The sequence below is a fragment of the Ruegeria sp. AB8 genome (assembly GCF_056542605.1).
This window is the reverse complement of record NZ_JBQGAB010000009.1, coordinates 1-112872: the sequence shown is the minus strand read 5'-3', so window position 1 is coordinate 112872 and position 112872 is coordinate 1. Positions and strand designations below refer to the sequence as shown.

General features: G+C 60.3%; 112 protein-coding genes and 1 pseudogene (1 of these 113 only partly in view). 68 read left to right on the top strand and 45 right to left on the bottom strand.

The genetic code is table 11. The features are described from left to right. Nucleotides 1-23: the 3' end of a LysR family transcriptional regulator gene (locus ACR0CG_RS11265; protein WP_480524872.1), read on the top strand. The gene continues 898 nt to the left of window position 1, outside the view; 23 of the gene's 921 nt are visible here — the last part of the coding sequence; its start codon lies off the left edge, out of view; its stop codon occupies nt 21-23. 212 nt (nt 24-235) lie between these two features. On the opposite strand, the gene uraH is transcribed toward ACR0CG_RS11265, so the two are convergent. Continuing rightward, nucleotides 236-592 carry a hydroxyisourate hydrolase gene (gene uraH / locus ACR0CG_RS11260; RefSeq protein ID WP_170678585.1) on the bottom strand — a complete coding sequence of 119 codons (357 nt, stop codon included), beginning with the start codon at nt 590-592 and terminating at the stop codon, nt 236-238. Nucleotides 593-761: 169 nt separating this feature from the next. Here uraH and puuE point away from each other — a divergent pair, with 169 nt between their 5' ends. From puuE to ACR0CG_RS11245, 3 genes are all read left to right on the top strand, one after another. Further along, nucleotides 762-2180 (top strand): allantoinase PuuE, encoded by a 1419-nt coding sequence (gene puuE, locus ACR0CG_RS11255; RefSeq protein WP_480524870.1) that lies wholly within the window; start codon nt 762-764, stop codon nt 2178-2180. Continuing rightward, a complete protein-coding gene (locus ACR0CG_RS11250; protein WP_480524868.1) occupies nt 2177-2662 on the top strand; it encodes an ureidoglycolate lyase in 486 nt (161 codons plus the stop codon). The genes puuE and ACR0CG_RS11250 overlap by 4 nt, the downstream gene beginning before the upstream one ends. Nucleotides 2663-2725: 63 nt before the next feature. Next, complete coding sequence (locus tag ACR0CG_RS11245; protein ID WP_321251414.1) at nt 2726-4153, top strand: nucleobase:cation symporter-2 family protein; 1428 nt, start codon at nt 2726-2728, stop codon at nt 4151-4153. 38 nt (nt 4154-4191) lie between these two features. On the opposite strand, the gene ACR0CG_RS11240 is transcribed toward ACR0CG_RS11245, so the two are convergent. The 3 genes from ACR0CG_RS11240 to ACR0CG_RS11230 form a co-directional block, all read right to left on the bottom strand. Next, nucleotides 4192-5178 carry a type I glyceraldehyde-3-phosphate dehydrogenase gene (locus tag ACR0CG_RS11240; protein WP_480524866.1) on the bottom strand — a complete coding sequence of 329 codons (987 nt, stop codon included), beginning with the start codon at nt 5176-5178 and terminating at the stop codon, nt 4192-4194. A 54-nt stretch (nt 5179-5232) separates the two neighbouring features. Continuing rightward, a complete protein-coding gene (locus ACR0CG_RS11235; protein ID WP_480524864.1) occupies nt 5233-5556 on the bottom strand; it encodes a hypothetical protein in 324 nt (107 codons plus the stop codon). A 91-nt stretch (nt 5557-5647) separates the two neighbouring features. Beyond that, entirely contained in the window at nt 5648-6481 is an 834-nt protein-coding gene (locus tag ACR0CG_RS11230) for a bifunctional allantoicase/(S)-ureidoglycine aminohydrolase (protein WP_480524862.1), read from the bottom strand. 178 nt (nt 6482-6659) lie between these two features. Here ACR0CG_RS11230 and ACR0CG_RS11225 point away from each other — a divergent pair, with 178 nt between their 5' ends. Continuing rightward, nucleotides 6660-7013 carry a hypothetical protein gene (locus ACR0CG_RS11225; protein ID WP_170807724.1) on the top strand — a complete coding sequence of 118 codons (354 nt, stop codon included), beginning with the start codon at nt 6660-6662 and terminating at the stop codon, nt 7011-7013. 15 nt (nt 7014-7028) lie between these two features. Here ACR0CG_RS11225 and ACR0CG_RS11220 read toward each other — a convergent pair whose 3' ends face one another. After that, the gene (locus tag ACR0CG_RS11220) at nt 7029-7964 is read right to left on the bottom strand and encodes a 2-hydroxyacid dehydrogenase (RefSeq protein WP_480524860.1); all 936 of its coding nucleotides are present in this window, start codon (nt 7962-7964) and stop codon (nt 7029-7031) included. 158 nt (nt 7965-8122) lie between these two features. Between ACR0CG_RS11220 and ACR0CG_RS11215 the strand changes: the two genes are divergently transcribed. The 3 genes from ACR0CG_RS11215 (at nt 8123) to ACR0CG_RS11205 (ending at nt 10558) form a co-directional block, all read left to right on the top strand. Further along, nucleotides 8123-8923, top strand: a complete 801-nt coding sequence (locus tag ACR0CG_RS11215) for a thioesterase family protein (protein ID WP_480524858.1) — start codon at nt 8123-8125, stop codon at nt 8921-8923. A gap of 73 nt (nt 8924-8996) precedes the next feature. Continuing rightward, nucleotides 8997-9644 carry a DUF1007 family protein gene (locus ACR0CG_RS11210; RefSeq protein WP_480524856.1) on the top strand — a complete coding sequence of 216 codons (648 nt, stop codon included), beginning with the start codon at nt 8997-8999 and terminating at the stop codon, nt 9642-9644. Beyond that, nucleotides 9629-10558 (top strand): nickel/cobalt transporter, encoded by a 930-nt coding sequence (locus ACR0CG_RS11205; protein WP_480524854.1) that lies wholly within the window; start codon nt 9629-9631, stop codon nt 10556-10558. The genes ACR0CG_RS11210 and ACR0CG_RS11205 overlap by 16 nt, the downstream gene beginning before the upstream one ends. A gap of 1 nt (nt 10559) precedes the next feature. Here ACR0CG_RS11205 and truA read toward each other — a convergent pair whose 3' ends face one another. Continuing rightward, a complete protein-coding gene (gene truA / locus ACR0CG_RS11200) occupies nt 10560-11327 on the bottom strand; it encodes a tRNA pseudouridine(38-40) synthase TruA (RefSeq protein WP_480524852.1) in 768 nt (255 codons plus the stop codon). Between the two features lie 113 nt (nt 11328-11440). On the opposite strand from truA, the gene ACR0CG_RS11195 reads away from it, so the two are divergent. From ACR0CG_RS11195 to ACR0CG_RS11165, 7 genes are all read left to right on the top strand, one after another. Next, nucleotides 11441-12856 carry a YcjX family GTP-binding protein gene (locus ACR0CG_RS11195; RefSeq protein WP_480525026.1) on the top strand — a complete coding sequence of 472 codons (1416 nt, stop codon included), beginning with the start codon at nt 11441-11443 and terminating at the stop codon, nt 12854-12856. Further along, entirely contained in the window at nt 12853-13308 is a 456-nt protein-coding gene (locus ACR0CG_RS11190; RefSeq protein ID WP_170807730.1) for a GNAT family N-acetyltransferase, read from the top strand. Before ACR0CG_RS11195 ends, ACR0CG_RS11190 begins: the two co-directional genes overlap by 4 nt. Further along, nucleotides 13301-14290 (top strand): YcjF family protein, encoded by a 990-nt coding sequence (locus ACR0CG_RS11185; protein ID WP_480524850.1) that lies wholly within the window; start codon nt 13301-13303, stop codon nt 14288-14290. Before ACR0CG_RS11190 ends, ACR0CG_RS11185 begins: the two co-directional genes overlap by 8 nt. A 59-nt stretch (nt 14291-14349) precedes the next feature. Continuing rightward, nucleotides 14350-15060: a VIT1/CCC1 transporter family protein gene (locus ACR0CG_RS11180; RefSeq protein ID WP_480524848.1), complete on the top strand. Its 711-nt coding sequence runs from the start codon at nt 14350-14352 to the stop codon at nt 15058-15060. Nucleotides 15061-15309: 249 nt separating this feature from the next. Continuing rightward, nucleotides 15310-18222: an isoleucine--tRNA ligase gene (ileS, locus tag ACR0CG_RS11175; protein WP_480524846.1), complete on the top strand. Its 2913-nt coding sequence runs from the start codon at nt 15310-15312 to the stop codon at nt 18220-18222. A 134-nt stretch (nt 18223-18356) separates the two neighbouring features. Then, a complete protein-coding gene (locus tag ACR0CG_RS11170) occupies nt 18357-18815 on the top strand; it encodes a methylated-DNA--[protein]-cysteine S-methyltransferase (RefSeq protein ID WP_480524844.1) in 459 nt (152 codons plus the stop codon). Between the two features lie 76 nt (nt 18816-18891). Beyond that, entirely contained in the window at nt 18892-19359 is a 468-nt protein-coding gene (locus ACR0CG_RS11165) for a hypothetical protein (RefSeq protein WP_170613349.1), read from the top strand. A 2-nt stretch (nt 19360-19361) separates the two neighbouring features. On the opposite strand, the gene ACR0CG_RS11160 is transcribed toward ACR0CG_RS11165, so the two are convergent. The 4 genes from ACR0CG_RS11160 to fsa form a co-directional block, all read right to left on the bottom strand. Further along, entirely contained in the window at nt 19362-20057 is a 696-nt protein-coding gene (locus ACR0CG_RS11160) for a CDP-alcohol phosphatidyltransferase family protein (protein WP_480524842.1), read from the bottom strand. Nucleotides 20058-20144: 87 nt separating this feature from the next. Then, on the bottom strand, nt 20145-21065 hold the full coding sequence (locus tag ACR0CG_RS11155) for a tyrosine recombinase XerC (RefSeq protein WP_480524840.1): 921 nt from the start codon (nt 21063-21065) through the stop codon (nt 20145-20147). After that, the gene (locus ACR0CG_RS11150; RefSeq protein WP_480524838.1) at nt 21062-21769 is read right to left on the bottom strand and encodes a DUF484 family protein; all 708 of its coding nucleotides are present in this window, start codon (nt 21767-21769) and stop codon (nt 21062-21064) included. Before ACR0CG_RS11150 ends, ACR0CG_RS11155 begins: the two co-directional genes overlap by 4 nt. Nucleotides 21770-21963: 194 nt before the next feature. After that, nucleotides 21964-22617, bottom strand: coding sequence for a fructose-6-phosphate aldolase (gene fsa / locus ACR0CG_RS11145; RefSeq protein WP_170613342.1), 654 nt, complete (start codon nt 22615-22617; stop codon nt 21964-21966). Nucleotides 22618-22705: 88 nt separating this feature from the next. On the opposite strand from fsa, the gene ACR0CG_RS11140 reads away from it, so the two are divergent. From ACR0CG_RS11140 to ACR0CG_RS11125, 4 genes are all read left to right on the top strand, one after another. Then, the gene (locus ACR0CG_RS11140; RefSeq protein ID WP_480524836.1) at nt 22706-24901 is read left to right on the top strand and encodes a primosomal protein N'; all 2196 of its coding nucleotides are present in this window, start codon (nt 22706-22708) and stop codon (nt 24899-24901) included. Between the two features lie 80 nt (nt 24902-24981). Continuing rightward, nucleotides 24982-26214, top strand: a complete 1233-nt coding sequence (locus ACR0CG_RS11135; RefSeq protein ID WP_480524834.1) for an MFS transporter — start codon at nt 24982-24984, stop codon at nt 26212-26214. Between the two features lie 66 nt (nt 26215-26280). Then, a complete protein-coding gene (locus tag ACR0CG_RS11130) occupies nt 26281-27153 on the top strand; it encodes a 50S ribosomal protein L11 methyltransferase (protein ID WP_480524832.1) in 873 nt (290 codons plus the stop codon). Nucleotides 27154-27256: 103 nt separating this feature from the next. Beyond that, entirely contained in the window at nt 27257-27601 is a 345-nt protein-coding gene (locus ACR0CG_RS11125) for a hypothetical protein (protein WP_170678184.1), read from the top strand. A gap of 89 nt (nt 27602-27690) precedes the next feature. On the opposite strand, the gene ACR0CG_RS11120 is transcribed toward ACR0CG_RS11125, so the two are convergent. Beyond that, nucleotides 27691-27903 (bottom strand): DUF1127 domain-containing protein, encoded by a 213-nt coding sequence (locus ACR0CG_RS11120; RefSeq protein WP_170613332.1) that lies wholly within the window; start codon nt 27901-27903, stop codon nt 27691-27693. Between the two features lie 333 nt (nt 27904-28236). Between ACR0CG_RS11120 and ruvC the strand changes: the two genes are divergently transcribed. The 18 genes from ruvC (at nt 28237) to ACR0CG_RS11030 (ending at nt 44658) form a co-directional block, all read left to right on the top strand. After that, nucleotides 28237-28734, top strand: coding sequence for a crossover junction endodeoxyribonuclease RuvC (gene ruvC, locus ACR0CG_RS11115; RefSeq protein WP_170613330.1), 498 nt, complete (start codon nt 28237-28239; stop codon nt 28732-28734). Then, entirely contained in the window at nt 28731-29408 is a 678-nt protein-coding gene (gene ruvA / locus ACR0CG_RS11110; RefSeq protein ID WP_480524830.1) for a Holliday junction branch migration protein RuvA, read from the top strand. The genes ruvC and ruvA overlap by 4 nt, the downstream gene beginning before the upstream one ends. A 4-nt stretch (nt 29409-29412) precedes the next feature. After that, a complete protein-coding gene (gene ruvB / locus ACR0CG_RS11105; RefSeq protein ID WP_170807742.1) occupies nt 29413-30432 on the top strand; it encodes a Holliday junction branch migration DNA helicase RuvB in 1020 nt (339 codons plus the stop codon). 63 nt (nt 30433-30495) lie between these two features. Further along, on the top strand, nt 30496-31119 hold the full coding sequence (locus ACR0CG_RS11100; protein WP_480524827.1) for a hypothetical protein: 624 nt from the start codon (nt 30496-30498) through the stop codon (nt 31117-31119). After that, a complete protein-coding gene (gene ybgC / locus ACR0CG_RS11095; protein WP_480524825.1) occupies nt 31116-31499 on the top strand; it encodes a tol-pal system-associated acyl-CoA thioesterase in 384 nt (127 codons plus the stop codon). Before ACR0CG_RS11100 ends, ybgC begins: the two co-directional genes overlap by 4 nt. A gap of 105 nt (nt 31500-31604) precedes the next feature. Continuing rightward, complete coding sequence (gene tolQ, locus ACR0CG_RS11090) at nt 31605-32300, top strand: protein TolQ (protein ID WP_170807745.1); 696 nt, start codon at nt 31605-31607, stop codon at nt 32298-32300. Nucleotide 32301: 1 nt separating this feature from the next. After that, the gene (tolR, locus tag ACR0CG_RS11085) at nt 32302-32778 is read left to right on the top strand and encodes a protein TolR (RefSeq protein WP_170807746.1); all 477 of its coding nucleotides are present in this window, start codon (nt 32302-32304) and stop codon (nt 32776-32778) included. Between the two features lie 9 nt (nt 32779-32787). Next, a complete protein-coding gene (locus ACR0CG_RS11080) occupies nt 32788-33882 on the top strand; it encodes an energy transducer TonB family protein (RefSeq protein ID WP_480524823.1) in 1095 nt (364 codons plus the stop codon). Beyond that, on the top strand, nt 33879-35198 hold the full coding sequence (gene tolB / locus ACR0CG_RS11075) for a Tol-Pal system beta propeller repeat protein TolB (RefSeq protein ID WP_170613314.1): 1320 nt from the start codon (nt 33879-33881) through the stop codon (nt 35196-35198). The genes ACR0CG_RS11080 and tolB overlap by 4 nt, the downstream gene beginning before the upstream one ends. An 88-nt stretch (nt 35199-35286) precedes the next feature. After that, the gene (pal, locus tag ACR0CG_RS11070) at nt 35287-35790 is read left to right on the top strand and encodes a peptidoglycan-associated lipoprotein Pal (RefSeq protein WP_480524820.1); all 504 of its coding nucleotides are present in this window, start codon (nt 35287-35289) and stop codon (nt 35788-35790) included. 4 nt (nt 35791-35794) lie between these two features. Then, a complete protein-coding gene (gene ybgF / locus ACR0CG_RS11065) occupies nt 35795-36619 on the top strand; it encodes a tol-pal system protein YbgF (protein WP_480525024.1) in 825 nt (274 codons plus the stop codon). Next, the gene (tilS, locus tag ACR0CG_RS11060; protein WP_480524819.1) at nt 36616-37869 is read left to right on the top strand and encodes a tRNA lysidine(34) synthetase TilS; all 1254 of its coding nucleotides are present in this window, start codon (nt 36616-36618) and stop codon (nt 37867-37869) included. Before ybgF ends, tilS begins: the two co-directional genes overlap by 4 nt. A 75-nt stretch (nt 37870-37944) precedes the next feature. Next, the gene (gene ftsH / locus ACR0CG_RS11055; protein WP_170613308.1) at nt 37945-39861 is read left to right on the top strand and encodes an ATP-dependent zinc metalloprotease FtsH; all 1917 of its coding nucleotides are present in this window, start codon (nt 37945-37947) and stop codon (nt 39859-39861) included. A 98-nt stretch (nt 39862-39959) separates the two neighbouring features. After that, nucleotides 39960-40556 (top strand): MOSC domain-containing protein, encoded by a 597-nt coding sequence (locus ACR0CG_RS11050; RefSeq protein WP_480524816.1) that lies wholly within the window; start codon nt 39960-39962, stop codon nt 40554-40556. Between the two features lie 144 nt (nt 40557-40700). Continuing rightward, nucleotides 40701-42377, top strand: a complete 1677-nt coding sequence (locus tag ACR0CG_RS11045) for a formate--tetrahydrofolate ligase (RefSeq protein ID WP_480524815.1) — start codon at nt 40701-40703, stop codon at nt 42375-42377. A 57-nt stretch (nt 42378-42434) separates the two neighbouring features. Next, nucleotides 42435-42740, top strand: coding sequence for a chorismate mutase (locus tag ACR0CG_RS11040; protein WP_170678160.1), 306 nt, complete (start codon nt 42435-42437; stop codon nt 42738-42740). 52 nt (nt 42741-42792) lie between these two features. Continuing rightward, nucleotides 42793-43683 (top strand): bifunctional methylenetetrahydrofolate dehydrogenase/methenyltetrahydrofolate cyclohydrolase FolD, encoded by an 891-nt coding sequence (folD, locus tag ACR0CG_RS11035; RefSeq protein ID WP_170613300.1) that lies wholly within the window; start codon nt 42793-42795, stop codon nt 43681-43683. 228 nt (nt 43684-43911) lie between these two features. Then, the gene (locus ACR0CG_RS11030; RefSeq protein ID WP_170613298.1) at nt 43912-44658 is read left to right on the top strand and encodes a LytTR family DNA-binding domain-containing protein; all 747 of its coding nucleotides are present in this window, start codon (nt 43912-43914) and stop codon (nt 44656-44658) included. Nucleotide 44659: 1 nt separating this feature from the next. On the opposite strand, the gene pdeM is transcribed toward ACR0CG_RS11030, so the two are convergent. The 14 genes from pdeM to ACR0CG_RS10960 form a co-directional block, all read right to left on the bottom strand. Beyond that, on the bottom strand, nt 44660-45322 hold the full coding sequence (gene pdeM, locus ACR0CG_RS11025) for a ligase-associated DNA damage response endonuclease PdeM (RefSeq protein ID WP_480524812.1): 663 nt from the start codon (nt 45320-45322) through the stop codon (nt 44660-44662). Between the two features lie 40 nt (nt 45323-45362). Further along, nucleotides 45363-47774, bottom strand: coding sequence for a ligase-associated DNA damage response DEXH box helicase (locus ACR0CG_RS11020; RefSeq protein WP_480524810.1), 2412 nt, complete (start codon nt 47772-47774; stop codon nt 45363-45365). Between the two features lie 40 nt (nt 47775-47814). After that, nucleotides 47815-49122 (bottom strand): ATPase, encoded by a 1308-nt coding sequence (locus ACR0CG_RS11015; RefSeq protein WP_480524808.1) that lies wholly within the window; start codon nt 49120-49122, stop codon nt 47815-47817. Between the two features lie 117 nt (nt 49123-49239). Next, nucleotides 49240-49785 (bottom strand): prepilin peptidase, encoded by a 546-nt coding sequence (locus tag ACR0CG_RS11010; RefSeq protein ID WP_170613776.1) that lies wholly within the window; start codon nt 49783-49785, stop codon nt 49240-49242. A 3-nt stretch (nt 49786-49788) separates the two neighbouring features. Then, nucleotides 49789-50640 carry a tetratricopeptide repeat protein gene (locus tag ACR0CG_RS11005; RefSeq protein ID WP_170613290.1) on the bottom strand — a complete coding sequence of 284 codons (852 nt, stop codon included), beginning with the start codon at nt 50638-50640 and terminating at the stop codon, nt 49789-49791. 30 nt (nt 50641-50670) lie between these two features. Continuing rightward, complete coding sequence (locus ACR0CG_RS11000) at nt 50671-51252, bottom strand: tetratricopeptide repeat protein (RefSeq protein ID WP_170613288.1); 582 nt, start codon at nt 51250-51252, stop codon at nt 50671-50673. A 7-nt stretch (nt 51253-51259) separates the two neighbouring features. Beyond that, nucleotides 51260-52234, bottom strand: a complete 975-nt coding sequence (locus ACR0CG_RS10995; protein ID WP_480524806.1) for a type II secretion system F family protein — start codon at nt 52232-52234, stop codon at nt 51260-51262. Nucleotides 52235-52244: 10 nt separating this feature from the next. Further along, nucleotides 52245-53213: a type II secretion system F family protein gene (locus ACR0CG_RS10990; RefSeq protein WP_170678144.1), complete on the bottom strand. Its 969-nt coding sequence runs from the start codon at nt 53211-53213 to the stop codon at nt 52245-52247. Between the two features lie 12 nt (nt 53214-53225). Beyond that, entirely contained in the window at nt 53226-54671 is a 1446-nt protein-coding gene (locus ACR0CG_RS10985) for a TadA family conjugal transfer-associated ATPase (protein WP_170613282.1), read from the bottom strand. A gap of 24 nt (nt 54672-54695) precedes the next feature. Beyond that, entirely contained in the window at nt 54696-55931 is a 1236-nt protein-coding gene (locus tag ACR0CG_RS10980; RefSeq protein WP_480524804.1) for a CpaE/TadZ family protein, read from the bottom strand. Between the two features lie 197 nt (nt 55932-56128). Further along, nucleotides 56129-56758, bottom strand: coding sequence for an OmpA family protein (locus tag ACR0CG_RS10975; RefSeq protein WP_170678138.1), 630 nt, complete (start codon nt 56756-56758; stop codon nt 56129-56131). 17 nt (nt 56759-56775) lie between these two features. Beyond that, nucleotides 56776-58182, bottom strand: coding sequence for a type II and III secretion system protein family protein (locus ACR0CG_RS10970; protein WP_480490474.1), 1407 nt, complete (start codon nt 58180-58182; stop codon nt 56776-56778). Between the two features lie 192 nt (nt 58183-58374). Beyond that, nucleotides 58375-59256, bottom strand: coding sequence for a Flp pilus assembly protein CpaB (gene cpaB / locus ACR0CG_RS10965; RefSeq protein ID WP_480524802.1), 882 nt, complete (start codon nt 59254-59256; stop codon nt 58375-58377). A 250-nt stretch (nt 59257-59506) separates the two neighbouring features. Further along, nucleotides 59507-59746 carry a hypothetical protein gene (locus ACR0CG_RS10960; RefSeq protein ID WP_480524801.1) on the bottom strand — a complete coding sequence of 80 codons (240 nt, stop codon included), beginning with the start codon at nt 59744-59746 and terminating at the stop codon, nt 59507-59509. On the opposite strand from ACR0CG_RS10960, the gene ACR0CG_RS10955 reads away from it, so the two are divergent. Next, entirely contained in the window at nt 59733-59978 is a 246-nt protein-coding gene (locus ACR0CG_RS10955; RefSeq protein ID WP_480490471.1) for a hypothetical protein, read from the top strand. The two genes, ACR0CG_RS10960 and ACR0CG_RS10955, sit on opposite strands and share 14 nt — an antisense overlap. Before the next feature lie 71 nt (nt 59979-60049). Here ACR0CG_RS10955 and ACR0CG_RS10950 read toward each other — a convergent pair whose 3' ends face one another. Further along, nucleotides 60050-60283: a Flp family type IVb pilin gene (locus ACR0CG_RS10950; RefSeq protein ID WP_480490470.1), complete on the bottom strand. Its 234-nt coding sequence runs from the start codon at nt 60281-60283 to the stop codon at nt 60050-60052. A gap of 350 nt (nt 60284-60633) precedes the next feature. Between ACR0CG_RS10950 and ACR0CG_RS10945 the strand changes: the two genes are divergently transcribed. Further along, the gene (locus ACR0CG_RS10945; RefSeq protein ID WP_480524799.1) at nt 60634-61500 is read left to right on the top strand and encodes a lytic transglycosylase domain-containing protein; all 867 of its coding nucleotides are present in this window, start codon (nt 60634-60636) and stop codon (nt 61498-61500) included. Between the two features lie 41 nt (nt 61501-61541). Here the strand turns inward: ACR0CG_RS10945 and ACR0CG_RS10940 are convergent, their stop codons facing one another. The 5 genes from ACR0CG_RS10940 to tldD form a co-directional block, all read right to left on the bottom strand. Beyond that, complete coding sequence (locus ACR0CG_RS10940) at nt 61542-62168, bottom strand: 3-oxoacid CoA-transferase subunit B (RefSeq protein ID WP_170613264.1); 627 nt, start codon at nt 62166-62168, stop codon at nt 61542-61544. Continuing rightward, entirely contained in the window at nt 62168-62872 is a 705-nt protein-coding gene (locus tag ACR0CG_RS10935; RefSeq protein WP_170613262.1) for a CoA transferase subunit A, read from the bottom strand. The genes ACR0CG_RS10940 and ACR0CG_RS10935 overlap by 1 nt, the downstream gene beginning before the upstream one ends. Nucleotides 62873-62974: 102 nt before the next feature. Further along, complete coding sequence (gene topA, locus ACR0CG_RS10930; RefSeq protein WP_480524796.1) at nt 62975-65596, bottom strand: type I DNA topoisomerase; 2622 nt, start codon at nt 65594-65596, stop codon at nt 62975-62977. Between the two features lie 172 nt (nt 65597-65768). Then, the gene (gene dprA, locus ACR0CG_RS10925; protein WP_480524794.1) at nt 65769-66911 is read right to left on the bottom strand and encodes a DNA-processing protein DprA; all 1143 of its coding nucleotides are present in this window, start codon (nt 66909-66911) and stop codon (nt 65769-65771) included. Between the two features lie 240 nt (nt 66912-67151). Beyond that, nucleotides 67152-68573 carry a metalloprotease TldD gene (tldD, locus tag ACR0CG_RS10920; protein ID WP_480524792.1) on the bottom strand — a complete coding sequence of 474 codons (1422 nt, stop codon included), beginning with the start codon at nt 68571-68573 and terminating at the stop codon, nt 67152-67154. Nucleotides 68574-68749: 176 nt separating this feature from the next. Between tldD and coxB the strand changes: the two genes are divergently transcribed. From coxB to ACR0CG_RS10865, 11 genes are all read left to right on the top strand, one after another. After that, a complete protein-coding gene (coxB, locus tag ACR0CG_RS10915) occupies nt 68750-69661 on the top strand; it encodes a cytochrome c oxidase subunit II (protein ID WP_480524791.1) in 912 nt (303 codons plus the stop codon). Nucleotides 69662-69745: 84 nt separating this feature from the next. Further along, nucleotides 69746-70702: a heme o synthase gene (cyoE, locus tag ACR0CG_RS10910; RefSeq protein WP_170613252.1), complete on the top strand. Its 957-nt coding sequence runs from the start codon at nt 69746-69748 to the stop codon at nt 70700-70702. Continuing rightward, on the top strand, nt 70699-70860 hold the full coding sequence (locus ACR0CG_RS10905; protein ID WP_480524789.1) for a hypothetical protein: 162 nt from the start codon (nt 70699-70701) through the stop codon (nt 70858-70860). The genes cyoE and ACR0CG_RS10905 overlap by 4 nt, the downstream gene beginning before the upstream one ends. Next, nucleotides 70860-71435 (top strand): cytochrome c oxidase assembly protein, encoded by a 576-nt coding sequence (locus ACR0CG_RS10900; protein WP_480524788.1) that lies wholly within the window; start codon nt 70860-70862, stop codon nt 71433-71435. The genes ACR0CG_RS10905 and ACR0CG_RS10900 overlap by 1 nt, the downstream gene beginning before the upstream one ends. 22 nt (nt 71436-71457) lie before the next feature. Continuing rightward, complete coding sequence (locus ACR0CG_RS10895) at nt 71458-72273, top strand: cytochrome c oxidase subunit 3 (protein WP_170613246.1); 816 nt, start codon at nt 71458-71460, stop codon at nt 72271-72273. A gap of 156 nt (nt 72274-72429) precedes the next feature. Continuing rightward, on the top strand, nt 72430-73107 hold the full coding sequence (locus tag ACR0CG_RS10890) for an SURF1 family protein (protein ID WP_480525022.1): 678 nt from the start codon (nt 72430-72432) through the stop codon (nt 73105-73107). Next, the gene (gene thrC / locus ACR0CG_RS10885) at nt 73104-74492 is read left to right on the top strand and encodes a threonine synthase (protein ID WP_480524785.1); all 1389 of its coding nucleotides are present in this window, start codon (nt 73104-73106) and stop codon (nt 74490-74492) included. The genes ACR0CG_RS10890 and thrC overlap by 4 nt, the downstream gene beginning before the upstream one ends. Further along, the gene (locus ACR0CG_RS10880) at nt 74489-75751 is read left to right on the top strand and encodes a M16 family metallopeptidase (RefSeq protein WP_480524783.1); all 1263 of its coding nucleotides are present in this window, start codon (nt 74489-74491) and stop codon (nt 75749-75751) included. Before thrC ends, ACR0CG_RS10880 begins: the two co-directional genes overlap by 4 nt. After that, nucleotides 75751-76335, top strand: a complete 585-nt coding sequence (locus ACR0CG_RS10875; RefSeq protein ID WP_170613774.1) for a GNAT family N-acetyltransferase — start codon at nt 75751-75753, stop codon at nt 76333-76335. Before ACR0CG_RS10880 ends, ACR0CG_RS10875 begins: the two co-directional genes overlap by 1 nt. 125 nt (nt 76336-76460) lie before the next feature. Beyond that, nucleotides 76461-77279, top strand: coding sequence for an MBL fold metallo-hydrolase (locus tag ACR0CG_RS10870; protein ID WP_480524781.1), 819 nt, complete (start codon nt 76461-76463; stop codon nt 77277-77279). Nucleotides 77280-77317: 38 nt separating this feature from the next. Further along, the gene (locus ACR0CG_RS10865; RefSeq protein WP_480524779.1) at nt 77318-78733 is read left to right on the top strand and encodes an FAD-binding oxidoreductase; all 1416 of its coding nucleotides are present in this window, start codon (nt 77318-77320) and stop codon (nt 78731-78733) included. Nucleotides 78734-78767: 34 nt separating this feature from the next. Here the strand turns inward: ACR0CG_RS10865 and ACR0CG_RS10860 are convergent, their stop codons facing one another. From ACR0CG_RS10860 to ACR0CG_RS10850, 3 genes are all read right to left on the bottom strand, one after another. Then, nucleotides 78768-79250: a fasciclin domain-containing protein gene (locus ACR0CG_RS10860; protein WP_480524777.1), complete on the bottom strand. Its 483-nt coding sequence runs from the start codon at nt 79248-79250 to the stop codon at nt 78768-78770. A gap of 170 nt (nt 79251-79420) precedes the next feature. Next, entirely contained in the window at nt 79421-79960 is a 540-nt protein-coding gene (locus ACR0CG_RS10855; RefSeq protein ID WP_170619414.1) for an adenine phosphoribosyltransferase, read from the bottom strand. A gap of 80 nt (nt 79961-80040) precedes the next feature. Further along, entirely contained in the window at nt 80041-80175 is a 135-nt protein-coding gene (locus ACR0CG_RS10850; RefSeq protein ID WP_321251533.1) for a hypothetical protein, read from the bottom strand. Nucleotides 80176-80282: 107 nt separating this feature from the next. Between ACR0CG_RS10850 and ACR0CG_RS10845 the strand changes: the two genes are divergently transcribed. After that, complete coding sequence (locus ACR0CG_RS10845; RefSeq protein WP_480524775.1) at nt 80283-80456, top strand: hypothetical protein; 174 nt, start codon at nt 80283-80285, stop codon at nt 80454-80456. Between the two features lie 2 nt (nt 80457-80458). Here ACR0CG_RS10845 and ACR0CG_RS10840 read toward each other — a convergent pair whose 3' ends face one another. Together ACR0CG_RS10840 and ACR0CG_RS10835 are read right to left on the bottom strand one after the other, a co-directional pair. Then, nucleotides 80459-81088: a LysE family translocator gene (locus ACR0CG_RS10840; RefSeq protein ID WP_480524773.1), complete on the bottom strand. Its 630-nt coding sequence runs from the start codon at nt 81086-81088 to the stop codon at nt 80459-80461. Nucleotides 81089-81138: 50 nt separating this feature from the next. Next, nucleotides 81139-82155: a DUF418 domain-containing protein gene (locus tag ACR0CG_RS10835; RefSeq protein WP_480524772.1), complete on the bottom strand. Its 1017-nt coding sequence runs from the start codon at nt 82153-82155 to the stop codon at nt 81139-81141. 222 nt (nt 82156-82377) lie between these two features. Here ACR0CG_RS10835 and ACR0CG_RS10830 point away from each other — a divergent pair, with 222 nt between their 5' ends. After that, entirely contained in the window at nt 82378-83238 is an 861-nt protein-coding gene (locus ACR0CG_RS10830) for an alpha/beta hydrolase (RefSeq protein ID WP_480524770.1), read from the top strand. A 2-nt stretch (nt 83239-83240) separates the two neighbouring features. Here ACR0CG_RS10830 and ACR0CG_RS10825 read toward each other — a convergent pair whose 3' ends face one another. Further along, nucleotides 83241-84113, bottom strand: coding sequence for an S-methyl-5'-thioadenosine phosphorylase (locus ACR0CG_RS10825; RefSeq protein WP_480524768.1), 873 nt, complete (start codon nt 84111-84113; stop codon nt 83241-83243). A gap of 219 nt (nt 84114-84332) precedes the next feature. Between ACR0CG_RS10825 and ACR0CG_RS10820 the strand changes: the two genes are divergently transcribed. Further along, nucleotides 84333-85967, top strand: coding sequence for a SulP family inorganic anion transporter (locus ACR0CG_RS10820; RefSeq protein ID WP_480524766.1), 1635 nt, complete (start codon nt 84333-84335; stop codon nt 85965-85967). 140 nt (nt 85968-86107) lie between these two features. Here ACR0CG_RS10820 and ACR0CG_RS10815 read toward each other — a convergent pair whose 3' ends face one another. Continuing rightward, entirely contained in the window at nt 86108-86713 is a 606-nt protein-coding gene (locus ACR0CG_RS10815; RefSeq protein ID WP_480524764.1) for a flavin reductase family protein, read from the bottom strand. A 73-nt stretch (nt 86714-86786) separates the two neighbouring features. Between ACR0CG_RS10815 and ACR0CG_RS10810 the strand changes: the two genes are divergently transcribed. From ACR0CG_RS10810 to ACR0CG_RS10790, 5 genes are all read left to right on the top strand, one after another. Further along, a complete protein-coding gene (locus tag ACR0CG_RS10810; protein ID WP_170678090.1) occupies nt 86787-87281 on the top strand; it encodes a GNAT family N-acetyltransferase in 495 nt (164 codons plus the stop codon). A gap of 53 nt (nt 87282-87334) precedes the next feature. Then, nucleotides 87335-88081 (top strand): EcsC family protein, encoded by a 747-nt coding sequence (locus tag ACR0CG_RS10805; protein ID WP_321251549.1) that lies wholly within the window; start codon nt 87335-87337, stop codon nt 88079-88081. A gap of 128 nt (nt 88082-88209) precedes the next feature. After that, complete coding sequence (locus ACR0CG_RS10800) at nt 88210-88695, top strand: NUDIX hydrolase (RefSeq protein WP_480524761.1); 486 nt, start codon at nt 88210-88212, stop codon at nt 88693-88695. A gap of 51 nt (nt 88696-88746) precedes the next feature. Beyond that, on the top strand, nt 88747-89202 hold the full coding sequence (locus ACR0CG_RS10795; RefSeq protein WP_480524759.1) for a DUF1178 family protein: 456 nt from the start codon (nt 88747-88749) through the stop codon (nt 89200-89202). A 3-nt stretch (nt 89203-89205) separates the two neighbouring features. After that, nucleotides 89206-89844, top strand: coding sequence for an SDR family oxidoreductase (locus ACR0CG_RS10790; protein WP_480524757.1), 639 nt, complete (start codon nt 89206-89208; stop codon nt 89842-89844). Here ACR0CG_RS10790 and ACR0CG_RS10785 read toward each other — a convergent pair. After that, on the bottom strand, nt 89838-90194 hold the full coding sequence (locus ACR0CG_RS10785; RefSeq protein ID WP_170613206.1) for a hypothetical protein: 357 nt from the start codon (nt 90192-90194) through the stop codon (nt 89838-89840). The two genes, ACR0CG_RS10790 and ACR0CG_RS10785, sit on opposite strands and share 7 nt — an antisense overlap. A gap of 166 nt (nt 90195-90360) precedes the next feature. Here ACR0CG_RS10785 and ACR0CG_RS10780 point away from each other — a divergent pair, with 166 nt between their 5' ends. The 6 genes and pseudogenes from ACR0CG_RS10780 (at nt 90361) to ACR0CG_RS10755 (ending at nt 99141) form a co-directional block, all read left to right on the top strand. Continuing rightward, the gene (locus ACR0CG_RS10780) at nt 90361-91599 is read left to right on the top strand and encodes an aspartate kinase (protein WP_480524756.1); all 1239 of its coding nucleotides are present in this window, start codon (nt 90361-90363) and stop codon (nt 91597-91599) included. Between the two features lie 46 nt (nt 91600-91645). Then, nucleotides 91646-93888 (top strand): annotated as a pseudogene (gene ptsP, locus ACR0CG_RS10775) (phosphoenolpyruvate--protein phosphotransferase). A 119-nt stretch (nt 93889-94007) separates the two neighbouring features. Next, complete coding sequence (zwf, locus tag ACR0CG_RS10770; protein WP_480524755.1) at nt 94008-95453, top strand: glucose-6-phosphate dehydrogenase; 1446 nt, start codon at nt 94008-94010, stop codon at nt 95451-95453. A gap of 2 nt (nt 95454-95455) precedes the next feature. Further along, nucleotides 95456-97261 (top strand): phosphogluconate dehydratase, encoded by a 1806-nt coding sequence (gene edd, locus ACR0CG_RS10765; RefSeq protein WP_480524753.1) that lies wholly within the window; start codon nt 95456-95458, stop codon nt 97259-97261. A 3-nt stretch (nt 97262-97264) separates the two neighbouring features. Further along, nucleotides 97265-97900 carry a bifunctional 4-hydroxy-2-oxoglutarate aldolase/2-dehydro-3-deoxy-phosphogluconate aldolase gene (locus ACR0CG_RS10760; protein ID WP_480524751.1) on the top strand — a complete coding sequence of 212 codons (636 nt, stop codon included), beginning with the start codon at nt 97265-97267 and terminating at the stop codon, nt 97898-97900. Nucleotides 97901-97950: 50 nt separating this feature from the next. Next, nucleotides 97951-99141, top strand: a complete 1191-nt coding sequence (locus ACR0CG_RS10755) for a pyridoxal-phosphate-dependent aminotransferase family protein (protein WP_480524749.1) — start codon at nt 97951-97953, stop codon at nt 99139-99141. Nucleotides 99142-99239: 98 nt separating this feature from the next. Here the strand turns inward: ACR0CG_RS10755 and ACR0CG_RS10750 are convergent, their stop codons facing one another. Continuing rightward, complete coding sequence (locus ACR0CG_RS10750; protein ID WP_480525020.1) at nt 99240-100355, bottom strand: pyridoxal phosphate-dependent aminotransferase; 1116 nt, start codon at nt 100353-100355, stop codon at nt 99240-99242. Nucleotides 100356-100482: 127 nt separating this feature from the next. Between ACR0CG_RS10750 and ACR0CG_RS10745 the strand changes: the two genes are divergently transcribed. Beyond that, nucleotides 100483-101265 carry a crotonase/enoyl-CoA hydratase family protein gene (locus tag ACR0CG_RS10745; protein WP_170678068.1) on the top strand — a complete coding sequence of 261 codons (783 nt, stop codon included), beginning with the start codon at nt 100483-100485 and terminating at the stop codon, nt 101263-101265. Here ACR0CG_RS10745 and ACR0CG_RS10740 read toward each other — a convergent pair whose 3' ends face one another. The 4 genes from ACR0CG_RS10740 to ACR0CG_RS10725 form a co-directional block, all read right to left on the bottom strand. Then, nucleotides 101266-101598 carry a DnaJ family domain-containing protein gene (locus tag ACR0CG_RS10740; protein ID WP_480524747.1) on the bottom strand — a complete coding sequence of 111 codons (333 nt, stop codon included), beginning with the start codon at nt 101596-101598 and terminating at the stop codon, nt 101266-101268. Nucleotides 101599-101637: 39 nt separating this feature from the next. Then, nucleotides 101638-102801, bottom strand: coding sequence for a benzoate/H(+) symporter BenE family transporter (locus ACR0CG_RS10735; protein ID WP_480524746.1), 1164 nt, complete (start codon nt 102799-102801; stop codon nt 101638-101640). Between the two features lie 137 nt (nt 102802-102938). Continuing rightward, nucleotides 102939-106100 (bottom strand): valine--tRNA ligase, encoded by a 3162-nt coding sequence (locus tag ACR0CG_RS10730; protein WP_480524744.1) that lies wholly within the window; start codon nt 106098-106100, stop codon nt 102939-102941. A gap of 78 nt (nt 106101-106178) precedes the next feature. Further along, nucleotides 106179-106910, bottom strand: a complete 732-nt coding sequence (locus ACR0CG_RS10725) for a dienelactone hydrolase family protein (RefSeq protein WP_480524742.1) — start codon at nt 106908-106910, stop codon at nt 106179-106181. 115 nt (nt 106911-107025) lie between these two features. On the opposite strand from ACR0CG_RS10725, the gene ACR0CG_RS10720 reads away from it, so the two are divergent. After that, entirely contained in the window at nt 107026-109317 is a 2292-nt protein-coding gene (locus ACR0CG_RS10720; protein ID WP_480524739.1) for a xanthine dehydrogenase family protein molybdopterin-binding subunit, read from the top strand. Further along, on the top strand, nt 109295-110371 hold the full coding sequence (locus ACR0CG_RS10715; protein ID WP_170678056.1) for a T6SS phospholipase effector Tle1-like catalytic domain-containing protein: 1077 nt from the start codon (nt 109295-109297) through the stop codon (nt 110369-110371). Before ACR0CG_RS10720 ends, ACR0CG_RS10715 begins: the two co-directional genes overlap by 23 nt. Before the next feature lie 53 nt (nt 110372-110424). Here the strand turns inward: ACR0CG_RS10715 and ACR0CG_RS10710 are convergent, their stop codons facing one another. Beyond that, nucleotides 110425-111105 carry a hypothetical protein gene (locus ACR0CG_RS10710; protein ID WP_480524737.1) on the bottom strand — a complete coding sequence of 227 codons (681 nt, stop codon included), beginning with the start codon at nt 111103-111105 and terminating at the stop codon, nt 110425-110427. A 793-nt stretch (nt 111106-111898) separates the two neighbouring features. Here ACR0CG_RS10710 and ACR0CG_RS10705 point away from each other — a divergent pair. Beyond that, a complete protein-coding gene (locus ACR0CG_RS10705; RefSeq protein ID WP_480524735.1) occupies nt 111899-112645 on the top strand; it encodes an outer membrane protein in 747 nt (248 codons plus the stop codon). Nucleotides 112646-112872 lie beyond the last annotated feature (227 nt).

Here is a 112872-nt window from a genome sequence, read left to right as displayed (position 1 = left end):
GCAGCTCGCAAGCGAAGGGTTGAGCCGAAGCTCCCGCCGCCGTTTGCGCCTTGCAGGCGCGGCACAGCGTTGGGCCCGGCGCCGCGGCAAGGCCGCGGCGCGGTTGCGACCCCTATCAAGTCGGGTAACAGTTTTTCAGGGCTAATCCGCGCTGCACCTGCAAGGGGCAGTGCCCGGCCCAACGGAAGACGGCCCTGAAAGGGTCGACGACGGCTGGGAGGCGCGCGGAAAGCGGTCAGCTTCCCCGGTAGGTCGAATACCCGTAGGGGGAAAGCAGCAGCGGTACGTGATAATGTGCCTCGGCATCGGACATGCCGAACCGAATGGGAACCTGGTCCAGAAACAGCGGATCCTCTGCCGCCTGCCCGGTTGCGCGCAGGTAGTCACCGGCAAAAAAGATCAGCTCGTAAGTTCCGGTTTCAAAGTCTTCCTGCGGCAGGATGGGGCTGTTGGTGCGCCCGTCGGAATTTGTCTCCATCTCGACCAGTTTGCGATGGGAGTTTCCCGACACCTGATACAGTGCAATTTTCAGACCTTCCGCCGGGCACCCGCGCGCCGTGTCCAGAACATGGGTTGTCAGGTAGCCTGCCACAGTGATCTCCTTTGACTGTTTCATCGGGTTTGCCACAGTGTGGCGCAAACATCAAAATGGTGGAAATGCCGAAACAACCGGAAACAGCGTTCGGATTGATTTGATAATCGGATACGAATTTTTAGGCTATTGCATTAATCAGGAAGTTAAACCCGGAACGGAAGACGACATGCAGCCCCCTCGTTACCCCCGCGATATGATCGGATACGGAGCCACCCCGCCCAATGCCAATTGGCCCGGTGGTGCAAGGATCGCGGTGCAGATTGTGCTCAACTACGAAGAGGGCGGCGAGAACTGCGTATTGCACGGCGACAGCGCGTCCGAGGCCTTCCTGTCCGAGATCGTCGGCGCTGCGCAATGGCCAGGGCAACGTCACTGGAACATGGAATCGATCTATGAATACGGATCACGGGCCGGGTTCTGGCGCTTGCACCGATTGATGAAAGATTTGCCGATCACGGTTTACGGGGTCGCCACCGCACTGGCCCGCTCACCCGATCAGGTGGCCGCGATGAAGTCGGCCGGGTGGGAAATCGCGAGCCACGGATTGAAATGGGTGGAACACAAGGACATGCCCGAGGCCGAGGAACGGGCCCAGATTGCCGAAGCCGTGCGCCTGCATACCGAAGTCGTGGGCGAGCGCCCGCGCGGCTGGTACACCGGTCGGTGTTCGGAAAACACAGTTAGGCTGGCGGCAGAAGAAGGCGTGATGGCCTATGTCGCGGATACCTATGCCGATGACCTGCCGTACTGGGTTCGGTTCGGTGATCGGCATCAGTTGATTGTGCCTTACACTCTGGACTGCAACGATATGCGCTTTGCAACGCCGCAAGGGTTCAATTCAGGCGACCAGTTCTTCTCCTACCTCAAGGACAGCTTTGATGCGCTCTACGCCGAAGGCGGGGCCGGGGCGCCAAAAATGCTGTCGATTGGCCTGCATTGCCGGTTGATCGGGCGTCCGGGTCGGGTGATGGCCCTTAAACGGTTCCTGGATTACGCGCGCGGGTTTTCGGATGTGTGGTTCGCCACGCGCCTGCAGATCGCAGAACACTGGGCCGCGCATTACCCACCCATACCGCGCGCAAGGCCGACCGAGTTGAGCCGGGAGGACTTTGTGGCCAGCTATGGCGGCATTTTCGAACACTCAGCCTGGATCGCCGAGCGCGCTTTTGATCTGGAACTGGGTCCGGCGCATGACACGGCGGGCGGCCTGCACAATGCCCTGGCCCGCATGTTCCGCTCGGCCACTGAAACGGAAAGGCTTGGCGTGCTGACAGCGCATCCCGATCTCGCGGGCAAGCTTGCGCAGGCCAAGCGTCTGACCCAGGAAAGCACGACCGAGCAGGCCTCGGCCGGGCTGGATGCGTTGACCGACGATGAACGTGCGACTTTCACGGATCTGAATCAGACCTACACGGACAAATTCGGATTTCCGTTCATCATCGCGGTTCGGGATCACGACAAGGCATCGATTCTGGAAGCGTTCAAACGGCGGATCGGGCAGGACCGGGACACTGAATTTGCGGAAGCCTGTCGACAAGTCGAACGGATCGCCGAATTCCGCCTGCGGGATGTGCTGCCGTCATGAGCAATCGGATCAGTGTTCAGCCGCTGACCGCTGATGCGTTTGCCCCATACGGCGATGTGATCGACGTTGCGGGTGAGCCGGACAAGATCATAAATCAGGGCCAATGTGGTCGGTATCATGACCGGGCAACTCTGGATTTTGCCGCAGGGCGCGCCGGGATCAGCCTGTTTAACGCCAATCCACGGGCACTGCCCTATACGTTCGACATGGTCGAACGGCACCCCGAGGGCAGTCAGGCCTTTATCCCGATGACCCGCCAGCCCTTTCTGGTGATCGTCGCGCCGGACGCGGATGGCAAGCCCGGGCGACCGCTGGCTTTTGTGACCCGGCCGGGGCAGGCGGTGAATTACCATCGCGGCACCTGGCACGGGGTCCTGACGCCGCTCCACGCCCCCGGCCTGTTTGCCGTCGTCGACAGGATCGGCGCAGGCGCAAATCTTGAAGAATTCTGGTTCGACACGCCCTATCAGGTCGTGCCGTAGCCAGTTGAAGCCGCAGGATAAGCGGTAAGACCCCCATGAAATCTGACAGGGAGGACAGTACTCATGGCCGACACTTCGATCGGTACGCCCGAACAGCTTCGGGATCCGAACTATACACCCGCATTACACAAGGCGGTTCCCCTTGGGATACAGCACGTTCTGGCGATGTTCGTGTCCAATGTGACGCCCGCGATCATCGTCGCGGGCGCGGCGGGATTCGGATTTGGATCAAACTCGCCCGATTTCCCGGAGCTACTTTATCTGATCCAGATGTCCATGCTGTTTGCCGGGGTCGCAACCCTGCTGCAGACGGTGACACTTGGTCCGGTCGGGGCGGCCTTGCCCATCGTTCAGGGAACAAGCTTTGCCTTTCTGCCCATCATGATCCCGCTTGTGGCCGGTAAGGGCGTCGATGGGCTGGCTGCCCTGTTCGGCGGCGTTCTGATCGGTGGCCTGTTTCACGCCAGCCTCGGGGCGGTGATCGGCAAGATCCGGTTTGCGCTGCCGCCTCTGGTGACGGGGCTGGTCGTAACCATGATCGGTCTGGCGCTGGTCAAGGTAGGTATTCAATACGCGGCTGGCGGCGTTCCGGCGATTGGCACGCCGGAGTACGGCTCGGCCCTGAACTGGTCGGCGGCTCTGGTCGTGATCTTCGTGACCCTTGCGCTCAAGTTCTTTACGCGCGGGATGCTGTCGGTTTCGGCGGTGCTGATCGGTCTGGCTGCCGGCTACGTATACGCGCTGATGGTTGGCATGGTGACATTTGAGGCAATCGGTTCAAGCTGGAGCCGCGCCTCGGCCTTCGCATTGCCGATGCCGTTCAAATACGGGTTCGAGTTTTCGTTCGCTGCCGTGATCGGGTTCTGTCTGATGGCCTTTGTTTCGGCCATCGAAACCGTGGGCGATGTGTCCGGTGTGACCAAGGGCGGTGCCGGGCGTGAAGCCACCGACAAGGAGATTGCCGGTGCAACCTATGCGGATGGTTTTGGCTCGGCGGTTGCCGGAGTGTTCGGCGGACTGCCCAACACGTCGTTCAGCCAGAATGTCGGGCTGATCGCCATGACCGGCGTCATGAGCCGAAATGTCGTGACCATCGGTGCGCTGTTTCTGATCCTGTGCGGACTGGTCCCCAAAGTCGGGGCCATCATCCGCACCGTTCCGATCGAAGTGCTGGGCGGCGGTGTGATCGTCATGTTCGGGATGGTTGTGGCCGCCGGTATATCCATGTTGTCCGATGTGGACTGGAACCGGCGCAACATGGTGATCTTTGCCATCTCGTTGTCCATCGGGTTTGGGCTGCAATTGGAACCGGATGCGGTCCAGCACTTGCCGGAAACTTTGGGCATCTTGATGAAAAGTGGGCTTTTGCCTGCTGCGGTCATCGCAATTGCGCTGAATCTGATCCTGCCCGAAGAACTGGCGGAAGAGGCCACCGAAGAGGTGTCAGGCGGAATGGCCGGGCATGGCTCGGGCAGCTTGCCCCACGACTGATCCGTGAATCGCAGCCCGCCGTTTGGCGGGCTGCGTCTTCAGCTTGCCGCCATCAGGCGCGCGACATCCAGCATTCGGGCCGAAAAGCCCCATTCGTTATCATACCAGCCAAACACCCGGACCTGTCTGTTTCCCACCATGCGAGTTTCAGGGCCCGCGATCACAAGCGACTCGGGTCGCGTGCGCAGATCGGATGAGACCAGAGGCAGGTCCGTCCAGCCCAAAACAGGCGAGTTTTCGGCCGCTGCGCGCAGCTTGGCGTCAATCACCTCGGGGCTCATCTCGTTTTCCAGGGTCACGATCAGGTCTACGGCCGAAACGCTGGCGGTGGGTACGCGCACCGCGGCGCCCGAGATGCGACCGGCCAAATGAGGCATGACTTCGTCAATCAGATGCGTGGCACTGGTTGTGGTTGGAACCATGGACAGCGCACCCGCACGCGAGCGCGCAAGATCGCCGCGCGGCGCGTCCACCATCGGCTGGCTGTTTGTGTAGCAATGGATCGTTGTCATATGGGCCGCGGTGATGCCGCCGATCCCATCCAATACCCGCACCAGCGGAGCCAGCCCGTTGGTGGTACAGGATGCGTTCGAAACGATCCGGGCATTGCCCAGTTGATCTTCGTTTGCGCCCAGTACGATGGTGACTTCGGTTGCGGGCGAGGGGCCCGAGATCAGCACCTTGCTGGCACCGGCAGTCAATCCTCGGCTGGCCACATCGGACGTGCGTGCGATACCTGTGCAGTCCAGCAGGACGTCGACCCCGGATAGATCCACACGGGTCAGATCCTCGCTGTGGGTCATCGGAACCCGGTGCCCGTCCACGATCAGGGTGTCACCTTCGGCCAGGACCGTTCCGGCGTAAGGGCCAAATGTACTGTCGTATTTGAACAGATAGGCGCAGGTCTCAAGCGGTGCGATATCGTTGATCAGCACCAGCTCGACATTGCTGTCTTCCGGCAAGGCCAGAACCTGCCGCAGAATTGTGCGGCCGATACGGCCGAATCCGTTGATCGCGAGTTTCATGGGCAAGCTATGGCAGGCTGACCGGGCGATCTCAATGCCCGTTTCGATACCGTTCTAACCGCAGGAGACCTGCGAGAAAAACTGGCCCGAGATGTTCTGATACATGCTTGAACGGATAACCTTGCAACCCGTGGCCTGCTGGATCGCCGCTATGGCTTGTATCGTCCGCAGGCGCGGCGGCGGACCGAAGGGGTTCAGATTGTTGTTGTCCCGTGTGGCGCGGTAAATGACCGGAGCGTCTGAAACCTGTGTCACAGCCCATGTACGGCTCATGACAAATACGGATTTGGTTTCTTCCCTGGCCGCAACAGGTGCGGCATCGAACGCCGTCAGGCCGATAACGGCCGCAAGCGCAAACATCGTTCCGCGAAAAAACATGGCGCAATCTCCAGTACTATAACCTGAGGATATTTCACCAGATTCAGACGCTTCTGTGAACCCCTGACAGGTAAATGGCCATTCTACCCGTTTAACGCCGCGACAGGTTCAGCGGCATGTGCCGGTTAACGTCCTTGTAAAGCAGATAGCGGAACCGCCCCGGGCCGCCTGCGTAACAGGCTTGCGGGCAGAAAGCGCGCAGCCACATGTAGTCTCCGGCCTCGACCTCGACCCAGTCTTGGTTGAGCCTGTAGACGGCCTTGCCCTCCAACACGTAAAGTCCGTGTTCCATCACGTGGGTTTCGGCAAAGGGGATCACGCCACCGGGTTCGAAGTTGACGATGTTGACATGCATGTCGTGGCGCAGATCCTGCGGGTCGGCAAAGCGGGTCGTCGACCAGCGCCCTTCGGTGCCGGGCATTTCGATGGGGGCCACGTCGCGTTCATTGGTGATGATTGGATCGGGCGCGGGCAGGCCGGGGACGGCCTCGTAAGCCTTGCGGACCCAGTGGAATCTTGTCACTTCATCTGCGCGGTTGTGCAGCGTCCAGTCCGAACCCGGCGGGATGTAGGCGTAGCCACCGGTTTCAAGGACATGAACATCGCCGCCAAGGGTCAGAGAGACTGTGCCCTCGACCACAAAGATCACTCCTTGGGCCTGCTCGTCGGTTTCGGGGCGATCAGATCCGCCGCCGGGCTGAACCTCCATAATGTACTGCGAAAAGGTCTCGGCAAATCCGCTGAGCGGGCGCGAGAGCACCCATAGACGCGTGCCCTCCCAGAATGGCAGGTAACTGGTGACGATGTCGCGCATGGTGCCCTTGGGGATCACCGCGTACGCGTCGGTGAACATGGCGCGGTCGGTCAGAATCTGATCCTGACCGGGATGCCCGCCGGATGGGGCGTAATAAGTCGGGTGTGCCATCGAATGCCTCTGGTTCGTATCGATCGCACTATGCTGGCAATAAACCGGCGGTCCTAGCGCCTGAGTTGCGATAGGTTTGTTCGGGATAATTTGAAGGTGCGCGCCGTGGGGGGCTTGGCCACGGACCAGCGCGGGTATAGTCTTGGGACTAAATCTATTTCAGAACGGTGAGGCGAATATGAAGCCCAGGAAATTGGCAACCTTCGCAGCGGTCATGAGTTTTGGTCTGGGCGTTGCCGCAGACGCCAAACCGCTGTCCCGCATCATATCGGAGATGGGGCTGACCCCTGCGGATTTTGAAGTGGTAAATGCAACGGCGGACCAGTTGCTGACCGGCAGCGCGCGGGCCGGAGATGAGCGCAGCTGGGTCAATGACGCCACGGGATCAAAGGGAACGATCCGGGTCCGGGATGTTCGCGGCAACTGCGTTCATCTGCAGCATTTCATTCAGCCCGAAGGCGCCGAGAGTTCGCGCGAGGTCAGAACGCGCAGATGCAAGGACGCCAGCGGCAACTGGATTCTGACGCCCTGACCATTTTGCGGTAGATCAGTAACCGCGCGCCCTGTCGACTTCGTGCAGCAGTGGCTGACCGCTGGTCAGGCGCCGGAAATTCTCGGCCACATCGGACAATGCGTTGCCCAGATGCCAGCCCGACACATGCGGGGTGATCGTCACTTGGGGATGCCGCCATAACGGGTTGTCCGAAGGCAGGGGTTCTTGCGAGGTGACGTCCAGAACTGCATGACCCGGTGTGCCGCGATCCAGCGCCGCCATCAGCGCGGTTTCGTCGATCAGATCACCGCGTCCGGCATTCAGCAACTGGCTTCCGGGCTTCATCGCACCCAGAAGCGTTTCATCGAACAATCCGATTGTCTGAGGTGTCGATGGCAGAATAGCACAGACATGATCGAACTGCCCCAGAAGGTCGGGCAGCATGTTTTCGCCATGCAGGCAGGTCACGCCCTCAATCTGCTTGGGCGAACGGCTCCATCCCATGACCTGGAACCCGACATCGCGCAGCATCCGGGCGGTTCGCGCACCGATATGGCCCAGCCCCAATACCCCGACCACCGTATCAGGGCTGAAGCCGGGCGCGCGCGGCGTCCATTCGGCTCGGCGCTGGGCGGCTTCATAGATTGCCATGTGCCGCTGCCGGCGCAACACATAGGCCAGAAACCACTCGGCTATGCCCTGCGCCGGTGCATCCGGTTTCAGGCGGGTGATGCGGACATGATCGGGCAGGCCAGGATTGCTGACGATTGTCTCGACCCCGGCTCCGAGTTTCTGCACGAGTTTCAAATTCGGATAGCGCGCCGGCTGATCCTGGCGCAGGCCGACAAGCGCGATCATCGTGATGTCTGCGGCATCGCCAATCGTATCCTGGGTGCGCACGTCCGCGTCCGGATGGTGTCGCCGGATTTCGCGCGCTATATCATCATCGCTGATCCAGTCGGACAATCCGGTTTCAACCAACAATGCCATTTCGCACCCCCATGTGTTTCGATTTGAACGAATGACGTTCCGTCACCCAACTGGACATCTTTCGGGCAGCTAAGTCATTCTCGGTCCAAAGGTAAAGCCCGGTCCGTCGTCGGATCGCGGAAACATGATCAACAAATGACCTGTGGGATCCGACACCGATGACTGCCATGCCCAGCCAAAAGGCTTTCTTTGACCTTGATCCGGATGGCGTGTTTGTCGGCAACGACCCGGCGCGCGGACCATGGTCCGCCGATCATTGTCATGCCGGCCCTGTTGCCGGCCTGATCGTCCGCGCGGCCGAGGCTGAAACAGGCCCCGAAAAGATGCTGACCCGGCTGACGGTGGATCTGATCCGGCCATTGCCGCTGGCGGGATTGCGGGTTGCCGCCGAGACCACCCGGCACACACGCACATTAGCGACAACACGGGTCACTGTGCATGATCTGGACAACACGCTGTGCGCGACGGCAACAACAATGCATCTTGTGCGCAAGGATCTGGGCAGGGTTCCCACGGCTGAGGTTCTCGCACCTGCATTTCATGATCTCGTGACCGGGGATTTTCCCTTGATGGAGTTGCGGCATGACCTGCACTGTTTTGCGCAGGCCGTGGACGTGGCCTATCCAAAAGGCGGCAATCAGGGCCTTGGTCCCAAGACGATCTGGTTGCGAACGCCGCATTTGCTTGGCACTGAACAGCCTTCGCCTGTTCAGTCGCTGTGTCCGCTGGCCGATTGCGGCAACGGTATCTCGTGCAACGTGCAACCGTCCGGCATGGGGTTTATGAACACGGACCTGACGCTGCACATCCACCGCGAACCTGTTTCGGACTGGTTGGCGGCCGAGTCGGTCTCGCACTGGCAGCCGAACGGAATCGGAATGTCGCAAGCGATCCTGTATGACACGCAGGGGCCAGTAGGTACGGCGTTGCAGACACTCGTTCTGCTTCCCCCGCGCTAGCGCAAGCGTCGGATGATGCGATCCACGTCGGAAGTGCATTGCCGCAATTGGTTTCGGCCCCTATGTTCTGGCCATGCGCTGGCTGATCACACTGTTAACCTGTTGCCTGCCGGTTTCGGCAATTCCGCACCCGCATGTCTATATCGACACCGGGCTGGAGTTCATTGTCGATGAGACGGGCCAATTGACTCATGTCCGCGTGACCTGGGTTTATGACGAATTCTATTCCCTTCTGGTTCTGGAAGACCTGAAACTCGATCAGGATGCAGACGGCGTGTTGTCCGAGGCCGAGCAGAAGGTTCTGACCGGTTTCGACATGCAATGGGTCGAAGGCTACAACGGCGATCTTGTCGTCACCGCAGGTGGAACGCCGGTTTCATTGACGGGGCCGTCAGAGCCGTCCGCGACCACCGAAGACGGGCGTATCGTGACAACTCATCTGCGCGAGGTCGAATCTGGCGGCGTATCGGCGGCTGACCTGTCCGCCAAACCTTTCGATGAAACCTTCTACACGGCTTACGAGGTCACGCGCCCGGTGACGATTTCCGGGCCGGATGGCTGCCACATCGATCGCCGGGAACCCGATATCGACGGACAACTGGCGCAGATGCAGGCCTTTCTGCTGACATTGGATGCAGATGTCGACCTAGAAGAAAACGATATCCCCCTTGTCGGGGAAAGCTTTGCGACCGAGATCCGCGTTTCATGTCCAAATTCCTGATCATTCCGGTCGCGCTGGCCTGTGCCTTGCTGTTGTGGTTCTGGGGCAGCGGCGGATTCGATCATCTTGCTGCCTGGGCTGCCGGTGAACAACGGGATTTCCAGAACCAGATCGCGCGTTCCCTGCGCGCCGCGCGCGCGGAACAGCCGGAAGCTGTCGCGACCCTGCTGACGGTTTGTTTCGCCTATGGGTTTTTCCACGCGATCGGCCCGGGACACGGCAAGGTTCTGATCGGCGGCTACGGGCTGGGCCGTCAGGTCGCTTTCTGGCGATTGTCGGCAATCAGTGTTCTGTCCAGCCTGGGGCAGGCGGTAACGGCTATCGTTCTGGTGTATGCCGGGGTGCTGGTGTTTCAGATGTCGCGCGAGTCTCTGATCGGGACAACAGAACAGGTGATGGCTCCGATCAGTTATGGGGCCATTGCGGCGATCGGGATGTGGCTTGTCCTGCGTGCGGTTCGCAGTTTTGCCCGACAGCATCGAAACTCACAGTCTTCCGCGCACCATCATCATGACCACCATCATCACCACCACCACGATCACGGGGAGTGTTCCGAGTGCGGTCACCGCCATGGCCCAAGCCCCGAAGAAGTGGCGAATGTTGGCAGCCTGCGTGAGGCATTGGTGCTGATCGCGGGGATTGCTGCGCGTCCCTGCACCGGCGCGCTGTTCGTACTGATCCTGACTTGGCAGATGGGTATCGCAATGGTCGGCATCGCCGGGGCATTTGCCATGGCGCTGGGCACTGCGACGGTCACAACCCTTGTGGGCTGGACATCGTTCGGCTTGCGCGGGGGGCTTCTGGCCTCGGCCTCGGCAACGCGGTTCGTTTCCGTGCTGGCCCCGACCATCGAACTGGTGGCGGGTCTCATCATTGCAGTGATCGCAAGCGGGTTACTGATGCGCGCGCTCTAAATCAATCGAACACCGGTTCAGGGTATCCGACCCGCGCCAGATAAAGCCCTTGCGGCGGGCAGACCGGGCCACAGGCAGCACGGTCAGCGGCCTGCAGCGCATCGCGCACATCTTCTGGTGTCCACGATCCCGCGCCGACCCGTTCCAGCGTGCCGACAAAGCTGCGTACCTGATTGTGCAGGAACGACCGCGCGCGCACGTGGAAGTGCACTTCGGGCCCTGAAAAGCCCTGAACCCGTTCAACCCGCAACTCATCCAGAGTTTTGACCGGGCTGGCCGCCTGACAGATCGACGAGCGGAAGGTTGTGAAATCATGCCGTCCGATCAGCATGTCCGCACCGGCCTGCATCGCGTCGACATCCAGTTGGTGGTTGATTTGCCAGACCTGCCCGCTGTCATGGGTGGCGGGGGCGCGGCGCATCAGGATGCGGAACAGGTATTGCCGTTCGAGTGCTGAAAACCGGGCATGCCAGTCGTCATCCACCCGCGCAGCCTGCACGATGGCCACGGGCTGAGGCTTGAGGTGATAGTTTAGCGCCTCGGACAGGCGAAACGGATCCCAGTCTTTCACCAGATCGCAATGCGCCACTTGTCCCAACGCATGAACGCCCGAGTCTGTCCGCCCGGCGGCGGCAATTGTGTGCTCACCCGGCTGGATACGCGACAGTGCGGTCTCGATTGCGCCCTGCACGGACGGCAGGTCCTTTTGCCGCTGCCATCCGGCAAACGATTCCCCCTGATATTCGACTTTCAGCGCGTATCTTGGCATGTGGCGCTGGTATCGCGCCGCGCCGGTCCGGGCAAGAGCCGGATTGGGAAAAGCTCTGGCAACCTCGGGGCTTGCTACCTATCTTGAGCAAAACAACCATGCGGGGCGGCGGATTGGTCATCTCATCACTGGCAGACAGTCTTGTGCGCGGTGTCGAATCCGTGGGCGACCGCGTGTCTGAAACCCTGTTCGAGCCTGTCATACGTCTGGGCGTCACCGGGCTGGCGCGGTCCGGCAAAACGGTGTTCATCACCTCGCTTGTGGCCAATCTTCTGGATCGGGGCCGCATGACTGGGCTGGTCGCCCAGCAGGAGGGGCGGATCAACGCCGCCTATCTGCAACCACAGCCTGATGACACGGTTCCCCGGTTCGACTTTGAATCTCATCTGTCCGACCTGACCGGCCGCGCGCCGCACTGGCCCGAGAGCACGCGCGCGGTGTCCGAACTGCGCCTGTCATTCAAGGCGCGCCCCGCCGGTTTGCTGGCCGGGTTGCAGGGGCCACGTACCGTTCACCTGGATATCGTGGACTATCCGGGGGAATGGCTGCTGGATCTGGCCCTGTTGGAGAAATCCTATGCGGAGTGGTCGCAGGGCACGCTGACTCGCATCGAAGACCGGTCCGAAGCAACAGATTTCCTGTCACGGATTGGGGCAACCGATCCCAATGACAACCACGATGAACCGACGGCTCAGGCGCTGGCAGCGGCGTTCACGGATTATCTGAATAGGGCGCGGGACAGTGGTTACTACGACTGTACACCGGGGCGATTCCTGTTGCCGGGCGACCTGGCCGGATCACCGGTTCTGACCTTTGCGCCATTGCCGGTTGACGGCCCGTCGCGCAGGCGCTCGCTGCACCGCGAGATGGAACGGCGGTTCGAGGCGTACAAGTCGCAGGTGGTCAAACCGTTCTTCCGTGATCACTTCTCGCGCATCGACCGGCAGGTTGTGTTGGTCGATGCGCTGGGCGCAATTCACAAAGGCCCGAAGGCGGTCGAGGACATGCGCCGCGCGATGGCAGATATCCTGTCGGCTTTCCGTCCCGGCCGAAATGCGTGGCTCAGCCAGCTGCTGCTGGGCAAACGGGTCGAGCGTATTCTCTTTGCTGCCACCAAGGCCGATCATCTGCACCACTTGCAACACCCACGCCTGACCGCGATCATGGAGGCGCTGACGCGCGAAGCGCAGGACAGGGCCAAATTCGCCGGAGCCGAGACCGCCGCCCTGTCGCTGGCGTCGCTGCGTGCCACGACGGAAGAAATGCGCAATCACAACGGGTCGGAACTGCCCTGCGTGCGTGGCACTCTGTTGGATACCGGGAACCAGGCTGCCTTTTATGCCGGGGATCTGCCGTCGGATCCCGCTCATCTGCTGGGCCCGGCCCGCGACGGGGCTGAGAACTGGCTGAACGATGATTTCGGTTTCATGACATTTGCCCCGGCGCATCTGACCCTTCGCCCCGGGGACGGGCCGCCGCACATCCGGCTGGACCGGGCCGCCCAGTTTTTGATCGGAGACCGCCTGTGACCGTAAAACTCCGCCCCGCCCGCAGTACGGATGCCGGCACAACCGGTGAAATCCTGCATGGATTCGCGCGCGAAAACGACTGGATGCCCGAGCTGCATTCCTGCGCTGAAACCATCGCGTTTTGCGGCAGGATGATCGATCAGGGTTGGGTCACAGTTGCCGAGACGGACAAGGGCGTCGTGGGTTTTCTGGCGCGTCATGGTGACGAGGTTCACTCCCTCTATCTTGCTGCTGCGGCGCGGGGGCAGGGGATTGGGCGGAAATTGCTGGACCGGGCTAAAATCGAACGATCTCAGCTGTCGCTGTACGCATTTGAGGCAAACAGGCCCGCGCTCAGGTTTTATGAGCGTCACGGATTTGTCGAGGTCGCGCGCGGCGACGGATCGGACAACGACGAAAACCTGCCGGATATCAGGTTTGTCTGGAATGCGGAGGACGGCAACAATGGCTAAAGGCCCGGTTCTGATTGATCTGGAAGCGGATGAACCCGCTGCCGACGTAGCACAGGCGCCGCCCGTGCCCGATGTTGCGCAGCCGCGAGGTCAGGCAATGCAGGCCGCGGCCCGGCTTGCGGCCCGAAAGCCTTCTGCCCTGTCCCGGTGGTTCTGGGGGCTGGCGCTGGCCGTTGTGGGCGCGGCGGTTTCGATTGCAGCGTGGGATTTTGCAACGTCGCTGGTGGCGCGTTCGCCTATTCTGGGGTGGATCGTCACCGGGTTGATTGCGGCGCTGGTATTGGTGACGCTGATCATCGTGATCCGTGAACTGGCGGCTATTGGACGGTTGTCGCGCTTGGATGGAATGCGCCGCGCCGCCGATGCCGCGCTGGCCGAAGCTGATCTGGCGCAGGCGCGGTCGGTCACGAACAGGCTGGTCGCGTTCTACAAGGGCCGCGAAGACACGAGATGGGGCCGCGACAGGCTGGCCGAGCGCATGAGTGAGCAATTCGATGCCAGCGGTCTGCTGTCCCTTGCCGAGGACGAATTGCTTGCCCCGCTCGACGCTGCCGCCAGCCGTGAGGTCGAAGCCGCGGCCAGGCAGGTGGCCACCGTGACCGCGCTTGTACCGCTGGCGCTGGCGGATGTCGCAACGGCGATGCTGGCGTCCCTGCGGATGATCCGGCGCATTGCCGAAATCTACGGAGGCCGCGCCGGTTTTTTTGGCGGATGGCGTTTGACGCGGGCAGTCTTTGTGCATCTGGTCGCCACGGGTGCCGTCGCTGTGGGTGATGATCTGCTGGAGCCGGTTCTGGGCGGCTCAGTCCTCAGCAAACTGTCCCGCCGTTTTGGTGAGGGTCTGGTAAACGGCGCGCTGAGCGCCCGTGTTGGCGTGGCCGCGATGGAAGTCTGCCGTCCGTTGCCCTTTTCCAAACGGCACAAGCCGTCGACCCGCGGCATGATCCGGCGTGCACTGAGCGGCCTGTTCTCGAAAGATTGATCTGACGCAAGGCCATAGTGCTATCCTTCCGCCAAGCTAATGGCGACGGAGGGCCAGCCATGATCGACCACGGTCACAGCCAGAAAGAGATTTCCGCCCGGATCAATGCCCCGCCCGGTCGCGGCGTCCTGCGGGATCTTGTCTATGGCGGGCTGGACGGGTCGGTCACGACCTTTGCCATTGTGTCCGGTGTCGCCGGGGCGGGTCTGTCGCCCTTTGTCATCGTGGCGCTTGGCCTTGCGAACGTGCTGGCCGACGGGTTTTCGATGGCGGCGGGGAACTATTCGGGCACCAAGGCCGAACTGGACAATATCCGCCGCATTCGCGCGGTCGAGGAACGCCATATCGACCTTTACCCCGAAGGCGAGCGCGGCGAAGTGCGCGAGATTCTGGCTCAGAAAGGACTTTCGGGCCGCGTTCTGAACGAGGCGACGGATGCCATCACCGATAATCGGGAAAACTGGATCAACCTGATGATCGAAGGCGAATACGGTCTGGGCAGTGTCGAGCCTCATCCGCTCAAGGCTGCAATGGCGACGTTCCTCGCGTTTCTGGTGGCCGGGATGGTTCCGCTGGTTCCGTTCCTGGTGTCCGTCCAGAATGCCTTTGCGGTCTCGGTCTCACTGACACTTGCGGTTTTCTTCGCCATCGGTGCGATGAAAAGCCGGTGGTCGCTGGCCCCTTGGTGGCGGTCGGGCTTTGAAACCTTGTTGATTGGCGGAACGGCGGCGTTGATTGCCTACCTTGTCGGGTCCCTGTTTCACCTCTGACAGCCCGTTTGGCCGTTTTGAATTGGTGTTGAAAATGACACGCTCGCCGCTCTTCACCCCGGGCGGCAGAACCTCTGGACCATTGCGGGAAGGCGTCTTATAAGCCTGCCATGCATGACCGTCTGGCCATCATTATTCGAATTATATCCCCGGCGCTCTGACCCTCTGAGACGCCGGGCAAAGGTGTTTGAGACTTCGCACCGAACGCTTCGATCCTAGTAAGACCAGATCATCCAAGGGACGCCCCAAATGTGCGCCGATACGATCCAGACACCTGACTACAAAGACACGCTGAACCTGCCCAAAACCGAGTTCCCGATGCGCGCCGGCCTGCCCAAGCGCGAGCCTGCATGGCTGGAGCGGTGGGAAACCATCGGCGTCTATGACCGCTTGCGTGAAAAAGAGGGCCGCACGCCCTTTACGCTGCATGATGGCCCTCCTTACGCGAACGGTCACCTGCATATCGGTCACGCACTGAACAAAACCATCAAGGACATGATCGTGCGATCCCATCAGATGATGGGTTTCGACGCGCGTTACGTGCCCGGCTGGGACTGTCACGGCCTGCCCATCGAATGGAAGATCGAGGAACAGTACCGCAAGAAGGGCAAGAACAAGGACGAGGTGAACATCGTCGATTTCCGTCAGGAATGCCGCAAGTTCGCCGAAGGCTGGATCGACATCCAGCGCGAAGAGTTCAAGCGTCTGGGTATAACTGGCAACTGGCCCGATCCCTATATCACTATGGACTATCATGCCGAGGCCGTGATCGCCGACGAGTTCATGAAGTTCCTGATGAACGGCACGCTCTATCAGGGCTCCAAACCCGTGATGTGGTCGCCCATCGAGAAAACTGCGCTGGCCGAGGCTGAGGTCGAATATCACGACAAGGAAAGCTTCACCATCTGGGTGAAGTTTAAGGTCGTGAATGCGGGCGATCTGGATGACGCCTTTGTGGTGATCTGGACCACGACGCCTTGGACCATGCCGTCGAACAAAGCGGTCGTGTACGGCAAGGACATCTCTTATGGCCTTTATGAAGTCACCGGAGCGCCGGAGGAATGCTGGGCCAATGTGGGCGACAAATTCCTGCTGGCCGACAATCTGGCCGCCGATGTGCTTGGCCGCGCCCGCCTGAATGACGACCAATGGACCCGCGTCCGCGATGTGACTGCCGATGAATTGGAAGGTGTCCGGCTGACCCACCCGCTGGCCGGGGCCGAAGGTAGCAATGGCGAATGGGACGACATCCGCGACTTCCGCGCCGCTGAGTTCGTAACCGACACCGAAGGCACAGGTTTCGTTCACTGTGCACCGTCCCACGGGATGGAAGAATTCGAGCTGTACCGCGATCTGGGGATGCTGGAACAGGTCATCACCTACAACGTGATGGACGATGGCTCATTCCGCGCTGATCTGCCGTTCTTTGGAGGCAAATTCATCCTGTCCCGCAAGGGCGGTGAGGGTGATGCGAACAAAGCCGTGATCGACAAGCTGGTCGAGGTCGGCGGGTTGCTGGCGCGTGGCAAGATCAAGCACAGCTACCCGCATTCGTGGCGCTCAAAAGCTCCGATCATCTACCGTAACACGCCGCAGTGGTTCGCCTCGGTCGACCGCAAGCTGGATGATGGCATGGGCGAGATGGGAGACACCATCCGCGAGCGTGCCCTGCGGTCCATCGACGAACTGGTGAAGTGGACGCCGCAAACGGGCCGCAATCGCTTGTATTCCATGATAGAGGCGCGCCCGGACTGGGTTCTGTCCCGCCAGCGCGCCTGGGGCGTGCCGCTGACCTGCTTCACCAAAAAGGGTGCTCTGCCGACCGACGCAGATTATCTGCTGCGCAACGCAGACCTGAACGCGCGTATCAAAGCGGCGTTCGAGGCAGATGGCGCGGACGTCTGGTACACCGAGGGCTTCAAAGAGAAGATCCTGGACGGCATCGCCAGCCCCGATGATTACGATCAGGTGTTCGACGTGCTGGACGTGTGGTTCGACTCGGGCTCGACCCACGCTTTTGTTCTGCGCGACCGCGAGGACGGCACCGAAGACGGCATCGCCGATGTCTACATGGAAGGGACCGACCAGCATCGTGGCTGGTTCCATTCGTCCATGCTGCAGGCCTGCGGCACCAAGGGCCGTGCGCCTTATCGCAACGTTGTGACCCACGGCTTCACGCTGGATGCCAAGGGCAACAAGATGTCCAAATCGCTGGGCAACACCATCGTGCCGGAAGAGGTCATTAAGCAATATGGTGCCGATATCCTGCGCCTTTGGGTGGCTCAGACCGACTATACCGCCGACCAGCGGATCGGGCCGGAAATCCTCAAAGGCACCGCCGACAGCTATCGCCGCCTGCGCAACACCATGCGGTTCATGCTGGGTTCGCTGGCTGACTTTTCCGAGGCGGATCGCGTCGCGCCCGAGGATATGCCGCGACTGGAGCGTTGGGTTCTCAGCCGTCTGGCCGATCTGGATGAGCAGGTCCGCAAGGGCTACGCCGCGTTCGACTTCCAGGGCGTGTTCAGTGCCGTATTCACCTTTGCGACCGTCGATCTGTCATCGTTCTATTTCGATATTCGCAAGGATGCGCTGTATTGCGATGGCGACACGCTGCGCCGCCGGTCCGCGCGCACCGTGCTGGATACCCTGTTCCACCGCCTGACCACCTGGCTGGCGCCGGTCCTGGTCTTCACCATGGAGGAAGTCTGGCTGGAACGGTTCCCGGGCGACGACAGTTCAGTCCATCTGGTGGACTTCCCCGAGACGCCTGCCGACTGGCGCAACGCCGAGCTTGAGACAGCCATGGCCAAGATCCGCCGGGTGCGCCGTGCTGTGACCGCTGCGCTGGAAGTGCAGCGCCAGGACAAGGTCATCGGCTCCAGCCTGGAGGCGGCGCCGATCGTATATATCGAAGACTCCGAAACCCGCGATCTGCTGGCAACGTTTGATGTGGATGACATGTGCATCACCTCTGGCCTGTCGGTGACCGGCGATCCGGCCCCGGCCGAGGCGTTCCGCGTGCCTGAGATTGAAGGCGTCGGTGTGGTGTTCGAAAAAGCCGAAGGCGCGAAATGTCAGCGCTGCTGGAAAATCCTGCCGGATGTCGGCCGCCACGCGCATGACGACGTTTGCGGGCGCTGCGACGAAGCGCTGGGCTGATCCGTTACCGGCGGATATGGGGCAGGGCCTTTAGTGAGGCTCTGCCTTTCTCCGAAAGGTATATTGAACAAAAGACGGGCGAATTGTCCGGAATCGGGTTGCGGTGGCTGTGACCTGTCTGTCAGCATGACCGCATGGGAACGATTGCGGTAGACACACGGTTCGGGCGCCTCGGCATCGTCGAGGAAGACGAGGCAATCACGGGGCTGATTTGGGATGGGTCCGACGATGCCCCTGATACGCCGTTGCTCCGCGAGGCGGCGGCGCAGATGCGGGCCTACGACCAGAAGCGCCTGCAAAGGTTCGATCTGCCCTATCGTATAAAGGGATCAGAGTTTCAGCGTCGGGTCTGCGACGCAATGTTCGCGATCCCGCTGGGTGAGACCCGGACTTATGGCGAGTTGGCGGCGGAGCTGGGCTATTCGGCGCAGGCGGTGGGGCGCGGCTGTGGCGGCAATCCGATCCCGGTGATCATCCCATGCCACCGCGTTTTGGGGGCAAATGGAAGGATGGTCGGGTTTTCCGGGTGCGGGGGTGTCGAGACCAAGGTTGCCCTGTTGCGCCACGAAGGAGCTGCCAGCCTGCTTATCTGAACCGTGGAAACCTGTTGCAATCGCCCGGATTGCGGCCCAACTTATATTCGATACTGAATTTGAAGGACCGCATTGAATGACCACTGAAGCAGACCTTGCAGCCCGCAAGAAGGCAATTATCGACCGGTTGATGTCGCTTGAAGCGCAGGAGCTTGCCACGGCGCAGGCGCATTATGATGCGTTTCTGAAAGATTCGCAGCTGGATGACCGTGAAGGACATGACAAGGACGACATCGCTGCCTCGCGCGAGAATGCAGATCTGGCGGCAGCTTTCGACGCGCCGGTCCATGCCCATCATGCCAAGATCGACGTGATCGAAAACACTGATTTCAGCCTGACCGACACGGTGCAGCCCGGCGCGGTGATCAAATTCAACAACCGGCGGTTTGTTGTGTGTGTTTCAACGACGCGGTTTGACGTCGACGGCAACACCTATATGGGCATTTCCATGCAAAGCCCGATCTATCTGGCCATGGCCGGCCTGCAGGAGGGTGATGTGTTCACCCATAATGGGACGGAATTCGAAGTGCAGGAGGTCCTGTAAGTTCAGCTGTCGCGCGCGGGCACGATCTGCTGAGCGATGCCCGCGAAGGTCAGGTACAGGCTGGTGACGACCAGCCCCCAGTGGGCCCAGCTTTCGGGATGGAAATCGACCCAGGCCGCCCATCCTGCAAAGAACGTCCAGGCCAGGGCCATTGGCAAAGTCAGATTGCGCCAGCGTTCGGTCCGGACCGGGTGAACGAATTTTAGCGGCAGGAACATTGCCAATGATAGCAGCGTGACCAGCAGCAGGATCACCCAGAAATTCGGCTCGAGCGCGAAGATCACGATGACGAACATGTTCCAGCAACCGGGGAAACCCGAAAACGAGTTGTCCTTGGTCTTCATTCGCGTATCCGCGAAATACATGGCACTGGCAAAAGTGATAACGATGATGGCGAACCAACCGGTCCAGCCGTCCATCAGACCCGATTTGAACAGTGCAAAGGCGGGGATGAACACATAAGTCAGGTAGTCGATGATCAGGTCCAGCAGGACGCCATCGAACTCGGGCGCGTTTTTCTTGACATGGTAGTGGCGGGCCAGCGGGCCGTCGATACCGTCCACGATGAACGAGACCACAAGCCAGAGATACATCAGGCTCCATTTTTCTTCGACGGCGGCCAGCATGGCCAGCATTGCGAAAACGGCACCGGTGGCGGTGAACAGATGAACGCTAAGGGCTTTGAATCTCAATGTCATGGGGGTGTCATGGACGATGCGGCGACGAGATGCAAAGCAAAAAGTCTCCAATGACCAAACGCCGGCGAGCGGCTGTGGTGATCCTGTTCAGGCCTTGGGATGAGCCCGGTTGTAGACTTCCATCAGGCGCGCGCTGTCGACCGCCGTGTAGGTCTGCGTGGTCGAAAGCGACGCATGCCCCAGCAATTCCTGAATTGCGCGCAGATCACCACCCGCCGACAGAAGATGTGTAGCAAAGCTGTGCCTGAGCGCATGTGGGGTGGCTGTGGCAGGCAGGCCCAGCTGCATCCGTGCCTTCGCCATGACGCCCTGTATTGCACGGGGGTTCAGCGGCCCGCCCCGCACACCGCGAAACAACGCTTCCGAGGGCAACAAGGAATGAGGACAAAGCGACGTGTACCGTTCCACGGTCTGCCGGGCGACTGGCAGAACCGGCACGATCCTCTCCTTCCCGCCCTTGCCCAGAATCCGCAGTGTTGCTGGCAGCGGCACATCCCTACCCGTCAGGGACAGGGCTTCGGATATCCGCAATCCGCACCCGTAGAGCAGTGTCACCACCGCCATGTCCCGGGCCGCGACCCAATCCGAGCTGGATTGCAGTTCGACCGTATCAATCATCGCGCGCGCCGCATCTTCGGCAAGCGGGCGGGGCAGTTTTTGGGTGTATTTGGGCGCGCGCGTCGACAGAACGGCGGTGGGTTCGAAACCTTCGCGCTCGGCCAGCCAGCGATAAAAGCTTTTGACGGCCGACAATTTGCGTGCCAGCGACCGCGCCCCCACGCCGCTACCGCGCTGATCCGCCATCCAGGCCCGCATGTCCGAAACCGTGATCCGTTCAAGCGCGGCCAGCCCCTGCTGCCCGTTATGGTGCAGGGTCATGAAGGACAAAAAGTCGGTGACATCGCCGCGATAGGCGGATTGCGTGTTCTCCGATCGTCCGGCCAGCGCAGCAAGCCCGTCAAGCCATTGCTGCAGCGCATCGCGGCAGGCCGGAGAAATCAGGCTCACGACAGCCAGTGGCGCATGGAGCGTTCAAATACGCCTGCGAAAAAGGTCAGAAGGTCGGTGCCCAGTTGTGGAGTGAAATGTCGTGGATCCCGGGCGCCCATAACGATCATGCCCGGCAGGCGACCCGTGCCCAGGTTCAGCCGCAGGCAGGCTTCGGACCGCAAATGCCCCGCCTGCGCACCATAGATCCTGGGGCTGTGTTGCCGGGTTTCGCGCAAAATGACATCCCGCGTGGATCTGCTGCGATCACTGTTGAGGTACGCGTCGACAAAGCCAGGCTCCACCACAGCCAGAACGCCCCCCAGCTTTTCGATGGCGGGATCGTTTTGTTCGATTGTGGTTTCCAGAACCAGAGTGATCTGGTCCACGCGCAAAATATCGGCCACGTCACTGCCCAGGGCGCGCAGGAATTCTTCGAACTCGACGGGCTCCAGCAGGCGCAGAATGGCGCGGTGTACTTGATTTGTGCCCGCAAGGTTCTCGTAAGCCGCCGCGATGACCGAGCGGTGGGTGTCTTCCAGTCGGTCCAGCCGCGCTTCAAGCCGCTGCATGGCGATGCCGCGCAGGTCGATGACATTTTCGCCACGCGCCTGTTCGTTCGCGGCCACCAGGGCCTGCATCAGGTCCTTGTCATCCAGCACAGCGTCTGGTTCAGCCAGAATCGCGGCGCGAAGGCTATCCTCGAGTTTGGGGTTGCTGCTCATATCCCGTCCGGTCTTTTTTTGTTGTGCCGGACTATAACATGGCTTGCCGCGATTGCCTTGGAAAAAATGCAGCTTTGACGGGTTTTCTCAGGTCTGATGCGGCGGCTCCCGCCTGCCTGCGCCTGATCGGGGATCAGGCCTCGGCCGTTGGGCCGGGCGCGGCGCCAGACGGCGCCGCGCTGTTGTGCAATGGATCAGAGGATTTTCTGGCCGGTCTTGGCCCAGTCGGCCAGGAAGGTCTCGAGACCCTTGTCGGTCAGCGGGTGATCGGCCAGTTTCTTGATGACGGCGGGCGGTGCTGTGATCACGTCGGCACCGATGCGCGCGCTGTCGGTCACATGGTTCACGGTGCGGATCGAGGCGGCCAGAATTTCAGTTTCGAACCCGTAATTGTCATAAACCTGACGGATGTCGGCGATCAGATCCATGCCATCAAGGTTGATGTCGTCCAGACGTCCGATGAAGGGCGAGATGAAGGTCGCACCAGCTTTGGCTGCCAGAATGGCCTGGTTGGTGGAGAAGCAGAGAGTCACGTTGACCATCTGCCCTTCGTCGGTCAGCGTTTTGCATGTTTTCAGACCGGCCCATGTCAGCGGCACTTTGACGGCGATGTTGGGGGCGATCTTGGCCAGCTTGCGGCCTTCGGCGATCATGTCGTCGGCTTCGGTTGCGACCACTTCGGCAGACACAGGCCCGTCGACCAGATCGCAGATTTCCTTGGTCACTTCTAGAATGTCGCGGCCCGACTTTAGGATCAGCGACGGGTTGGTGGTTACGCCGTCCACCATGCCCAGATCGTTCAGTTCGGCGATGGCATCGATCTCGGCGGTGTCTACAAAGAATTTCATGAGGGCAGTCCTTTGATGGGTTGGCCTTGGTTGCGGATGGCTTTACCTCAAAGAGACCCATGCTGGAACCCCCTGCGAAGGATATGCCGTGAGCGCTAACAGACTTTTCGACGAGGGAGACCTGGTTGCGGTGCTGACGACGCAGCCGCTGGACCGGACGTTGGACTATAAGGCGCCCGAGGGAGGGTGCTTTCTGGGGGCGTTTGTCGAAGTACCATTGGGGCCGCGCAAAGTTCTTGGCGTGGTCTGGGGGCCGGGGCAGGGGGGCTTTGACCTTGCCAAGGCGCGGTCGGTCATACGTGTGCTCGAGGTTGCGCCGATGCGCGAGGAGATGCGCGTGTTTCTGGGGCGGGTGGCCGATTACACGCTGACGCCGATGCCCGCGATGCTGCGTCTGGCGACCCGCGCGCCGGGGCTGGGTGATCCGCCGTCTATGCGCAAGATTTATCGCCTTGGCGAAGGTCAACCTGACCGGATGACGGATGCACGCACCCGCGTGCTGGAAGTGTTGCGCGACTATGGCGGGCTGGCCTATACGCTGAAGGAACTGGCTGAACAGGCGGGGGTAACGTCCTCGGTCGTCAAGGGCTTGGTCAAGCAAGGCGCGGTTCGGGAAGAGGACAGCCCGCGAGATCTGCCCTATCCGCGTCTGGACCCGGATTTGCCCGGAAAGGAGCTGACAGAAGATCAGGCAGAGGCGGTCGCGCGGCTGCAAGCCGGGCAGCGGACGGGGAATTATGGCACGACGTTGCTGAAGGGCGTGACCGGGTCCGGCAAGACCGAAGTGTATCTGGAAGCGGTGGCCGAGACTTTGCGGCAAGGGCGGCAGGCGCTGGTCTTGCTGCCAGAGATTGCCCTGACCGCCGAGTTTCTGACCCGGGTCGAGGCAAGGTTCGGCGCGCGGCCGGCCGAATGGCACTCGGGTGCGACCATGACCGAACGCCGCCGGGTCTGGCGGATGGTCGGGCAGGGGGATGCGCAACTGGTGGTCGGCGCCCGGTCGGCGCTATTCCTGCCGTTCCGCAATCTGGGCCTGGTTGTTGTAGATGAGGAACATGATACCTCTTACAAGCAAGAGGACGGCGTGCACTACAGCGCCCGCGACATGGCGGTCCTGCGCGCGGCCATCTGTGGCGCGCGGGTGATTCTGGCCAGTGCCACGCCCTCATTGGAAAGCTGGGCCAACGCCGAGGCCGGGAAATACGAGCGTCTCGATCTGACGTCGCGGTTCGGGGCGGCGGTCCTGCCCGAGATGAAGCCCATCGACATGCGCGCCGAACAGATGCAGGCAGGGACGTGGATTTCCCCGTCCCTGCGGCAGGCCGTGCGGCAGCGGATCGAGAAGGGTGAACAATCGCTGCTGTTCATCAACCGCCGTGGCTACGCGCCGGTGACGCTCTGCCGCGCTTGCGGTGAACAGATTGCCTGTGATCACTGTGACGCGCGGATGGTCGAGCATCGCTTTTTGAAACGCCTGATGTGCCACCAATGCGGCGAAACCAAACCGATGCCCGAGACCTGTCCGTCCTGCAGGGTCGAAGGCAAGCTGGCCCCGGTCGGGCCGGGAATCGAGCGGCTGGCGGAAGAGGCCGAAGCGACCTTTCCCGAGGCGAAGATCGCGATGCTCAGTTCTGACCTGTTCGGCTCGGCGCGGGCGCTGAAGGCCAAGATTGAAGAGATTGCCGAAGGCGACGCGGATCTCATCATCGGGACACAGCTGGTGGCCAAAGGGCACAACTTTCCAAAGCTGACGCTGGTCGGAGTTATCGACGCGGATCTCAGCCTGCATGGCGCGGACCTGCGGGCTGCCGAGCGGACCTTCCAGTTGATGCGGCAGGTTGCGGGTCGAGCCGGTCGGGCCGACAAGCCCGGGCAGGCGCTGTTGCAGACCTTTCAACCGGAACATCCTGTCATCCGCGCCATTCTGTCCGGCGATGAAGAAGGTTTCTGGAAGGCCGAGGCCGCCGGGCGGCAGGCGGCAGGCGTGCCGCCTTATGGCCGCATGGCTGGAATTGTTCTGTCGGGCCCCGAGGTCGGCCCGGTTTTCGACATCGGCAATGCCATGGCCCGCAATGACGCGCCGCTGCGTGACGTGGGCGCGCAGGTGTTTGGTCCGGCCCCGGCGCCCATCGCCCGCATCCGAGGCCGCCACAGGGTGCGGCTGCTGGTCAAAGCGCCGAAGGGCGCGCCCATTCAGGACGCCATCGCGCGCTGGATCGAGCCTTTGCGCCTGAAAGGCGATATCCGACTTTCCGTGGATATCGACCCGCAAAGCTTCTACTGACGTCTGCATCTGCGCAGGCCTGCTGTGCGCATGCCGCTTCCCTCTCGCCAAACTGTTCAAATGGGCGTAGAGGGAGTCCCATGCTGAAACCCATGCCGCTTTCTGAGGCGCAGAGCCTTCCGTTCTGGCGCCGTCCGGTCACGCTCCTTTTCGTGATGGCATTGACCATGCCCATCGCGTTCAACGCGTGGAGCGCGCTGTTGAACAACTTTGTCATCGAGGTGGCGAATTTTGACGGTGCGGATATCGGTCTGCTGCATACGGTGCGGGAAATTCCGGGCTTTCTGGCCGTCGGCGTGATTGCCGTGATCCTGTTCATTCGCGAGCAGGTGCTGGCGATGATCTCGTTGATGCTGCTGGGTGTTGCAACGGCCGTCACCGCTTGGTTTCCCAGCCTTGGCGGGTTGCTGTTTGTGACGCTGTTCAGTTCGATCGGCTTTCATTACTACGAAACGGTAAACCAGTCGCTGCAACTGCAATGGTTGCCCAAAGACCGCGCGCCGCAGGTGCTGGGATGGCTGGTGGCGATGGGGTCTGCCTCGACTCTGGTGGTCTACGGCCTGATCGTCCTGACATGGGACCGGTTCGATCTGTCCTACAACACGGTATTCATGGCGGCCGGGGGGCTGACGGCGCTGCTCGGCTTGTTGTGCCTGATCGCGTACCCGCAATTCGATGCGCCGACGCCGCAGACAAAGAAGATCATACTCCGCCGCCGGTATTGGCTGTACTATGCGCTGCAATTCATGGCCGGGGCCCGGCGGCAGATTTTCATTGTTTTCGCCGGTTTCATGATGGTCGAGAAGTTCGGTTTTGACGTGCACGAACTGACAGGGCTGTATCTGATCAATCTGCTGATCAACATGACCGCTGCGCCCATGTTGGGCAAAGCGGTGGCGATGTTCGGCGAACGCCGCACGCTGATTTTTGAATATACCGGTCTGGCGATCGTGTTCGCGGCCTATGGCGGTATCTACTGGTTTAGCTGGGGCGTGCTGCTGGCCGCAATCCTATACGTGATCGACCACGTACTGTTCGCGCTGGCATTGGCGTTGAAGACCTATTTCCAGAAGATCGCCGACCCGGCGGATATTGCGCCCACGGCGGCGGTGGCTTTCACGATCAACCATATCGCGGCTGTGTTCCTGCCAGCATTGCTGGGGCTCCTGTGGGTTGTCTCGCCCGGCGCCGTTTTCGGGCTGGCTGCGGCCATGGCGCTGGTCTCGCTGGGTCTGTCCCTGCTGATCCCGCGTCACCCGGAACCGGGCAACGAAACCATCCTGTCGAAATACGCCCCCGCCCCCGCCGAATAGGCGCCAGCGCTTGACCTTGGCGGCCAGTGGCCCTAGGCGCAGTGCGAGATTGGACAGGAGGCCCCGATGCCCACATTCACTGCGCTCACGACACTGAACGGGAAGAAATCCGCCGAAAGCCTGGGCGAAGCGATGGAGCGTCTGGACCCGGAACCAACCGGTGTGGGCGTGTTCGAGGTCGAAGACGACTCGGGCCTGTGGGAGGTTGGCGGTTACTTCACCGAAGCCCCCGATGAAACCGCGCTGGCCGTTCTGGCCGCTGCGTTCGGGGCGAAGCCCTTTGTCGTTTCGGAACTGCCCGAAACCGACTGGGTCGCGCATGTCCGCCGGGAACTGGCACCGGTCGAGGCGGGGCGGTTCTTTGTCTATGGCAGCCATGATGCGGACAAGCTGCCCGAAGGCCGTATCCCTCTGCTGATCGAGGCCGCGATGGCGTTTGGCACGGGGCACCATGGCACGACCCTTGGATGCCTCAAGGCGTTGGATCGGTTGCTTGACGAAGGGTTCTCGGCGGCGAAAGTGGCAGATATCGGCTGTGGCACTGCTGTTCTGGCAATGGCCGCCGCGCGGGTCTGGGACGGGCAGTTTCTGGCCAGCGATATTGACCAGGTCGCGGTTGAGGTGGCCGAGGCCAACCTGAAGGCAAACGGGATGTCCGGTCAGGTGCTCTGTATTGAGGCGGCGGGCTTCGATCACCCCGATCTGCAATCGCATGCGCCCTATGACCTGATCTTTGCGAATATTCTGAAAGGTCCGCTGGTGGCTCTGGCACCGGAAATTTCAGCGAATCTACGCTCTGGAGGCTACGCGATTCTGTCAGGGATTCTGAACGAACAGGCCGATGACGTCGTTTCCGTTTATTTACAAAATGGGTTCAATACCCATCATCGCGGCCAGATTGGTGACTGGACGACGCTGATCTTAAGCAAACAGGGCTAATTCAGGGCCATTTGCAGGAGTTTTGTGGTTTTTTGCCTCTTTTTTGTCGCAATCTGTTTCTACCGTCATTCAAGTCAGCGGGGGGCGGTTTTAGGAGGCTGCCATGACGGTAAAACAACTGGAGTTCGATCAGCGCGTCAATCGCCTGAACAAGAAGCACAGCAAGATGAGCCACGGCTATCGTGCGACGATGCGCAAGGATGGTCTGGTGGTGATGAAACCACAACGCGTCAGATCGGCGATCCCTGCAAAGGTTCTGCTGTTCTGTATCTGCGGGTTCTTTGCCTTCAAGGCGTTTCTGCTGTCCAGCCTTGGTCCGACCGGTTATGACCACCGCATTGACACACTAAGCCAGGGCACCTCGGTTGAGCAGGCAGGAGCCTGGATCATGCAGGTGGACCCGATGACAGAGTTTCTCTCGGTTCAGCTTAACAAAGTCCTCTACTGACTTGGCCTGAATCAAAAAACACCGCGCCGCTTCTGGCTGCGCGGTGTTTTTTTGCTCTGTAAAGGAGCTGTGAGTGGGCGTTTGCCGTCTTAGCGGCGGCCTTCCGCAACGACGTCGATGTCGCCACGGCACAGGCCGATATCTTCCAGTTCACGGTCGGTCAGACCGCTCAGCGCGTTGCGGGTAACGCGGGCGTCATTCCATTCGACAACGGCGTTGACGACCGCTGCGAAAGTTTCGCCGATACGGCCAACGAGGCCGAACGAGCCAGTGGCGGTGCGGGTTGTGTCCAGTGCAGCCATATCCTGTTTCCTTCTGGTTTGTGTTACTGTCTGATCTTGCGATCTGCCGGGCATCTAGTGATGTCATATCGCCGGCACAAGAGCGGAATTTGCATGTGTCCTATGCAATTTCTGCAGAGCTCGGATTTCATTAAAATCCCTTAAATCATTGATGAATTTCTCTTTCAGTAGGTGGCGGAAACAGGACATTCCGGGTCGCAAAAAGGGTCCATCTGTCGCCGTTGAGACAGGTCTGTCGTTTTTGGCCTTTGGGTCAATTCACTTGGAAAATGTTCTTGCTTCGTGCTAGTTGATAAAGAAATCACACGAACCCGAGCAGGCCAAAGGCACAACATGCGAATTCTAGGCATTGATCCGGGGCTGAGAACCCTGGGATGGGGCATCATCGAATCGCATGGCAGCCGTCTGAGCCATGTCGCCAACGGGTTGTGCAAGTCGGACGGGGACGATCTGGGTGAACGCCTTTTGTCCCTGCACAACCAGATCGTCGAGGTCATAGCCGAGTATCGACCGGATCAGGCCGCGATCGAGCAGACATTCGTCAACAAGGACGGGGCTGGAACGCTGAAACTGGGTCAGGCGCGCGGCGTGGCGTTGCTGACGCTGGCGAAGGCCGGTTTGACGGTCGGGGAATACGCGCCCAACCGGGTCAAGAAAACCGTGGTCGGTGTGGGTCACGCCGAAAAAGAGCAGGTGCTGCATATGGTCAAGCTGCAACTGCCGGGGTGTCAGCCCAAAGGGGCGGACGCGGCGGATGCGCTGGCGATTGCTATCTGTCATTCCTATTACGGCGCGGCGCCTCAGGCGCGCATGAAAGAGGTGCGGGCATGATCGGAAAATTGACCGGGCGGCTGGATTATCGCGCGGCAGACCACGTGCTGATTGATGTGCGCGGGGTCGGCTATATCGTCTACTGTTCGGACCGGACCATGGCGGCACTACCGGGTGTGGGTGAGGGCGTCTCGATCTACACCGACATGGTCGTGCGTGAGGACCTCATGCAGCTTTACGGGTTTCTGTCGCTGGTCGAGAAGGAATGGCATCGCCTGCTGTGTTCGGTGCAGGGCGTTGGGGCCAAGGTCTCGCTCGCCATCCTGTCCGCACTGGGACCGGACGGGGTCAGTCGCGCCATCGCGTTGGGTGACTGGGGTGCGGTCAAGGCGGCCAAGGGTGTCGGACCGAAGACGGCGCAGCGGATTGTGCTGGACCTCAAGGACAAGGCGCCAGGCGTGATGGCAATGGGCGGCACGGTGACAGAAGCGATGAGCGGTCCCGAACTGGAAGTGGTCGAATCGTCCGAACCTGCACCAGTCGCCAAACCGACGGTCAGGCCAGTCTCGGGTTCGGCGGCTGCTACTGCGGGGGCTTTGTCGGCCTTGTCCAATCTGGGGTATGGACCGTCCGAGGCAGCATCGGCCGTGGCCGAAGCCGCAGCCAACCTGCCCGACGCGGATGAGGCGGAACTGATCCGGGCCGCTTTGAAACTGCTTGCTCCGAAAGGGTGAATGAATGGTAGACGCCGATCCCGCCCTGCGCCCCGATCCGTTGCCGGAAGACAATGACCGCGCGCTGCGTCCGCAGGGGCTGGACGAATTTATCGGTCAGGCCGAGGCAAGAGCCAATCTGCGCATCTTCATCCAGTCAGCCCGCCAGCGGGGCGAGGCGATGGATCACACGTTGTTCCATGGCCCGCCGGGGCTTGGGAAAACCACGCTGGCGCAGATCATGGCGCGCGAGCTGGGGGTGAATTTCCGCATGACTTCGGGCCCCGTGCTGGCCAAGGCGGGCGATCTGGCGGCGATCCTGACCAATCTGGAATCGCGGGACGTTTTGTTCATAGACGAAATCCACCGTCTGAACCCGGCTGTTGAAGAGGTGTTGTACCCTGCGATGGAGGATTTCGAGCTGGATCTGGTGATCGGTGAAGGCCCTGCGGCGCGCACCGTCCGGATCGAATTGCAGCCGTTCACTCTGGTGGGCGCTACGACCCGCATGGGGCTGCTGACCACGCCTTTGCGCGACCGGTTTGGTATTCCAACGCGGTTGCAGTTCTACACGGTCGACGAACTGCACGAGATCGTCACCCGCAACGCGCGCAAGCTGGGTGCTCCGGCTGATGATGAAGGCGCGCGCGAGATCGCCCGGCGTTCGCGTGGAACCCCGCGTATCGCCGGGCGGCTGCTGCGGCGCGTGGTCGATTTTGCCATTGTCGAGGGCGATGGGCGGATTACACGCGATCTGGCCGATGGTGCCCTGACGCGTCTGGGTGTGGACAACCTGGGGCTGGATGGTGCGGACCGGCGTTATCTGAAGCTGATCGCCGAAAATTACGCGGGCGGCCCTGTGGGAATCGAAACCTTGTCGGCGGCGCTGTCAGAAAGCCGGGATTCGCTTGAAGAAGTGATTGAGCCCTATTTGTTGCAGCAGGGACTGATACAGCGCACTCCGCGTGGACGGATGCTGGCGCAGAAAGCATGGACGCATCTGGGAATGGCGGCGCCCCGCGGGCAGAGCGATCTGTTTGGTTGATGCGGTGCGCCATGGGTTTTATGCCTTCGGCGAGAGTATTTTTGACAAGATGAAGGGTCGGCCGTGACACCGGAAGAAATCGAAGCACTTTTTACGCGTGAAAACGGCGAGTTCCTGTTCGCGCGTTGGGGGCGACCGATCGTGCCGATCGTCTTTGGCGTCGAAGATGATACGCTTTCCGTGATCAAGGGCGCGTTCGAGGCGGTTGTCGCCCTGGCTGGCCACAAGATGGCCGAGACCGATCCGGAACTGGGCGCGAACTGCATGGTCTTCTTTTTTCGCGACTGGCAGGAATTGCTGGAGGTGCCCGATCTGGACCGTCTGATCCCTGATCTGACCCCTCTGGTCGGGCGGCTGATGGAGGCGGATGCCAACCAGTACCGTATATTCCGGTTCGAGGAGGACGGGACCATCCGGGCGGCGTTCGTGTTTTTGAAGATGGATGGCGAATTGTCCAAAATTCCTGCCGAAACGCTTGCGCTGGGGCAGGTGGTACAGACCGTTTTGTTGTGGTCCGATGCTGCGTTCCGGTCGCAGTCTCCGCTGGCCGTGGCTGGCGAGACGACAATTCTGCGCCCTGAAATCGCCGCGCTTATCCGGGCCGCCTATGATCCGATTTTGCCGGGAATGGCGCAGGATGCGTCCCACGCATTGCGATTGTTTGCGCGTCTGGAGCAGCCACAATGAAGCACGTCTTTCCCATTCGGGTCTATTACGAAGACACCGACATGGGTGGTGTTGTCTATCATGCGAATTACCTGCGTTTTATTGAACGGGCACGATCGGACTGGGTGCGCAACCTCGGCAATGACCAGAACGCGATGCGGGATCAGGGGATTGTCTGGGTCGTGCGCCGGATCGAGGCAGATTATCTGTCGCCGGCCAGGTTTGATGATGAACTGATCGTCGAGACCGAGATGGTTTCGATTTCAGGAGTGCGCCTGACCATGGCGCAGCTTGTCCGGCGCGGCGAAACCGAGATTTTCCGCGCCACCGTGACCGCCGTTTGCATCAATAGCGAGGGCAGGCCGATCCGTCTTCCGGCAGAGATTCGCGCATTGATGTAACAATTTACTCAGCCGGGGTGGTTCTGTTGGCTTTTCGATACCAACTGCGTTAGCGTTTGGCAAAACAAGGCCAAATGGCTGTCAGGCAAAACAAAGAGCAGGTTCATGGAAGCTGAAACGCTGGCGCTGGCGCAGGAGATCGACTTCTCCATGTGGGGGCTGTTTGCCCGCGCGACATTTATCGTCAAACTGGTGATGCTGATACTGGTCGTCGCATCGTTCTGGTCCTGGGCGATCATCATTCAGAAACTGATCAATTACCGCGCAGCGCGACGCGAAGCGCAGGTTTTTGATGAATCCTTCTGGTCCGGCAATCCGCTGGATGAGCTGTTCGAACAGATCGGGACGCGACCGGACGGCAGTTCCGAGAAGATATTCGCCGCCGGCATGATCGAGTGGCGCAGGTCACACCGAAATGACGGCGGCTTGATTGCCGGCGCGACGGCACGGATTGACCGGTCGATGGATGTGGCCATCGCAAAAGAGGCGGAAACACTGCAAAAAGGTCTGCCCATATTGGCCACGGTCGGCTCGACCGCGCCATTTATCGGTTTGTTCGGCACCGTATGGGGCATCATGAACGCCTTTATCGAGATCGCCGAGCAGCAGAACACCAACCTTGCCGTTGTTGCGCCCGGTATTGCCGAAGCGCTTTTGGCCACCGGTCTGGGCCTGCTGGCCGCGATCCCGGCGGTGATTTTCTACAACAAGCTCAGCGCGGACAGTGATCGGATCGTTGGCGGGTATGAAGCGTTTGCCGACGAATTCGCCACCATCCTGTCGCGGCAGTTGGACAGCTGAGATGGGTGCGGCGGTTCAGCAACCCTCGGGCGGAAACGGCCGTAGGCGGGGGCGGCGGCGTGGTCGCGCCCAGCCGATGGCCGAGATCAACGTGACGCCATTTGTAGATGTCATGCTTGTGCTGCTCATCATCTTCATGGTGGCGGCCCCGCTGCTGACCGTGGGGGTGCCCGTGGACCTGCCCAAGACGGCGGCCAGTGCCCTGCCGGGTGACAATGAGGAACCGCTGACCGTCACACTGACAGCGGACGGGCGGGTGCAGATCCAGACCACGGACGTCGCGCGTGCCGATCTGATCGGAAAACTCAGGGCCATTGCGGTTGAGCGTACCAGTGACCGGGTGTTCCTGCGGGCGGACGGCGCAATTCCCTACGCGCAGGTGATGCAGGTGATGGGGGCGCTGAATGCCGGCGGGTTTTCGAATGTGGGCCTTGTGACCGATACCGGCGGGCCGACATTTGACGAAGGTGGAGAGTGAGGCCGCGCGGTGGATACCGGCACCAAGATCTCGGCGATTGCCCACGTAGGTCTGATCGGATGGGCGCTATTTGGCGGCACGTTCCGGTCCGAGCCTTTGCCTATGGCCGTTCAGGAGGTATCTGTGGTCACGGCTGAACAGTTTGCTGCGATGACCGCGCAACGCGACGCGCCCCAGGTTCCGTCGCCGCCCGCTGATTTGCAGCAGCCTGAAGAGCCCGAAGTGGCCAACGCCCCTGAACCGACACCCGAAGAACAACCAGAACCCGAGCCGATTGTCGCGTCCGAGCCCGAGCCTGATCCTTTGCCCGAGCCGGTGGAAGCCCCGCCCGAGCCGGAAGTGATCGAACAACCTCCGACGCTGGACCAGCCTGATACGGAAGTCGCTGCGCTGCCGACGCCGGGTCCGGAATCCCTGCCCAATTCCGCTGACAAGGTTGCGCCCGAGCCGGTGGCCCCGCCGCCGCCTGAGGCAAAACCGGATGACATCGAAACCCCCGCCGTATCCCTGGATGAAGGGGCCGAGACCCAGCAGGAGCAACAGGATCAGACCGCGCCCGAGGAAGCCACGGATCAGATCGTGACCGAGGCGGAAGAGACGCAGGAATTGTCGCCCCAGACTTCCCCGCGCCCCCGAACGCGTCCCAGCCGCCCGCAACCTCCGGCCGAACCCGTGGTGGCCGAAGCCCCGGAAGCCCCCGAAGAACCGGCGCAAAGTGACCAGCAGGCCATCGAGGATGCGCTGGCCGATGCGTTGGGACAGGATGACGCGCCATCGGGGCCACCGCTGACCAGTGGTGAAAAGGACGCGATGCGGCTGGCGGTATCGAAATGCTGGAATGTCGGATCGTTGTCGACGGACGCCTTGCAGACCGTCGTTGTGGTCGGCTTTTCTCTGACCCCGGATGGTAAGGTTGTTGGCGGCAGCTTGCAGTTGCTGGACAGCTCTGGCGGCTCTTCAGGGGCTGCAAAACAGGCCTACGAGGCCGCGCGGCGCGCTATTTTGCGTTGCGGAGCAAAAGGATACGACCTGCCTGCTGACAAATACGCGCAGTGGCAGGATATTGAGATTACATTCAATCCCGAGAGGATGCGGATCAAATGATGAAACTTCTGACCAGCCTCTTTATTGGCCTGACGCTTCTGTCGGCGCCGGTTTTTGCACAAAGCGGGCCGCTGCGGCTGGAACTGGATCAGGGTATTATCGAACCCTTGCCCTTTGCCGTTCCAAATTTCGTTCCGGACAGTCCTACCGCGGCGCAATACGCGCAGGACATCTCGCGCGTAGTTGCGGCGGATCTGACCGGCACCGGGCTGTTTCGCGAAATCTCGTCGGATGCGTTCATCAGTCAGGTGACAAGCTTCGAGGCCCCGCTTCAGTTTGCGGACTGGAAGGCCATCAATGCCGAAGCGTTGGTGACGGGCGCGGTCAACGTGTCAGGCAAAAAGCTGACCGTCCGTTTCCGGGTCTGGGATGTTTTCTCGGGTCAGGAACTGGGCAGCGGGTTGCAGTTTGCAGGCACCACGGATGGCTGGCGGCGCATGGCGCATAAAGTGGCCGATCAGGTTTATAGCCGGGTGACAGGCGAGGGCGGATATTTCGACAGCCGGGTTGCGTTTGTGTCGGAAAGCGGCCCCAAGGACCAGCGCCTGAAACGGCTGGCGATCATGGATTACGACGGAGCCAATGTTCAGTATCTGACCGACAGCTCTGCCATCGTTCTGGCCCCGCGCTTTTCCCCTACCGGCGAGCAGTTGCTTTACACAAGTTACGAAAGCGGCAGCCCCCGGATTTACGTTCTGGACGTGGGCCGGGTCAAACGGCGTGAACTCAAGACGCAGGACGGAACGATGAGTTTCTCGCCGCGCTTTTCGCCAGATGGGCGCTCGATCGTCTATTCGCTGATTCAGGGCGGTAATACCGACCTTTGGAAGATGGACCTTGCGTCGGGCCAAAGTGTCCGCCTCACGAACACGCCCGCAATCGAAACCGCACCTAGTTATTCGCCGGACGGTTCGCAGATCGTGTTCGAAAGCGACCGCTCGGGCACGCCGCAACTCTACATCATGCCCGCAGGCGGGGGTGAGCCGACACGCATCAGTTTCGGGCAGGGCCGGTATGGCACGCCGGTCTGGTCGCCGCGTGGTGACCTGATCGCCTTCACCAAGCAGAACAAGGGCCGTTTCCACATCGGTGTCATGCGTACGGACGGCAGTGAAGAACGCTTGCTGACCTCGTCCTTCCTGGACGAAGGCCCCACGTGGTCGCCCAATGGTCGCGTGATCATGTTCACCCGCGAGACCCAGGGCGCAAGCGGACGGGCGACGCTGTATTCGGTGGATATTTCGGGCCGGAACCTGCGCCCGGTCCGCACGCCGGATGGCGGCAGCGACCCGTCCTGGGGGCCTTTGCAGAATTGATCGGGGCAGCAGATCGGCAAAGTTCACATGAAACTCTGGCTGTGCTAAAGAGACGGCAATAAACAAACAAATCCACGAGGCACCTGAAATGAACGTATTGGGCAAAATCCTGGTCTTGGGCACGCTGAGCGTGATCGCGGCCTGTACCAACAATGATCCATCGGCACTGGGCGGCGGCGCAGGCGGCAGCGGTTCGATCCTGCCGGGATCGCCAAGCGACCCACGCTCGCCTGCCTATTTCCAGCAAACGGTCGGGGACCGGGTGCTGTTCGAGGTCGACCAATCCACCCTGACCGCGCAGGCGCAGACCGTTCTGCAGGGGCAGGCCGACTGGCTGATGGCAAACCCGGATTTTGTGGCGATGATCGAAGGTCACGCCGATGAACAGGGCACACGCGAATACAACCTTGCGCTGGGCGCACGCCGGGCGAACGCCGCGCGTGAATATCTGATCTCGCGGGGGGTGGCGGGTAGCCGTCTAACCACGGTCAGCTATGGCAAGGAACGCCCGATCGAGATTTGCAGCACCGAGGATTGCTATTCCAAGAACCGCCGCGCGGTGACGGTGCTGACCGGCTCAACACTGGGGTAAGATGATGCGAATTGCAGGATGGGTTCTGGCGGCGGTCGTGCTGACCGCCGGCGTGGCAAAGGCGCAGGATCAGCAGACGCTGGCGGATATCCGGCAGGAACTGACAGTGCTGCACGTGGAAATCCAGCGCCTCAAGCGCGAGTTTTCGACCACCGGCTCCCCGGCGCCGAACCTGTCCGGCAGTTCCGTACTGGAACGCGTTGACGCCATCGAGGCCGAGTTACAGCGCCTGACCCGGCAGACCGAACAGCTGAACCAACGTATCCAGAGCGTTGTGACCGATGGCACCAATCGAATTGGTGACCTGGAATTCCGGCTGGTCGAACTGGAAGGGGGCGATCTCAGCACGTTGGGCGAAACGTCGACCCTAGGCGGGGAAACCGCGACCGATGTCGCCGTCGCTCCTACGCCGATTGAGCCGACCAATTCGGGTCAGGGTGAACTTGCCGTGGGTGAACGCGCTGATTTTGATGCAGCGTCGCAGGCGCTGGCTGATGGTGACTTTCAGTCTGCCGCAGATGGATTCGCGCAATTCGACACCTCGTATCCCGGCAGTCCGCTTGCACCCGAGGCGCATCTGAGACGTGGCCAGGCGCTGGAAGGTCTGGGCGATACCCGTGAAGCCGCCCGGGCATTCCTGGCGAGCTTTACCGGTGATTCCGAAGGGGCCTTTGCCCCCGAAGCGCTGTTTGAACTGGGCGCCGCGCTGGGGCGATTGGGACAAACCGATCAGGCCTGTATCACGTTGGGCGAGGTTGGGGTGCGTTTCCCATCCTCCAGCACGGTCTCGGACGCCACGCAGGAAATGGCGTCTCTGGGTTGTTCTTGACCCGAAGTGCCGCTTCTCTGACAGCTCAGATCCGCGAGCGACTGCCGAAAACACTGCCGCGCCGTATCGGTGTGGCGGTTTCGGGCGGCGGCGACTCGGTTGCGCTGATGCATCTTCTGCATGGCATAGCACGGGCTGAAGGGGTGACAGTTCTGGCAGCAACCGTGAATCATGGCCTGCGGCCTGAAGCAGCGGCCGAGGCAGAAACGGTGGCCGCGCAGGCAGGAAGCCTTGGGCTGTCGCATGATACTCTGGTCTGGCAAGGGTGGGGTGGCAGCGGAAACCTGCAGGATCAGGCCCGTCAGGCGCGTTACGCGTTGCTGACGGAATGGGCCGGTCGCAATGGGGCGGAGGCCATTGCCCTTGGGCACACGGCAGACGATCAGGCCGAAACCGTTCTGATGAGGCTGGCGCGCGCGGCCGGCGTCACCGGCCTGTCATCGATGCCGTCTGTTCGCGCACGAGACGGGGTTTTGCTGCTTCGACCGATGCTGGATATCTCGCGTCAGGAACTGCGCACTTATCTACGCGGGATCGGCACTGATTGGATCGAGGACCCGTCGAATCACGATACCCGATTTGACCGGATCAAGGTGCGGCAGGCTCTGGCAAGCCTGGAACCGATTGGCATCACCGCGCAGTCTCTGGCCCGGGTGGCTGAAAATCTTGCACAAGCCCGTGATGCTTTGGCGCGGTATACGCAGGAATCCGCCCGCAAGATCACCGAAGTGAAAGACGGCGCTGTCTGCATTGATCCCGCAGGTTTTGTGGCTTTGCCGCGCGAGGTCCAGCGCCGCCTTCTGATCGCGACCATCAACTGGATAGCGGGAGAGGGGTATCCTCCGCGCCAGTCAAATGTGGATCAGGCGCTGGAAGCATTATTGAATCGCCGGACCAGCACCATCGGAGGCTGTCTGGTCTTCACAGAACGCGATAATGCGTGGATTTGCAGGGAACTAAAGGCGGTTCAGGGTGTATCAGCCGCGTGTAACCAGCCTTGGGACCGACGCTGGGTGGTGTCCGGCCCCACCATTCCAGATGCCGAAATCCGCGCGCTGGGCGAGGACGGGCTGAAACAATTACCGGATTGGCGTGAAGCACGCTTGCCCCGGCGCGCACTGATGTCCACGCCTGCGGTCTGGACAGGCGATACGGTCGTGTCTGCCCCGCTTTCCGGATCCCCAAATGGTTGGCATGCCGAAATGATGCCAAATTGGCCCGAGTTTTATGCTATGATTTTATCGCATTGAACCTGCCACAATCCTCTCTATTTTAAGGAGCAAGCGGCGGATCCTCACCTGCCGAAATCTGTTGGGAGATTTTTCTTGGGCAACGCTCGTAATATCGCTTTCTGGGTCGTTCTTTTTCTGCTGATCCTGGCATTGTTTAATCTGTTCAGCGGTCCTGGCGGATCGCTTCAGAATAACGAAAGAACCTATTCCGACTTTGTCAGCGCAGTTGAGGGCGGCGAAGTCAAGAATGTGACACTGGACGGCGAGCAGATTCGCTATACCACGCAAAGTGGTGCCAGCTATGTCACCATCAAGCCCGGCGATGCCGAAGTCACCAAACTGCTGATCGACAAGAACATCCCCGTGCGCGCTGAAAAGCAGCAACAGTCGGGTTTCCAGTCGTTCCTGATCACACTGCTGCCCTTCCTGCTGCTGATTGGTGTCTGGGTCTATTTCATGAACCGGATGCAGGGCGGCGGCAAAGGCGGCGCGATGGGCTTTGGCAAGTCCAAGGCCAAGATGCTGACCGAAAAGCATGGCCGCGTTACATTTGACGACGTGGCGGGGATCGACGAGGCGAAGGAAGAACTGGAAGAGATCGTCGAATTCCTGCGCAACCCGCAGAAATTCTCACGTCTTGGCGGCAAGATCCCGAAAGGCGCGCTGCTGGTTGGCCCTCCGGGTACCGGTAAAACGCTGTTGGCCCGTGCGATTGCGGGTGAGGCGGGTGTGCCGTTCTTCACCATTTCGGGCTCGGACTTTGTTGAAATGTTCGTGGGTGTCGGCGCATCCCGTGTGCGCGACATGTTTGAACAGGCCAAGAAGAACGCGCCCTGTATCGTATTCATCGACGAAATCGACGCCGTGGGTCGCCACCGTGGCGCCGGTTATGGCGGTGGTAACGACGAACGCGAACAAACCCTCAACCAGTTGCTGGTCGAGATGGACGGGTTCGAGGCCAACGAAGGCGTGATCATTCTTGCGGCCACCAACCGTAAAGACGTTCTGGACCCCGCGCTGCTGCGTCCGGGCCGTTTCGACCGTCAGGTCACTGTGGGTAATCCGGACATCAAGGGTCGTGAGAAGATCCTGGGTGTCCACGCCCGCAAGACTCCTCTGGGCCCCGATGTCGACCTGCGTATCATTGCACGCGGTACGCCGGGCTTCTCGGGTGCTGATCTGGCGAACCTTGTGAACGAGGCGGCCCTGATGGCTGCCCGTGTGGGCCGCCGCTTTGTCACCATGGAAGATTTCGAGAACGCGAAAGACAAGGTGATGATGGGGGCCGAGCGCCGCTCGATGGTTCTGACACAGGACCAGAAGGAAAAGACCGCCTATCACGAGGCCGGTCACGCCGTGGTCGGCCTGACCCTGCCGCTGTGCGATCCGGTCTACAAGGCGACGATCATCCCGCGCGGTGGTGCCCTGGGTATGGTGGTTTCGCTGCCGGAAATGGACCGCCTGAACTATCACCGCGATGAGTGTGAGCAGAAGCTGGCCATGACCATGGCGGGCAAAGCCGCCGAGGTGATCAAATACGGTGAAGATCATGTGTCGAACGGTCCGGCCGGTGACATCATGCAGGCCAGCCAGCTGGCGCGCGCCATGGTGATGCGTTGGGGCATGTCCGACAAGGTCGGCAATATCGACTATGCCGAGGCGCATGAGGGGTATTCAGGCAACACGGCCGGATTCTCGGTTTCCGCGCACACCAAGGAACTGATCGAGGAAGAGGTGAAGCGCCTGATTCAGCAGGGTTATGAACGTGCGCTCGAAATCCTGCACGAGAACGGTGAAAGCTGGGAACGCCTGGCACAGGGCTTGCTGGAATACGAAACGCTGACAGGTGACGAGATAAAGCGCGTCATGAACGGCGAATCGCCCGGCGAGGGGGATGACGAAGGCGACAACACCGACGAGGGTAGCGCGCCCAGTGTCACCGCGATCCCGAAGACCAAGGTCAAGAAGTCTCCGCCCGAAGGCGGGATGGAGCCGGAACCTTCGGCTTAAGAACACGGACCCGGGCAATGTCCCGGGTCTTTTTTCTTTCCAATCAAAAAAACTGGGTTTCTGTGCCGTGTTATCGCACACCGCCTGAAAGGGGTGACATGCCCGTATTGCGCCAAACCGAATACACCGCCGAAGTTACCTGGCTGGGGCACGTTCCTGCCGGCAATAGTATTCGGGCCAAGTCGGTCGAGAGGCTGGATCTGGATTTCGCGGGTGATCCCGGCGCGCGGCACGAAGGTGTGAACCGGGCCTCCTGCGTTCGCATGACAAACCTCTATCCGAAGGGAACGGAAATTCGAAATGTCCGGCAGTTGTCGGTATTGTCAGCCGAGCAACTGGACGAGATTGCTACGGAGATGAGCCTGACCCGGCTGGACCCGTCCTATCTGGGCGCCAGCCTGGTGTTGCGCGGAATTCCCGATTTCACCCATGTGCCGCCAAGTTCCCGTCTGCAGGCCGCAAATGGCCTGACGCTAACGATCGATATGGAAAACCGTCCCTGCATCATTCCGGGACGCGAGGTGGAGGCCGACCTGCCGGGACATGGCCCTGCCTTCAAACCGGCGGCGCAGGGGCGCAGGGGCGTGACCGCCTGGGTCGAACGTCCGGGTCAATTGAAGCTGGGTGACAGCATGAAACTGTTCGTGCCGGATCAGCGGGCCTGGGCACCTTCCGGTACCGGCGTTTCCGATTAGAAACGCGGTAAACACCCCGACGCCGTTTCGCGGCACAATTATGTCGGAATCCATAGCCATCCGTTTTGTACACGACGGTATGGATTGCACAGCGCCGACGCTCAGCGTCGGTTTTGCACGGCATTCAACCAGGGACCCTGCCCAATGAGCTATAAATCCGACATCGAAATCGCCCGCGAAGCGAACAAGAAGCCGATTCAGGAAATCGGCGCTAAAATCGGCATCGAGTCCACAGACCTGCTGCCATACGGTCACGACAAAGCAAAGGTCAGCCAGGACTTCATCAACTCGGTGCAGGACCGTGAAGATGGCAAGCTGATCCTGGTGACCGCGATCAACCCGACCCCGGCAGGTGAAGGCAAAACCACCACCACCGTTGGTCTGGGCGACGGCCTGAACCGCATCGGCAAGAACGCGATGATCTGTATCCGCGAAGCCTCGCTGGGCCCGAACTTCGGGATGAAGGGCGGCGCTGCAGGTGGCGGTTACGCGCAGGTTGTTCCGATGGAGGAAATGAACCTGCACTTCACCGGTGACTTCCACGCCATCACCTCTGCCCACTCGCTGCTGTCGGCCATGATCGACAACCACATCTACTGGGGCAACGAGCAGGCCATCGACATGCGCCGCGTCGTGTGGCGCCGCGTGGTCGACATGAACGACCGCGCCCTGCGTCAGATCACCTGCTCGCTGGGCGGTGTCTCGAACGGTTTCCCGCGTGAAGCAGGCTATGACATCACCGTGGCATCTGAAGTCATGGCGATCCTGTGCCTAGCAAACGATCTGAAGGATCTGGAGAAACGCCTGGGCGACATCATCGTCGCTTACCGTCGCGACAAGACGCCGGTCTACTGCCGCGACATCAAGGCTGAAGGCGCGATGACCGTTTTGCTGAAGGACGCCATGCAGCCGAACCTGGTGCAGACGCTGGAAAACAACCCGGCCTTCGTTCACGGCGGTCCTTTCGCGAACATCGCGCATGGCTGTAACTCGGTCATCGCCACCAAGACCGCTCTGAAAGTCGCCGACTATGTCGTGACCGAAGCGGGATTTGGTGCCGATCTGGGTGCCGAAAAGTTCATGAACATCAAATGCCGCAAGGCGGGCATCGCCCCGTCTGCCGTCGTGCTGGTTGCCACCGTGCGCGCGATGAAGATGAACGGCGGCGTTGCCAAGGCCGATCTGGGTGCCGAGAATGTTGATGCCGTGAAGTCGGGCTGTGCCAACCTGGGCCGCCATATCGAGAACGTGAAGTCCTTCGGTGTGCCGGTTGTCGTCGCGATCAACCACTTCGTCACCGACACCGACGCCGAAGTGCAGGCCGTCAAGGACTATTGCGCCGAGCATGGGGTTGAGGCGGTTCTGTCCCGTCACTGGGAACTGGGCTCGGAGGGATCCGAGAATCTGGCCAAAAAGGTTGTGGAAATCGCCGATGCCGGTACTGCGAACTTCTCGCCGATCTATCCGGACGACATGCCGCTGTTCGAAAAAGTCGAGACCATCGCCAAGCGCATCTACCGCGCTGACGAGGTGCTGGCGGATTCCAAGATCCGCAACCAGCTGAAGGAATGGGAAGCCGCCGGTTATGGCAACCTGCCGGTCTGCATGGCAAAAACCCAGTATTCGTTCTCCACCGATCCGTCCCTGCGTGGCGCGCCCACCGGCCACTCGGTTCCGGTGCGCGAGGTTCGCCTGTCCGCTGGTGCCGGTTTCATCGTGGTTGTCTGTGGTGAGATCATGACCATGCCCGGTCTGCCGCGCAAACCCGCCGCGGAAACCATCTGCCTCAATGACGCAGGTGAGATCGAGGGCTTGTTCTAAGCCGCTGAATGAGACATCTCGTGGTCCGGGGAATCCCTGGGCCATGAGGAGATTGCGATGCCCACTCTGACACTGCCGCAAGACTGTCTTTCCATGCAGGAATTGCGGGTTCAGATCGACAAGCTGGACCGCCAACTGATTGAGATGTTGGTGACGCGCGCAACTTACATTGACCGCGCGTCCGAGCTGAAACCGGGCGAGGGTCTTCCGGCCCGAATTCCTGAGCGAGTTGAAGATGTGGTGCAAAAGGTACGTGTGAGCTCGGACAGACTGGGCATGGACCCTGATCTTGCCGAAGATCTGTGGCGTATCTTGATTGATTGGTCGATTGCACGCGAAGAAAGTGTGCTCGGCCCTGACTGAATGACCGGGCGCTTCTGGCGCCCGATCCGCTTTTGAAAGAAGGGATCAAAGGATGGTAGCTCAAGTCATCGACGGCAAGGCCTTTGCGGCCAAAGTCCGCGCGCAGGTGGCCGATCAGGTTGCAAAGCTGAAAGAGGAAAACGGCATCACGCCCGGCCTGGCCGTGGTTCTGGTGGGCGAGGATCCGGCCAGTCAGGTCTATGTCCGTTCAAAGGGCAAAATGACCGTCGAGGTCGGCATGAACTCGTACGAGCACAAGCTGGATGCCGAGACCTCCGAGGCAGACCTGCTGGCGTTGATCGACAAGCTGAACAACGATCCCGCCGTGCACGGGATTCTGGTTCAGCTTCCGCTGCCCAAGCATCTGAACGAGGATCTGGTGATCAACTCGATCGACCCGGCCAAGGACGTGGATGGGTTCCATATCTCGAATGTGGGCCTGCTGGGTACCGGTCAGAAGTCGATGGTGCCCTGCACCCCGCTGGGTTGCCTGATGATGCTGCGCGACCACCATGGGTCACTGTCGGGTATGGATGCTGTTGTGATCGGCCGGTCGAACATCGTCGGCAAGCCGATGGCGCAACTGTTGCTGGGTGACAGCTGCACCGTGACCATCGCGCATTCGCGCACCAAGGACCTGCCGGACGTCGTGCGCCGCGCCGATATCGTGGTTGCCGCCGTAGGCCGCCCCGAGATGGTGCCGGGCGACTGGATCAAGGAAGGGGCGACCGTGATCGATGTGGGCATCAACCGGATCGAGCGCGACGGCAAGAACAAGCTGGTCGGAGACGTCGACTATGCCAGTGCGGCCGAACGCGCCGGTGCGATCACACCGGTTCCGGGCGGCGTTGGCCCGATGACCATCGCTTGCTTGCTGGCCAACACGCTGACAGCGTGCTGCCGCGCGAACGGTTTACCTGAACCCGAGGGCCTGACCGCTTGATCGCGGAAGATTGCGCGCAATTTCAGCGCTCAACCGATGCTTTGGAACGGCCGGGCAGGGGAAACCTTCCCGGCCGTTTCCTCATTGAGAGACAACATTAATTTTGAATAAACGGGTTTGAATGTGATCAAATCGGTGATAAGTTATTAAATCCAGTTGGTTAAATGCGAAATGCATGCCGCTCGAAGTGATTGTAACGGACCTCAGCGGATTGCCCGTCGGAACAATATGAAGTCAAAACTGAACCTGATCATAGCCGCTTGCACCCTTCAACGCGTGGTGGCTGGATTGGTTTTCGTTCCGCTGCTGGCTTACACTTTTCCACCTTTTTTGGACGTCGCATTGCCGTTCGGCATGCGATTGACATTCTGGGCCGGTGTCATGGCACTGGCAATCGCCGCGACATGGCTTTCCAGAAAGTTCATCTATGAACATCTGTCTCAGGACTATCTTTCGGCCCGAGACGTTGTCTTCTCTGCCGTCATCCTGATCCTGTTTACACCGGCATTGTGGCTTTTGGCCTGGCTGCTGTTCACGATTGGCGGACAGGAAGCCCCAGGTGCCCTGGCGGTCTTACCTTACGGGGTGCTGTTCTCGACCGGCCTGATTCTGGTCGGCCGGACGGAACCCGGACATCCAAAGCCGACCGGAGTGCCAGAGCAGATGCCGCGTCTGGTCAGACGTCTTCCGGCGGGTTTTCAGGGCCGGATCTATCGTCTGACGGTTCGGGATCACAATGTGGATGTCGTCACCTCTGAGGGTACGTTTACCATTCGATCGCGTTTTACGGATGCGATCGACGAGATGGAGCCGATCCCCGGTCATTGCACACACCGATCCCATTGGGTGACTGATGATGCAATTGTCAGCACCGAACGGACCGACGGAAAGACTTTCGTCCGGCTGCGTAACGGCGACCTTGTGCCGGTCAGCCGAAAATACAGACCCATGTTGGAACAGGACGGGCTGATCTGAACTAGCGCGGCATGGGAATGATCTGTGGCTGTGGCCCGGTCAGAATGGCTTTGGCCTGTTTGTCCATCAAGCCGGCCAAGGCCGCGTCGGTACTGCGCAGACCGCCCGTAAACGTACCGTAGGCCGGCATTATCAAACGCGCCTGATCCAGCAGGAACGCCGGCCGGGTGATGGACCGGCCACGCACGCGTAAGCTCGCCTTGGGGTGGTAGTGGCCCGAAACCTCGGCCCGGCCAGAGGGTTCGGCGATGTGGCGGAATACCAACGGTCCAAAGGAGCACTCGGACAGATGCGTTCCGCCCAGTTCGACAGGTCCGGGATCGTGGTTGCCTTCGATCCAGATCCAGTCCCGGCCAGCCTGCAGGGTGACGATCTGCAATTGATGGTCCGGGATCAATGACTGTGCGGCGTCCAGATCGTCGAAGCTGTCACCCAGGCAAATGACCGTCTCGGCGCGGGTGTGGTGCAGGTCCGCCGCCAGCCGCGTCAGCGTGTCCTGTGTGTCATAGGGCGGCAGCGCGGCCCCGCCGCGCCGGGCCATGCGCTCGGACTTGCCCAGATGCAGGTCGGACACGCACAGCAAATTCCGATCGGGCCACCACAACGCCCCGGACCCCAAAGCGTGCAGGGATAGACCGGCAAAGGTAAACAACAGGCTGTTCATGATCCGTTCTTTGCCTTTTTCCCGACCCAAGGCAAGCGGATTAGCCGCTCTCTAATCCCGCAGCCTGCAAAAGCCGCGCGCTTTCCTCGGCCAATAGCCGTTCTTCGGCGGCCCCTTTGACGGGCACTTTGCCGACCTCAAGAAACAGCGGCGCGGCCAGGGGGGAAACTCTGTCCAGCCGAAGAAGATCGATGCGGTCGCCGATGCGCGCAATCATTTCCTCGATCCGGCCGAAGTCCACCAGACCACGCATGGCCTCTTCGCGCGTGATCTGCATCAGCAGGTGGTCCGGGTCATATTTCAGCAGCGTGTCATACAGTATGTCAGACGAGAACGTTGCCTGCCGCCCGCTCTTGCGCTGGCCGCCGGTATTCCGTTCGATCAGCCCCGCGATTGTCGCCGAGGCGCGAAAGGTACGCTTCATCACCGCGTTGCCCGCCAGCCATGTCTCGAGCCCCGCCCGCAATGCTCTGTGTTCGAACAGGGGGCGCGGATCGGTCACCGCATCCAGTCCCCAGATCAGCGTGGCATAGTCGGTGGCGACAAAGCCCAATGGTGCCAGCCCGGTTTCCTCCATCCGTTTGGTCAGCAGCAGGCCCAGCGTTTGCTGGGCGTTTCGCCCGGCAAATCCGTAGACACACAGATTTTCGCGCCCGTCATTGGGAAAACTTTCGATCAGCAGCCGGTCGCGTTGGGGCAGACGGGACATGTTGCGTTGCAGGGCCAGCCACTCGGCGGTGTGCGGCGGCAATTGCGGCCAGTTGTCCTGGGCAAACATCCGCAAGATGCGGTCGCTCAACTGCGTGGAAGTGGCAAATTTCGTGCCGGAAAACGTGGCGATCTTGGGTTTGCGATCAGCGCGGCGACTGACCTCGACAACCATTTCGCGCAGGCCTTCATAGCGGACGATTTGCCCGCCGATCAGAAAGGTATCACCCTGCGTCAGCGAAGCGGCAAAGCCCTCTTCGACCTCACCCAGGGGTTTGCCGCCCCGGTTGCGTTTCAGGCGCACTTTCAGGGTGTCGGTATCCTGAATCGTGCCCAGATTCATACGGATACGCTGCGCGGCGCGCGGGTCGCGCAGTTGCCAACGGCCATCGGGGCGCTGCTGCAGTCGTTGCCAGCGGTCATAGGCGCGCAGGGCGTATCCCCCAGTGGCACAGAACTCCAGACAGGCGTCGAACTCCGGGCGCGACACTTGGGCAAAAGGCCCTGCCATCGTCATTTCCGCATAAAGGTCGTCCGCATCGAACGGCCCTGCGGCGGCGGCAATTAGAATGTGCTGGCACAACACGTCCCTTGGGCCGCGCCCGCGCGGTTCGCCATCCAGATCATGCGCCTGGACGGCTTCAAGCGCTGCGACGCATTCGACAACTTCGAACCGGTTGGCAGGCACCAGCAAAGCCTTGGAGGGGGCGTTGTATCGATGATTGGCGCGACCAATGCGTTGCACCAGTCGCTTGACGTTCTTGGGCGCGCCGATCTGGATCACCAGATCCACATCACCCCAGTCGATGCCCAGATCCAGGCTGCCGGTACAGACAATGGCGCGCAACTCTCCGCGCACCATTGCGGCTTCAACCCTTTCGCGTTGCTGCCGGTCCAGACTGCCATGATGAATGCCGATGGGCAGACCCTCGTCATTTGCGAGCCACAGGTTGTGAAAAAAGATCTCGGCCTGTGCGCGGGTGTTGTGAAAGATCAGTGTCGTCTTGTGTTGCCGGACCTGCTCCAGCACGGCCGGAATGGCATAGGCCGCGCCGCCGCCGGACCATGGTGGCATCTCGGTTGTTTCCAGCATCGAGATATCCGGGTCAGGGCCGGGGTCGGCCTGAATGATCCGGCAGGTGTCAGGATGGCGGGCAAGAAATCGGGCGATGGCATCGGGGTCTTCGACAGTTGCTGACAGGCCCACGCGGCGTAGGGCAGGGCACAGGCTTTGCAGGCGCGCCAGTGCCAGCATCAACTGATCGCCGCGTTTGCTTTCGGAAAGGGCGTGGATCTCGTCAACGATCACCCGCTGCACGCCTTTGAACATGCGCGGCGCGTCCTCGTACGAGGTCAGCAGCGCCAGACTTTCGGGCGTCGTCAGCAGGATATGCGGCGGATCCACGCGCTGGCGTTTCTTTTGCGTGGCTGAGGTGTCGCCGGTCCGGTCTTCGATCCGGATCGGCAGGCCGATTTCGTCTGCCGGGCCGCGCAGATTGCGCCGGATATCCGCCGCCAGCGCCTTGAGCGGCGAGACATAGAGTGTGTGCAGGCCCTCGTGCGTGCCATCGGCCAGTTCCGCCAGCGTCGGCAGGAAGCCGGCCATGGTCTTGCCGCCACCTGTGGGTGCGATCAGCAATGTCGCCGGGTCTTGTGCCCGGTCGAACATGTCCTGCTGATGCGGGTGGATGGACCAGCCTTTGGCTGAAAACCAGTCGGTGATCCGGGCGGGAATCTGCGTCATTTGCGCAGATTAACCGCCCTCGCGCCTGATTGGCACGGCGTTATTTGACGATTTTCTCGTCCTTGACGAACATGTTTGCCCAGGCCCGGTCGATCAGTTCGGGGCTCATCTGATAGGGGATGCCTTCGAATTCGCAGATCGCGATCATCTGGTCGATCAGGAAGATCGGCTGATAGTTCGCATAGATGTTGTTGATCGTGGGGTATTTGACCTTCAACAGATGCACCAGCGCGGCCTCGTCCAGCGGCATGCCGCGTTTGCGGGCAACCATGGCGAAGATTTTCAGGAAGTTTTCCTGGTTCGGACCGTCGATCTTGATCTTGAAGAAGATACGGCGCAGGGCGGCCTGGTCAAAGATCTCGTTCGGGTGGAAGTTGGTCGAGAAGATGACCAGCGTGTCAAAGGGAACTTCGAACTTTTCACCCGATTGAAGGCCAAGGATGTCCTTGTTTTCTTCCAGCGGAACGATCCAGCGGTTGACCAGCGCCTGAGGTGGTTCCGCCTGACGGCCAAGGTCGTCGACGATGAAGATGCCACCTGTCGATTTCAACTGCAGCGGCGCCTGGTAGGTGCGCGCGGTCGGGTTGTAGACCAGATCAAGCATGCTGAGAGACAGTTCGCCCCCGGTCACAACCGTCGGGCGCTCGCACTGAACATAGCGCGAATCGAACCGTTTGCGGCGGCGCAGGCTGTTGGGGTCATCGGGTTCCTGTTCGATGGCGGTATGGACGATCGGGTCATAGACGGTGATCACCTGCCCGGCATATTCGATGGCCCAGGGCACATAGACATTGTCCCCCAGCGCGTCGCGGATACCGTTCGAGATCGAGGATTTACCATTGCCCGGCGGGCCATACATCAGGATCGACCGGCCGGCGCTGACCGCCGGGCCCAAATGGTCAAGCAGGCTGTCGGGCAGAACCAGATGACCCATCGCACCGGTCAGTTGTTCACGCGTAACCTGAATGTTGCGAATCGACTGGCGCTTGACCTGCTCGCGATACACGTCCAGCGGTACTGGCATGGCGCCGAAATACTCCGACTGGCTCAACGCGTCCAGCGCACGCGCCTTTCCCGCATCGGTCAGTTGGTACCCCATTTCGTTGCCGCTGTTGGCGTTCAGGGTGCCGGTCGCCTCAAGCAGTTTCTGATCGCGGGTGATATCAACCAGTTCCTGCGTAACGGAACCCGGAAGACAGATGGCTGCGGCGATCTCGGACACGGTGTCGACGTTCTTGCGAAAGATCGTCTTGAGCAAAATGTCCCGCATCATCACCAGCGGAAGCTGCATTTCACCCAGCCCCTTTGGGGCAGGGGGGGCCATAACGGAAGTGGTCTGCATATTCATGAGCGTGGCTCGTCTATCCCGGTTTCACGTCAACGGGCCCTGAAAGGGCCGCTTGCGGAAAATTTGGCCCGCCTTTGTGGCAGGACCAAGGCGGGGGCAAGGCGCGCTGATGATAGTTCACGAACCGTAAACAGTTCCCAAAATCAGATACATGGCCAAAGCGCCTGCCAGGGCCAGACCCATTGGAAATTGCCGGCCACGGTCCCAGCTTTCCCAATGCGGTGCGATGCTGCGCAGACGGGTGTTTTTGGCCAGACGATGGGTTGCCACGGCGGCCAGAAGGGTCGCTGTCAGAACGGCCAACAGGATAAAAGCGTCGGCAAACCAGACGAAAGGAGAGGCCGCAGCCAGGAACTTGGCGTCTCCCGCACCCATGACCCCTGCCGCGTTCAGGACGATGCCAACAAGCAGAACAATGACAATATGCAGCAGTTGCCACAGATAGAGGGGCAAAGTGACGGATAGGGGGCCAATATTCCCGCTTAACCACTCCTGCGACCACGGCGGCAGGACAAACAGACCGATGACGACATAAACAATCGCCAGCGCCAGAACCGCGTGATTCTTGATCCGCATTTCACGCATATCAGTGAAAGCGACGTAAAAGCAGATTGGCAGCACAAATGGCAGGAACCACGCAGCTGCAACCGCAGGGATATGCATCAATCAGGCTTCCTCGAGCGCACGCAGCGAACGGACGGCTTCGTCGAAATGTTGCGGGTGGGTGGCAATGGCCTCGCGGAACAGGTTCTTGGCCGTGTTCACATCGCCTTGCTTGACCGCCGAGATCCCCATCGTATTCAGCAACTGGGCGCGCTCGATTTGGGTCATCGGAATAACCGGCATGGTGTAGTTTCTCTGGGCCGATCTGGCCAGGACAAGGTTGTTCTTGGCGGTGAACAGGGATTTGTCGTGCCGGATCGCTTCAGTAAACAGGCGTTCGGCCTCGGCATACTGGCCGCGTGTCAGCTTGGAATAACCCCAGTTGTTCATCACACTGCCCGGGCGCGTCGTCAGGCCCACGGCGGTTTCGTAGAAATGATCCGCCCGCTTCCAGCTTTCCTGCGAATCCGCCACCAACGCCTCGAGACGATAGCGCTTGAATGTCTCAAATGTGGGTGGAACCGAATCCAGCACAGCCTCGGCCTCTTTCCAGTTGCCGCCGCGAACCAGAGCGTCTGCATACTCGACCTTGTCCGCGTTGGTCGAGCCTTTCATGCCTGTAACCTTCTTCCACGCGGTAGAAGCTTCGGTTGTGCGTTTGGCGCGTGACAGGGATATCGCCAGACCCCGCTGCAGGTCGATGCGATCAGGGTTCTTGGTGGCCGCATTGTGGAAATATGTGACCGCCTCGTTCGGGTCGGCCGCACTCAGCAACACGTCATTCAGATTGGTTTCATCAATGACGTTTACTTCCTGAAATGTACGCTCGACCTTTTCTTCTTCGGTCTCTTTGGCGCATGCCGATACAATCAATCCGCATATGACGATCGACGGAATCAAGAATTGTTGGCGCATTTTTGCGTCCTTTACTGCTCTTGCCTCTGGTTACGGGAGCTTGCGAAGCGTAAATTGCCCGTCGCCTTGCTGCTCCAGCGTATATTCTTGTTCTTGTGAGGTATTATTATCAGGATTTTCCATTTTTGCGAGTGCTAACCGCAGATTGTCGCGGATTGCGTCACTTTCGCCATTGTCCAGCGCATAAGCGCGCTGAAACACCTGAGCCGCTTCCGGATATTGCCCGGTTTCCATCAGCAGAACGCCCAGATTGTTCCAGGCCACCGGCCAATCGGTATCATCCTTGACGGCCCGTCTCAGCAGGGTTTCGGCTTGGCCAAGGCGCTTCAGGCCCAGATTTGCCGTGCCCATCGATGTCAGGATTTGCGGCGTCATCCCCTGTTCCAGAGCGGCGCGGGTAAAGGACTTGAGCGCCAGTTCGTACTCGCCGGCGGCCATCAACCGGTTTCCAACCTCAATTTCGTCCTCGGCCTGTCCTCCGGCGTCAATGCCCGGAGCCTCCAGATCGCCGGAACGATCGGTCTCTGTGCAAGAGGCCACCATGGCGAAAACCAGGGTGACCTGAAAGATGCGGCGGAGCCCGGTCCGGGCGCAGCATCGAAATGGGTTCATCAGGTTACTACCGGCCGAAAGTCGAAATAACGTTTGCCGAAGGCCCGACAAGAATAACCAGCAAAGGCGGAACTGTCAGTCCCATTGTGACAAGCGTCATTTTGGTTGGCAGCTTGTTCGCAGCCTCTTCCGCGCGCATGACGCGCTTGTCGCGCATCTCGCCCGCATACACCCGCAGGGCTTCTGCAATTGATGTACCAAAAGTCGCCGACTGGATCATCACCGTGACGAACGAGTTGACGTCCTGCACGCCACAACGGGTGCCAAAGTCACGCAGGACGGTATCCTTGTCCTTACCCGCTTTCATTTCGTAAGCGACGATCTCGAACTCCTGCGAAATGTCGGGGTACGAGGCTTTCATTTCGTTGGACACCCGGACTATGGCTTGATCGAGGGACTGACCAGCCTCCACACAGACCAGCATCAGGTCAAGCGTGTCGGGAAAGGCTTGCGTAATCTTCTCTTTCCGCTCTTCGATGCGGCGCGTGATCCAGTATTTGGGGATCATGTAGCCGACACCGCCGGGCACCAGCACGCGCACCAGAATTTGCTGGGTGGTGAATTCCTGCGTTCCCGCGAACACCGTTACCAGCAGAACGCCGACAATGATGCCGATGATCCCAAGGGAGAACTGTGCAAAGTGGAAAAACCGCACCGCATCCTTGGTCTGGTACCCTGCCTGCCGCAGCTTGAGCTGCATTGCCGACAGCTCTTCCTGATCTTTCGGTTCCAGAAAGGTCGCGAATTTTTCAAGCTGCTCGTTCCGACCGGCGTTCCGCAACTGGTCTTTCTTGGCCTTTTTTCCCTTCTTGGGCGCGGCATTCGAACGCTGTAACTTCTTGAGCGGATCCTCGGGCTGGTTCAGCATCAGAGGGATAGTGACCAGGATCATGAACAACCCCAGAACACCGACCACGATCAGTGGTCCGAACTCGCCCAGATGCTCGGTCAGCAAGTCATTGATGCGGGTCAGGAATTCCATTGCCGTGCCCTCAAACCTTGATGTTGGTGATGATTTTCATGACGATCAGGTTCAGCGTCAGCGTGATGCCAACAAAGAAACACATCGGAATGAACCATGGATGGTCGAGAACGCCGTCGTAATAACCGGGATCCTTGACCAGTATGAAAGCCAGACAGCCCAGCGGGAAGGCCGACAGGAATTTACCGGACCACTGTGCCTCGGCCGTGATCGCCTTGACGCGGCGAAACAGGCGGAATCGGGCACGGATAACCTGTGCAAGACCGGCCAGAATCTCTGCGAGGTTACCGCCGGATTGCTGCTGGATGCCCACGGCAACCGCCAAAAACCGCAAATCCTGCATGTCCAGACGTTCGGCCATGTCTTTCAAGGCTTCGCCAACGTCGCGGCCATAGGCGCATTCATCGGCGATGACGCCAAACTCGGTTCCCAGCGGGTCCTGAACCTCGGTGGCAACAACCTGAATCGTTGAGACGAAGGGGTTGCCGACACGCAGCGAGCGAACCATCAGTTCCACGGCTTCGGGCAATTGTTCTTCGATCATGCCCATGCGTTTCTTGGCCTTTTGGTTCACCCACGCATAAACGCTGCCAACACCGATTGCGACGGAAATGGCCGCCCGTAAGGCGGTATCGGTGGCTGTGCCGATGCTAAGCCCCATGAACGCGACCCCGGATACAAGGCACATGATCATGATCAATTGACGGGGCGAAAACGCAATCGCCGCCTTCTGCGCCTTGTCGGCCAGAAGGGAATAGAGCGGGATGCTCTGCGATTTCATATGCTGCTGCATTTCCTTGCGCAGCTGTTCCAGAACCTGTTCACGCCCGACACCTTTGTCGAGCATGTCGAGGCGGCGGTTTACCCGGCTGTTAAGGCTGATGGATTTGCCGAACGCGACCAGGTAGATACCTTCGACCAGGGCCAGAACGCCCACGAAGATCGCGACATAGATCAATGCCTCCATAGGCAGTTGCATATCCTTGATCTCCTACATTGTGGTTGGGTCGTAAATGGACGCGGGCAGGTCAAAGCCCCACAGACGGAAGCGCTCGGAGTAGTGGCTGCGCACGCCGGTTGCGGTGAAGTGACCGATAATCTTGTTGTCAGGTGTCAGGCCAACACGTTGAAAACGAAAGATTTCCTGCATGGAAATCACATCGCCTTCCATCCCGGTGATCTCGGTGATCGATGTCATGCGGCGCGAACCGTCCTGCAAGCGGCTGGCCTGTACGATCAGGTTCACAGCGCTGGCAATCTGGCTGCGCACGGCCTTGATCGGCATCTCGATCCCGGCCATCGCGATCATGTTTTCCAGACGCGAGATCCCGTCGCGGGCCGAGTTGGCGTGGATCGTGGTCATTGACCCGTCGTGGCCGGTGTTCATGGCCTGCAACATGTCGATCACCTCGGCACCGCGCGTCTCACCCACGATGATACGGTCGGGGCGCATCCGCAGGGCGTTTTTGAGACAGTCTCGCGGGCTGACCTCACCTTTGCCTTCTACGTTGGGCGGGCGACTTTCCATCCGGCCCACATGGGTCTGCTGCAGCTGAAGTTCGGCTGTATCCTCGATCGTCAGGATGCGTTCGGCGTCGTCAATGAAGCTGGACAAGGCGTTCAATGTGGTCGTTTTACCAGAACCTGTACCACCCGATACGATAACGTTCAGGCGCGTAGACACCGCAGCTTGAAGATAGGCAGCCATTTCTTCGCTGAACGCACCGAAATTGACCAGATCATCGATGCCCAGCTTGTCCTTTTTGAACTTACGAATGGATACCAGAGATCCGTCCACCGCAATCGGCGGCACCATGGCGTTGAAACGCGATCCGTCAGCAAGACGGGCGTCAACATAAGGATTGGATTCATCGACCCGGCGACCCACGGCGGACACGATCTTGTCGATGATCCGCATCAGGTGCTTTTCGTCCTTGAAGGTGATGTCGCTGAGTTGAAGCTTGCCATCGCGTTCCACGAAGATCTGCTGCGGTCCGTTCACCAGAATATCGTTGACCGTGTCATCCTGCAGCAAGGTTTCCAAAGGCCCAAGCCCGGTGACCTCGTCATAAAGTTCCTTGTTGAGCTGCGAACGGTCTTCGCGGTTCAGAACGATGTTGCGCGATTCGAGAACTTCGCTGGCAATGGCGCTGATTTCGGCCCGAAGCTCAGCCTCGGCGGCTGATTCCAGCGCCGAGAGGTTCAGGTTTTCAAGCAATTCGCGATGCAGATCGATCTTGATTTCACTCAAGCGTTCCTTGCGCTTGCGGTCACGGTCGGAAGATGAGGCCTCGGCGGCCTTTTTTTGCACCGGTTTGCGGACAACCGCCGTTGTGGCAGAGGCAGGAGCGTTTGCCGCGGCCGGGGCGGCCTCTGGGGCTTTGGCCGCAGTCTTGACCGGCTGCGCATCAGGCTGCTTCTTGTATCTCGAAAACATGACGGCTGTCCCCTTGAGAAGTTGTTACGCGGCTTCCGCGTTGCTCGAGCCCAGGCTGTGAAGCGACTTGGCCAGTTTGGCGATTTCCCGCCGCAGTGGGTTCTTGGCGGCAGATTTTGCAAGCGGCAGGCCGTGATCGCCGGCTTGCAGAACAGGTTTGCCACCTTCGGGCAGTTGCAGATCGATGGAGATTCCCAGGCTTTCGCCCATGCGCTTGACCCGGCCCTTGCCGTTCAGATCCGTGAATTTTGGCGCCCGGTTCAATGCAAAGCGCAGCTTGTTGAAGGGCAGCTCCTCGGCCTGCAAGGCACGCTTCAGGCGCAGCGCGTTCTGGGCGGACCGCATATCCAGCTCGATCAGTGCAAAATAGACATGCGCCGCCGCCAGCACCGTTTCGGACCAGTGCACCAGCGTTTTTGGCATATCCACGACCACATAGTCGAAATGCTTGCGTGCGGTGTCGATGACGCGCTGAATATCCTCCGGCGTAATCAGGTCCAGCGGCACAATGTCGGAAGGCGAGGTCAGAACCTGCAGTTTTTCTTCATATGTCTGCAGCGCCTGGGAAAAAACATCGTCGTCCATGGACGCCGTGTCCGACAGCATTTCAAACACTGTCTCGCGACGCGGCAGGTCCAGATAGGTGGAAACTGTGCCAAATTGCAGATCCAGGTCAATCAGGCAGACGGTCGGTGCTTCTTTGTCCGAAACCGTAGCCAGTTCCCAGGCAAGATTGACCGCCAGAGTGGTCGAACCTACGCCTCCGGCCAGGCCGTGCACCACAAACAGCGCGCCTTCTTTTGATTCGCCCTGGGTCAGCGGAACTGCCGCCGCCTGGGGCGCGGCAACCGGATCGGGCTGTTTCATGCGCTCGATGGCTTCCTGCAACTCGCCTTCGGGCAGCGGGTACGGGACAAATTCATCGGCACCTTTGCGCAGCAGCTGATGCAGCAACGCAGGTGTGACATCTTCGGCGATCAGAACAACTTTGATTTTCTTGTCCTTGGCGCGGGTGATGATTTCACCCATCAGCGTCAGGTTGTCTTCGTCTTCCCCGTCGATTGCAAGTGCCACAAATTCAAGAGAATCTGCCTCGGGCTGGCCGAAAAAAGCCAGTGCCTCAGCAAATCCAAGATCGCCCCAGCGTTCACCCAGCGCAACTTCCATGTCTTCGATCAACAGATCGAAGTTCTGGACATCACGGCTGATTGTGCAGGCCAGAATGGCGTTATTTTCGTCTTGCGGCGCGGCGCTTGTCATTAACACAATCCTCGTAGTGAGGGCTTGGCAAATCTTACAAACACAAGCGGTCTGGTCGGATTGGCTGTCGCCCCGATGCGGTCAAATCTGGCCGCAGGTCACCCAATTGTTGACAACGTCTCTTGGAAGTTGGGCGAGAATTGGGCGTAAAAGAACAAATTGTAGGGAATTGGGCGACGATGTCGCCCAAAACCAGTTTATTGTTCGGATGTAACGCCAAGGTTTGTTGCGCTGCTCAGTTGTGTTGCGTAAGTCGCGCTCGCAACATACTCGCGATAGACGACCTGGGCGTACTTGCCGTCCAGAATCAGCGGATCGCGATCCAAGAAGCCCGACACCTCGGTCACGGTACGGCGGTTGCGCCGATCCCGGTTTGGCGTGTCGATCAGCGGGCGCGCTTTGCCAAAGGACACAACGGCCTCTAGGCGCGATCGCGAGATGCCCTGCTGAATCAGGAAGGCAACCGCAGCATTGGCGCGCCGTTGACCCAAAGCCTTGTTATAGGCCGTTGAGCCGACAGCATCCGTGTGGCCGTACACGCGGAACCGAGCCTCAGGGAATTGCTTGATCCAATCCGCCTGCTGCGCCAGGATTCGCTGTGCCGAAGCATCCAGTTGCGAACTGTTGAAGGCAAAATTGATCTGGGTTGGAACCTCGGCCGCAAACCGCTGAGCCAGGATCTGGGCATAGGACAACTCACCATTCATCACCTGGATATTGTTGAGAGTTGCGTTGCCGAAAGCGCCCGAATCGATTTCGTAGCCCGCTTCCCGTGTACAGCCTGCGACAGCGACCGACAGACATAGTGTCATCATCCACTTTTGCATGGGTCCTATCCTCCTCATCAATCCAGGACGTAGCCGTAAGAGCTGCCATAGCCCTGTTTGGCCACTTCTGTTGCGGCGCCTGCACCGGCACGTGTTGTCCGGGCGGTCTTGCCATTCACGAACAGATCGAATTCGCTGGGCGGTTTGACCCGATCGGTGGGCAGAGCTAGGGCCTCACCCCGCGTCGGCGACACAAGATGTGCGGTGATGATAATAACCAGTTCGCTTTGCTCGCGCTGGTATTCGGCGCTCCGGAACAGGGCACCCAGGACAGGCACATCGCCAAGCCACGGGATCTGGTTGTTCAGGTCGGCAAAGTTGTCTTGGATCAGCCCGGCGATAGCAAAGCTCTCACCGTCGCGCAGTTCAACCGTCGTGCTGGTCTGGCGTGTGATAAAGCTTGGAACGTTGTCGCCATTGATCGTGAAGTTCGAGCTGTTATCGATCGCCGAGACAGACGCGGCCATCTCCAGATTGATCAGATCGCCGTCGACAACACGTGGGATGAAGTCTATTTCGACACCGAAGGCCTTGTATTCAATGGTAACGACACCATCGTCCTGCGGAACCGGGATGGGTACTTCGCCGCCGGCCAGGAATGTCGCTTCTTGCCCGGACAGTGCTGACAGGTTGGGTTCAGCCAGGCTGCGGGCCAGGCCTTTGGCCTCAAGGGCCTCCAGCAACAGGCGAACCTGGGTCGAACCTGCGCCAAATCCAAACAGGATCGCACCTGTGTTGGACTGCACGGCGGGAATGTTGTTGCTCAGTGCGTTCTGCAATGCCAGCGAGTTGTTCAGCGTGTTGATACCGCCGGTCACATCGCCGCCACCGAAGCCCAGCGATGCTGACAGGCTCTTGGCGACCGAGCGGTTCATCTCTGCAAACCGGACTTTCAGCATGACCTGCTGCACGCCGCCAACGCTCATAAGGTTCGAAACGCGTTCCGGGGCATAACGCTCCGCCAGTTCCAGCGCGCGGGCCAGCTTTGCCGAGCTGGACACGGTACCGGACAGCACGATGCCGTCATTTGCCGTACGCACCTCGACCCGCTCATCGGGCAGGATCTGGCGCAGCCTTTCCTTGAATTCGGTCACATCCGGTGCCACACGAACGCGAACGTTCGTGATCAGATTGCCGACGCCATCGAACAACGTCAGCGTTGTGATGCCAGGAGCCTTACCAAGAACATAGATCGTGCGGTCCGAAAGCGACGAGATGTCGGCGATACCCGCGTTGGCGATGCTCAGTTCTGCGAACGGCTCTTCACTCTCAACAACAATTGCGCGATTCATAGGGACATCCAGCGTTTCCGCTGTGCCTTTTTTAACCACGCGAATATTTTGTGCCCAGGCGGCATCGCCGACCGGGCTCACAACAAGCGCCAACCCCAGCAGGGTTGCGCTGATCCAGGAACGTATTGTCATGTGACCTGCCTCTCCGATCACGCCTCGTTTTTGGGTCTATCGCCCTCTAATACGAAACACTGCGCGAATTCAGAATTTATTGCAATAATCAATGGTTTCTGGATTGTTCCTTATGTGGGGAATGGGCAACAATCAAAATAGAAAGAGCCGCGCAGATTGCGCGACTCAAGTCCGTAACGCTCTGATTTAACGTCAGTTTGTGCAGGGAATTGGGGTTTCGACGATCTCTCCGCCGCGGCGAGTCCGGATCGTACACACTCTTTCCTGGGCTTTTTTCGGAGCAGGCGCCGCCTCTTTAATACCCAACAGTTTTCGCTGGTCGACTTCGATTGCCGCGGTGATGGCCTCGTCCTCGACCCCAACCAAGGCAAGGGACAGGCGGCCGGTACTCTGGGCCTGGGCCAGCGAGATGGCCTGTTCCGGTGTAACGGCCACCGTGACCGTACGTGCAATCGTTGTGCCCGTGACGTCCGAGCCTGCGGACTGATCAATAGCAACCAGTCTGATACTAGGAAGGATCAAACGTGTGAGTTCACCGCTGGCACCCTCGACCGTGCCTCGCAACGAGCCGGTCCAGATAATGTCGACGTCGTCTCCTGGGCGCAGAAATCCGGATACGCCGGACGCAACATCAACGCTGATGGCAAAGGCCCGCTTGCCTTTTTCCAGGCGCGAGGTCAGACCCGCGGCTTCGCCCGGCCGGGTAATCTTGACCTCCATGATAGCTTCGTCTTTTTCCATGGCCCTCATGACATAACGCTCATTGTCTCCGGTCTCGGGGAACAGGACGGTCATTTCCGTGAATGTGCCCTCGGGGATCGCGTTTTCGGGCCAATCGACGATACGCACATCTTCTTCCTTTACGCGTTCGCCATACTTTAGCGAACGGTTGGACACGATGACGCTGACGGTCGGAATTACATTGACGTTCGCGTTTGCCAAAGCTTCCTGGGCTGCCAAACGCTCGCGTGCGAGAGCATCCTGATAGGCGGCGATATAGTTGCGCGCCATGTAAACCGCGCCGCCGGCCAGAGCCACCCCGACGATCAGAACAAGACCAAACACAGCTCGCATGCGCGCACCTCATATTTTCGATGGCCAGAGTCATTTCGGCCAGTGGGAAACTTTGAAACAGCTTATTTCCTAAACAGGAATTGTGTCGAAATGTAGGACAAAGAAGACATTTCTATCACTGTTCCACGATTGTAGGGCGAGTTGGCAACACACTCAGGTCAAGCGCAGGCCCCGGGGGGCTACGTTTCAAACGTCCAGCGTGAAGAGCCCAGAGTTGGCTGAACTATGCTTGGAAACCTTAGGCAGTAGCTCAGCTACCGCCGCCCGCGGTCCCTGAAACAACGATCCCGCCAGGCGCGTTGTTGGATCCGGTACTGATGGTCCCGCTGGACATCGCCGAGCTGGTGTTCCCGCTCAGGCTGATGGTTGCTGTCTGGATACCGAAGTAAATCAGTGTCGCAAGCGCAATGATTATGGCAGTCAGAACGACCCAGTCGACGGTGACAGCACCGTCTTCAGAGGTGATAAAGGTTTTCGTGAACCTGATCATTGCGGGTCGCTCCAGTAAAGCAGGGTCGGGGCAGAACCGACCAATAGAATCTGTTCATGTACAACCTTTGCTGATGCACACATTATGTTTTGCTTTGCCGGAATGGCGTGAATTGGGCAAAACATTGAATAATATGACGTATTTGGATTTCTTTGAGGTGCGCATGGCCGTGACCGCGCCTGATTTTCGCTCGGTTGCCAAATCGCCGATGCCTTGCCTGGCCGGTTCTTGAGTTCACGGTTCCAAGAGAAAAGCCGCGCCAGTGTTGGCGCGGCCTGTTTCCAGTTCTGGGAATTGTCTGGTTTAGTTGGTGCCCGAACCGGTGATACCACCTGAAACGGTACCATCGCTGGTGCCGGTGTTAATGGTTGCGCTGCTCAGCGCGGCGTTCACGTCGGTTGCCATGCCCTGTGCGCCGTTGGCGATCTGCTGGTAGGCCACGGTGCCCAGGCCGATGACTGCTGCGGTCAGAACGACCCAGTCAACTGTCACGGCGCCGTCTTCGTCTTTGCGGAAGTTCTTGATGAACTTGATCATGTTACGTCCCTCCTAAAGGATCTAAGTCAATTAACCTTGGCGTCTTTCAGAGCTTTCTCTCTCAGTCCGCTCATGACCGTCTCGGTATGGATATATGTTTGACTGTTGTGCGTGGCAGGAATTGGGCCAAACACAGTTTTTTTGCGCTTCGTCTTAACTTTTTGGTCACGAATTCGATATCTAATTGAAAAAGAACAAAAAAAATTTTCAACGTGACGGTATTGACCTTCGCAAGAGATGCAAAATTGCGCCAAATGAGGCGAAATTGCCCCAATTCGCTTTGTTTTTCTGGCCTTGCGGCCGGATTCGAGGTTCAAATTCGTCAAAAGAAAACAAGAGGCAGGCAAAAAATGAATCTCCGGTACGCAATCACATGCGCCGGCGTGTCGGCATTTCTGATATCGGGCACGGTTCCGGTGATCGCCGCCGATATCGAGCCGAGAGGCGTCTATAAAAGGATCAAGGCGCCAAAGCCCGGAACACGCCCGCGCATCACCGTTCAGATCACGGCTGAAGAACATGCATCCCAGCCTTTTGCCCCCAGCACCGGGGCCGAGCTTGAAACGCCTGAAGTGGTCAAGCGCACCGCGCTTCCGCCTGAGAACCTGCCGGGGACGAACAGCCCAGAAAAGCCCGTCGGTTCCTACACAGCCTTCTGGGACAAGATCTCGCCGGAGCTGGCTGAAGCCGGGGCAGGGCGGCTGGATATGGCGATCAATGCGCTTTCATCCACAAATGTTGCTTCACCACGTTTGCAGACCCTTCAAAACATCGCGCAGCTTCAGGGGATCGACATTCTGCGCTCGACAGTGGGAACCAAGGTTTCCCCGGCACTTGTCCTTGCGGTGATTTCCGTGGAATCGGCCGGCCGGGCGGATGCTGTCAGTTCAGCCGGTGCGCAAGGACTGATGCAACTGATGCCCGCCACGGCCGAAAGGTTCGGTGTTGAGGACAGTTTTCAGCCCTCGCAGAATATCGCGGGTGGTGTGAAATACCTGAACTGGCTGATGGGGGAATTCAAAAACGACCCGATTTTGGTGCTGGCCGGATATAATGCGGGCGAAGGGGCCGTTCGCAAACACAGTGGTGTGCCGCCTTATGCGGAAACCCGCGATTACGTGCCAAAAGTGCTTGCAGCGTTTCAGGTGGCGCGCGCGTTGTGCTCGACCCCGCCGGAACTGATCTCGGATGGCTGCGTTTTTCAAACGCTAAACTGAAAATGGCCCGCGAGTCGGCGGGCCATTCAAATTCAGGTCAATCAGCCGACGATCGTGGCCTGGGTCGAGGCCCGCATATCGTCTTCGCTGACACCGTCGGCCAGTTCGACAATCTTCAGGCCGCCTTCAACCACATCCAGCACGCCCAGATTGGTGATGATGCGATCCACTACGCCCTTACCTGTCAGCGGCAAGGTGCATTCCTTCAGCACTTTTGAGTCGCCATGCTTGTTGGTGTGATCCATGACCACGATCACACGACCGACGCCGGCGACCAGATCCATCGCGCCGCCCATACCCTTGACCAGCTTGCCGGGGATCATCCAGTTGGCCAGATCGCCCTTTTCGTCCACTTCCATGGCACCCAGAATCGCCGCAGCGATCTTGCCGCCCCGGATCATGGCAAAGGACGTGGCGCTGTCGAAGTAGGACGTGCGGGACAGCTCGGTGATCGTCTGCTTGCCCGCGTTGATCAGGTCGGGGTCTTCTTCACCCTCGAACGGGAATGGACCCATGCCCAGCATGCCGTTCTCGGATTGCAGAGTGATGTCCTTGTCACCCACGTAGTTCGCCACCAGCGTCGGAATGCCGATGCCGAGGTTCACATACATGCCGTCTTCCAGCTCTTCCGCCGCGCGTGCGGCCATCTGATTGCGGTCCCAGGGCATTATGCGTCCTCCTTCTTGCGGGTGGTGCGCTGTTCGATGCGCTTTTCGTGGCTACCCTGAATGATGCGGTGCACGTAGATGCCGGGCAGATGGATCCCATCCGGGTCGAGCGAGCCGCGCGGCACGATCTCTTCAACTTCAGCGATGCAGATCTTGCCGCAGGTCGCGGCAGGTACATTGAAGTTGCGTGCAGTCTTGCGGAAAATCAGGTTGCCGGTGTCATCGGCCTTCCAGGCCTTGACGATGGCGAGATCGGCAAAAATGCCTTCCTCCATGATGTAGGTCTCGCCGTTGAAGTCCTTGTGTTCCTTGCCGTCGGCAATCACGGTGCCCACGCCGGTCTTGGTGTAAAAGCCGGGGATGCCCGCGCCGCCGGCTCGCATACGCTCGGCCAGAGTGCCTTGCGGGTTGAACTCCAGCTCCAACTCGCCGCTCAGGTACTGGCGCATGAATTCGGCGTTTTCACCGACATACGAGCTGATCATCTTTTTGACCTGCTTCGTCTGCAGCAGGATGCCGATACCGAAATCGTCGACCCCGGCGTTGTTGCTGGCAAAAGTCAGATCCTTGGCGCCCGATTCCCGGATCGCCTCAAGCAGCAGTTCGGGAATACCGCACAGGCCGAAACCGCCCGCCGCAATCAGCATGCCATCCGACAGCACCCCATCGAGCGCTTCAGTGGCATTGGCATAGATTTTCTTCATGGAAAACTCCCCCAATGACATGGTGATGCGGCAGGTTGTGCCGCCACGTCACGGGGAAGTCAATGAAACCAGAGGGCAATGGTATTTCTACCTAGCCCCGTCTCAGCCCGCCTTCTTGGCTGTCTTCTTGGCAGCGGCCTTCTTCTTTGGCGCAGCTTTTTTCTTGGTGCCCTTCTTGGCCGCCCGCTCGTTGACCAGTTCAACGGCCATTTCCTGCGTCACGTCTTCGGGTTTTACGTCCTTGGGAATGGTCGCATTGACCTTTTCCCATTTCACATAAGGCCCGTAGCGCCCGTCCAGAACCTGCATCGCGCCGCCATCGGGATGCTCGCCCAGTTCCTTCAGCGGTTTGGCTGCCGCACTACGGCCCCGACCGGGGTTGGCCCGTTTTTCGGCCAGCAGTTCCACGGCCCGGTTCATCCCGATCTCGAACACGTCATTAGGGTCTTTGAGGTTGGCATAAACCGGTTTGGCTTCATCGGCCAGTTGATGCATCAGGTAAGGCCCGAAGCGACCGAAATTCGCGCTGATCATTCCACCTTCGGGGTGTTCGCCGATCTGGCGGGGCAGGCTGAGAAGGGTCAGCGCCTTGTCCAGATCCATGTCATCCTTGCTCCAGCCGCGCGGCAGCGACGCACGGGGGGGTTTCTTGTTCTCCGGCGTCGGCTCGCCACGCTGGACATAAGGACCAAAGCGGCCGGACTTCAGCCAGATCTCATCACCCGCGTCCTCGCCCAGAAGACGTTCGTCGCCTTCCGCGCCTTCACCGGCGATCGGACGGGTATACGTGCATTCCGGGTAGTTGCCGCACCCGACGAATCCGCCGGTGCGCGACGTCTTCAGGTGCAATTGCCCCACGCCGCATTTCGGGCAGATCCGCGGATCCGACCCGTCCTCGCGCGGCGGATAAAGCTGCGGTGCCAGCGCTTCGTCCAGCTTGTCCAGCACTTCCGAAATGCGCAGCTCCGAGGTCTCGCCGATTGCAGCCGAAAACTCGCGCCAAAACTTGCCCAACAGATCCTTGTAGTCGCGATCCCCGGCGCTGACGTCGTCCAGCTGTTCTTCCAGATTGGCGGTGAACTCATAGCCCACGTATTGTCGGAAGAAATTCAGCAGGAAGATGGTGACGATGCGGCCCTTTTCTTCAGGGATCAGCCGGTTCTTGTCCTTGCGCACATATTCCCGGTCCTGGATCGTCGTCACAATGCTGGCGTAGGTTGAAGGGCGCCCGATCCCCAGCTCCTCCATCCGTTTGACCAAAGTGGCCTCGGTATAGCGCGGGGGCGGCTGGGTGTGATGTTGCAGGGCCAGAACGGCTTCGTTCTCGGACAGGATGGCGGCCTTGTCATCGCTCGTGGCCTTGGTGTGCTGATCCAGCAATGAGGTCTTGGCAAACGGGGCAGGGTCCCCCTTCATGATCTGGGGCAGGCGCTTTTCGTCGTCATCCGTGACGTCATCGCGGCCCTCTTCATAGACGCGCATGAAACCGTCGAACAATACCACCTGCCCGGTGGCGCGCAGACCGACCTGACCGTCGGCGCTGCCGATCTCGACCGTGGTCCGCTCCATCCGGGCGGCCGCCATCTGGCAGGCAATGGTGCGTTTCCAGATCAGATCATAAAGCTTGCGCTGATCCTCATCCGTGACCTTCAGCGCCTTGGCATCGCGCGACATATCCGTCGGGCGGATACATTCATGCGCTTCCTGAGCGTTCTTGGCCTTGTTCTTATACATGCGCGGGCTGTCTGGCACGTATTCCGCGCCATATCGGTCGGCGATAGCGTCGCGGGTGGCAGTCACAGCTTCGGGCGCCATGTCGATGCCGTCAGTCCGCATATAAGTAATGTAACCCGCCTCATACAGCCGCTGCGCCACCTGCATCGCGTGGCGGGCTCCCATGCCGAACTTGCGGCTGGCCTCCTGCTGCAGCGTGGATGTCATGAACGGCGCGCTTGGATTCCGGGCGGCAGGCTTGGCCTCGACTGATGTCACGCTCAGCGCGCGGCTGGTGATGGCCTGAACTGCCAATTCGGCCTGAGTCGAATTGGTCAGATCGTGCTTGTCCAGCTTTTTTCCGGCCAGCGTGACCAGCCGGGCCTCGTAGGTCTGGCCGCGGGGCGTTTCGAACAAGGCCCGCACCGACCAGTATTCGACCGGCTTGAACGCCTCGATCTCCATCTCGCGCTCGACGATCAACCGCAGACAGACCGACTGCACCCGGCCAGCCGACCGCGCGCCGGGCAGCTTGCGCCACAGAACGGGTGACAGGTTGAACCCCACCAGGTAATCCAGCGCACGGCGGGCCAGATAAGCCTCGACCAGCGGCATGTCCACCTGACGTGGGTTCTGCATCGCCTGAGTCACAGCCTCTTTTGTGATGGCGTTGAATGTAACCCGGCTGACCGGTGTGTCTTTCTTGATCGAGCGCCGCTTGGTCAGCGCTTCCTGCAGATGCCAGCTGATTGCTTCGCCCTCGCGATCGGGGTCAGTGGCCAGGATCAGCGCATTGTCGTCTTTAAGCGCGTCGGCGATGGCCTTGACGTGCTTGCGGCTGTCATTGCCGACTTCCCATTTCATCGAGAATTCATGCTCTGGATCAACCGATCCGTCCTTCGGCGGCAAGTCGCGTACATGGCCGTACGAGGCCAGAACGGTGTAGTCGGGGCCCAGATATTTGTTGATTGTTTTTGCTTTGGCCGGAGATTCTACAACAACTACAGGCATTTAAGATGAATCCTTGCTCGACAGGCTTTGCGCTTTGTATGGCGGTGCAAAATGTGTGCGGCAAGATCGAATTGTCAATGCGTACCTTGCCGCATCTTGTTTTTCCCGCAATTTCAGCGCTCTGGCCGGGCCAAATTTCTTCAAACAGACGGGGCCGCGCAAAAGCCGGTGATCAGGCTACTCGCGAAAGCAGGCCGCCCGCCTGCCGCTGGATTCGTCCGTCCAGTTCCAGATCCAGCAAGGCCGGGGCGATGGCCTCGGCCGAGGCGGCAATGTCCCGGATCAACTGGTCTTCGGCCACCGGCGAAGGACCCAGCCGCGCCAAAATTTCGGCCTGCAAGACTGACGCCTCTGGCATTGCAGGGGCGTCAGACGAAGGTTGAAGGCTTAGCGGAAGTTCCGGCGCCTCTGCCACAGATTGTTGCGGCGGCAGTGCGTCAATCACGTCTTGCGCAGAACGGACCAGCGTGGCGCCATCGCGGATCAGCAGGTTGCACCCGGCGGCGCGGGCATCGAACGGGTGGCCGGGTACGGCTAGAACCTCGCGCCCCTGATCCAGCGCGTCCCGCGCCGTGATCAGACTGCCGGATTTTGCCGCCGCCTCGACCACCACAACCGCCTGCGCGAGGCCCGAGATGATGCGGTTGCGCCGCGGGAAATGCCGTGCCTGCGGCGTCACCCCCATCGGCTGTTCGGACAATCGCAGGCCCTTGCGTGCAATATCGTTCGCAAGATCGGTATTTTCCGCCGGATAAACAACGTCGACCCCGCCTGCCAGAACAGCCACCGTTCCGGTGTCCAGCGACGCGATGTGCGCGGATGTGTCGATGCCGCGCGCCATGCCTGAGACGACCGTATAACCGCACGCCCCAAGCTCTTTCGCCAGGTTCCGGGCCATGCGCCCCCCGAGGGACGAGCAGTTGCGCGCGCCGACCAAAGCAATTGCCGGTTTTGCCAGTACGCTGATGTCACCGATGGCCCACAGCATCGGGGGTGCGTCAGACAGGGTCGACAGGGAAGCGGGGAAGTCAGCGGCCCCAAGGCACAGAAGCCGCGCTTTTGCGGCTTTTGCAGCCCTGAGCTCCGCCTCAATCACGCCGGGTGGGCATATTTCATAGTCTTCGATCCCGGCGGCGCGTGCCATTTCCGGCAACGCGGCCAGCGCATTCTGCGCCGAGCCATGTTCGCACAACAGTCGCCGGAATGTTGCCGGGCCAACCTTGCGTGAGCGCAACAGACGGAGCCAGGAAAACCGGTCCTCTTCCGTGGTGGGTGGGAGTGGGGGGTGATAGGAAGAAAGCTGCTCTTCAGTCATCCGTTGCTCCGCCTGATTGCAGAACTGGTTTACGGGATGCGGGGTTAACAGCCTGTGAATCGTTGAAAATTAGATGCCATTTTCACAGGTGGTGTACTTTGGTTGCGGAATAACAATTCGAAAGTAAAAAGAAAATCCGAGATATCTTTCCTTGCGCAGTTCGCGGTCATTCCAATGCAGAAATCAAAAAATCAGGCGCAGTGTTAACCCTGCGCCCTTGAGTTTCCAATTGATTCCCGCTCAGGCGGCCGATCCGCCCACGGTCAGGCCATCCATCAGAACGGTTGGTTGGCCGACCCCCACAGGCACCCATTGCCCGTCCTTGCCGCAGGTTCCCATGCCCGGGTCCAGCTCCATGTCATTCCCAAGCCCGCGAATGCGCTTCAGGGCCGAAGGACCATCCCCGATCAGCGTCGCGCCCTTGACCGGTGCACCGATCTTGCCGTTCTCGACCCGATACGCCTCGGTGCAGGAGAAAACGAACTTGCCGTTGGTGATATCCACCTGACCACCGCCGAAGCCCACGGCCCAGATTCCGTCCTTGATGTCCGCAACCAGGGCAGCAGGGTCCGCATCGCCTCCCAGCATGATCGTGTTGGTCATGCGTGGCATTGGCTTGTGCGCATAGCTTTGCCGCCGCCCGTTGCCGGTGGGCGCAACATTCATCAGCCGTGCGTTCTGGCGGTCCTGCATATACCCCGTCAGTATTCCGTCTTCGATCAGCACCGTGCGGGAACTGGGCGTGCCTTCGTCGTCCACAGTGATCGAGCCACGCCGGTCCGCGATGCTGCCGTCATCGACCACAGTCACACCCCTGGACGCGATCTGTTGCCCCATCAGCCCGGCAAAGGCCGAACTGCCCTTGCGATTGAAATCCCCTTCAAGCCCGTGCCCAATCGCCTCGTGCAGCAGGATACCGGGCCAGCCGGGGCCAAGGGCCACTTCCATCACACCGGCCGGGGCAGGGACTGCGTCCAGGTTGACCAGAGCGATCCGCAATGCCTCGCGCGCCTTGTCCTGCCAGTCCGCCGGATCGATCAGCCCATCCAGACCGATACGGCCACCGCCACCGGCTGAACCGCTTTCGCGGCGTCCGTTCTGCTCCACGATGACCGAGATGTTCAGACGGGTCATCGGGCGCACGTCGCGCACCAGAACGCCATCAGGGCGCAGAATCTCAACCTCCTGCACTGCGGCTGCGATGGTTGCGCTGACCTGAACCACCCGGGGATCGAGATCGCGGGAAAACGCATCAATCTCGCGCAGCGTCTCGATTTTGACCGGAAAGCTGGCGGTTTCGATCGGATCCTCATCTGTGTAAAGCCGCTTGTTGGTCGCCCGCGGTGCCTCGGCCAGCGTGCCACCGCCATCCCCGACCGCCAGCCGCGCGGTCTCGGCCGCCCGTTTCAGCGCGGGGATCGAAACGTCCGTGGAATGCGCATATCCGGCAACTTCGCCCTGCACGGCGCGCAGTCCGAATCCTTCGGACGCATCATAAGACGCGGTGCGCAGGCGACCGTCATCAAAGACCAGAGATTCGGATTTGCGGCGTTCCACGAACAGCTCGCCATCCTCGGCGCCCGCCGTTGCCGATTGCAGCACCGCAAGCGCTTCATCATGCGGAATTGCGGTTTCAAAGGGGCGAAACGGGTCGTTTGACATGGCTTGGGACCTTTCCGGTTTGATCCAGATCAAAAATAGCGTCTGTTTGACGCAAGCATTTTGCTTTATCTACCCGCAGGAATATGGTTTTTAACGCGGCCAAAGACAACGGGAGAGGTGTGGCCGATTCACACCTTTTCGCCAGGGACGCAAAGATCAAACGATCAGGACAGAAAATGAAGAATGCTTTGATGCTTTCGGGGTTTATGACAGCCCTCTCCAGCCTTCCCGCCATGGCTCAGGAGCTTGAGATTATCGGCAAGCCGGTCGATGGTGGCATGGGTTTCCAGCCCCCCGCCACGAGCCTGGCCGAAGGGATTCGGGATCTGGATGGGATGATTCTGGTCATCATCACCGCCGTTTGCTTGCTGGTTGGTGGCCTGCTGCTTTATTGCATCGTGCGCTACAATCAGCGTGTTAACCCGAAGCCAGCCGGTTTCTCTCACTACACCCCGGTCGAGATCGCCTGGACGCTTGGCCCGATCCTGATTCTGGTCTTCATTGGCGCCTTCTCGCTGCCGGTTCTGTTCAAGCAGCAGGAGATTCCCGAAGGCGACGTGGTTATCAAGGTTGTTGGGAACCAGTGGTACTGGACTTATGAATACGTCGATCACGACTTTGCGTTCGACAGCTACCTGCTGGGCCACCCGGCGACACTGGACGAAGGCGCGCGCCCGGCTGACGCGGATGTGACGCCGTTTGTTCTGGACGACGCGATGCGCGCCAAGCTGGCCGATGCAGGCTACAGCGACGATGAATGGCTGTTGGCCACCGATACTGCGGTTGTCGTTCCGGTGAACAAGGTCGTAGTCATGCAGGTGACCGCATCCGATGTGATCCACTCGTGGACGATCCCGTCCTTCGGCGTGAAGCAGGACGGTGTACCCGGTCGTCTGGCCGAGCTGTGGTTCGAGGCCGACAAGGAAGGCATCTATTTCGGCCAGTGTTCGGAACTGTGCGGCAAAGACCACGCCTATATGCCGATCACCGTCAAGGTCGTCAGCCAGGAAGCCTATGATGAATGGCTGAAGAGTGCGATCGACGAATATGCAGGCCTGCCGCAATCCTATCAGATTGCTGCCAAGTAAACGCGACAGGGCGGGCTGGCCCCGCCTGAAACAACATGCAGGCTGCGCGTTAATCGCGCAGCTTTCGCCCACAAAGGACCGGAAATGAGCGACGCAAGCTTCAATGCCAGCACCGTGACCGCGAAGGGATACGCGGACGAGGCCAGCTTTGGCGATTATTTCGCCCTGCTGAAGCCGCGTGTGATGTCTCTGGTCGTGTTCACCGCGCTGGTCGGTCTGCTGGCGGCTCCGGTTTCCGTGAATCCCGTGGTCGGTTTTTGCGCCATTCTGTTCATTGCCATCGGTGGCGGTGCCTCCGGCGCGCTGAACATGTGGTGGGATGCGGATATCGACAAGGTGATGAAACGCACCAAGGGTCGCCCCATCCCGTCCGGCAAGGTTGAACCGGGCGAGGCGATGGCGCTTGGCTTAGCGTTGTCGGGCATGTCGGTCATCATGCTGGCGCTGGCTACGAACATCTTTGCCGGTGCGTTTCTGGCCTTTACCATCTTTTTCTATGTCGTGATCTACACGATGTGGCTGAAGCGCCTGACGCCGCAGAACATCGTGATCGGCGGCGCGGCCGGAGCGTTCCCGCCGGTGATCGGCTGGGTTGCCGCCACAGGCTCCATGACGCTTGAGCCGTGGCTGATGTTCGCTCTGACCTTCATGTGGACGCCGCCGCATTTCTGGGCGCTTGCCCTGTTCATGCGCACGGATTACGACGATGCCGGTGTTCCGATGCTGACGGTCACTCATGGGCGACGCGCGACCCGTGTGCATATCCTGATCTATACTGCGCTGCTGGCCATTCTAGCGGTTGGCACGGCCTTCTCGGGCATTGGCGGCCCGGTCTATCTGACCGTCGCCCTTGTTCTGAATGCGCTGTTCCTGCGCGGCGCATGGCGGATTTCCCGCCGCACCGAAGACGATGCCGAGGCGGACAATTTCAAGGTCGAGCGTGGCTTTTTCAAACTGTCGCTGCTGTATCTGTTCCTGCATTTCGGCGCCATTCTCGTGGAAGCGCTGCTGAAGCCCTATGGGCTGGGAGGCTGGTCATGAGCCTGCGCAAGAGCCACGAACTGCACCACCGCCGTTTCAGCCGCAATCTGGGCGTGGGGCTGACCCTCGCCGCATTCATCGTGATCATCTTCGGCCTGACCATCGCCAAGGTTTCCAGCAGTTCCTTCACGGGTTCCGCTGTCGAGGTGCAGAACTGATGGCGATGTCGGGTCCTCAAAAAACGGTTGTGCAACTGGTCGGTGTGGTCGTCCTGATGGGCGGTTTGGCCTGGGCTGCGGTGCCGTTTTACAACTGGTTCTGCCGGGTCACCGGCTTTGGCGGCACCACCGGCGTCGCTCAGCAAGCCCCTGATGACATTCTCGACCGCATGGTCACGATCCGTTTCGACGGCTCCAAGGCCAAGGGCATGCCGTGGGAGTTCAAGCCCGTCGAACGCGAGATGAAGGTCCGCATCGGCGAAACCGGGCTGGCCTTTTACGAGGCATATAACCCGACCGACAAACCCATTGCCGGGCAGGCGTCCTATAACGTGACGCCGTACTCGGCGGGCGGGTATTTCCAGAAGATCGCCTGCTTCTGCTTTGACGAGCAGGTATTGCAGCCGGGCGAGCGGGTCGAGATGCCCGTGACCTTCTTTGTCGACCCCGAAATCGTCGAAGACCCCGAAGCACAGTATGTTCATACGATCACTCTGTCGTATACATTCTACGAAATCGACCTGCCCGAGGGCTATGCCGCCCTCGACGTGCAGGAAGACACAAACACGAACTAACGCCTTAAGGTGAGGGACACTGATGGCACACGCTAAAGACCATGACTACCACATTCTGAACCCCTCGATCTGGCCGCTTGTTGGCGCCGTCGGTGGTTTTGTGATGCTGTTCGGAGCCGTCCTGTGGATGCACGGAATCACTCCGTGGATATTCTGGGCCGGTCTGGTGGCCGTTCTCTACACCATGTTTGCCTGGTGGTCCGAAGTGGTGGTCGAAAGCCGTCAGGGCGACCACACGCCGGTTGTCCGTATCGGCCTGCGCTATGGCTTCATCCTGTTCGTGATGTCCGAGGTGATGTTCTTCTTCGCCTGGTTCTGGTCGTTCTTCAAACATCGCATGTACCCGATGTACGACTATGCCGGCACCGAATACATCCAGCCGGACATCCACGCGGTTGACCCGTTCCACCTGCCGCTGATCAACACGCTGGTTCTGCTGCTGTCGGGCTGCGCGATCACCTGGGCGCACCACGCGCTTGTGCACGGCAATGACCGAAAGGCACTGGTGCAGGGTCTGGCAATCGGTATCGCGCTGGGTATTGCGTTTACCTTCCTGCAGGGTTTCGAATACTACGAACTGCTGGCCCACGGTGGTTGGGAATTCGGCGGCGATCAGTTCTATTCGAACTTCTTCATGGCAACCGGGTTCCATGGCGCACACGTGATCATCGGCACCATCTTCCTGACGGTCTGTCTGATCCGTGCACTGAAAGGTGATTTCACTCCGGAGAAACACGTCGGTTTCGAAGCGGCCGCCTGGTATTGGCACTTCGTGGACGTCGTCTGGCTGTTCCTGTTCTTCGCCGTTTACATCTGGGGGCAGGCCCCGCTGATGTAACTCCGCTTTGGTGATCCAATTGCAAAAGCCGCCCTTTGGGGCGGCTTTTTCTCTATCCGGGGCGCAAGATTGCGCCCCATACAATTGCGTGGTTGCAATTCGGGTCGCACGGCCCTTAACAAGACGCCGGTTCCTGCAATGAGGTTTGCCCAAGCCATGCGCCGCTTTCTGTTTCTGCTGATCTTCGGCCTTGCCGGTCTGGGCGTGCTGGTGTCGCTGGGCGTCTGGCAGGTGCAGAGACTTGCGTGGAAACAGGGGATCCTGGCCGAGATCGAAAGCCGGATCTCAGCCGAGCCCGTTTCTTTGCCTCCGCAGGTTTCGGAGGATGCCGACAAGTACCTGCCGGTCACTGTCTCTGGCGAAATGGAACCGGGCGAAATCCATGTTCTGGTTTCGGTCAAGCAGGTTGGGGCCGGGTATCGCATCATCCAGTCCTTCAGTACCGCGGATCGGACAATTTTGGTGGACCGGGGTTTCGTCCGGACCACTGCCAAGCAGGCGGAGCGTTCGACCGGGCCTATGGAGATCACCGGCAATCTGCACTGGCCCGATGAGATCGACAGCTATACGCCCGATCCGGACATCGATGACAACATCTGGTTTGCCCGGGATGTGCCAAATCTGGCCGCAGCGCTGGGAGCGGAGCCGGTGCTGTTGATTGCCCGTACGAAAACCGACCCGAATGTAACGCCTTTGCCGGTGGATGCGGCGGGTATCCCGAACGATCATTTGCAATATGCAATCACCTGGTTTGGTCTGGCTCTGGTCTGGGCCGCGATGACCGGGTCCTTCCTGTGGCGCAGCCGTGCCAATACTGAGAGTGACGCGACATGAAATACATCTCGACCCGTGGGCGGGCGCCCGAACTGACCTTTGAAGAGGCGATGCTGACCGGACTGGCCCGCGATGGCGGCCTGTACCTGCCTGCCGAAATTCCGGTAATGTCACAGGACGGGATCGCCGCTCTGGCCGGTCTGTCCTATGAAGAAATCGCGTTCCGCGTGATGTGGCCCTATGTCAGCGGCTCGTTTGCCGAAGATGAGTTCAAGGAAATCATCGCCCGTGCTTACGAAGGTTTCGGCCATGATGCCCGGGCACCATTGAAGCAGCTAAACGAAAACCATTTCCTGCTGGAATTGTTCCACGGCCCGACGCTGGCGTTCAAGGATTTCGCGATGCAGCTGATCGGTCAGCTGTTCCAGGTCGCTCTGAAACGGCGGGGCGATCGCGTGACCATCGTGGGCGCGACCAGCGGCGACACCGGTTCGGCGGCCATCGAGGCGTTCCGGGGTCTGGATGCCGTGGACGTATTCATCTTGTATCCGCATGGCCGCGTGTCCGAGGTGCAGCGCCGTCAGATGACCACACCCGCCGATGGCAACGTTCATGCGCTTGCCGTGGATGGGGATTTCGACGATTGCCAGGCCGCGCTGAAGGATATGTTCAACGATTTCGACTTCCGCGATGGTGTGAAACTGGCGGGCGTGAACTCGATCAACTTTGCCCGTGTTCTGGCGCAGATCGTCTATTACTTTTCGGCAGCTGTCAGCCTCGGAGCCCCGCACCGCAAGGTCAGCTTTACCGTCCCCACCGGCAATTTCGGTGACATCTTCGCGGGCTATCTGGCCAAGCGCATGGGGCTTCCAATCGACCGTCTGGTCGTGGCCACGAACCAGAACGACATTCTGCACCGCTGCCTGTCGGGTGAGGGATACTTCAAAGGCGACACGATCCCCTCGATCAGCCCGTCGATGGATATTCAGGTCAGCTCGAACTTCGAACGCGCGCTGTATTATGCCTATGGCGAGGACGGCGCCGCAGTGGCCCAATTGATGGACGAACTAAAGACGGGCGGCTTCAACGTCAGCCAGGGCGCGATGGAGGCCTTGCGTGAAAGCTTCGACTCCGGTCGCGTGTCCGAAGACGAAACGCTTGCGACGATCAAGAACACGCTCGCCCACAGCGCCGAGCTGGTTTGCCCGCATACCGCCGTCGGTATCAAGGTCGCTGAAGCGCACCGCACGGCGGACGTGCCGATGATCACACTGGCCACCGCGCACCCGGCGAAATTCCCGGCGGCGGTCGAGAAGGCGAGCGGCGTGCATCCGCCTCTTCCATCCCGCATGTCTGATCTGTATGAACGTCCGGAACGGGTGACCCGCATTGCCAACGATCTGGGTGCCCTCGAGGATCATATCAGAAGGCATATTGCTGAGTGACTGTCAGACAGGACCAACTGAAGAACGGGTTTCGTATCGTCAGTGAACATATGCCGGGGCTGCAATCGGCGGCCATCGGTATCTGGGTAACCGCCGGCGGGCGGCACGAGCGGATCGAGCAGAACGGCATCGCCCATTTCCTTGAACACATGGCGTTCAAGGGAACCAAGCGGCGTTCCGCACTGCAGATCGCCGAGGCGATCGAGGACGTGGGCGGCTATATCAATGCCTACACTTCGCGCGAGGTGACGGCCTATTACGCGCGTGTCCTGAAGGATGACGTGGCGCTCGCCATGGACGTGATCGGCGATATCGTTCTGAACCCAGTTTTCGACCCGCGCGAGATCGAGGTCGAGCGCGGCGTCATCCTGCAGGAGATCGGCCAGGCCTATGACACGCCCGACGACGTGATCTTTGACTGGCTGCAAGAGCAGAGCTATCACGACCAGCCCCTGGGTCGGACCATTCTCGGTCCCACCGAGAGGGTCAGTTCGTTCTCGCGCGAGGATCTGTCGGGCTTCGTGGCAGAGCATTACGGCCCGGATCAGATGATCCTGTCCGCCGCCGGCGCTGTGGATCACGATGCGCTGATGAAACTGGCAGAGGAGATGTTTGGCCATCTGACACCCAGAACCGGCCTGATCGCCGAGCCTGCGCAGTTCACCGGCGGTGAGGCGCGGCAGGAAAAAGAGCTGGAACAGGCCCATTTCGCACTGGCGCTGGAAAGCCCAGGCTATCGTGAAGATGCGATCTATACCGCACAGATCTACTCGACCGCACTGGGTGGCGGCATGTCCTCGCGTCTGTTTCAGGAAGTGCGCGAGACGCGCGGGCTTTGCTACACGATTTTCGCGCAGACAGGTGCCTATGCCGATACCGGGACAACCACGATTTATGCCGGAACATCGGCCGATCAGGTTGGCGAACTGGCAACGATCACCATCGACGAGATGAAGCGCGCCGCCGAAGACATGAGCGAGGAAGAGGTCGCCCGTGCCCGTGCGCAGATGAAGGCGGGCATGCTGATGGGGCTGGAAAGCCCGTCGAACCGGGCCGAACGCTTGGCGCGGCTGGTACAGATCTGGGGCAGGGTGCCCTCGCTCGAGGATACCGTCGCCATGATCGACGCCGTCAGCACCGAGGACGTCCGCGTCTTTGCCGAGCAGATGGCCGTACAGGCCCCGGCAGCGCTGGCGCTCTATGGCCCTGTCTCGGGCGCGCCCACGCTGGCGCAATTGCAGGAGAGGCGTGCGGCGTGATGCTGTTGGGCAGACGCAAGCTGAAACTCGAAACCGAGCGGCTGAGCCTGCGTCCGCCTGTGCATTCCGATTTCAATGACTGGGCCGCGTTGCGGCGGGCGTCGCGAGATTATCTGACCCCGTGGGAGCCGATCTGGGCCCAGGATCACCTGAGCCGCAAATCCTTCACCAACCGGGTCTACTGGGCGCAGCGCTCGGTCGGCAGCAGTACGGCGATCCCGTTGTTCCTGTTTCGCCGCAGCGACAACGTACTGCTGGGGGCGATCACGCTGGACAACATCCGACGTGGCCCGGCGCAGGCCGGAACGCTTGGCTATTGGACGGGTCAAGCGTTTGCCCGGCAGGGGTACATGCGGGAGGCCATCGGCGCGGTTGTGCACCACGCCTTTACCCGCCTTGACCTGAGCCGGATCGAGGCTGCCTGCCTTCCTGAAAACAATGCCTCGCGCGGGTTGCTGGAAAGCTCGGGGTTCAAATACGAAGGCGTGGCGCAGTCGTATCTGCAGATCAACGGGCGCTGGCGGACGCATGTTCTTTATGCCAGCCTGCGTTCGGACCGGCGCGGCAAGACCGACGCCGGGTAGGTGGCCCCACAGGGGCCATCGGGGGCTCTGCCCCCGGCCGCGGCAAGCCGCGTCTCCCCCGGAGATATTTTTGGCCAGATGAACAAGGGGCATGACTTGGTGGCGTTCTGCGCTACACTCTCCTCATGCGCTGGGTGGTTCTGGCATTGATGGTAATCTCGGGAGCGGTGTCGGCGCAGGAGCGGCGGCCGAGCCATTGTATTGCCATTGCAGACGCGGCACCGGGCATTGAGTATCTGCACAAGGCGGCGTGGACCGACCCGGTGCCCGAGTTTTCGGTGCGCATCAGTTACATTGCCCACGCATCCTTTCTGATCCAGACGCGGGGCGGTTTGAACTCGGTCACCGATTTCACCGGTTTCATCGGCGGCGCCGATCTGATTCCCGACGTGGTGACGATGAACCACGCCCACAACACGCACTGGACGGCGCATCCGGATCCTGCCATCCCCCATGTCCTGCCGGGTTGGGGCGAATTCGGGCAGGGGATCGAACACTATCTTGATCTTGGTGAATTGGTGGTGCGCAACGTGTCGACCGATATCCGATCGACCCTGGGTGGGGTCGAGACCAAGGGCAATTCTATTTTCGTATTCGAGGTCGAAGGCCTGTGCATCGGCCATCTGGGGCATCTGCACCATGTCCCCTCGGACGAGCAGTTTGCCGCGTTGGGACGTTTGGATGTGGTGATGGCGGCCGTGGATGGAGGCACGACCATGCCCCTGCCCGAGATGATCACTGTTCTGAAGCGCCTCAAAAGCTCGGTTATCATACCGATGCACTGGTTCTCGGGCTTTTCGCTGGATCGGTTCCTGGTCGACATCCGGGATACATTCCCGGTGGAGCGTGACGGAGTTTCCGAGGTCACGGTGTCGCTCAAGACGCTGCCAGACCGGCCAACTGTCGTGGTGCTGGAGCCGCAATACCTGACTGATCTGGAATAAGACTTGTTGCAGCCGCGTGAGTTGGGCAAGGAAGGGGCATGACACTTTATCCCGCCGATGAAACCCTTGCCCGAAGGATCAAGGCTGAACTGGGTGACGCGATCCTGCGCCCCGTCGCAGCGCGATATCTGGAAGAACCGCGCCGCCGGTTTGCCGGGCATGTCGGCCTGCTGGCCGCGCCGCGCACGGTTCACGAGGTGGCGGGCCTGATCCGCATCGCATCCGACGCACGGGTGTCGGTTGTCCCTTATGGCGGCGGAACGGGACTGGTCGGCGGGCAAGTGATGCCGGACGGACCGCCACCGCTGGTCATATCTCTTGAGCGGATGACGGCCATCAGGGCGGTCTATCCGTCCGAGAACGTGCTGGTGGCCGAGGCTGGGGCGATTCTGGCCGATGTACAGGCAGCTGCCGAAAGCACCGACCGCCTGTTCCCTCTGTCCCTTGCCGCGCAGGGGTCTTGTCGCATCGGCGGGAATCTCGCCACCAATGCAGGCGGGGTGAACGTACTGCGTTACGGCAATGCGCGTGATCTGTGCCTGGGTCTTGAGGCGGTGCTGCCGAATGGCAACATCTGGAACGGGCTCAGCCGGTTGCGCAAGGACAACACCGGCTATGATCTGCGCAACCTGTTGATTGGGTCGGAAGGGACGCTGGGGATCATCACGGCGGCCGCACTGAAGCTGTTTCCGCGCCCGGCCGGTATTGGAACCGCGATGTTTCAAGTGACGTCTGCGCAGGCCGCCATCGATCTTCTGGCGCTTGCGCGGGACCAGGTCGGCGAAGCGGTATCGACGTTCGAACTGATCCACCGGCAGGGGCTGGAGTTTCTGTCCGAAGTTCTGCCCGCCATCCGGCAACCCTTTGCGGTGCCGCCGGAATGGTGTGTGCTGATCGAACTGGGCTTGTCGCGCGGGCTTTCTCCGACAGACACGCTTGCGGACCTTTTCGAACAGGCAAGTCAGCGCGGCTTGGTCAGCGATGGTGTGATTGCCCAGAACGAAACACAGCGTCACGAGTTGTGGTCAGTGCGCGAAGACATCCCCGAGGCGAACCGGATGATCGGCTCGGTCTCCAGCCACGATATCTCGATCCCGATTTCGCGTGTCCCCGAGTTCATTCGGCGCGGCGCGGAGATTGTGGCCGGGCTTGGGCCGTACCGGATCAATTGTTTTGGACATCTCGGGGACGGGAACCTGCACTATAACGTGTTCCCGCCAAAGGGCCGAGACAGGTCCGACTTCGACGCCCAACGGGCCGAGGTCAAGCATGCGGTGCATGAGCTAGTGCACGAATTCGAAGGATCCGTCAGCGCTGAACACGGGGTGGGTCGACTAAAAACGGGTGATCTTGAACGCTATGGAGACCCAGCAAAGCTGTCAGCAATGCGGGCAATCAAAGCGGCACTTGACCCCAAGGGGATCATGAATCCGGGCGCTGTCCTGAAGACATAACTGCGGCCCGTGTGATACGGGCCGCGCACTGCACTTATGAGCCAGGCAGGATCACCTTGTCGATAACGTGGATGACGCCATTGGACGTCTCGATATCGGCCTGAACAACATTCGCATCGTTGATCATCACGCCATTGTCCAGATCGATCGTGACCTCGCCACCCTGAACGGTTGCGGCTTTCATGTCGTCGGACAGGTCACCGGACATCACCTTGCCGGGCACCACGTGGTAGGTCAGAACGGCGACAAGCTGGTCCTTGTTCTCGGGCTTTAGCAGGGTCTCAACCGTGCCTTCGGGCAGGGCAGCAAACGCCTCGTCTGTGGGGGCGAATACGGTGAACGGCCCTTCACCTTTCAACGTGTCGACAAGTTCGGCGGCCTGAACGGCTGCAACGAGGGTTTCAAAGCTTCCGGCGCCTACCGCTGTGTCAACGATGTCCTTGGAATGGCCGTCAGCGTAAGCAGCTGTTCCGACGAAAAGGCTTGCTGCACCGGCGATTGCGAGTTTGCAAAACATGGTCTGTAATCCCTTGATGGAATGCCGTTGTTGGCATCTACCGGGCTACGCGCCGCTCTCAAGAAGAGATCACTGAATATGTCGATAAGTTTGGGTTGAACACAATGTGAACCGCGCTAAGCCGGCGCGGTCGCATATTTCCATTCACGGTTTTGTGATTGAATCGAGGCTCACAGCCCCTCGAATTCACACAGGACGTGGACATCCATGCCCATGCCTTCCAGCACCTTGCGGCCGCCCAGATCGGGCAGGTCGATGATGAACGAGCATGACACGATCTCGCCGCCCAGCCGTTCGATCAGCTTGATGCCGGCAGCGGCGGTGCCACCGGTGGCCAGCAGGTCATCGACGACAAGGATCTTTTCACCGGGCTGAATGGCGTCGTCATGGATTTCGACGATCGCCTCGCCGTATTCCAGTTTGTAGTCCTGGCTGATCGTGGTACCGGGCAGCTTGCCTTTCTTGCGGATCGGGACAAACCCGACGCTCAGCTGATGCGCTATCGCTCCGCCCAGGATGAATCCGCGCGCCTCAAGTCCCACGACCTTGTCGATCTGTTCGCCCGCATAAGGGTGCAGCATCTGGTCGATGGCCATGCGAAACCCACGCGGGTCTGCAAACAGGGTGGTGACGTCCCGGAACATGATCCCTTCATGGGGGAAATCAACGATGGTGCGGATATAATCCTTGACCGTAGTGTGTTTGGGCATGCGCGACCCCTTGCCTCGTGCTACGCGGGGTGTTTGGCCTATCCATGCCTTTCACGCAAGCAAAGTTTGGCTTTTCGGGCTCACCTGCGGCGCTTTGGCAGCGCCATGGGAAGGCCGTAGTAGCAGTAACGTCCCACAGGCAGCCACGACAGATGCGGCTTGCGCCAGTTGCGCTGATCTTTCAGGAGAAACGCCTGAGCGACGTTAAGGTCCATTGCTACAAGCCCTACTTTATTGTTATGCACACGATATCTACATTCTCTATGCAATGTATATACAATGCGCAGCTAAAGGAATCGAGAATTTGACGGGGTCCAGAGGCGTGACACAGAAAATCGGTAAAGGTTCTGCCAGGAAAAACAGTCAGTTGGTCCTGCGGCTGGACAGAGATGAGCGTGACGCTTTTGTCGAGTTATGCAAAGAGCTGGACACCTCGGCGGCGCGCGAAATCCGACGCTTCATTCGTGGGTTCATGAAGGAACACGCCGAGGGGTAGCGTCAGGCAGGGCGGCGCAGAATGGCGGTTGCAAATCCCATTCCGATCAACGCCAATCCGCCGAACCGGGTCATGGCGGTGATGACATTGGCACGTCCGATCATCAGGCGCAGTCGGTCGGCCAGCAGCGCATAGGCCAGCGCGTTCAGCCAGGCCAGCCCGACAAATGTAGCAATCAGGATCGTGAACTGCGGGCCCAGCGGGTCATCCGGGCGCAGGAACTGCGGTACAAAAGCGATGAAAAAGGCGATGGACTTGGGGTTCAGCGCCGTCACGGCCGCCGCATGGCCAAAAACGCCGCGCGCCGTCACCTCGCGTTCGGTGCGGACGGTGTTCAGCCCGCCTGACGGGGCGCTGCGCAGAAGTTTGATACCCAGCCAGACCAGATAGGCCGCCCCGACCCATTTCAGAACGGAAAACAAGGTGGCCGAGGCGAGAACCAGTGCCCCAAGTCCCAGCAGAGATGCCGTCATCGCCAGCAGATCGCCAAGCGCCACGCCGGTGGCCGAGGCGACGGCGACACTGCGCCCTTTCGACAAGGCGTAGCTGAGTATCAGCAAAACCGTCGGCCCGGGGATCAGCAGCAGGGCGGTGGAAGCGGCAACAAAGGCCAGCCATAGATCTGTCGACATGAGGCATCCTGTAATTTTGTCTCACAGAAAGACTTGCCGCGCGGTTGCCGTCAAGCCTTACGTGGTTCGGTTGCCCATCGCATAAGCGCCTCAAGCGGGCCCCGCTTGAAGCGGCGGAACCACATCAGGGCAAAAAGCGACGATGCGGCGCAGAACAGCAGTGTGTACCCCACGATCTGCGGCGCGGTCAGGGAACCGTCCAGCAATCCGGCCTCATCAAGAATGCCCATCCCGACCAGGATATGCGCCATGTACAGGGTCAGGCTCTGCCTGCCCGGCGCCACCAGGGCAGGGGCCAGTTTTGAACGCTCGATCACGGGCCATAGTTTGAGTGACAGCCCGATAATCAGACATGCCGTCCCCGTGCCCGCCATTATATAGAACGGACCGGGCGGGATGGATTCGGTGCCCAGCCAGGCCTTCAGTTCGGGGTCGTGGATCAGCATTTGCGGACATTGCGCCAGAACGGCGGCGGCGAAACCCCAGATGATCAGGCGGTGTTGAATGCACAGAGTTTGCAACTGTGTCCTCCCGATCGCCATCCCGATCAGCAAAAACGCGGCCCACGGCAGGACCGGATGCCAGCCATTAAACAGCGCGTTGCGCAGGAACCCGGGCAAGGTCCACAGGTCGGTGTAGGTCAGGGTGGTCCAGTCCCAGCCCCGGTCATAGTCGAAACTGAGCATCGCAAGCACCGACAGTGCGACAATCCCCAACGCGCCCAGCCACAAGCCGCGCGTCGTGGCGGTCAGGAACGCCGCGCCGACAACAAAATACAGCGCGTAGAAATGCAGGATGTCCGCGTCGAACACGGTCATGTTGATCAGGCCCAGCCCGAACAGAAATGCGGCGCGGCGCAACAGCCTACTGGAAGAAATTTGTGACAACCCGATGCCGACCCCGGCCAGCACCACAAACAGCGCAGCCGCGCGCCCCTCAAGCGCGTCGACCAGAGCCGAGGCCCAGTCACGGCCCGGTTCCACGCCGGCTGCAATTCGGAAATTGACCAGCACCATGCCGCAAAAGGCCAAGTAGCGGGCGGCATCCAGCGCCTTGAGACGTGTCATCGGTCCTCACATTTGGTGGTGGCTGGCTAAATATTTGCCGCCACTCGATAATCTTCGTCAACATGGAGAGCTCGCCGTGCGTTTCAACCATGTAAAGTGCGAAACCTGCGCTGGCTGACTTCGTGGCAACAGATTAAGATTCAATAAAGCACTGTACCCGAGCCTTGAAATACGGCTCAAAGCGTCAGACCTGTAATGCAAGCCTGAGTGTCGGAGGGGCCAATGGTAGAGACGCAACACGCAAAACCAGATGGGAAGGTCGCCGGACCGGGTATCGTCCGGATCCGGCGCGCGTTGACCGGGCTCGTTCTGGCCGGGGCCGTTCTGTATATCGGCGCGGTCAGCTACATGTACCTCAACCAGAAGTCACTGCTGTTCAAGCCCGAGGGCGAACTGCCCGAACCTGCTGAGATCGGGCTGGCGGATGTTGATGTGATCTCGCTGCCGATGTCCGACGGCACGGTATTGACGGCCTGGTCCGCGCCTCCGGCCATCGACGGCGCGCCGACCGTTCTGTTCTTTCACGGCCAGTCCGGGAACCTTGGTGACCGGTCCGAACGGTTTCGCGCAATCCTGAACAGCGGATACGGGCTGCTTGCGCCCAGCTATCGCGGGTTTCCCGGAAGCGGGGGCGAGCCATCCGAACGGGCGCTGATTTCCGACGGGGTGCACCTGTTCGACAGGCTGAGCAGCGCTGGCGAGACCGTTGTCCTGCACGGCCAAAGCCTTGGAACCGGGGTCGCGGCCGCGGTGGCCGAACAACGCCCGGATGCCAGACTGCTCGTGCTTGAGGCGCCGTTTACTGCAACGGTCGACGTCGCGGCCGAGCGGTATCCCTGGCTGCCGGTCTCAACCCTGATGAAAGATCAGTTCGCGACGCGGGACATCATCGACGATGTTACTGTGCCGACCCTGATCTTCCACGGCACGATGGACGAAACCATCCCGTTGAATCACGCCCAGGCATTGGCGGCTCTGGCCGGGGGTACGGCGCAGCTTCATGTGATCCCCGACGGTACACATAACGATCTCTGGTCGCGCGGCCTTTGGGACGTGGTCGAACAGAGCCTGACAAAAAACTGACGTCAGAGGATCCGCCCGGCGACCGCATCCAGTTTGGCCAGCAAGGCCGGGTCGCGCTTTTCCGTTGCGGTCAGAATCGCAAACTCCAACGCCCGGTCACAGCCATGCGGGCAGGGCGCACGCTCGGCCCCCAGCAAGGCCGGCAACCCCTTGACCAGCGCGCGGCCCTTTTCCGCATTGCCGGTCAGGGTGGCGATAATCGTGGTCACGTCCACCTCGCCGTGATCCGGATGCCAGCTGTCATAGTCCGTGACCATGGCAACGGATGCGTAACAAAGCTCGGCCTCGCGGGCCAGTTTGGCCTCGGGCATGTTGGTCATGCCGATGACATCACAGCCCCAGTGCTCGCGATACATCTTCGATTCCGCCAGCGAGGAGAACTGCGGCCCCTCCATCGCCAGATAGGTGCCGCCGCGATGCACGGTGATGCCTGCCGATTTGCCTGCGGTCTCGCACGCATCGCCCAGACGCGGGCAGGTGGGATGGGCTACGCTGACATGGGCCACGCAGCCGGTTCCGAAAAAGCTCTTCTCGCGCGCAAAAGTTCGGTCAATGAACTGATCTACAATAACAAAGTCGCCAGGTGCCATGTGTTCGCGAAACGAACCGCAGGCCGAAACCGAGATCACATCCGTTACACCCAGCCGCTTGAGCGCGTCGATATTGGCGCGATAGGGCACCTCGGTCGGCGAATGCACATGCCCCCGTCCGTGCCGGGGCAGGAACGCCATCTCTATCCCCTCAAGCGATCCGGTCAGAATCTGGTCCGACGGTGCCCCCCACGGCGTTTCGACACTGACCCATTGTGCATTTTCCAGCCCGTCAATGTCATAAATGCCCGATCCGCCAATGACGGCTATCTTTGTCTGGGTCACGTCGTTTCTCCGATCCAAAATTTCTTTCCTGAAATTTCTGAGCCGCCAGCGGCCATTTGACAAGTGGTTTCAACCGATTGTGCGCCTGACCCTGTGGACCGTGATCTCGCTATGTGCTCAGCGCATGGCAGGTTCCCGCCAGATGCTGTACCTCGCGGGGGAAATGGCGGGTACAAGGCGCGCTTCGCGCGAACCAATCAAAACCGACAGGACCGTCCAATGCCCCGAGCCTTGCTGGCAAGTTTTGCCAATCGCCTTGCCATACCCGATCTGCGCTGGATGCCGGACGAAGGCTTCACCCTGTCGCGTATCCGGATCGAGCTGCTTTCGGGGCTGACCGTCGCCCTGGCACTGGTGCCCGAGGCCGTGGCTTTTGCCTTCGTTGCTGGCGTACACCCCCTGGTCGGGTTGTATGCCGCGTTCCTTGTCGGTCTGATCACCGCTCTGATCGGCGGTCGTCCCGGCATGATCTCGGGTGCAACCGGCGCTCTGGCTGTGGTCATGGTCGCGCTGGTGGCGGAGCACGGGGTTGAGTATCTGTTCGCCACGGTTGTTCTGATGGGTATCCTGCAAGTCATTGCGGGGGCGATGCATTGGGGGCGGTTTATCCGACTGGTGCCGCATCCGGTGATGCTGGGCTTCGTGAACGGACTGGCGATTGTGATTTTTCTGGCCCAGATGGGGCAGTTCAAGGTGCCGGGAACCATGGAAAACACCGGTCACGGCATGGGCGGCGGTGAATGGCTGTCGGGCATGCAACTTTATACCATGCTGGGTCTTGTTGCTCTGACCATGGCGGTCATCTGGGTGATGCCACGTATCACGCGTATTGTGCCGGCCCCGCTGGCTGGCATCGTGGTTGTCGCCGCACTGGTGATCGGCTTTGGGCTGGACGTGCCGCGCGTCGGCGATCTGGCCTCGATCGAAGGCGGCTTGCCCGCCTTCCACATCCCGATGGTGCCGTTGAACTGGGAAACCTTCGAGATCATTCTGCCTTATGCAGTCATTCTGGCCGCGATCGGATTGATCGAATCCCTTCTGACCCTGAACCTCGTGGGCGAGATAACAGGCAAACGCGGTGGCGCATCGCAGGAATGTATCGCGCAGGGCGCAGCCAACGTCGTGACCGGATTCTTCGGCGGCATGGGTGGCTGTGCAATGATCGGCCAGTCGATGATCAACGTGAAATCTGGAGGGCGTACACGTGTCGCGGGGATCGCGGCCGCCCTGTTCCTGCTGGTGTTCATCCTGTTTGCCGCCCCCCTGATCGAACAGATCCCGCTGGCGGCACTGGTGGGTGTGATGTTCATGGTCGTGATCGGCACCTTCGCGTGGAACTCGTTCAACATCATGCGCAAAGTGCCTCTGACAGACGCGTTTGTGATCGTTCTGGTCACCGTCGTGACGGTCATGGAGGACCTCGCGGTCGCCGTTGTCGTCGGCGTGATTGTCTCGGCGCTGGCCTATGCCTGGAACAACGCCAAACGCATCCACGCGGTCACCCGCGATTCCGAGACTGAAAAAGGCGCCAAGGTCTATGAAATTCAGGGGCCGCTGTTCTTTGGGTCGTCGGAGGGCTTCCTCGAAATCTTCGACGTGCCGAACGACCCCGAAACCGTGATTATCGATTTCGCCGCAAGCCGGGTTGTAGATCAGTCCGCCTTGCAGGCCATCGAGAATATCGCGGCCAAATACGAGGCGGCAGACAAGCGGGTCATGCTGCGCCACCTGAGCCGGGATTGCCACAAATTGCTCAACAAAGCCGGACATCTGATGGTCGATAGCGACGACGACCCGGATTATGAACTGGCGGTCGACTATTCGGTCCGTACCGGCATATTGGGCGGCCACTAATTTTTGCGAGGCTCTGCCTCGCGCTCCGGGATATTTGGGGCCAGATGAATGAAGGATCCGTTTCTTCATCTGGCCGAAAATATCCCCGGGGGAGTCGCGGCTTGCCGCGGCGGGGGCAGCGCCCCCCTTGTTCTGCGCCCTCAATCGTCCGGGCGTTCGAGCGCGAACAGCTCAGTAACAACCGAGTAGTCCCGATATCCCAGACGGGCCAGCGGTTTGAACGCGGTGACGTCAAATCGCCCGTCGCGGATATGCGCGTCATCGAGATGAACACCGATGACTTCTCCGAACACCACCCGGTTGGCCTCTCCGGGCAGGGTCACGATCTTTGTCAATCGGCATTCCAGAGCCGCAGGCGCGCCCTTGATCCGGGCGCAGGGGATGGTTTCACACTTGATCGGTGTCAGCCCGGCATGGGCGAATTCGTCAATTTCCTTCGGCAGACCTGCCGAACTGGCATTCATGGCATCCTGATCGGCATGCGCCACGACGTTCACGCAGAAAACGCCGGTGGCCTCGATATTGGCAATAGTGTCCTTGCCGCCGTCCTGATCGTGCTTGGTGCCGGTTGTGGCAAACATTACCTGAGGCGGCGTGTACGCGACCCCGTTGAAGAAGGAATAGGGCGCTAGATTGTTGATCCCATCCGCATCGCGCGTCGAAATCCAGCCGATCGGGCGGGGGGTGATGATGGCGTTGAAGGGGTTGTGCGGCAGGCCGTGGCCGTCTTCGGGGCGATAGAACATCAAGGTCTCCAAGCGTTTGCCCAAGGCGTATCGAAGTGCTAGGGCGAATTCCAGCAAGGAAAAGAGGGCGCGCGTGCAGCAATTCAAGATCAGGCCGGAACAGCCGGATGACTGGTGGGAGGTCGAGGCGCTTTATGACCTGTGCTTTGCACCCGGTCGCGAGGCTCTGTCTTCCTATCGTCTGCGCGATGATGTGCCACCGGTGGCGGGCCTGTCGCTTGTTGCCCGCGACGGGCAGGGTATTTTGGCCGGTGCGATCCGGTTCTGGCCGGTCCATGTCGGCGATCATGATGCATTGTTGCTGGGTCCGGTGGCAGTTCACCCGACCCATCAGGGCGAGGGTCTTGGCGGTTTCCTGATCCACGAGGGGTTGCAGGCCGGGCGCGAGAAAGGCTGGGCGCGGGTCATGCTGGTGGGGGACGCGCCCTATTACTCGCGGTTTGGTTTTTCGTTGCTGAAGCATGTGGAAATGCCGCCGCCAACCAATCCTGACCGTGTTTTGGGGCTGGAACTTGTGCCCGGAAAATGGGGCGGGGTGCAGGGCCTCGTATCACGCTGGACCCGCTGAACTATTGAAACTGCCCTGCTGAGTGCCGATCTTTCTGACTGAGGAGGAGGCAGATGCAGAACGTGGTTCTTGTTGAAGAACTGGATGCCGACGCTGAACTGGATCGGCTTGCAGCGCATTACCGGTCCGCCGGTGGCGCGGGGGTGAAACTGCTTAATGCGCTTGGCGGATCAGCGGAATCTCTGCTGGATCAGTTGCCTGAGCCCGTGCGTCTGGGTCTGACCGGCGCGACAGAGCAGGCGCTTTGGATTGCCATGCACGCCGCAGAAGGATCGCGCCGGGCGATACCCGACCAGCAACCTTGGGTGAATACCGTCGTCAGCACGGCCATGGGAGCGGCAGGTGGCATGGGCGGTCTGTCGACTGCCCTGATGGAGCTGCCCGCGACAACAGCCATGCTGCTGCGTGCCATTCAGGGGGCCGCTGCCCGCGAAGGATTTGACCCGTCCGAGGAAGGTGTGAAATTCGATTGCGTCCGGGTCCTGTCTGCCGCAGGGCCCCTGTCAGATGATGACGGGGCTGATCTGGGGTTCTATTCCGTGCGCCTGACGCTGACCGGACCGGCCATGCAGCGCTTGATCGCGGCGGTTGCACCGCGCCTGTCGGTGGTTCTGGGCCAGAAACTGGCGGCCCAGTCCATTCCGGTTCTGGGTGCTTTGGCCGGAGGCAGCACGAACTATGTCTATTCCCGCTACTATCAGCAGATTGCCCGTGTCCATTTCGGATTGCGCCGACTGGCGGTGGATGCCGACATCCCGCATGACGAACTTGTGCGCCGCTTGGCTTCGCGAATGAAATAACGCCCGACTTTTGCAGTCCCGCTTGGTAAGTACCGCATCATGTGGTATGTTTACCCTCAGCAGACCCAAAATAAGAGCAGAAATTCGGTCTAAAAAACAGGCGTTGATATCATTTGAAAGGCGGTAGCGTGAACAACGCGAAGCATTCGCCAACTTCTCGGCGCAAGGCCGGGGCTTGTCCTGTCCATTCACAGGCGGCAGCACTGTGCTACCGGATCCATCAAAACCGGCCCGAGATCCTTTTGATTACCACCCGCCGCTCCGGGCGCTGGATCATACCCAGAGGCTGGCCAATCCTGGGGCTCAGCCCGTCAGAAACCGCCGAGCGGGAGGCGTGGGAAGAAGCGGGCGCTGTCGGTCGGTGCGACAAAAAGGCGATGGGGCGGTACACTTACATCAAGCACCGTTCCAAGAAACGGACACTTTTGTGCGAAGTTGATGTGTTTGCGATGCTGGTAAGCTCAATGGCTTCGGATTTCCCGGAAAGCGACGAGCGCAAGCGGGAATGGTGCGTTCCGGAAAAGGCTGCTTTAAGGGTCAATTCGCCGGAACTTTCCGTATTGTTGCGGGATTTTGGGCAATATCCCTGCCAACTTCTGGCCGGAAGGGCTTGATATTACGGTATTGGTCGGTATCTATTTTGTAACACGTATTTTGGGCGAAACATGATTCAGTACGCATTGAAATGCAGCAACGGCCATACATTTGAAAGTTGGTTTCAATCGGCCGCCGCCTACGACAAACTTGCAGCTGCGGGCATGGTGACATGCGCGGTCTGCGGCTGTTTGCAGGTGGAAAAGGCGATCATGACCCCCCGTGTCCGGCCCGCCCGCAATGCCGTGGCACGCCCGGAACCCGCGCCGGCCGAGCCCGCGCCGATCAATGTTGCAAAACCATCGCTTGAGATCGAAAAGATCCTGACGCAACTGCGCCGCCAGGTGGAAGAGAATTCGGATTACGTCGGTAAGGATTTCGCATCCGAGGCCCGCAAGATTCACCTCGGCGAAGCGCCCGACCGTGCCATCTATGGCGAGGCCAAGGCGGAAGAGGCCAAAGCCCTGATCGAAGACGGTGTTCCGGTCGCCCCGCTGCCATTTGTTCCCAGCCGAAAGACGAACTGACCCGTGCGCGTTGTGATCACCGGGGCCAATCGCGGTATTGGAAAGGCTCTGGCCGACAGGTACCGGAACAGGGGTGATGACGTCATCGGAACCGCGCGCGATGACAGTGCGCAGATCAAGCTGGACGTCGCAGAACCCGCTCATCACGCTGCCATGGCTGAACGGCTGATTGGTCAGCCTGTTGATCTGCTGATCTGCAATGCAGGCGTCTATCTCGACAAAGGACATGGCATCGACGAATACCCGGCAGACATGTGGGCGCAGACATTCGCGACCAATGTCACCGGCGTCTTTCTGACGGTCCAGTCCCTGTTGCCGAACCTGCGTGCGGCCAAAGGCAGGATCGCAATTCTGTCCTCGCAAATGGCTTCGCACACGCGCGCGCCCGGTGGCAGCTACATCTACCGTGCGTCCAAGGCCGCCGCGCTGAATCTGGGGCGGAATCTGGCGGCAGATCTGCAGGGTGAGGGCATTGCCGTCGGCATCTATCACCCCGGCTGGGTGCAGACCGATATGGGTGGCTCGGCGGCCGCCATCACCGTGGATCAGGCCGTTGAGGGCCTGCTCGAACGTTTCGACACGCTGAACCTGGACAGTTCAGGGTGTTTTGAAACCTATGACGGTCAGGCGCACCCTTACTGAGTGGCCAGTGCCGCCTTGGGAATCTCGTAAACCTCGCCGGGGTCGATGAAGATCACCATCATGTCGCCACGCGTTTCGGAGGTGATTTTCGATGTCGAGCTGCTGGATTCCGGCTCGCCATTGGTGAAATAGATCTGCCGCACTTCGCCGGTGCTCAGTTGCACGGCCAGTGTCGCGGTTCCATCGTCGCGGCGACGCAGCTCGGCATTGCACGAGCGCAGAGGTTCACCGGCAATGGCGGCGCAGGGAACGGTACCCAGTGCGTTCTTGCCATCGGTTCCGGCCAGTGTCGCGGATTGAGCAAGAGCGGACGAGGACAAAAGGGCAAAGGCAGCAGCAAGACGGTACATGAAAAAACCTCGTGAAGGATGTGTCAGACGCAGGCTGGCACCGCAGGAACCCATTGTAAAGTCGGCCTGCGCGCCAATCAGGACATCTTTGCGCCCTTGCCCTTGCGCCCCCCCTCGCTTATGAGGCTCGGGACCAGAAATAAAAGGCGCGGAGACACCTGCCCCCATGCCCGTACTCGTGATGAAATTCGGTGGCACTTCGGTTGCCAATCTCGACCGCATCCGCCGCGCGGCCAAGCGCGTGGGCGTTGAAGTGGCAAAGGGCTATGACGTGATCGTCATTGTCTCGGCCATGTCGGGCAAGACCAACGAACTGGTGGGCTGGGTCGACGAAACATCGCCGTTGTACGATGCGCGCGAATATGATGCGGTCGTATCTTCAGGGGAAAACGTTACTGCTGGCCTGATGGCGCTGACACTGCAGGAAATGGACGTGCCCGCGCGCAGCTGGCAGGGCTGGCAGGTTCCGCTGCTGACCACAAGCGCACACAGTCAGGCCCGGATCGAAGACATTCCGACCGGCAACATCAACCAGAAATTCGCCGAAGGCATGAAGGTTGCTGTGGTTGCAGGCTTTCAGGGCATCAGCCCCGAGGGTCGGATCACCACGCTGGGCCGGGGTGGTTCGGACACCACGGCAGTGGCCTTTGCCGCAGCCTTCGATGCCGAACGCTGCGACATTTATACGGACGTGGACGGGGTCTACACCACGGATCCGCGCATCTGTGAAAAAGCGCGCAAGCTGGACCGGATCGCGTTCGAAGAGATGCTGGAACTGGCCTCGCTGGGGGCGAAGGTCTTGCAGACCCGTTCGGTCGAACTGGCCATGCGTTACAAGGTGAAACTGCGCGTTCTTTCAAGTTTCGAAGAACAATCCGACGAGGCCGGCACTCTGGTCTGCGACGAGGAGGATATCATGGAATCCAATGTTGTGGCCGGTGTGGCCTATTCCCGCGACGAAGCCAAAATGACCGTGGTGTCCGTGGCCGACCGCCCCGGCATCGCCACGACCATCTTCACCGCGCTCAGCGACGAAGGCGTGAATGTCGACATGATCGTTCAGAACATTTCGGACGAAGGCCGGACCGACATGACGTTCTCTTGCCCGACCGACCAGGTTGCCCGCGCCGAAAAGGCATTGCATGCCATCAAGGAAAAGGGCGAGTTGAACTACGCTGAGTTAGTCGCCGACAATGACGTCTGCAAGGTATCGGTTGTCGGTATCGGTATGCGTTCGCAATCGGGTGTGGCTGCGAAAATGTTCAAGGTACTCTCGGAAGAGGGGATCAACATTAAGGTCATTACAACCTCCGAGATCAAGATTTCTGTTCTGGTCGACCGGAAATACATGGAACTTGCTGTTCAGGCACTGCATGATGCCTTTGAACTGGACAAGGCGGCCTGAGCATTTCAGCCAAGGGTTTTGCCTGACACCGTAAATTGGTTTGGCCATGGCGGACGGCACCGAAACTGAATCCCGCAAGCTGCTGGGGCGGCTGCGCGAAGAAATGGCGAGCGAGGCCGCCGGTCAGGAACGACTTGACCGGATCACGCATCTGATCGCCGACAGTATCCGGGCCGAGGTCTGCTCGATCTACCTGTTCCGCGATCAGGAAACGCTGGAGCTGTGCGCCACCGAAGGGCTGTCGCCCGAGGCGGTGCACAAGACCCGCATGCGCATGGGTGAAGGTCTGGTGGGCCGGGTGCGAAATCGGGCAAGGTGGTCAACACTGCAAACGCTCCTTCGGCGAAGGGCTTCCGCTATATGCCGGAAACGGGTGAGGAGCGGTTTTCGTCCTTCCTGGGCGTTCCGGTGCAAAGGCTTGGCGAAAAACTGGGTGTGCTGGTCGTGCAATCACGCGAGGCGCGCGAGTTTTCCGCCGACGAGATTTATGCGCTGGAAGTGGTCGCGATGGTTCTGGCCGAGATGGCCGAGCTTGGCGCCTTTGTCGGCGAGGGCGCGGCCCTGTCGCCGCTGCACCAGCAATCGGTCCAGCTGACCGGTGGTCCGGCGCAGGAAGGATCTGCCGAAGGCCATGTCTGGCTGCATGAACCGCGCGTTGTCGTGACAAACCCGATCGCGGACGATCCCCACCGCGAACGCGAGCGCCTGACCGAAGCGGTCGATGAATTGCGCGTGGGCGTCGACAAGATGCTCGAAATCTCGCAGGGCGGCGACAAGGAGCAGCTGCAGGTTCTGGAAGCCTATCGCATGTTTGCCAACTCCAAGGGCTGGATGCGCCGGATGGAGGAAGACATCGCCCGCGGTCTCAGCGCCGAAGCTGCGGTGGAAAAGGAACAGTCTCAGGCCCGCGCGCGGATGGAGCAGGTGACAGATCCGTACCTGCGTGAACGGCTGGCCGACCTTGACGATCTCAGCAATCGGCTGCTGCGCATTCTGACCGGGCAGGGCAACACCAACGGGGCGGATCTGCCGCCCGATCCGATCCTGATTGCCCGCAATATCGGTCCAGGCGATCTTCTGGAATACGGGCGGTCGCTGAAAGGCATCGTTCTCGAGGAAGGCTCTGTCGGCAGCCACGCCACCATCGTCGCCCGGGCACTGGCGATTCCGCTTGTGGTGCATGTCGGTCGCATCACGACCGAGGCTCTGAACGGAGACCACATTCTGGTCGACGGCGACAACGGCGTCGTGCATCTGCGCCCCGAAGACACAGTAGTCAGCGCCTTCCGCGACAAGATCGCCATGCAGGCCAAGGCGCAGGAACGCTACGCCTCGATTCGCGATACCCCGACCGTTACCCGCGATGGAGAGCGGATCCATCTGGTGATGAACGCGGGCCTTATGGCCGACCTGCCGTCGCTGGGCAACTCCGGGGCCGAAGGCGTGGGACTGTTCCGGACCGAGCTGCAATTCCTGATCCGCAACCAGATGCCCAAACGATCGGAACTGGTGACTCAATATCAGCGTGTGCTGGATGCGGCGGGGGAAAAGCGCGTGGTGTTCCGCACGCTGGATATCGGGTCCGACAAGGTTCTGCCTTACATGAAGCACGTGGCCGAACCGAACCCGGCTTTGGGTTGGCGTGCGATCCGCGTGGGTCTGGACAAGCGCGGCGTGATGCGCATGCAGTTGCAGGCGCTGCTGCGCGCTGCCAACGGCCGCCCGCTAACCATCATGTTCCCGTTCGTGGCGCAGGCCGACGAATTCCGCGAAGCCCGCTGGGAGGTCAACAAAACCATCGAGCGGGAGAAACGTCTGGGCCATGTCCTGCCCGAGTCGCTTGAAGTGGGCGCGATGCTTGAAACGCCGTCGCTGGCCTTCGCCCCGCAAAAATTCTTTGACGAGGTCGATTTCATTTCGATCGGCGGCAACGACCTGAAACAGTTCTTCTTTGCGGCCGACCGCGAAAACGAACTTGTGCGCCGCCGTTATGACACGCTGAACGTCAGCTTCCTCAGCTTCATCGAACGTATTGTCGAGCGTTGCAACATCTCGAACACACCGCTCAGTTTCTGCGGCGAGGACGCCGGACGCCCGGTTGAGGCGCTGTGCCTTGCGGCCATGGGCATCCGGTCGCTGTCGATGCGTCCGGCCTCGATCGGCCCGGTCAAAAGCGTTCTGCTTCGGGCAAACCTGCAGGAAGTGCGCAAGATCATCGCCGATGCCCGGCATCGCGGCGAACAGTCGGTGCGGCCCTCGGTTATGGAGTGGTTGCGAAATCAGGGTTGATCTTTGAGCCCATTTTGCCTATTCACCTCACGAGTGTTAGCGATAACATAACCTACGATACCGGTATTGCAGCGATCTGGTGCTAAGGTGATCCGAATGTGTTCTGAAGGAGCCCGGTCATGGTTTCACGCGTAATTCCCGTCAACCCGTTCGACCTTGTTCTGTTTGGTGCATCAGGCGATCTGGCGCAGCGCAAGATCCTTCCGGGCCTTTATCACCGTTTCGAAGTCGGGCAGATGCCGGACGAGGCGCGGATCATCGGCACCGCCCGCACGGAAATGGACAGCGACGGTTTCCGCGATCAGGTGCGCGCATCGATGCAGGAATTCGCGCCCGAGTTCAAAGCAGAAACGCTGGATCGTTTTCTCGAGCGGGTGGAATACGTACCTGTCGACGCGCTGGGCGAAAAGGGCTGGGACAAGCTCGGCAAGGTCCTGCGCGACGATGTTGTCCGGGCGTTCTATCTGTCGGTGGGGCCCAGCCTGTTTGCCGGGATTGCGCAGCGGCTGCAGGATACCGGCCTGGCCACGCCGGACAGCCGTATCGTGGTGGAAAAACCCTTTGGCCACGATCTGGCCTCGGCCCGCGCCCTGAATGAGGGGCTGCGCGCCTGTTTCGAGGAACATCAGATTTATCGGATCGACCATTATCTGGGCAAGGAAACCGTGCAGAACCTGATGGCTCTGCGCTTTGCCAATTCCCTGTTCGAGCCGCTTTGGAACTCCACCCATATCGATCACGTTCAGATCACCGTGGCCGAAACGGTAGGGGTCGAGGGGCGCGGTGCGTACTACGATCAGTCCGGCGCCATGCGGGACATGATCCAGAACCACCTGGTCCAGCTTCTGTGCCTGACCGCGATGGAGCCGCCCTCGAAATTCTCGCCCAATTCGGTACGTGACGAAAAGGTAAAGGTGATCGAGGCGCTGGAACCCGTCGCACCGGCGGACATTGCCCGCGGTCAATACCGGGCGGTTCATGGCAAAGGCGGCTATGTCGATCATGTCGGCAACCCCGCCAGCCGCACCGAAAGCTTCATCGCGCTGAAGGTCCATCTGGGCAACTGGCGCTGGGCGGGCGTGCCGTTCTATCTGCGCACCGGAAAACGCCTGCGCGCCCGAGAATCCGAGATCGCGGTGTTTTTCCGTGACCCGCCACACACGATTTTCCCCAATGTCGGTCACTTGCGCGGCAACGTATTGGTGATCCGCCTGCAACCGGACGAAGGCATCACACTGCGAACCACCATCAAGGATCCCGGTCCGGGCGGTTTCCGCCTGTCGGATGTGGCGCTGGACATGAGCTTTGCTGACGCCCTGGGCGCCGAAGCACAAGCGCCGGACGCGTACGAGCGTCTGGTGATGGACGTCATCCGAGGCGACCAGACCCTGTTCATGCGCGGGGACGAGGCCGAGGCCGCCTGGGCCTGGGTCGACCCGATCATTCAGGGCTGGGAAAACCGCGGTGACCGCCCGGCGCGTTACGATCAGGGCAGCTCTGGCCCCGAGGAAGCATTGATGCTGATGCATCGCGATGGTCGCCGCTGGCGTCAGATCGGAGGTTAAACATGGTTCACTCTGTCATCACCGATGTCACCCAACGGATCATTGATCGCAGCGCGCCCCTGCGCGGTCCTCATCTGGATCGGATGGAGCAGGCAAGATCAAAAGGCGCGGCCCGCGCACACCTGTCCTGCAGCGGTCAGGCCCACGCCTATGCGGGCGCGGGACCGGATCAACAGGCCATGGTCACCGGAACCGCCGGGAATCTGGGGATCGTTACGGCCTATAACGACATGCTTTCCGCCCATCAGCCGTTCGAACGCTACCCGGCCCTGATCCGCGATGCGATCCGCGCGGCGGGTGGCACGGCGCAGGTCGCGGGCGGTGTACCGGCCATGTGCGACGGCGTCACGCAGGGCGAGGCCGGAATGGAGCTGTCGCTGTTTTCCCGCGATGTCATCGCGCTGGCCACAGGTGTGGCCCTCAGCCACAACACGTTTGACGCTGCCGTCTTTCTGGGTGTCTGTGACAAGATCGTCCCCGGTCTGGTGATCGGTGCGCAGTCATTCGGCCACCTGCCGGCGGTCTTCCTGCCAGCCGGTCCCATGACCAGCGGGTTGCCCAACGACGAAAAAGCCAGGGTCCGCCAACAATTCGCCGCCGGCGAGGTCGGGCGCGATGCGCTCATGGCCGCTGAGATGGCCGCTTATCACGGCCCCGGCACCTGCACCTTCTATGGCACCGCCAACACCAACCAGATGCTGATGGAGTTCATGGGCCTGCATCTGCCGGGCTCCAGCTTCGTCAATCCCAACACACCCTTGCGCGACGCCCTGACCGAAGAAGGCGCCCGTCGCGCCCTGTCGCTGAGTGCGTTGGGCAACAACTACACGCCGGTCTATCAGATCCTGGACGAGCGCGCCTTTGTGAACGGCATCGTCGGGCTGATGGCCACCGGCGGCTCGACCAACCTGCTGATCCACCTGATCGCGATGGCGCGGGCAGGCGGTATAGTTCTGGATTGGCAGGATTTTTCCGACATTTCTGCCGTCGTTCCCCTGGTTGCGCGGGTCTATCCAAACGGCCTGGCCGACGTAAACCATTTCCACGCCGCAGGCGGTCTGGGCTATTGCATCGGAACCCTGTTGGAAGACGGCCTGCTGCATCCCGATACGCTGACCGTTGCGGGGCACGGCCTGCACAACTACACCAAAGAACCCAAGCTGGTCGGTGGCGAACTGATCTGGGAAGACGGCGCGGGCCACAGCCTGAACGAAAAGATCGTGCGCCCGGCCAAAGACCCGTTCCAGCCCACTGGCGGCCTGTCCCGCCTGACCGGCAATCTGGGTACCGCCGTCATGAAGGTCTCCGCCGTCGCCCCTGAACACCAGGTGGTCGAGGCCCCGGTCCGCGTGTTCCACGATCAGGACAAGGTCAAAGCCGCCTTCAAGGCCGGAGAATTCACCGGTGACGTCATTGTCGTCGTCCGCTTTCAGGGTCCAAAGGCCAACGGCATGCCCGAACTGCACTCGCTGACGCCGATCCTGTCGATCCTGCAGGGCAGGGGACAAAAGGTGGCGCTGGTCACCGATGGCCGCATGTCCGGTGCGTCCGGCAAAGTCCCCGCTGCGATCCATGTCTGCCCCGAGGCGCTGGATGGCGGTGCCATCGCGTATCTGCAGGACGGCGACCTGCTGCGCGTCGATGCCGTGAAGGGGGAGTTGGAGATTCTGACGCCCGGCGTTCTGGACCGCACACCAGTCACCGCCGACCTTTCGGCCAACCAACACGGCACCGGGCGGGACCTGTTTGCGGCGTTCCGCGGTAACGTCGGCTCAGCCGATGCTGGCGCCAGTATTTTCGGAGCCTGAGCCATGACATCCAAAACCCAACGTACCCGCGAAATCTGCGCCCTGGCACCCATTGTCCCGGTACTTGTGATCGACGATGCGGCACAGGCCGGCCCGCTAGCCGAAGCGCTCGTGGCCGGTGGTCTGCCCGCGCTCGAGGTTACCTTGCGTACGCCTGCCGCATTGGACGCCATCCGCGCCATGGCGCAGGTGCCCGGCGGTGTTGTTGGCGCGGGTACGCTGGTCACGCCTGATGATGTGCGGGCGGCGAAAGAGGCGGGCGCGCAGTTCGGCGTCTCACCCGGTGCAACCGACGCCCTGATTGCCGCCTGCGAGGTCGAGGGTCTGCCCCTGCTGCCCGGCGCTGCCACCGCCAGCGAAGCGATGCGCCTGCTGGAACAGGGCTATGACATGCTGAAATTCTTCCCGGCCGAGGCCTCGGGAGGCGCGCCTGCGCTGAAAGCCATCGGTGCGCCCCTGCCGCAGATAAGCTTCTGCCCGACCGGTGGCGTCTCGCCCACGAATGCGCGCGATTACCTGTCGCTGTCCAACGTTGTCTGCGCTGGCGGCAGTTGGGTAGCGCCAAAGCAAATGGTGCTGAATCGCGACTGGGCAGGTATCGAGTCACTTGCGCGCGAGGCCTCGCAACTGGTGGATTGACGCGGCCGCAACCTGCGTTAGGTTAGGCGCCAATTCAGGCAAGGCGACCCATGACACAGCAAGTTTCCCTCGCGCGGGGGCGCGAATATCTGGCCATTCCCGGCCCCTCGGTCATGCCCGATGCGGTGCTGCAGGCCATGCATCGCCCATCGCCCAATATCTACGACGGCGAGCTGATCGACATGATGCCGGCGCTGACCGCCGACCTGCGCCGCGTCGCGCGCACGCAGCATGACGTGGCCATCTATATCGCCAACGGCCACGGCACGTGGGAGGCCGCGCTGTCCAATGTGATCGCATCGGGAGAAACCGTTCTGGCCCCTGCGTCGGGCCGGTTTACCCATGGCTGGGCCGAAATGGCCGAGGGCATCGGAGCGCAGGTCGACCTGATCGATTTCGGAACCGCCTCGCCGTGGGATTTTGACCGGATCGCCGAGGCCCTGCGCGCCGATAAAGAACACCGCTACAAGGCGTTGCTGGCGGTTCATGTCGATACCTCCAGTTCGGTGCGCAACGACATCCCGGCCCTACGCGCCCTGCTGGACGAACTTGAACACCCCGCGCTGCTTATGGCCGATTGCATCGCCTCGCTGGGCTGCGAACGGTTCGAGATGGATCACTGGGGGGTCGATGTCATGGTCACGGCCTGCCAGAAGGGCCTGATGACCCCCGCAGGTACGGGTTTTGTTTTCTTTAATGAAAAAGCACAAGCCAAACGCGCAGCCATGCCTCGCGTGTCGCAATACTGGGACTGGCAGCCGCGGGCCAACCCCGACCTGTTCTACCAGTATTTCAACGGCACTGCGCCGACGCATCACCTTTACGGTCTGCGCGCCGCGCTGGACCTGATCCATGCCGAAGGGCTCGACCAGGTGTGGGCCCGCCATGAACGCCTTGCACACGCGATCTGGAGCACTTGTGAGATTTGGGCGCAGGGCGGTGCGCTGCAGCTCAATGTCGCCGACCGCGCCTTTCGCAGCCACGCCGTGACGGCCCTGCGCCTGACCGACGGTCAGGGCACGCCGCTGCGCAGCTTTACCGAGCGAGAGCTGGGTTTGACCTTGGGAATCGGTCTGGGGATGGAGGACTGGGACGGCTGTTTCCGGCTTGGCCACATGGGCCATGTGAACGCTCAGATGGTTATGGCAATGCTGGGCGGAATGGAAACCGCCATGGCCGCCCTGAATATCCCGCGCGGCAAAGGGGCGCTCGAAGCTGCGGCAGCAACGCTGGCGGGCTAGTCCGAAAAGAACCGTCTCTTCATCTGGCCAAAAATATCCTCGGGGGGGATCGCGCCTAGGGCGCGATTGGGGGGCAGACAGCCCCCCGGCACAGCGCTTCAGGCCGGTTCCGCCCTAGCCGCTGCAAGCGCCCCGGGCAGCGCGGCCGCAAAGGCATCCAGATCGGCCGCCGCGCCGCAACTAACCCGAATGCAGCGGTTCTGTGGTGCGGCAAAGGGCATCCGCACAAAGATACCTTGCGCCACCAGCGCATCCAGAACCGCTTTGGCAAAAACCCCATCCCGCCCGCAATCGATGGCAACAAAATTGGTGGCCGATGGCAGGGGCACCAACCCGTTCTCCCGCGCGATTGCGTCAATCCTATCGCGCGCCTCGGCAATCCGCCCCTGAACGTCGGACAGCCATGCGTCATCTTGCAATGCCGCCAGCGCCCCGGCCTGCGCCGCCCGGTTCATTCCGAAGTGATTGCGCACCTTGTTGAAGGCTGCTATCAGCCCCGGTGCTGCAATGGCGTAACCGACCCGTGCCCCGGCCATTCCATACCCCTTGGAAAAAGTCCGCATCCGGATCACGCGCGGATCGTCCGCCGCGACCGGTGCCCCTGTTCCTTCCGGCGCACATTCGACATAGGCCTCGTCAAGCACCAGCAGGCAGCCATCGGGCAATTCGTCCAGCGCGGTCACGATATCGGCACCCGCATGCCAGCTTCCCATCGGATTGTCGGGATTGGCCAGGTAGACCAGCTTGGCATCCACTTCTGCCGCCTTGGCAAACAGCGCCACCGGATCTTCTTGATCCTTTGCATAAGGCACCTTGTGAAGCACGCCGCCAAAGCCTGCGACATGGTAATTGAAGGTCGGATAGGCCCCGTCCGAGGTCACAACCGCATCCCCCGGCTCGACAAGCAGCCGAACCAGATAGCCCAATAGCCCGTCGATCCCTTCACCCACCACGATATTCTTCACGGACACGGCGTGATGATCGGCCAGGGCGTGGCGCAGATCGTGGTTTTCGGGATCGCCATACATCCAGATCTCGCTCGCGGCCCGTTGCATCGCCTCAATGGCGCGGGGCGAGGGACCAAACACGCTCTCATTCGCGCCCAGTCGGGCCACGAACGGGGCACCGCGATCACGCTCCTGCGTTTCGGGCCCGACAAACGGGACGGTGGCAGGCAGGGATCGGGCAAGCGGGGTGTAGCGCGGATCAGTCATATGCGCAGATAAGCGCAGGGCGGCGGGTTGGGCAAGCATCAGGTCAGATGATCTGCCCTCACGTCGTGGTGGAACTGGCCATGCCTTTCAGGGCATGATCGGCGAAACAGGATCTGGGAGGCCTCGCATGGCGCGCGTATCCGTTGAATACAAAGACCACATTGCCCACGTCACGCTGACCCGGGGCGACAAGATGAACGCGCTGGATGATGCGATGATCAAGGCGATCCTGGCCGCCGGTCAGGAAGTCGCGGCCTCTGACGCAAGGGCCGTTGTTCTGTCGGGCGAAGGCAAAAGCTTCTGCGCAGGTCTCGACATGGCAAGCTTTGCCAAGATGGCCCATATGGACCCGACTGAATGGCTGATGACGCGCAGCCACCATGACGCCAACGAGATGCAGGAGCTTGCGCTGATCTGGCGGCGGGTGCCGGTGCCGGTGATCTGCGCCATTCAGGGCGTGGCCTATGGCGGCGGTTTACAAATCGCCCTGGGCGCGGATATCCGTATCGCCCATCCCGAAAGCAAGCTGGCCGTGATGGAGATGAAATGGGGCATTATCCCCGACATGGGCGGGATGGTCCTGTTGCCGCAACTCGTCCGCTCGGACGTGTTGCGCCTGCTGACCTATACAGCCCGCCCCATCGGGGCCCAGCAAGCCGCCGATTGGGGGCTTGTTACCAGACTGTCGGATGATCCAATGACCGAGGCGCTGGCTCTGGCCGAAAATATCGCTGGCAAAAGCCCCTCGGCCATCCGTGCCGCCAAGCGACTGATCGAAGTTGCCGAATGCAAGGCCCGCGCCGAGGTGCTGCTGGAGGAATCGGCGGAACAGGTGGAACTGATCGGCAAACCGGATCAGATCGAGGTCATCTCGGCCCAGATGCAGGGCCGCAAGCCCGAGTTCAAGTGATCACCGCATGAACGCCCGGCGCGCATCGCGGGCCATGTTGTAGCGCATCTCAAGATCGGCGATGCGCGCCATGGCCGCTTTGCGGTCTGCGGCATCGGTCAGACCGGCATAGGCCTGTCGGGCCGCGTCCAGCTCTTTCCTGAGACTGAATTCTTCGGGCAGAACACCGGCCTGCGCCATGATCCGGTGCCCGGCCGCAATGGCCGGATCGCTCTGGGCCTCGGTCGAACGATCGGGCAAGGGCTGACCTTCGCCGTCCAGCCCCTCTAACTGACCTTCCGCCTGCGCCTTTTTGATCTGGCGTTCCACCAGTTTTCCAAGTGATCCAAGCATGGCAGGATTATACGCGACCATTGATGCAGACGAAAGCGTTCACCGGGTCCGTTTCGTAACCAGATAAGCAATGCCGCCTGCCGCCAGACCCCAGACCGCCGCGCCCAAGCCGAACACGGTGATACCGGAAGCAGTGATCGCAAATGTCAGGATCGCCGCTTCCCGTTCGGCAGGAACTTCCAGCGCCGCAAACGTCGCGTTTGCCATGACACCGATCAACGCAACCCCGGTCAGCGTTCCCATCAGCAGCGGGTCGGCATGGGCGGCAAACCCGGTGATCGCCACGGCAAAAACGCCAAGCAGACAGTAGAATAAGCCTGCCATGACCGCAGACCAGTAGCGCAGGTCCCGGTCCGGATGGCTGTCCTCGTTCGAACACATGGCGGCGGTGATGGCGGCCAGACAGGTGGCAGGGGCTCCGAATGGCGCGGAAAGAATACTGGCCCCGCCGACGGCCGAGAACAGCCTGCCAGCTTCGGGTGCATAACCAAAACTGCGCATCACCGCGATGCCGGGGATATTCTGCGTGGCCATGGTCACGATGAACAGCGGAAGGCCTATGCCTATGGCCGAGGCCCCTGAGAACGTCGGCATTGTCCAAACAGGGGCAGCCACCAGATGCTCGGGCCGGACCGAGCTGTCGCCCGCGTTCAGAAAAACGACAATCGCCGCCGCAATAACCGCAGCAGGAACTGCGATCAACCGATTGATCCGGCCGGCGACAAACCACGTTACGATGACCGGCAATGCCTGCCAGGGCAGCTCAACCGCCGCCTTGAATGGCACAATACACAGCGGCAGCAGAACCCCACCCAGCATGGCTTGGGCCAGCGTTGTCGGGATCGCAGCCGCCAACCGCCCCAAAGGACGCCACAGGCCTGCCAGAACGGTCAGCGCTCCGGCGCACAGAAACGCGCCTACAGCCCCTGAAAAACCGGCGGCAGGGGTGGCAGAAACCGCCAGCAACGCAGCGCCGGGCGTGGACCAGGCCACGCTGATCGGCTGCCGATACCAGAAGCTGAGGACTATGGCTGCCAGCCCCATCGCAACCGCAGCCATCATAAGGCCGGACGCAGCCTCAGTTGCCGAGGCACCCATGGCGGCAAGGCCCTGTAAAACAATCGGGAATGAGCTGAAAAACCCAACCACCGCCACCACCAGGCCGGTCGAAATCGTCTGCACGGGGGGATGGGAATGCGCCATTTCTGCCTCGGGGTTGTTTGGGCAAATTGCTAACAATTGCAAGCAGTCAGGAACAAGGGGAAAGCCGTGTCACCAAAAGAAAACCCCGCCGACAGGTGGCGGGGTTCGGGATTTGAGTATTTGGGAAAAGATGAAGATCAGGCGATTTCTGCCAAACGGGCAAGGGCCTCGTTCAGCTTTGCTTCTTCTTCTTCGCGGGCGGCGAGGTTGGCTTTGGCTTCCTCAACCACTTCTTCCGGGGCCGAAGCCACGAATTTGGGGTTGTTAAGGCGCCCACGCAGGCCGCCCAGTTCCTTGGCCAGCTTGCCCTTAGCTTTCTCAAGCCGTTCCTTTTCCGCGCCGATATCGATGATATCCGCCAGCGGCAGGCCGAAGGACGCGCCGGGGGCGGCAATCGAGATGGTGCCTTTGGGCAGCTCATCTGCCTTGGTCAGGCTGTCGATGCGGGCCAGTCGTTTGATCAGCGCTTCGTTGCGGTCCCACGCGGCTTGGCCATTCGCGTCGATCACGGTCACCAGCATCGGCACGTACAGACCAGCAGGCACCCGCATCTGAGCACGGGCTGAGCGGGTGTTTTCGATCACCGAGATCACCCAGTTCATCTCACGATCCGCATCCGCGTCGATCAGGTCGGCCGCATAATAGGTCGGCCAGTCGGCGTGGACCACCATCTTGGCACGGTTGCCTGTCAGACCCCAGAGTTCCTCGGTGATGAAGGGCATGATCGGGTGCAGCAGAACCATGCACTGATCCAGAACCCAGCGCATGGTGGCGCGGGTTTCGGCCTGAGCCTCAGCATCATCACCCTGCAGCAACGGTTTGGATAGTTCCACATACCAGTCGCAGACCTTGCCCCAGACAAAGGCATAAAGCCCGTTGGCCGCATCGTTGAAGCGGTAGCTTTCCAGCGCCGCGTCAACCCCTTCGCGTACGCGGGCGGTTTCGCCGATGATCCAGCGGTTCACGGCGGCCTTGGGTTTCAGGTCGGCCACGTCCAGTTGCGGGACGGCGTCGGTGAAGACTTCGTTCATCTCGGCAAAGCGGACGGCGTTCCAAAGTTTGGTGCCGAAATTGCGGTAGCCGGTGATGCGCTCGCGCGACAGTTTCAGTACACCGCCAATCGCCGCCATCGAGGCGTTGGTAAAGCGCAGCGCGTCGGCGCCGAATTCGTCCACGATTTCCAGCGGGTCAATGACGTTGCCGGTGGTCTTGGACATCTTCTTGCCCTTCTCGTCGCGGACGAGCTGGTGCAGGTAGACGGTGTGGAACGGGATCTGATCGACCACGGCCAGTTGCATCATCATCATCCGGGCGACCCAGAAGAACAGGATGTCGAAGCCGGTGATCAGAACGTCCGTCGGGAAGTAGCGTTCCAGTTCCTCGGTCTGCTCGGGCCAGCCCAGTGTGCCGATGGGCCAGAGGCCGGAGGAGAACCACGTGTCGAGGACATCGGGATCGCGCCAAACCGGGTAAACCAGCTTGGTCGGGTCCTGTTCGACTGCATATTGTGCAAGACTTTCGGCGAATTGATGAATCGCCTCCTGTTTGTCGGCGGCTTCAATAACTGCCGCGTGGCTCAGAGGGCTGGGGATGTTGGCATTGTCGTCCAGGAATTTCTCGGTTACCGCTTCAAGGCTGGATGCACATTCCATAACGTTGCCACGGTGCAGCATGCCGCCTTCGTTCAGCAAACGGCCCATCTCGACCAGATCAAGGTTGCCGTCGTTCTCGTCGTCAATGAAGTCTTCGGCGGACAGATCGAGACCATACCAAACCGGAATCTGATGCCCCCACCACAGCTGGCGCGAGATGCACCAAGGCTCGATGTTTTCCAGCCAGTGGTAATAAGTCTTCTCGCCAGACTCTGGGATGATCTTGACCGTGCCGTCCTTGACCGCATCCAGCGCGGGGCCAACGACCTTGGCGGCGTCGACGAACCACTGGTCGGTGAACATCGGCTCAATGACCACTTTCGAGCGGTCGCCGAAGGGCTGCATGATCGGCTTGCTCTCGACCAGCGGCACCAGCTTGTCCGCGCCTTCGTGCTCGGGCTTCAGCGCCGTCGAGCCCAGACGCGGGTCATCTGCGCGGGTCATCACCGCCAGACCGTCGTTGGTGATCTCTTCCACCACTTTCGCGCGCGCCTCGAACCGGTCGAGCCCGCGCAGGTGATCGGGGATCAGGTTGATCGCGTCGATCTCGTTCTCGGTAAACACACGCCCGCGCGCATATTCCTGCGCCTTGTCTGCCTCTTCGGCGTAAGGAGCCCCATCGGCCCGCATCGCGCCTTTGGTGTCCATCAGGCGATACATCGGAATCCCGCCGCGCTTGGCGACCAAGTTGTCGTTGAAGTCATGCGCACCGGTGATCTTGACCGCGCCCGAGCCGAAATCGGGGTCGGGGTAGTCATCGGTGATGATCGGGATCTGGCGGCGGTGCTCTTTCGGGCCAACCGGGATTTCGCATAGCTTGCCAACGATGGGTGCATACCGCTCGTCCGAGGGATGAACCGCAACCGCACCATCGCCCAGCATGGTCTCAGGCCGGGTCGTCGCGATTGAAATGTAATCCCGCTCCTCGCGGAGGATCACATTCCCCTCTTCATCTTTTTCCAAATACTCATATGTCTCGCCACCGGCGAGCGGGTATTTGAAGTGCCACATATGACCCGCGACCTCGATGTTCTCGACCTCAAGGTCCGAGATCGCGGTCTCGAAATGCGGGTCCCAGTTGACCAGCCGCTTGCCGCGATAGATCAGGCCCTTTTCGTACATGTCGACAAAGACTTTGATCACCGCGTCGTGAAAATTCGCAGAGTTTTCGTGCCCCGTGCGCGGGTCGCGCGGCGCGCCTGCCATGGTGAAGGCATTGCGCGACCAGTCGCAGGATGATCCCAAGCGCTTCAGCTGCTCGATGATCGTGCCCCCATATTCGCCCTTCCATTCCCAGACCTTGTCCAGAAATGCTTCACGCCCCAGCTCGCGGCGACCCGGCTGCTGCGTGGCGGCCAGCATCTTTTCCACCTGCATCTGCGTGGCGATACCGGCGTGGTCCTGACCGGGCTGCCACAGCGTGTCAAAGCCACGCATCCGGTGCCAGCGGGTCAAAATATCCTGGAGCGTGTTGTTGAACGCATGGCCCACATGCAGCGCGCCGGTGACATTGGGCGGCGGGATCATGATGGTAAAGCTTTCGTCGCGCGAGCGGTTCGCGCCTGCCTTGAAGGCTCCGGCCTGTTCCCAGGCCTTGTAGATGCGGGCCTCGGCCTCGGCCGCGTTGAATGTCTTTTCCATCGCCATGGGATGCGTCCTGCGTCAACAAAATCGGGTCAGCGCTTGCAATAGCGAATGCACGCAGGAAGGGGAAGGGCGTCTGTGCTAACCGGCCATCCCAAATCGGTCTTTGAAATAGGTATCAACGCGCTGATAGGCTGGATCGTGGAAATCCAGCGTCAGCAGCGAATGGTCCTTGCCCGGATACTCAATCGTTTCGAGGTTTTCGCCAAAGGCGTTTTTCAGCGCCCGCATCAGTTTTTGGGGCGACAGGTTGTCTTTGGCGTACCGCATCGCCAGACCGGGGCCTTTTTGTTCCATGCCCAAACGTGCATCCGAAATGTCCTGCGCGCTCATATGCAGCTTGTCGCCGCCAAAGATCGGCAATGCGGGCTGACTGGCCACGCCTCCAAGAACCGCGTCGTCGGCCATCAAGGTCAGAGCAAAGCTGCCGGTCAGGCACATGCCGATGACACCAACGCCCGCGCTGCCTTCCTGATCCCGGATATGACCCGCCAGCGCCCGCATCCAGCCCGCAACCGGGCTTTGACGCCCTTTCATGAACATGTTGATCTCGCGCCGGACGCAGAACAGCCGTGCAAAGTTCCTGCCCGTCTGAGTTTTGCCGAACGTACCGAACAGGTGCGGCAGATACACCCGAAACCCCGAGGCGTTCAGCCGCCGCGCCAGTTCCAGCGTTTCCGGCCCTATCCCCGGCAGTTCCTGCAGGATCATGATCGGTGGACCTTCGCCCCCGACATAAACGTCATGCGTGGTTTCTGTGCCGGTGCTGAGCGGGGCGGTGAACGGGAATACGGCGTCATGTGTCCAGGTCATGGCGCCGACGCTATACCATTGGGATGCCGCTGGAAATCGAATTTCTTCGCGATCGACTGGACATCGCATATGCGGGGGCTAACCTCGCAGCCACAGCAGCCTGAAAGGGACAGCAATGGAAAAGTTCGGCAAAAGCCAGCCGGTCAAACGGACCGAAGATCACCGCTTTCTGACCGGGCAGGGGCGCTACATGGACGATGCCGTGCCGGACAATGCCATGTATGCGGCCTTCTTCCGCAGCCCGGTTGCGCATGCGCGGATCATAGCGCTGGATCTGGATGCTGCGCGGCAGGCGGATGGGGTCCGCCTAGTCATGACGCTGGACGATCTGGCCGCAACCGGGATCGACACTGTGATGAACGCGGCGATCATGCCCAACCGGGATGGCTCGCAAGGCGCGGCGCCACAGCGGCACATGCTTGCCAAAGACCGTGTGCGCTTTGTGGGTGAGCCCGTTGTTGCAGTGATTGCCGAGACGCAGCTTCAGGCGCAGAACGCGGTTGAGCTGATCTGGATGGAGACCGATGATCTGCCCGCCAAGCTGGATGTGGATGCGGGCGGAGAGCCGCTGCACCCCGAAGCCCCGGACAACCGCGCATTTGACTGGGGGCTGGGCGATGAAACCGCGACCGAAGCCGCCTTTCAGTCCGCCGCCCATACCGTGGCGCTGAATGTGGCGGACAACCGGGTCATCATCAACTCGATCGAGCCGCGCGGCTGTCAGGCCAGCTGGTCGGACGGCCGGCTGCACTTCGCCTATGGCGGTCAGGGTGTCTGGGCGATGCGGGCGCAGTTGGCGCAGAAACTGAAGCTTGAAACCGAGGCGATCCGTGTCACCACGCCGGATGTGGGTGGCGGGTTTGGCATGAAGGTGATGCCCTATCCCGAATATTTCTGTGTCTGCGTTGCCGCCATGAAATTGGGGCAACCCGTGCATTGGATGTCCGACCGGTCCGAAGCGATGCTGTCCGATCATCATGGCCGCGATCTGACGTCTTTGGCCGAACTGGCTTTCGACGACAATCTCAGGATCACGGCTTACCGGGTCCACAGCAAGGTCAACCTTGGCGCCCATAACAGTCATTTCGGGCAGGCCATCCAGACCAGCCTGTTCAGCAAGGTGCTGATGGGTGTCTATGATGTTCAGACCACATATCTGCGGGTCGAAGGGTTCTACACCAACACCACGCAGGTCGACGCCTATCGCGGCGCGGGCCGGCCCGAGGCGATCTATGTCCTTGAACGGGTCATGGACCGCGCCGCGCGCGAACTGGGTGTCGATCCGTGGGAACTGCGGCGTAGGAACTTCATCAAACCTGCGGACTTCCCCTACAAAACCGCAACAGGGGAAACCTATGACGTCGGTGATTTCGATATGGTCCTCAGCCGCGCCGGCGAGCAGACCAGTGGCTTTGCCGCCCGAAAGGCCGCCGATGCTGAACGCGGCCTGATCCGGGGGCAGGGGCTTTGTTACTATATCGAAAGCATTCTGGGCGACCCTTCCGAAAACGCGAAGATCGAGTTCCGCGAGGATGGAATGGTGAACATGTGCGTTGGCACTCAATCGAATGGGCAAGGGCACGAGACGGCCTACACTCACTTCCTGTCTGATCAGACTGGGATACCAATGGACCGGATCGTGGTGGTCCAGGGCGATACCGACCGTCTGGCGCATGGCGGCGGGACGGGCGGATCCCGCTCGGTGACGGTGCAAAACACGGCAACGCTGGCCACAATCGACGTCATGATCGCCGCATTCACGCCTTATCTGGCCGGTAAGATGGGGGTCGAGGAAACCCAAGTGATTTTTGACCACGAAACCTTTCGGGCGCCGGGGTCCAACCTGACACCCACCCTGATCGAGGCCGCCGAGATGGCCCGCGCCGATGGCCGTACCGACCTGTTGCAACACACGGCACGCGCCGATCTGGAAGCGCGCAGCTATCCCAACGGTGCACATGTTGCCGAAGTCGTGATCGATTCTTTCACCGGGGAAACCTGGGTCGACCGCTATACGGTGGTTGATGATTTCGGAAACCTTATCAATCCGATGCTGGCCGAGGGGCAGGTGCATGGCGGGGTGGTGCAGGGCATTGGCCAGGCACTGAACGAACGTGTGGTGCATGATGCGCAGGGGCAACTGCTCACGGCTTCGTTGATGGATTACGCCTTGCCCCGTGCCGCCGGGATACCCATGATTAAGTTTACCTCGGCGCCGGTTCCGTCAACCTCCAACCCGATGGGGATGAAAGGATGCGGTGAGGCCGGGACCGTGGGCGCGCTGGCCGCTGTTGCAAACGCGGTTCAGGATGCGCTCTGGGATCATGGGGTACGGCAGGCGGACATGCCTTTCACACCTCACAGAGTATGGGAGATACTGACACATGGTTCTGTCGCGGCTGAGTAGAAAGGTTCTGGGATGGCTCGGACGGCCGCTTCGCTCCGAGCACTCGGCCGAGGCGCTGCACCGCGAGCCAATCAGCCATGTCATCATTCTGGACGGCACCATGTCCACGCTGGAGCCGGGCCTTGAGACACATGCCGGTCAGACCTATCGCCTGTGTCGGGAAATGGGCAGCCAAGTCTCGGTCTTTTACGAATCCGGTGTGCAATGGGAAAGCTGGAAGTCCTCGCTGGATGTGATGATGGGGCGCGGCATCAATCGCCAGATCAGGCGTGCCTACGGCTATCTTGCCTCGCGGTACAAGCCCGGCGACCGGATCTACTTCATCGGATATTCCCGTGGCGCGTACGGTGTGCGTAGTCTTGCCGGTGTCATCGACATGATTGGCCTACTCAAGGCCGAGCATGCCACCGAACGCAACATCAAACAGGCTTATCGCCATTATGAATGCAATCCAGGCGGAGCAGCGGCAGGTGATTTCCGGCGCAAGTTCTGCCATGACGAAATTGCGATAGAAATGGTTGGCGTCTGGGATACGGTCAAGGCGCTGGGCCTGCGCCTGCCCATGCTGTGGCGTTGGGCCGAGGATCGGCATGCCTTTCACCACCACAAGCTTGGTCCCTCGACCCGCCACGGCTATCACGCCCTGGCGCTGGATGAGACGCGCGAAGTGTTCGAACCGGTCCTGTGGAAATGTACGCCCGAGTTCCGCGGCCATGTCGAACAGGTCTGGTTCCGCGGCACCCATGGCGATGTCGGCGGGCAACTGAACGGCTTTGAAGAGGCGCGCCCACTCAGCAACATCTCCCTGATCTGGATGCTGGACAAGGCAGAACTGCATGGTCTGCCCTTGCCGGACGGTTGGCGCGAGCGTTTCCCGGTCGATGCGTCCGCCAGATCAGTCGGGACATGGAGGGGCTGGGGCAAGATCTTCCTTCTGCGCAAGCATCGCAAAGTCGGTCGGGACCGCTCGGAACATCTGCACGTGTCGGTTTCACCGGATGATCTGCCGGGCTGGGTGCCCATGCCCAACTTGCCTTCTCATCCGGCGCAATAACCGCGACCGGCCATCCACCGCCGTCGGCGCTACAAAATGTTGAATGCCCCTAATCAATCGCCTGGATCACGCAGCGACACTGTCACGTCATCCATGACATAGAACCTGTTCTGATCTGCCGAGGCGCTGACGGAAACATCGACGAACCCTTCGTTGTCAGGGGTGCCGTCAAGGTCGCGCAGGTTCGCCTCGGCAAATGGCGCCTCCAATGAAGCATCACCAAAGACGGCGAGGCGATAAGCCATGTTGTCCGGAAACATCGAGATCAGAACCGTGTGCCTGTCGCCGATGCTGTAGCTGCCCACCGGTGTATCAAACATGGAAATCTGGCCATTGTTGAAAACGACCCGGCCGAAATACCGCCCCAAAACACCGCTATCGACGATCATTCCGCCATCATCCAGAATCTGCCCCTGCCACGTGATGTAGATTGGCGCGGTTTCGTCGCTGATCGGTGACGTCCGGAAAGTGATATGGTCGCCGGACGTCTCTGTTGCCGGTGGCCGCTCACGGATACTCAGGGAAAGATCGCCGGCAATGGCGTCTTCGGCGGATACGAAGAAGAACTCTTCTGATCCGACACTGATACTGTCGCCGGCGGGTGGCCCTGGCGGGTTGGACAGTGGCGACTGTCCGGGTGTCCCGCTCTCGAAATCCGCGTGAAAAATGGTGCTGCAAGATGTCGGCAGAAGGGCGGCGCAAAGAATGAGTGTGGAAGAATTGATAAATTTCATAGGACACTCCGAAACAAGAACGGATCCCAAACGGACTCAATACAATGCCGCCGGTGGATGCCTTCAGAATACCACAACCAGCATCGACCCGCCCAACGCCGCCCAAGAGCTGACCTGTTCCGGCTTCCGCGCGAATTTGCCACGCTGTGTCATGTCGCCCTGGGAGCTGCGGTGTGACGCGCCAAACTCGTACCCACCAGCAATCGCAGAACACACCAAGACGCGCCACATCTGCCGATTAGCCGCGCGCTCTGTCTGAATTATGTCGGAAGGATTAAATTGCCCAACTACGGGGAACCCCCAATACCGCAGCCCCGCTCGATTTGTTAGTTATCAGACAACGGAGCAACCACACACACACCTCCGTCCAACACTACACGGGGGGCTGGCCGAATAGACCCCCTCACTCATGCCAGCCCCTCAACCCTTTCCCAAAGCCAAAGTGTATATGCCAGGCATCGGACGTCCGGTTGCAGGTTGCGCCCGATCGAAACATCCCGGACACTTTCGAGCTTCAACCTCAGCGCTCAGAAAGAATCTTTCCGGGCACTAGACGTCCCTCTTGGTTCTCCGTTTCTTCAGCATAACCGTGGGTCCGCTCAGATAGGCAGGTTAAAGAGTAGCTCGCCAGATAAGCCATTGGTTGAAATGCTGATTGAACGAAGCACGATCAGATAATCCTTTTGACTCGGATCACCGCCATCGCCATCATTCACATAAGAATACCAGAATGCGATTTTGGCCCCTCCCTGCTGTGAAAGTTCATGCAGTCGGCATGTGATAGGAGGAATTTATGAACAGATTACCCACATGGACAGCCGCGATCCTCAGTCTGGCAGTCTCCGCGCTTCCCGTCGCGGCACAGTCGAGCGACTGGAACTACGAAGCTACGATTTATCTGTTCATGCCTGAGACCAAGACGTCACTGGATTCCCCGAACGGCAACATCGACGCAACGCTGAGTTTTTCGGACGCGCTCAGCAAGCTGGACCTCGCCTTCATGGGTGCCTTCGCGGCCAGTAACGGCCGGTGGAGCCTGTTGACCGATTACAACTACACCAAGCTTTCCATTGACAACGACCTGTCCGGGCCTGCGTTCTCCGGCGTGGAAACGTCCCTCAAGACGCAGTTCCTGAGCGGCTACGTTGGTTACCGCGTCTACGAAGACCCAACTTTGAAACTGGACCTGGCAGGAGGGTTCAGGTGGTTCAACACGGAAACCGAATTCACGCGGTCCCCAGGGGCATTGCCTGGGACGACCAGTACCGTAGACGCCAGTTGGACAGACCCTGTCATAGGCCTCCGCGCCCGCTATGCGATTTCTGATCGCTGGTCCGGTACGGCCTTTCTGGACTACGGAGGGTTCCGAAGTGGCAGCGAGACCTGGCAGATTTTGTTGACGGCAGACTATGCCATAAACGACCGATGGATGATCAGAGGCGGATACCGCCATATTTCGTTTGATCACGAAGTGAATGGTAACGACTTTGACTTCAGCCAGTCCGGCCTGCTGATCGGCGCGACATACGCTTTCAATTAAGTGTTTCTGTGTGGGGTGGATAAGTTTCGCTCTCAATAGTGTTTCATACTTTGACACGCAAAACTCGGCCATTGGCTTCGAAGTTGGTGGAGTTGCTGCCGATAGCGTCGAAAAGACGTGCGCCCCTATTTATCCCGCTAGGGTCAGGACCCATTGATTTCCGCGTGGCTGCGTGAGTCACGGTTCGAAAATCGGGCGGTGACCATGTCTGATCTTTTTTGGCTGAC

Excerpts from the sequence above, each read along its gene's own strand:
- puuE (WP_480524870.1), top strand. The coding sequence starts at position 762 with ATGCAGCCCCCTCGTTACCCCCGCGATATGATCGGATACGGAGCCACC.
- ACR0CG_RS11250 (WP_480524868.1), top strand. The coding sequence starts at position 2,177 with ATGAGCAATCGGATCAGTGTTCAGCCGCTGACCGCTGATGCGTTTGCC.
- ACR0CG_RS11245 (WP_321251414.1), top strand. The coding sequence starts at position 2,726 with ATGGCCGACACTTCGATCGGTACGCCCGAACAGCTTCGGGATCCGAAC.
- ACR0CG_RS11240 (WP_480524866.1), bottom strand. The coding sequence starts at position 5,178 with ATGAAACTCGCGATCAACGGATTCGGCCGTATCGGCCGCACAATTCTG.
- ACR0CG_RS11235 (WP_480524864.1), bottom strand. The coding sequence starts at position 5,556 with ATGTTTTTTCGCGGAACGATGTTTGCGCTTGCGGCCGTTATCGGCCTG.
- ACR0CG_RS11230 (WP_480524862.1), bottom strand. The coding sequence starts at position 6,481 with ATGGCACACCCGACTTATTACGCCCCATCCGGCGGGCATCCCGGTCAG.
- ACR0CG_RS11225 (WP_170807724.1), top strand. The coding sequence starts at position 6,660 with ATGAAGCCCAGGAAATTGGCAACCTTCGCAGCGGTCATGAGTTTTGGT.
- ACR0CG_RS11220 (WP_480524860.1), bottom strand. The coding sequence starts at position 7,964 with ATGGCATTGTTGGTTGAAACCGGATTGTCCGACTGGATCAGCGATGAT.
- ACR0CG_RS11215 (WP_480524858.1), top strand. The coding sequence starts at position 8,123 with ATGACTGCCATGCCCAGCCAAAAGGCTTTCTTTGACCTTGATCCGGAT.
- ACR0CG_RS11210 (WP_480524856.1), top strand. The coding sequence starts at position 8,997 with ATGCGCTGGCTGATCACACTGTTAACCTGTTGCCTGCCGGTTTCGGCA.
- ACR0CG_RS11205 (WP_480524854.1), top strand. The coding sequence starts at position 9,629 with ATGTCCAAATTCCTGATCATTCCGGTCGCGCTGGCCTGTGCCTTGCTG.
- truA (WP_480524852.1), bottom strand. The coding sequence starts at position 11,327 with ATGCCAAGATACGCGCTGAAAGTCGAATATCAGGGGGAATCGTTTGCC.
- ACR0CG_RS11185 (WP_480524850.1), top strand. The coding sequence starts at position 13,301 with ATGGCTAAAGGCCCGGTTCTGATTGATCTGGAAGCGGATGAACCCGCT.
- ACR0CG_RS11180 (WP_480524848.1), top strand. The coding sequence starts at position 14,350 with ATGATCGACCACGGTCACAGCCAGAAAGAGATTTCCGCCCGGATCAAT.
- ileS (WP_480524846.1), top strand. The coding sequence starts at position 15,310 with ATGTGCGCCGATACGATCCAGACACCTGACTACAAAGACACGCTGAAC.
- ACR0CG_RS11170 (WP_480524844.1), top strand. The coding sequence starts at position 18,357 with ATGGGAACGATTGCGGTAGACACACGGTTCGGGCGCCTCGGCATCGTC.
- ACR0CG_RS11165 (WP_170613349.1), top strand. The coding sequence starts at position 18,892 with ATGACCACTGAAGCAGACCTTGCAGCCCGCAAGAAGGCAATTATCGAC.
- ACR0CG_RS11160 (WP_480524842.1), bottom strand. The coding sequence starts at position 20,057 with ATGACATTGAGATTCAAAGCCCTTAGCGTTCATCTGTTCACCGCCACC.
- ACR0CG_RS11150 (WP_480524838.1), bottom strand. The coding sequence starts at position 21,769 with ATGAGCAGCAACCCCAAACTCGAGGATAGCCTTCGCGCCGCGATTCTG.
- fsa (WP_170613342.1), bottom strand. The coding sequence starts at position 22,617 with ATGAAATTCTTTGTAGACACCGCCGAGATCGATGCCATCGCCGAACTG.
- ACR0CG_RS11135 (WP_480524834.1), top strand. The coding sequence starts at position 24,982 with ATGCTGAAACCCATGCCGCTTTCTGAGGCGCAGAGCCTTCCGTTCTGG.
- ACR0CG_RS11130 (WP_480524832.1), top strand. The coding sequence starts at position 26,281 with ATGCCCACATTCACTGCGCTCACGACACTGAACGGGAAGAAATCCGCC.
- ACR0CG_RS11125 (WP_170678184.1), top strand. The coding sequence starts at position 27,257 with ATGACGGTAAAACAACTGGAGTTCGATCAGCGCGTCAATCGCCTGAAC.
- ACR0CG_RS11120 (WP_170613332.1), bottom strand. The coding sequence starts at position 27,903 with ATGGCTGCACTGGACACAACCCGCACCGCCACTGGCTCGTTCGGCCTC.
- ruvC (WP_170613330.1), top strand. The coding sequence starts at position 28,237 with ATGCGAATTCTAGGCATTGATCCGGGGCTGAGAACCCTGGGATGGGGC.
- ruvA (WP_480524830.1), top strand. The coding sequence starts at position 28,731 with ATGATCGGAAAATTGACCGGGCGGCTGGATTATCGCGCGGCAGACCAC.
- ruvB (WP_170807742.1), top strand. The coding sequence starts at position 29,413 with ATGGTAGACGCCGATCCCGCCCTGCGCCCCGATCCGTTGCCGGAAGAC.
- ybgC (WP_480524825.1), top strand. The coding sequence starts at position 31,116 with ATGAAGCACGTCTTTCCCATTCGGGTCTATTACGAAGACACCGACATG.
- tolQ (WP_170807745.1), top strand. The coding sequence starts at position 31,605 with ATGGAAGCTGAAACGCTGGCGCTGGCGCAGGAGATCGACTTCTCCATG.
- tolR (WP_170807746.1), top strand. The coding sequence starts at position 32,302 with ATGGGTGCGGCGGTTCAGCAACCCTCGGGCGGAAACGGCCGTAGGCGG.
- tolB (WP_170613314.1), top strand. The coding sequence starts at position 33,879 with ATGATGAAACTTCTGACCAGCCTCTTTATTGGCCTGACGCTTCTGTCG.
- pal (WP_480524820.1), top strand. The coding sequence starts at position 35,287 with ATGAACGTATTGGGCAAAATCCTGGTCTTGGGCACGCTGAGCGTGATC.
- ybgF (WP_480525024.1), top strand. The coding sequence starts at position 35,795 with ATGCGAATTGCAGGATGGGTTCTGGCGGCGGTCGTGCTGACCGCCGGC.
- ACR0CG_RS11050 (WP_480524816.1), top strand. The coding sequence starts at position 39,960 with ATGCCCGTATTGCGCCAAACCGAATACACCGCCGAAGTTACCTGGCTG.
- ACR0CG_RS11045 (WP_480524815.1), top strand. The coding sequence starts at position 40,701 with ATGAGCTATAAATCCGACATCGAAATCGCCCGCGAAGCGAACAAGAAG.
- ACR0CG_RS11040 (WP_170678160.1), top strand. The coding sequence starts at position 42,435 with ATGCCCACTCTGACACTGCCGCAAGACTGTCTTTCCATGCAGGAATTG.
- folD (WP_170613300.1), top strand. The coding sequence starts at position 42,793 with ATGGTAGCTCAAGTCATCGACGGCAAGGCCTTTGCGGCCAAAGTCCGC.
- ACR0CG_RS11030 (WP_170613298.1), top strand. The coding sequence starts at position 43,912 with ATGAAGTCAAAACTGAACCTGATCATAGCCGCTTGCACCCTTCAACGC.
- pdeM (WP_480524812.1), bottom strand. The coding sequence starts at position 45,322 with ATGAACAGCCTGTTGTTTACCTTTGCCGGTCTATCCCTGCACGCTTTG.
- ACR0CG_RS11020 (WP_480524810.1), bottom strand. The coding sequence starts at position 47,774 with ATGACGCAGATTCCCGCCCGGATCACCGACTGGTTTTCAGCCAAAGGC.
- ACR0CG_RS11015 (WP_480524808.1), bottom strand. The coding sequence starts at position 49,122 with ATGAATATGCAGACCACTTCCGTTATGGCCCCCCCTGCCCCAAAGGGG.
- ACR0CG_RS11010 (WP_170613776.1), bottom strand. The coding sequence starts at position 49,785 with ATGCATATCCCTGCGGTTGCAGCTGCGTGGTTCCTGCCATTTGTGCTG.
- ACR0CG_RS11005 (WP_170613290.1), bottom strand. The coding sequence starts at position 50,640 with ATGCGCCAACAATTCTTGATTCCGTCGATCGTCATATGCGGATTGATT.
- ACR0CG_RS11000 (WP_170613288.1), bottom strand. The coding sequence starts at position 51,252 with ATGAACCCATTTCGATGCTGCGCCCGGACCGGGCTCCGCCGCATCTTT.
- ACR0CG_RS10995 (WP_480524806.1), bottom strand. The coding sequence starts at position 52,234 with ATGGAATTCCTGACCCGCATCAATGACTTGCTGACCGAGCATCTGGGC.
- ACR0CG_RS10990 (WP_170678144.1), bottom strand. The coding sequence starts at position 53,213 with ATGCAACTGCCTATGGAGGCATTGATCTATGTCGCGATCTTCGTGGGC.
- ACR0CG_RS10985 (WP_170613282.1), bottom strand. The coding sequence starts at position 54,671 with ATGTTTTCGAGATACAAGAAGCAGCCTGATGCGCAGCCGGTCAAGACT.
- ACR0CG_RS10980 (WP_480524804.1), bottom strand. The coding sequence starts at position 55,931 with ATGACAAGCGCCGCGCCGCAAGACGAAAATAACGCCATTCTGGCCTGC.
- ACR0CG_RS10975 (WP_170678138.1), bottom strand. The coding sequence starts at position 56,758 with ATGCAAAAGTGGATGATGACACTATGTCTGTCGGTCGCTGTCGCAGGC.
- ACR0CG_RS10970 (WP_480490474.1), bottom strand. The coding sequence starts at position 58,182 with ATGACAATACGTTCCTGGATCAGCGCAACCCTGCTGGGGTTGGCGCTT.
- cpaB (WP_480524802.1), bottom strand. The coding sequence starts at position 59,256 with ATGCGAGCTGTGTTTGGTCTTGTTCTGATCGTCGGGGTGGCTCTGGCC.
- ACR0CG_RS10960 (WP_480524801.1), bottom strand. The coding sequence starts at position 59,746 with ATGATCAGGTTCACGAAAACCTTTATCACCTCTGAAGACGGTGCTGTC.
- ACR0CG_RS10950 (WP_480490470.1), bottom strand. The coding sequence starts at position 60,283 with ATGATCAAGTTCATCAAGAACTTCCGCAAAGACGAAGACGGCGCCGTG.
- ACR0CG_RS10945 (WP_480524799.1), top strand. The coding sequence starts at position 60,634 with ATGAATCTCCGGTACGCAATCACATGCGCCGGCGTGTCGGCATTTCTG.
- ACR0CG_RS10940 (WP_170613264.1), bottom strand. The coding sequence starts at position 62,168 with ATGCCCTGGGACCGCAATCAGATGGCCGCACGCGCGGCGGAAGAGCTG.
- ACR0CG_RS10935 (WP_170613262.1), bottom strand. The coding sequence starts at position 62,872 with ATGAAGAAAATCTATGCCAATGCCACTGAAGCGCTCGATGGGGTGCTG.
- topA (WP_480524796.1), bottom strand. The coding sequence starts at position 65,596 with ATGCCTGTAGTTGTTGTAGAATCTCCGGCCAAAGCAAAAACAATCAAC.
- dprA (WP_480524794.1), bottom strand. The coding sequence starts at position 66,911 with ATGACTGAAGAGCAGCTTTCTTCCTATCACCCCCCACTCCCACCCACC.
- tldD (WP_480524792.1), bottom strand. The coding sequence starts at position 68,573 with ATGTCAAACGACCCGTTTCGCCCCTTTGAAACCGCAATTCCGCATGAT.
- coxB (WP_480524791.1), top strand. The coding sequence starts at position 68,750 with ATGAAGAATGCTTTGATGCTTTCGGGGTTTATGACAGCCCTCTCCAGC.
- cyoE (WP_170613252.1), top strand. The coding sequence starts at position 69,746 with ATGAGCGACGCAAGCTTCAATGCCAGCACCGTGACCGCGAAGGGATAC.
- ACR0CG_RS10905 (WP_480524789.1), top strand. The coding sequence starts at position 70,699 with ATGAGCCTGCGCAAGAGCCACGAACTGCACCACCGCCGTTTCAGCCGC.
- ACR0CG_RS10900 (WP_480524788.1), top strand. The coding sequence starts at position 70,860 with ATGGCGATGTCGGGTCCTCAAAAAACGGTTGTGCAACTGGTCGGTGTG.
- ACR0CG_RS10895 (WP_170613246.1), top strand. The coding sequence starts at position 71,458 with ATGGCACACGCTAAAGACCATGACTACCACATTCTGAACCCCTCGATC.
- ACR0CG_RS10890 (WP_480525022.1), top strand. The coding sequence starts at position 72,430 with ATGCGCCGCTTTCTGTTTCTGCTGATCTTCGGCCTTGCCGGTCTGGGC.
- thrC (WP_480524785.1), top strand. The coding sequence starts at position 73,104 with ATGAAATACATCTCGACCCGTGGGCGGGCGCCCGAACTGACCTTTGAA.
- ACR0CG_RS10875 (WP_170613774.1), top strand. The coding sequence starts at position 75,751 with ATGCTGTTGGGCAGACGCAAGCTGAAACTCGAAACCGAGCGGCTGAGC.
- ACR0CG_RS10870 (WP_480524781.1), top strand. The coding sequence starts at position 76,461 with ATGCGCTGGGTGGTTCTGGCATTGATGGTAATCTCGGGAGCGGTGTCG.
- ACR0CG_RS10865 (WP_480524779.1), top strand. The coding sequence starts at position 77,318 with ATGACACTTTATCCCGCCGATGAAACCCTTGCCCGAAGGATCAAGGCT.
- ACR0CG_RS10860 (WP_480524777.1), bottom strand. The coding sequence starts at position 79,250 with ATGTTTTGCAAACTCGCAATCGCCGGTGCAGCAAGCCTTTTCGTCGGA.
- ACR0CG_RS10855 (WP_170619414.1), bottom strand. The coding sequence starts at position 79,960 with ATGCCCAAACACACTACGGTCAAGGATTATATCCGCACCATCGTTGAT.
- ACR0CG_RS10850 (WP_321251533.1), bottom strand. The coding sequence starts at position 80,175 with ATGGACCTTAACGTCGCTCAGGCGTTTCTCCTGAAAGATCAGCGCAAC.
- ACR0CG_RS10840 (WP_480524773.1), bottom strand. The coding sequence starts at position 81,088 with ATGTCGACAGATCTATGGCTGGCCTTTGTTGCCGCTTCCACCGCCCTG.
- ACR0CG_RS10835 (WP_480524772.1), bottom strand. The coding sequence starts at position 82,155 with ATGACACGTCTCAAGGCGCTGGATGCCGCCCGCTACTTGGCCTTTTGC.
- ACR0CG_RS10830 (WP_480524770.1), top strand. The coding sequence starts at position 82,378 with ATGGTAGAGACGCAACACGCAAAACCAGATGGGAAGGTCGCCGGACCG.
- ACR0CG_RS10820 (WP_480524766.1), top strand. The coding sequence starts at position 84,333 with ATGCCCCGAGCCTTGCTGGCAAGTTTTGCCAATCGCCTTGCCATACCC.
- ACR0CG_RS10815 (WP_480524764.1), bottom strand. The coding sequence starts at position 86,713 with ATGTTCTATCGCCCCGAAGACGGCCACGGCCTGCCGCACAACCCCTTC.
- ACR0CG_RS10805 (WP_321251549.1), top strand. The coding sequence starts at position 87,335 with ATGCAGAACGTGGTTCTTGTTGAAGAACTGGATGCCGACGCTGAACTG.
- ACR0CG_RS10795 (WP_480524759.1), top strand. The coding sequence starts at position 88,747 with ATGATTCAGTACGCATTGAAATGCAGCAACGGCCATACATTTGAAAGT.
- ACR0CG_RS10785 (WP_170613206.1), bottom strand. The coding sequence starts at position 90,194 with ATGTACCGTCTTGCTGCTGCCTTTGCCCTTTTGTCCTCGTCCGCTCTT.
- ACR0CG_RS10780 (WP_480524756.1), top strand. The coding sequence starts at position 90,361 with ATGCCCGTACTCGTGATGAAATTCGGTGGCACTTCGGTTGCCAATCTC.
- zwf (WP_480524755.1), top strand. The coding sequence starts at position 94,008 with ATGGTTTCACGCGTAATTCCCGTCAACCCGTTCGACCTTGTTCTGTTT.
- edd (WP_480524753.1), top strand. The coding sequence starts at position 95,456 with ATGGTTCACTCTGTCATCACCGATGTCACCCAACGGATCATTGATCGC.
- ACR0CG_RS10760 (WP_480524751.1), top strand. The coding sequence starts at position 97,265 with ATGACATCCAAAACCCAACGTACCCGCGAAATCTGCGCCCTGGCACCC.
- ACR0CG_RS10755 (WP_480524749.1), top strand. The coding sequence starts at position 97,951 with ATGACACAGCAAGTTTCCCTCGCGCGGGGGCGCGAATATCTGGCCATT.
- ACR0CG_RS10750 (WP_480525020.1), bottom strand. The coding sequence starts at position 100,355 with ATGACTGATCCGCGCTACACCCCGCTTGCCCGATCCCTGCCTGCCACC.
- ACR0CG_RS10745 (WP_170678068.1), top strand. The coding sequence starts at position 100,483 with ATGGCGCGCGTATCCGTTGAATACAAAGACCACATTGCCCACGTCACG.
- ACR0CG_RS10740 (WP_480524747.1), bottom strand. The coding sequence starts at position 101,598 with ATGCTTGGATCACTTGGAAAACTGGTGGAACGCCAGATCAAAAAGGCG.
- ACR0CG_RS10735 (WP_480524746.1), bottom strand. The coding sequence starts at position 102,801 with ATGGCGCATTCCCATCCCCCCGTGCAGACGATTTCGACCGGCCTGGTG.
- ACR0CG_RS10730 (WP_480524744.1), bottom strand. The coding sequence starts at position 106,100 with ATGGCGATGGAAAAGACATTCAACGCGGCCGAGGCCGAGGCCCGCATC.
- ACR0CG_RS10725 (WP_480524742.1), bottom strand. The coding sequence starts at position 106,910 with ATGACCTGGACACATGACGCCGTATTCCCGTTCACCGCCCCGCTCAGC.
- ACR0CG_RS10720 (WP_480524739.1), top strand. The coding sequence starts at position 107,026 with ATGGAAAAGTTCGGCAAAAGCCAGCCGGTCAAACGGACCGAAGATCAC.
- ACR0CG_RS10715 (WP_170678056.1), top strand. The coding sequence starts at position 109,295 with ATGGTTCTGTCGCGGCTGAGTAGAAAGGTTCTGGGATGGCTCGGACGG.
- ACR0CG_RS10710 (WP_480524737.1), bottom strand. The coding sequence starts at position 111,105 with ATGAAATTTATCAATTCTTCCACACTCATTCTTTGCGCCGCCCTTCTG.
- ACR0CG_RS10705 (WP_480524735.1), top strand. The coding sequence starts at position 111,899 with ATGAACAGATTACCCACATGGACAGCCGCGATCCTCAGTCTGGCAGTC.